The organism is Rhodoferax sp. (assembly GCF_028688795.1).
Lineage (GTDB): Bacteria > Pseudomonadota > Gammaproteobacteria > Burkholderiales > Burkholderiaceae_C > Rhodoferax.
In genome coordinates this window covers 1-115343 of the sequence record NZ_JAQTXM010000003.1, presented here as the reverse complement: position 1 = coordinate 115343, position 115343 = coordinate 1, and the positions used below count along the sequence as shown (strand labels likewise).

The following is a 115343-nucleotide window of genomic DNA, read 5'->3' as shown; positions in this document are numbered from 1 at the left end:
CGGCCGACATGAGTTTCTTCGAGATGATCGTGTCGCCCAACTACTGTGTCGACCGCCGCGGCGAAACCCTGTACCGGGGTGACGATACCGCCCAACTGCGCTGGGGCGATGCCCGCGCCTGAGCCGAGTCAAACCATCACTTGATCGATCTGACTGCCAGCGCCCGCCCCTTGCGCCCTTCCTTCTACCCCAACCGATCTTCACCATGACTTCTACCGTTTTGATCCAGCCCGTGGTTTTATCCGGCGGCTCCGGCACACGCTTGTGGCCGCTCTCGCGTGAAAAATACCCCAAACAATTGCTCAGTCTGATCGGCGACGATTCGCTGTTACAAGCCACGGTGCGTCGCGTGCAGGGCATCCCGGACGCGGATCTGGCGCCACCCATGGTGGTGTGCAACGAGGAATACCGCTTTGTGATTGCCGAGCAACTGCGCCTGCTCGGTCAAAGCGGTACCGTGGTGCTTGAACCTTGCGGAAGAAATACCGCGCCAGCCCTTACCATTGCTGCGCTAGCAGCTATTAAAAATGCTGCAGATCCGGTATTGCTGGTGATGCCGGCCGACCATGTGATCACCGATGTGACCGCGTTTCAAAAGGTGGTGAGCGCGGGTGCGGCGCTGGCAGCCAACGGCGCCGTTGTGACCTTTGGCATCACGCCGGATGCCCCTGAAACCGGCTACGGCTACATCCAAGCCGGTGAAACATATGGTGCCGCAGACGACGCTGATGCACGCATGATTGCCCGCTTTGTGGAAAAACCCGACCTGGCCACAGCCCAGTCGTACCTGAGTGAGGGCAGCTACTCCTGGAACAGCGGCTTGTTCATGATGCGCGCCAGCGTATGGCTGAGCGCCATGGGCGTGTGCCGGCCAGATATTCTGGCAGCCTGCCAAACCGCTTGGGAACAGGGCCAGACCGACGGCGAATTCGTGCGCGTGGGCAAAGAGGCCTTTGCCCAATGCCCAAGCGACTCAATTGACTACGCCGTGATGGAGCGCATTGCCAGCGGTGCCAACCCAAGCAGCGCCACGCTGCCTGCGGGTGTGGTGCTGCCCCTGAGCGCTGGCTGGTCTGATGTGGGCGCCTGGGATGCCTTGTGGCAAGTGCTGCCCAAAGACGCCCGCGGCAACGTGACCCAGGGCGACGTGCTGCTGCATGATTGCGAGAACACCCTGGCACTGTCCGAAGGCCGCCTGATTGCCTGCGTGGGCGTGAGTGATCTGGTGGTGGTGGAAACCGCGGACGCCATTCTGGTGTCGCACAAAGACAAAACCCAGGACGTCAAAAAAATCGTCGACGCGCTCAAGGCCAAAGGCCGCCCTGAGGGCAGCATCCACCGCAAAGTGTTTCGCCCCTGGGGCTGGTACGACGGCGTGGATGCGGGTGAACGCTTTCAGGTTAAGCGGATTGTGGTCAAACCGGGCGGCACACTCAGCCTGCAAATGCACCACCACCGCGCCGAGCACTGGATTGTGGTGAGCGGCACAGCCCGCGTGACCTGTGGCGAGAAAGCCTTTTTGTTGTCAGAAAACCAGTCCACCTTCATCCCCCTGGGCACCACCCACCGGCTGGAAAACCCGGGCTGTGTGGCGCTGGAGATGATTGAGGTGCAGTCGGGCTCTTACTTGGGTGAGGACGACATTGTGCGGTTTGAGGATGTTTACGGGCGCTAGCAGGCTGTAGCCCTTATGCAGAAAGCGTTAACTGCTATCGAATTGATATCAAAGGGCTAGCCGCTGGCAAATCTCCAGGGTCGCCGCACTCTGGTTCATGCTGTAAAAATGCAGGCCAGGCGCTCCCCCAGCGCGCAGCTGCTCACAAAGGTCAGTCACCACATCCAGCCCAAACGCCTTGATGGATGCGGTATCGTCACCAAAGCCCTGCAGGCGTAGGCGAATCCAGCGCGGAATCTCGGCACCACAGGCATCGCTGAAACGCATCAGCTGCGACGAGCTGGCAATCGGCATGATCCCCGGCACCACCGGAATCTGCACGCCCAGCGCATCGGCATCTTCGACAAAACGAAAGTAAGCGTCCGAGTTGTAAAAGTACTGAGTGATGGCCGAATTGGCCCCGGCCTGCACCTTGGCAGCAAAAGCCTTCAAGTCCGATTCAGGTGACTTGGCTTGCGGGTGAATTTCGGGGTAAGCCGCCACCTCAATGTGAAAGTCGTCAGGCATTTCAGCGCGAATGAAGGCCACCAGGTCGCTGGCGTAATGAAACTCGCCACCGGTGCCATACCCGCTGGGCAGGTCACCGCGCAGCGCCACCAGACGTTTCACGCCCATGGCTTTGAGCGTGGCCAATTGCTCGCGCACGCCGGCTCGCGTGGCACCAATGCACGAGAAATGTGAGGCCGCACTGACGCCCTCTGCCAGGATGTCGCGCACCGTGTTGAACGTGCCTTCTTGCGTCGAGCCGCCCGCGCCAAAAGTCACCGAGCAAAACTCGGGCTGAAGCGCATACAACTGCTGGCGCACGGTGCGCAATTTTTCGACGCCTTCAGGTGTTTTAGGCGGAAAAAATTCGATGCTGACAGGAAAACGTGCGTTGGAAGTCATGGCTTGCTTCTTCAGTAGGTTCAGGCTTTGGTGGCGCAGATGAAAAACTCACGGTTGCCGTCGCCACCGGTGATGGGCGAGTCAAACCAGTGGGTCACTTTCAACCCCAGGTCTTCACAGGCTTCGCGCAGGCGTTGTTCAACAATGGGGTACATGGCTGGGTCTTTCACGATTCCGCCCTTGGCCACCTGGCCCGGCTGCAGTTCAAACTGCGGCTTGACCAAAGTCAGCAACGTACCGCCGGCCTTGAGCAGCGGCACCACGGCGGGCAACACCAGCGTTTGCGAAATGAACGACAGATCCGCCACGATCACGTCAAATTCAGGGACAAACGCGGCCTCAAAACTGGCCTGGGCGTCTTGCTCTGCATCAGCGCGCCTTGTTGCGTCTGCGTCGTCTGAATCCGTGTCCGTCTCTGCTGAATCCGCTGCGTCATCAAGCCGGTCATCTTCGTCGTCTTCATCTTCTGCATCAAACTGACCGCCATCGCCTATGCTGTCTGCGTAAGCAGCTACCAAATCTGAAGCATCCAGCGAGCGAGCGTTCAAGCTTTCCACACACAGCACCCGTGGGTCGGCATGCAGCTTGGGGTGCAACTGGGCACTGCCCACGTCCACACCCACGACAAATTTGGCACCTTGTTGCAACAGGCAGTCGGTGAAACCACCGGTGCTTTGCCCCACATCCAGGCACTGCAAGCCGTCCACAGACAAGCCGACCTGCTTCAGGGCTGCCTCAAGCTTGAGGCCACCGCGCGACACATAACGCGCCTCAGAGTCGTCAAGCAACTGCAACTCGGCATCTTCGGGCACGTTGTCGCCATTTTTGGTGACACGACTCCAGATGCCCGCCTGTTGCCATTGCACGCCCCCGGTGATCAGGCGCTGAGCCTGGGAGCGGGTGCTGGCAAGGCCGCGCTGCACCAACAATTGGTCAATGCGCATGATTCAAGTTCGTCATTTTTAGTTACTTTAGAAATTCATGGATTGCGGGCCAGGCCCGCAATGACAAATCAGCTGGCGCGTCTCAATAGCGGTAAGAGTCAGCCTTATACGGGCCGTTCTTGCTCACACCAATGTAGGCGGCTTGCTCATCGGTCAGTTCGGACAATTGCGCACCAACTTTTTTCAGGTGCAGACGCGCCACTTTTTCGTCCAGGTGTTTGGGCAACACGTAGACCTGGCCAACTTTGTACTCCTTGGGCTTGGTGAACAGCTCAATCTGCGCAATGGTCTGGTTGGCAAAGCTGGCGCTCATGACAAAGCTGGGGTGGCCGGTGCCACAACCCAGATTCACCAGGCGACCCTTGGCCAACAAAATGATGCGTTTGGCTGGCGTTTTGCCCTTGGCCGGGAAGATCACGTGGTCCACTTGCGGCTTGATCTCTTCCCACTTGCACTTGGACAGCGACGCCACGTCGATTTCATTGTCAAAGTGCCCAATGTTGCAAACAATGGCCTGGTCTTTCATGGCCGCCATGTGTTTGTAGGTGATCACATTGAGGTTGCCCGTGGCAGAGACAAAAATGTCACACTTGTCGGCCGCGTATTCCATGGTGACCACTTTGAAGCCTTCCATGGCCGCTTGCAGTGCGTTGATCGGGTCAACCTCGGTCACCCAGACCTGGGCGGAAAGCGCCCGCAAGGCTTGGGCGCAGCCCTTGCCCACGTCGCCGTAGCCCGCCACCACGGCCACCTTGCCGGCGATCATCACGTCGGTGGCGCGCTTGATGCCATCCACCAAAGATTCACGGCAGCCGTACAGGTTGTCAAACTTGCTCTTGGTGACGGAGTCGTTGACATTGATGGCGCGCAACAGCAGCTCGCCCTTGGCCGACATTTCGTTCAGACGCAGCACGCCCGTGGTGGTTTCTTCGGTGACACCAATGATGTGCTTGATGCGGCGGCTGTACCAGGTGGGGTCAAGGGCCAGCTTGGCCTTGATGGCGGCAAACAAACAGGTTTCTTCTTCGCTGCCGGGGTTGTCGAGCAGCTTGGCATTTTTCTCGGCCTTGGTGCCCAGGTGCATCAACAACGTGGCGTCACCGCCATCGTCCAAAATCATGTTGGGGCCCTCAAGAGCCGTGCCTTTTTTGCCACCAAATTCAAAAATGCGGTGGGTGTAGTCCCAGTAATCGGTCAGGGTTTCGCCTTTGTAGGCAAACACCGGCGTGCCTGTGGCCGCCAGTGCAGCGGCCGCGTGGTCTTGCGTCGAGTAGATATTGCACGACGCCCACCGCACTTGCGCGCCCAGGGCTTGCAGGGTTTCCACCAGCACAGCCGTTTGAATGGTCATGTGTAGGCTACCAGTGATGCGCGCGCCTTTGAGTGGCTGGTCGCTGGCAAATTCTTCGCGGATGGCCATCAGGCCGGGCATTTCGGTCTCGGCAATGTTAAGTTCTTTGCGGCCCCAGGCGGCCAGGGCGATGTCGGCAATCAAGAAATCAGTGGTTTGATCGATTTTTGCCGTTTTGACAGTTTTTGCGGTTTTGGATGCAGCGCTCATGGTTCACTCCAGAAGGTTAAGGTGACAACCACGGCACGCAAGGCGGAAAAATCTCACCTCACCTGCTGTGGGTGAGCGCCGTTGTGAAACGCTGGACAAGGTGTCGCAGCGGGTTCCGAGCCTCACTCAGCGCCTGGTTTTTAAACCCTGGCGTGAGCTGCAACGCTCCTCGGAATGGCCGCGATTATAGGGACGCGCAAAAAACCGGCAACCCATCGCGGTAACCGCGCAGTAAAGTAGGCTTACATTGACGTGCAAAATAGGGGTTAACTCCCATTTGCCTCCGACCGAAGGAACCCAATTGAACGTTTCCGCCACCCCCATTGCCTTCCCGCTTCCTGAACAAATCAACGCCCACCTACTTCACACCGTTGGCGTGGCGCCAGAGCGCGCCACACCCTGCGACCTGATGCAGGCCACCGCGCAGGTAGCCCGCGCCCAGCTGTCCAAGCGCTGGGTGGACACGCAGGCGCAGGAGCGCCAGCAAAAGGCCCGCCGGGTGGTGTATTTGTCGATGGAATTCTTGATGGGCCGCAGCCTGTCCAACGCGCTGGCGGCCTTGAACCTGACCGACGGCGCTGCCACAGGTTTGGCACAACACGCCCAAGCCCTTGAAGACATTGCCAGCCTGGAGCGTGATGCTGCGTTGGGCAACGGCGGCTTGGGTCGGCTGGCGGCGTGTTTTCTGGACTCCATGGCCACGCTGGGTTTGCCTTCGTTTGGTTACGGCATCCGTTACGAATACGGCATGTTTGCCCAGGAAATTCAAAGCGGTAGCCAGGTGGAATACCCCGATTCATGGCTGCAAGACGGCACACCCTGGGAGTTTCCACGCGCTGACATCACCTACCCGGTGCGTTTTGGCGGCTGGGTGACGCACAAAAATGACGTGGCAGTCTGGCAGCACTGCGCTGAAGTGGCCGCCAAAGCCTATGACATGGTGGTGCCCGGCCACGGCACCGACAAAGTGAGCACCCTGCGCCTGTGGAAGGCAGTGGCGCCCGAGCACTTTGACCTGGGTGCATTCAACACCGGCGACTACGCACGGGCGGCCAGCACCAAAAACGAGTTTGAGAACATCTCCTGGGTCCTGTACCCCAACGACAGCACGCCCGCGGGCCGTGAGCTGCGCCTCAAGCAAGAGTATTTCTTTGTGGCAGCCTCCATGCAGGATTTGATCAAGCGCCACCTCGACGAACACCCCTCGCTGGACAACCTGGCTGAGCACGTGGCGATTCACCTCAACGACACGCACCCGGCCATTGGCGTGGCCGAGTTGATGCGTATTTTGTGTGACGAGCACGGTTTCAATTGGGATCATGCCTGGGTGCTGTGCGGCAAAACCTTCTCGTACACCAACCACACCCTGATGCCCGAAGCGCTGGAAACGTGGCCGGTGTCGCTGATGCAGCAGGTGTTGCCGCGCCACATGGAAATCATTTTTCGCATCAACAAAGAGTTTCTGGACCTGGCCGCGCGCTTTCGCCCCGCAGACCATGAGTTTTTGAAACGCCTGTCCTTGATTGACGAAAACGGCGAGCGTCGCGTGCGCATGGCTCACCTCTCGGTGGTGGGTAGCCACCAGGTCAACGGTGTGTCAGCCTTGCACTCCGAGCTGTTGGTGCACACCATCTTTGCCGACTTTGCATCACTCTGGCCCAAGCGCTTCACCAACATGACCAACGGCGTGACGCCACGGCGCTGGCTGGCACAGGCCAATCCAGGGCTGTCCAAGCTGCTTGATGACACCTTGGGAACCATGTGGCGAACTGACCTGGACCAATTAAAACGGCTGGAAGCTCAGCTGGAGAACCATGAGTTTGCAAACAAATTCATGGCGATCAAGCGCGCCAACAAAGTGCGCCTGGCCCACTTGATTGAAAAAACCACTGGCATCACCGTCAGCCCCGACAGCCTGTTTGACGTTCAGGTCAAACGCATTCATGAGTACAAGCGCCAACTGCTCAATGTGCTGCATGTGGTGGGCCGCTACCAGGCCATTCTGGCCAACCCCGATGCGCCCTGGGTGCCACGTACGGTGATTTTTGCGGGCAAGGCTGCTTCCAGCTACCAGTCGGCCAAATCAATCATTCGCCTGATTCACGATGTTGGACTGACCATCAACAACGACCCCCGTGTCGGTGACAAACTCAAGCTGGTGTTCATCCCCAACTACGGCGTCTCGGTGGCTGAAATCATCATGCCCGGGGCAGACTTGTCAGAGCAAATCTCCACCGCGGGCACCGAAGCCTCCGGCACCGGCAACATGAAGCTGGCGCTCAACGGCGCGCTCACCATCGGCACCGACGACGGGGCCAACATCGAGATTCGGCAAAACGTGGGTGACGAAAACATCTTCATCTTTGGCCTAAAAACCCCTGAGGTGCGTGACCTCAGGGTGGCGGGCTACCACCCCTTGAACTACTACGACAGCAACCCAGCCCTCAAAGCAGTGCTCGATGCCATTGCTGGCGGTCAGTTTTCACCGGATGAACCCAGCCGCTACAGCGCCTTGATCAATTCTCTGGTGTGGGGCGGCGACCACTACATGCTGCTGGCCGACTACGCCTCTTACGTCGACACCCAGACGCAGGTGGACGCGCTTTACCGCCAGCCCGAGCAATGGTGCCAGCGCGCCATTCGCAATGTGGCGGGCATGGGGGTGTTTTCATCAGACCGCACCATTGCCCAATACGCCAGCGACATCTGGCATGTCGCCAAGTTAAGCGACTGACCACTTGCACACACCGTCCTCAACTTAAAAGGTCGCCATGCTGAACCCGAATGACATCGAACTGATCTGCAACGCCCGCCACGGCGACCCGTTTGCGGTGCTGGGGCCGCACCAGCAAGGGTCCAAGCCTTGCAGCGTGCGGTGCTTTTTGCCGACTGCCGTTCGGGTTGACGTGATCTCGGCGCAAGGCACCGTGCTTGCCAGCTTGGCGCAGCAGCCAGGCACGGACTTCTTTGAAGGCGCCGTGCCAATGGCGGTCGGTGATGCCTACCGCCTGCAGGTGCAGTGGGCCAGCGGCCTTGGCAGCGTCATTGAAGACCCCTACCGATTCCCGACGGTACTGGGTGAAATCGATGTCTGGTTGCTGGGCGAAGGCACACATTTGCGACCCTTTGAAGTGCTGGGCGCACACCCCAGCACCATGCAAGGCGTCACCGGCACGCGCTTTGCCGTGTGGGCGCCGAACGCCAGCCGGGTCAGTGTGGTGGGCGACTTTAACCATTGGGACGGTCGCTGCCACCCGATGCGACTGCGCCGCGAATGTGGTGTGTGGGAGCTGTTTTTACCTGGCGTGCAACAGGGTGCGCTCTACAAATATGAGATTCGCACACAAAGCGGCGAGGTGCTACCCGCCCGTGCCGACCCCTACGCGTTGCAGGCCGAGCTGCGCCCGGCCACTGCCAGCCAAGTCGGCCAATTGCCTGAAAAATTAGCCCCTTCAAACCAGCGCCAAGCTGCCAACGCGCTGGACGCACCGGTGAGCATCTACGAGGTGCATCTGGGCTCGTGGCGGCGCATGAACGAGGACGGCAACCGCTGGCTCTCCTGGGACGAGCTGGCAGACACGCTCATTCCCTACGCGCAAGACATGGGCTTCACCCACCTGGAGCTCATGCCGATCAGCGAACACCCGTTTGACGGCTCCTGGGGCTACCAGCCGATTGGCATGTACGCACCCACCTCCCGCTTTGGCGAAGCAGCCGGTTTTGGCCGCTTGGTGCAACGCTGCCACGCGGCGGGCCTTGGCCTGATTCTGGATTGGGTGCCCGCGCATTTTCCAAGTGATGCCCACGGGCTGGCCAATTTTGATGGCACCCATCTGTACGAATACGCCGACCCCCGTGAAGGCTTCCACAACGACTGGAACACCCTGATCTACAACTTGGGCCGCACAGAAGTCAGCAACTTTCTGGTGGGCAACGCGCTGTATTGGCTGGAGCGTTTCGGCGTCGATGGCCTGCGTGTGGATGCGGTCGCATCCATGCTGTACCGCGACTACAGCCGCAAAGCTGGCGAGTGGATTCCCAATGTGTTTGGCGGGCGCGAAAACCTGGAGGCCATCGCCTTTTTGAAACGCGTCAACGAGGTGGTCGGTGTGGAGTGCCCGCAAGCCATCACACTGGCTGAAGAGTCCACCGCCTACCCGGCAGTGTCGCGCCCCACCTATGCCGGCGGCCTGGGTTTTCATTACAAGTGGAACATGGGCTGGATGCACGACACCCTGAGCTACATGGCGCGTGACCCGCTTTACCGCAAGTACCACCAGGGCGAGATGACCTTCGGCTTGGTGTATGCCTTCAATGAAAATTTTGTACTGCCCATTTCACATGACGAGGTGGTGCACGGCAAAGGCTCGCTGCTGACCAAAATGCCGGGCGACCGCTGGCAACAACTGGCCAATGTCCGCGCTTATTTGGGCTACATGTTCGGCCATCCGGGCAAAAAGCTGCTGTTCATGGGTTGTGAATTTGCCCAGGAGCGCGAGTGGGACCACGACCGAAGCCTGGATTGGTATCTGCTGGACAACCCTGCCCACGCGGGCGTGCAGCGCCTGGTGCGCGACCTCAATGCGCTGTACCGCGCCACCCCGGCCCTGTATGCCCAAGACTTTGTGCCTGAGGGTTTTGAGTGGATTGAGCATGACGACGCCACCCGTTCCGTGCTGGCCTTTGCGCGCCACGGCCTGGATGCCAACAGCTTCACGGTGGTGGTGTGCAACTTCACGCCGCAAGTGCAACAAGGTTATCGCCTGGGGGTGCCCAAGGCAGGCCGCTACCAAGAGGTGCTCAACACCGACTCAAGCCATTACGGCGGCAGCAACGTCGGCACACCCTTTGGGACAGCCCTCACCGAAGACACCCCCTGGCATGGCAAGCCCTGCTCGGTAGTGCTGACACTCCCTCCCCTGGCCACGGTGTTTTTCACATGGAACGCCTGATTGCCACCAGCCTGCAAGCGGGCCACCCCTGGCCTATGGGCGCCCATTTTGATGGGCACGGGGTGAACTTTGCCGTGTTTTCGGCCAACGCCCAAGACGTGGAGCTGTGCCTGTTCGATGCCGAAGGCACCCAGGAATTGATCCGCATGAAGCTCCCGTGCCACACCGTTGATGTCTGGCACGGTTACCTGCCGGGTGCCCAACCGGGTCTGGTCTATGGCCTGCGCGCGCATGGTCCCTGGCGACCCGACCGGGGTCACCGCTTTGATGCCAGCAAGCTGCTGCTTGACCCCTATGCCCGTGAAATCGTGGGCAACTTCACCTGGAGCGATGTGCACTTCACGCCCAGCCGTCGTTACCCCTTGCACATGGACACCCATGACAACGCCCGGCTGGCACTCAAGGCGCGCGTCACAAACGACCACTTCAATTGGCATGATGACGCCCCGCCAGACATCACCCTGACCGACACCGTGCTGTATGAATGCCATGTCAAAGGCTTCTCGAAACTCAACCTGCAACTGCCGCCCAAGTTGCGCGGTAGCTACGCGGGTCTGGCGCATCCGGCGTCCATCGCGTATTTAAAGCAATTGGGCGTCACGGCGGTCAGCCTGCTGCCGGTGCATTACGCCATCAGCGAAGAGCGCCTTGTCAGCCTTGGGCTCTCCAACTACTGGGGCTACAACACCATTGGCTTCTTTTGTGTCAACCCAAACCTTGCCAGCAACGCAGACAGTCGCTCGGTGCGAGACGAATTCCGTGACATGGTGCGCGCCCTGCACGCTGCCAAGCTTGAGGTAATTCTGGATGTGGTCTACAACCACACCGCAGAGGCCGATGAGACCGGCCCCACCATCAGCTTTCGCGGACTCGACAACGCCAGCTACTACCGTTTGCCCCCAGACAACCTCAGCCACTATGAAAACTACAGCGGCTGTGGCAACACCCTGAACCTGCGCCAGCCCAAGGTGCTGCAAATGGTGATGGACAGCTTGCGATATTGGGTCGAGGACATGCATGTCGATGGTTTCCGCTTCGATTTGGCGCCGGTGCTGGGCCGCACCGACTCGGGCTTTAGCGCCCAGGCCGCTTTTTTTGCTGCCATGGCGCAAGACCCGGTGTTGTCGCGCGTGAAGATGATTGCCGAACCTTGGGACACCGGGCCGGGGGGCTACCAGGTAGGTGGCTTCCCGCGCGGCTGGCTGGAATGGAACGACAAGTTCAGGGATTGCACCCGACGCTTCTGGGTGCAGAGCGCCGCCGCCGGTGATGGCATGCCCTTGGGCTGCACACGCGGCGACTTTGCCATGCGCCTGTGCGGCTCGTCCGACCTTTACCAGGAGCGCCGGCGGGCACCAGCCAAATCGGTGAACTATGTGGTGTCGCATGACGGCTTCACCCTGGCAGACCTGGTCAGCTACAACCGGCGTCACAACGAAGCCAACCTTGAGGACAACCGCGACGGCCACAACGACAACCTGAGCTTCAATTGCGGCGAAGAAGGCCCCAGCCATGACCCCATGGTGCTGGAATTTCGTGCCAGATTGCAACGTGTGCTGCTGGCCAACACCCTGCTGGCCCAAGGCACGCCCATGCTGTGCGCGGGCGACGAAGTAGGCCACACGCAAAGCGGCAACAACAACCCATATTGCCAGGATAACGCCTCCACCTGGATTAACTGGGCAGCAGCAGACACTGACCTGCTGGCCTTTACCCAGCATGTCATTGCGCTCAGGCACCAACTGCAACCCTTTGCCAACCGGTGGTACCACGGCATTGCAGATGCCAGCGGGCTGCACGACGTGTCCTGGGGAAATTTTGACGGCAGCATGTTGCAAGGCGATGCCTGGCACCAGCCCCACGTGCACACACTGGCTTGCTTCATTGGCAAACCCGGGCGGGTGAAAACCCCCTTGCTGCTGCTGTTCAATGCTAGCGCCAGGTCAGATACTTTTGTGCTGCCGCATGGCCAATGGCATGCCTTGTTAGACACCAGCCAGGCACGTGGCCAAAGTGCGCAACATGGCACAGGCGGCATGGGCATTCAGGTAGCGGCGCATAGCCTGATGCTGCTTCAGCACAGCGCCACCAAGTCAGCAGCAGCGACCTCCCCGGTACCGGTTGCCTAGCCACGGCGCTCACTGGGGCCCGGGCTATTGGCAGCGGGCAAGCCGGCTGTTCAGTGAGCCCGTGCGATTACCATCGGTGCCTGCTTGATCACTACGAGCCTGCCATGATCCGACTCTCCGAACTCAAAATCCCCTTGTCCGCGCTGCCTGTGGTGGCGCCCCGCGCCGCCGATGCACCGGCTGAAAACGACCACGACCGCGCCCCCTTGGCACACCCCATGGTGGCCTTGCGCCAACTCGCCGCCCAGACGCTGGGCCTGCCCGAATCCAGCCTGGGCGATTTGCAGGTTTTCAAACGCAGCTTTGATGCGCGTCAGGCAGAAATACGGGCGGTCTACATCGTTGACCTCACGCTCAGTGACCCCGCACTTGAGCAGCACCTGCTGCAACAGCACGCAGCCAACCCGCACATCCAGCCCACGCCCGACATGGCCTACCGGCCCGTGGCCCAGGCCCCAGCCAACCTGCCACGGCGCCCGGTGGTGGTCGGCTTTGGCCCCTGCGGCATCTTCGCGGCGCTGGTATTGGCACAAATGGGGTTCAAACCGATCGTGCTGGAGCGCGGCCGCCCGGTGCGCGAACGCACCAAAGACACTTGGGGCCTGTGGCGCAAGCACGTTCTTAAGCCCGAATCCAACGTGCAGTATGGCGAAGGCGGTGCCGGCACGTTTTCGGACGGCAAACTCTGGAGCCAGATCAAGGACCCGCGCCACCTGGGGCGCAAAGTGATGGCTGAATTTGTCAAGGCCGGCGCACCCCCCGAGATTCTGGTGGAGGCGCACCCGCACATTGGCACCTTCAAGCTGGTCAAGGTGGTGGAAGCCTTGCGCGCGCAGATCATTGCGCTGGGCGGCGAAGTACGTTTTGAACAGCGCGTGATTGACGTCGATGTGGAAACAGTCAACGGCCAGCGGCAGGTGCGCGGCCTGACCGTGCTGAACCAGGCCACGGGCCAAACCGAAGCGCTGCGCGCCGACCACGTCGTCCTGGCGCTGGGCCACAGCGCGCGCGACACCTTTGCCATGCTGCACCAGCGCGGCGTGGCCATGGAGGCCAAACCGTTCTCGGTGGGGTTTCGCATCGAGCACCCGCAAAGCGTGATTGACCGCGCCCTGTGGGGGCGCCACGCGGGTAGCCCGGTGCTCGGTGCGGCGGCCTACAAACTGGTGCACCATGCCCGAAACGGGCGCACGGTGTACAGCTTTTGCATGTGCCCGGGCGGCACCGTGGTGGCGGCCACCAGTGAACCCGGGCGCGTGGTAACCAACGGCATGAGCCAGTATTCGCGCAACGAACGCAATGCCAATGCGGGCGTGGTGGTCGGCATCGAGCCCAGTGATTTCCCTCAGGAAGCCGCTGATTTTCATCAGGCTTTTGACCCGCTAGACGCTGATCTGTATACGCAAGAAGCTATTAACTTAAGAGCAAAAAATGCACAAGCAGTGCATCCCTTGGCGGGCATCAACCTGCAGCGCCGACTCGAATCCAACGCCTACCTGCTGGGCGGCAGCAGCTATGACGCGCCCGGACAACTGGTGGGCGATTTTTTGGCTGACCAGCCCTCAAGCAGCTTGGGCAGTGTGCTGCCGTCTTACCGTCCCGGGGTTAAATTGGGCAGCTTGCACACCGCCCTGCCCCACTACGCCATTGCGGCCCTGCGGGAAGCACTGCCGGTGTTTGGTAAAAAAATCAAGGGCTTTGACATGCCCGATGCCGTGCTGACCGGAGTCGAAACCCGCACCTCCAGCCCCTTGCGCATGCCGCGCGGCGACAATTTTCAAAGCACCAACACCGCGGGCTTGTACCCGGGTGGCGAAGGCGCTGGCTACGCCGGTGGCATTCTCTCAGCTGGCGTAGACGGCATCAAGTTGGCCGAAGCGCTGGCCCGCGCGATGGTCACTCCCTAGTATATTTTTGATAGCTGCTTGCACTTATTAAATAAGGGCTAGAGGCCTAAAATACATAAATTTTTGCTGTCTTTTAAGTTTAAGCAGAGCGTTTAAAAAAGGCCAGTAACGAGCCGGCAACCACAAACAGGCTGCCAAAGGTGCGGTTCATGGCGCAGATGTGCGATGGCTCTTTCAAAGCCCCCAGCACACGTGAGGCCAGCGCGGTGTAGCCCGCCATCACCACCATGTCGGTGAACGCCAGCGTGGCCCCGATGATCAGGTACTGGGGCAGCAGCGGCTGGTTCAAGTTCATGAACTGCGGCACCACCGCCAGCAAAAATACCGTGCCCTTGGGGTTGACCACGTTGATCATCCAGGCCTTCAAAATCAGTGCCCGTTGCGACACCACCTCGCCCGAGTCCTGAACGGCTACCATGGGCCGGGCCGGTGCCCGCCACTGCGCAATGCCCAACCACACCAGATAAGCCACACCGAACCACTTGACCACGGTGAACGCCGTGTTGGATGCGGCGATCAGCGCGCCCAGGCCCGCGCCAACAATCAGCAGTTGCGTCCAGATGCCCAGCACCAGCCCAAAAATGGTGACATAGCCGTACTTGAAGCCATGGTTGAGCCCCGCGCTCATGGACGCAATGGCACCGGGGCCCGGCGAGATGCTGATGGCCCAGGAGGCGGCGAAAAAGGTGAGCCAGGTGGTAAGTTCCATCGCTTAAGTCTAGCCCAGACGGTCAAAAGCCCCAGCGCAGCAAAGTGCCGCAGCTGGGGCCAAGAAGTCAATGTCGTTCAGACCGGGGCGTTTTGCAGCGCCGCAATGCGGTCTTCAATCGGCGGGTGGGTCGAAAACAGGGCGCCCACACCACCGGCAATGCCAAAGGCTGCCACGCTCTTGGGCAACTCAGCCGGGTGCAAGCCGCCCAGGCGGGCCAGCGCATTGATCATGGGCTGCTTGCGACCCATCAACTGTGCGGCACCCGCGTCAGCACGGAACTCCCGGTGACGGCTGAACCACGCCACCACGATCGCGGCGGCAAAGCCCAGCACGATGTCGAGCACGATGGTGGTCACCATGTAGCCAATGCCGGGGCCGCTGGAGCGCTCATTGCCCTTGTTCAAAAAGCTGTCGATGCCATAGGCGATGACACGGCTCAAAAACACAACAAAGGTGTTCATCACGCCCTGAATCAGGGTCATGGTGACCATGTCACCATTGGCCACGTGGGCCACTTCGTGGGCAATCACGGCCTCAATTTCTTCATGCGTCATGCCGGCCAGCAGCCCGGTGCTGACAGCCACCAGCGCTGAATTCTTGAACGCACCCGTGGCAAACGCATTGGGGTCGCCCTCAAAAATACCTACCTCAGGCATGCCAATGCCGGCTTTTTCAGACAGCTTACGCACGGTTTCCACAATCCAGGCCTCATCGGCGTTGGCCGGCTGGTTGATGATGCGCACGCCCGAGGTCCATTTGGCCATGGGCTTGCTGATCAGCAACGAAATGATGGCGCCACCAAAACCAATCACCAGGGCATAACCAAGCAGCGCGCCCAGGTTCAGACCGTTGGCGGTGAGGTAACGGTTGACCCCCAGCAGGCTGGCCACGGTGCCCAGCACCGCCACCACCATCACGTTGGTCAAGACAAATAACAAGATGCGTTTCATGATTTCCTTTGAGCTGAATCAAACGGATATGCCGTTCACAGGCGCGAATGGTAGTGGCGAATCAGCCGGTTTGACGCCATATGCTGCGCAATTCCCCACATCAAGTGCCTATTTGACAACCCAACGCACACGCTCGTGAGACGGCGTGAAGCCGCAAGGTGTCAAAGACACGCCAGGCGTGCTTGGCGAAACACCGAGGCATCGTCATAAAACCCTTGGGCCTCATTACCAGCCCACCAGCCGGGCACACCAAGCACCGGCAAATGGGCAAAAGGCTTGGTGGCGAGCACCTCGTCGCTCAGGCTGGCGGCCACCCAGGCGTCCATGTCAATTATCGAATCTGTAGCTGGGTACGCACGGTAAACATGGGCTGTGATGGGTTTTCTTGGAAAAACCAGCTTTTCCAGCAAAGCGTGGCCAAACAGCACCAAACAAGACTCAGCCCACAGCCCGCGCAGATCGCCAAACACACGGCCCCATTCTTTGGCCTGCAACGCGTTCCACAGCGCATCGGGCGCGCGCAACAGGGCAGCGTTTTCGTCAAACAGCGTTAGGGCATCACGCGCCGGGCCGCGCACTGGCGCAATGCCGGTGCGTGCAATCTGCGCCACATGCAACTGGTTCAGGCGCCGCTTGGTCAGGGGAAAGTGCAGCCACACCAAGCCATTGAAAAAGTCGTGCAAGCCCTCCCGGGTGGGGCATTGCTTGGTCTCAAAAATATAAGATTCGTAGGCCATTCCCGGCGGTAATGCGTCTTGTGGCACAAATTCCACAGGGGCTTCTTGTGTAGCAGGCCAACGCGCCAGCACGGTCATATTCAGTGCGGCCGGTTGTGCCTGGCCTGCCTGCACGCGCTGCGCCACCGGTTGCCCCACCTCACGCCATGGCGACAACCAGGGCGCTGACCAATCAATGGCTGCGATTGGTGATTGAACCAGCGCCTGCGTTGGCCCGCCTGAATTGGGATCAGGCCCCAATTCAGTGACCAAGCACGCGCCAGTTCAGTGTTTCACCTGCGCACAAAGGCTTGAGTTCAGCATCGCCAAAGGCAAAGTGCTCGGGCACGGTCCAGGCTTCACGGTTCAGCGTCAGGGTACCGGTATTGCGCGGCAAACCATAGAAATCTGCCCCGTTGAAGCTGGCAAAAGCCTCCAGCTTGTCAAGCGCGCCCACCGAGTCAAAGGCTTGGGCATACAGTTCCATGGCAGAAGCTGCCGTGTAGCAACCTGCACAGCCGCTGGCGTGCTCCTTGAGGTGCACCGGGTGCGGCGCGCTGTCGGTGCCCAGAAAAAACTTGTCACTGCCACTGGTCGCGGCACCCAGCAGCGCCTGGCGATGGGTTTCGCGCTTCAAGACCGGCAAGCAGTAGTAATGCGGGCGAATGCCACCAGTGAATATGGCGTTGCGGTTAAACAGCAGGTGGTGTGCCGTCAGTGTGGCTGCGGTGAAGCGGTCGGTAGCCTGCACATACTGCACGGCTTCACAGGTGGTGATGTGCTCAAACACGATCTTGAGCTCAGGAAAATCCCGGCGCAAAGGAATCAATTGTGTGTCGATGAACACCGCTTCCCGGTCAAACAGGTCAATTTCTGGCGAGGTCACCTCACCGTGCACCAGCAGCGGCATGCCCACACGCTGCATGGCTTCGAGCACCTTGTAGGTCTTGCGCAGGTCGGTCACGCCGGCATCACTGTTGATGGTGGCACCGGCCGGGTAGAGTTTGAGCGCCTGAATGCCTGCATCTTTGGCGCGACCAATCTCATCAGCAGGCAAGTTGTCGGTGAGGTAGAGCGTCATGAGCGGCTCAAACGCCACGCCAGACGGCACGGCCGCCAATATGCGGGCTTTGTAAGCCAGCGCCTGCGCTGTCGTGGTCACTGGCGGGCGCAAATTGGGCATGATGATGGCGCGGCCAAATTGGGCGGCCGTATGCGGCACCACGGTGTTGAGCGCGTCGCCGTCACGCACATGCAGGTGCCAATCATCAGGGCGGGTAAGGGTCAGGGTGTTGATCATTCGGGCATTCTAAAAGTTAAGAGGTGCTTGCCTGGGCCGCCAGATAGTCCCACAAGGCCTGAGCGCTGCGCTTGGGTGCAGCACCAGCCACACGCCCAGCACCACTGCCGGACTTGAGGGTTTCGCGCTGGGCCGGCCGTTCACGGTACACCCGAACCTCCATGTTGATCGACATGTCCCTGAGCTCGGGGGGCGCTGCACTGACCAGTTTATGGGTGCGCAACTCGGTGCGGACAGCACTCAGAGGCAAGAAGGCCACGCCGTGCCCCTCGATGGCCATGGCTTTCAGGCCCTCGGCCATGTCGGTCTCATAGACGCGGTCGAAATGAATCGGGGCGCTGCAATGCTTCAGGATCAACGCCACCATTTGCCCCAGGTAAGCGCCTTGGGCATAACCCAAATAAGGCAGTGGTCGGTCCGCTTTTCCCGGCAGCTCAAAAAGAGGCCGTCCATGCGCATCCGGCTTGGCATAGGGCGCGACCACTTCTTCGCCCAGGCTCACCATTTCATAGCGGTCAGCGTCGAGCTGGTTGGGCTGAGAGGGGTGATGGTAGGCGATCAAGAGGTCACAACTGCCTTCTACCAGGCGCATCACCGCATCATGCACATTGAGCGCAATCAAGCGGCTTTTGATGGGCCCAAAGGTATCGCGCAAAGCCGACACCCAGGCCGGGAAAAAAGTAAAGGCCAGTGTATGCGGCACCGCAAACTCGATGACATCTTGCGCCGCGGTGGCATGGCCTCGCAGCATGGCACGGGTTGACTGCAGGGCTTGCAGCATTTCAAGTGCCTGTGCATACAAGGTTTCACCGGCCGCAGTCAGGCGTGTCGGGTAGCTGCTGCGATCCACCAGATCAGAACCGGCCCACGCCTCCAGCGACTGAATCCGGCGTGAGAACGCTGGCTGAGTCACATGCCGCAACAAGGCCGACCGGCTGAAACTGCGGGTTTCAGCCAGGCTGACAAAATCTTCAAGCCACTTGGTTTCCATAACGCGCTTTTGTCGTTCGGGCCTAAATCTTCAACCGGTCAAACCCGACCCGCCCGCTGGCCGCCGTGATGTTGGCCAGCTGCTGGGCCAGCTCCGGACCCACCCACGCCCACTTGAAGCGCCACGACCAGCAGCCCATGGTGCCGGGGGTGTTCATGCGGTGGTTGCTGCCCAGGCCCAGCACGTCCTGAAACTGGCACAAAGCCAAGCGCGCCACAGAAAAATGGGCGGCGCGCAGCATGGCCCAGTGCACATCAGAGCCATCGGTGTTCATGTACTGCATGACAAACGCACGCTCATGCGCATTAGCGCTGGCCCACCAGCCGGGCACGGTGTCGTTGTCATGTGTGCCGGTGTACACCACGGTATTGGGCTCGAAGTTATGCGGCAAAAAGGCATTGCCGGCATCGCCTGCAAAGGCAAATTGCAACACCCGCATGCCCGGAAAACCGGTGCGCTCACGCAACAGGTACACCTCATGCGTGATGATGCCAAGGTCTTCGGCAATGATGGGCAGTTCACCCAGCGCGTCGGCGAGCGCGGCAAACAATGCATCACCCGGCCCCGGCATCCAGCGGCCCTTGATGGCATTGGGCTCTTCGGCTGGAATTTCCCAGTAATCAACAAAGCCGCGAAAGTGGTCAATGCGCACCACGTCGGCCAGATGCAACTGGCGGCGTACCCGCTCGATCCACCAGCGGTAGCCGTCCCGCCCCATGGCATCCCAGTTGTAAAGGGGGTTGCCCCAGCGCTGGCCTGTGTCCGAGAAAAAATCAGGCGGCACACCGGCCACAACGCCTGGTCGGCCGCTGGCATCAAGTTCATAAAGGTCGGGCCGGGCCCAGCAGTCGGCGCTGTGGTGCGCCACAAAAATCGGCAAATCACCCACCAGACGGATGCCTTTGCTGTGCGCGTAAGCCTTGATGGCCTGCCATTGCAGCTCAAACTGCCACTGCACAAATCTCCAAAAAGCGATGTCTGGCGCATACAACTCGCGGGCCTCAGACAGTGCAGCGGCATCACGCCCCGCCAAAGCCTGGGGCCAATCAGGCCATAACGCGGGGCTGTAAGCCTGGTCAAGCGCCATGAACAGGGTGTAGTCATCCAGCCAGGCGCGTTGGGTCAGGGCCCAGGCAGCTTGGTCAGCCAACTCTTGCGCGCTGGCTTTTTGTTCAAAGCCGGCGAAGGCTTCGCGCAGTTTTTTAAGTCGCCAGACTGACAAGCTTGGGTAGTCAATGCGCTCGTCGTCCCAAACGGCCTGCAAGCTGGCAGCCGCCAGCCAACCACGCTGCACCATGGGCTCGAATGCCACCAGCAAGGGGTTGCCGGCAAAGGCAGAGCTGCCCATGTAGGGGGAATCGCCTGGCCCCACCGGCCCCAGCGGCAGGGTTTGCCAAAGCGTTTGCCCAGCGGCGTGCAACCAGTCCATGAAGTAATAGGCATTGGGACCCAAGTCGCCCGCGCCATGCGGCCCCGGCAACGATGTCGGGTGCAGCACCACGCCAGCAGCGCGCTGCGCCATCCATGAATCAGTCATGCGTCAAAAACTCCAAAAAACAAACCATCAAAACGACCCAGACAACACGAGGCAGTCAAGCTAGACGACCAAGTGGCGGTAAAGGGCCACGTACTGGGCAGCCGCCTTGTCCCAGCCCAGAGCTTGCCGCATGGCGCGCTGGCGCACACCCAGCCACTCGGTGGGGCGCGCGTACAAAGCCAGGGCCCGGTACATGGCGCGCTCCAGCGCCAGCGGGGTGAACACATTGAACACAAAACCATTGGCCGTGCCGTCGGCCAGGTGTTCCAGTGCGCAATCCACCACGGTATCAGCCAAGCCGCCCACCCGGTGCACCAGCGGCAGGCTACCGTATTTCAGTCCATACATTTGGGTCAAGCCGCAGGGTTCAAAACGCGATGGCACCAGCGTCACATCGCTGGCGGCAAAAATGCGGTGGGCATAGGCCTCGTCGTAACCAATACGCACCGACACGGCTTGCGGATTGGCCACGGCACGCGCCTTGAAGGCGGCCTCCAGCGCGGCATCACCATTACCTAGCACCACCAGTTGGCCACCGCGGGCAAGCAACTGGTCGAGCACGGCCAGCACCAGGTGCAGGCCCTTTTGCTCGGTCAGGCGACTCACCACGCCAAACAGCGGCGCATCGGCCTTGACATCCAAACCCAGTTCTTGCTGCAGCGCCGCTTTGCAACGCGCTTTGCCGGCAGGGTTTTGGGCATCAAAGGTATGGGGAATCGCTGCATCTGTGGCCGGGTTCCACACGGCTTCATCAACCGCATTCAGGATGCCAGTGAGGTCATGGCCGCGCGCGCGCAACAAGCCGTCCAGGCCACAACCTTGCTCGGGGGTCTGGATTTCATGCGCATAGGTGGGGCTCACCGTGGTGATGTGGTCGGCGTAATACAGCCCGGCCTTCATGAACGAAAACTGGCCATGAAACTCCACACCATTCACCGAGAACGCATGCGCGGGCAAGCCGAGGTCATAAAAATGGATCGGCGCAAACACGCCCTGATAGGCCAGGTTGTGCACGGTGAAAACGCTGGCCACCCGCCTGCCACGGGCGGGCCCGAATGCCAGGTAAGCCGATGTCAGGGCCGCATGCCAATCGTGGCTGTGCACCACAGCGGGCTGCCAATGGGCATCAAGCCCGCACGCCAGTTGCGCGGCCACCCAGCCCAACAGCGCAAAACGCAGGTGGTTGTCATGGTGCGGTTGGCGTTGCTCGTCTTCATAAGGTGTGCCGGGGCGCACATAAAGGTGGGGGGCATCAATCACATAGGCCTGAACGCCCAGCGTGCCCAAGGTGCCATGGCGCAATTGCACGCGCTCGCCCCACGGTGCAGTCAGCTCGGCCACCACACTGGCCGACTGCAAATCAGCCAAGATGGGCGCAAAGCCCGGCAGCAGCACCCGCACGTCGCAGCCTGCCGTATTCAATGCTGCCGGCAAGGCCCCAGCAATGTCCGCCAGCCCCCCGGTTTTGAGGAGTGGAAAAATTTCGGCACTGACTTGCAAGACTTTCATCAACCCGCTCTCTTTAATTCAATTTGGCCAACATGTCGCGCGTGATCAGCACCACACCACCTTCGCTGCGCTCAAAGCGCTGTGCATCCAGCACCGGATCGTCCCCCACCACCAAACCTTCGGGAATGTCACAACCACGGTCAATCACCACCTTGCGCAGGCGGCAATGGCGGTTGATGGTGACGTTGGGCAGCACCACGGCCTCATCAATCTGGCAATCAGAGTGCACCCGCACTTCAGAGAAAAATACCGAATGCGCCACATACGAGCCAGACACAATGCAGCCGCCCGACACCACGGTGTTGACATAGGTGCCGTTGTTGCCGTCTTTGTCCGGCACAAACTTGGCCGGTGGCAGCTGCCGCTGGTACGTCCAGATCGGCCAGTCGGTGTCATAAATGTCCAGCTCGGGCACGGTGGAGGCCAAATCAAGGTTGGCTGACCAAAAGGCGTCAATAGTGCCGACGTCACGCCAATAGGGTTCAACACCTTTCACACGCGAAATGCACGACATGCCAAACGGATGCGCCAGCGCCCGACCGTCGGCCACGGCACGCGGAATCACGTTTTTACCAAAATCGTGCTCAGACTCGGGGTTGGCCAGGTCGTCTTCGAGCAATTGGTAGAGGTAATCGGCATTGAAGATGTAAATGCCCATGCTGGCCAGCGACACCGCGTCATTGCCCGGCATCGGCGGCGGGTCAGCCGGCTTCTCGACAAAGGCGGTGATTTGCCTTGACTCGTCAATGGCCATGACACCAAAGGCGCTGGCCTCGGCACGCGGCACCTCAATGCAGCCCACCGTGCAGCCCGCGCCCATGGCGGCGTGGTCCTTGAGCATGATCGAGTAGTCCATTTTGTAGACATGGTCGCCCGCCAGAATGACGATGTGTTTGGGCCTACTGGAGCGGATGATGTCCATGTTTTGAAAAATGGCATCGGCCGTGCCACGGTACCAGTGCTCCTCACCCACACGCTGCTGGGCTGGCAGCAAATCAACCATTTCATTGAGTTCAGCGCGCAAAAAACTCCAGCCCCGCTGCATGTGGCGCATCAGCGAATGCGACTTGTATTGCGTCACCACAGCCATACGGCGAATGCCGGAGTTCAGGCAGTTGGACAAGGCAAAGTCGATGATGCGGAACTTGCCGCCAAAGTACACCGCCGGTTTGGCGCGCGTGTCGGTCAACTGTTTGAGCCGTGAGCCGCGGCCACCGGCCAGAATCAAGGCCACCGTGTGGCGAACCAGTTGGTGGGTTTCGGGGGTTCTTTTTTCAGCATGTACCATGTGTTGCTCCTCGTTTTTCAAACCTTGTGCAAGCCAAACATCGTAGGGTGTCGGCTTGGTATTCAAACCATTCAGGTGGCCACGCTGGGCCCATCCATGCCGGTGCGTTTGCGGATGCCGGCCACCTGCTCTGCCACGGCAGCCAGCTCAGCCAGCTTTTGCTGCACTGGCTGGTCCTGGCGAACCGGGTCGTCCTCATAACTTTCCAGATAAAGGCGCAGTGTGGCGCCTTCGGTGCCCGTGCCTGACAGGCGAAAGATGACCCGGGCGCCGTCGTCAAACAACAGGCGCACACCCTGGTTTTTGGAGATCGAGCCGTCTACCGGGTCGGTGTAGGCAAAGTCGTCGGTAAGGCTGACAGCACGTTGGCCAAAGGCCCGGCCTGGCAAACTGGGCAAGGCGGCCCTCAAATCAGTCATCAGCGCATTGGCCACGTCCACCGCAATGCCTTCATAGTCGTGCCGGGTGTAGTAATTGCGGCCATAAACGCGCCAATGTGTCTCAACCAAGTCTTGCACCGACTCACCCGTGGCACCCTGCAAACTGAGCCAGAACAAAATCGCCCACAGCCCGTCTTTTTCACGAATGTGGCTGGAGCCGGTGCCGTAGCTTTCTTCGCCACACAGGGTGACACGCCCGGCATCGAGCAAATTGCCAAAAAACTTCCAGCCGGTGGGTGTCTCAAAACATGGCAAACCCAGCGCTTTGGCGACCCGGTCCACCGCAGCCGAGGTGGGCATGGAGCGTGCCACGCCCAACAAGCCATCTTTGTAACCCGGAATCAAAGTGGCGTGCGCCGTCATCAGGGCCAGGCTGTCAGACGGCGTCACGACAAAATTGCGGCCCAACACCATGTTGCGGTCGGCATCCCCATCCATCGCCGCGCCAAAATCCGGCGCATCGGGGGCGCTCATGTGGACAATCAGGTCTTCGGCATTCACCGGATTGGGGTCGGGGTGCAGGCCACCAAAATCTTCCAGCGGCACGGCATTCACCACGCTGCCCTTTGGCGCGCCCAGTTCACCTTCCAGAATGGCCTTGGCATACGGGCCACCGACTGCGTTCATGGCATCTACCCGCAGGGTGAAACCGCGCTTGAACATGCCACGCAGCAGGTCAAAGTCAAACAGCTCGCGCATCACAGCCAAGTAATCCGCCACCGGATCAATCACCTCCACCTGCATCTGCTCAAGTTGCTGCACGCAGAGACGATCAATGTCGATGTCGGGCGCGTTGCTGCTGCGCAATTCACTCAAAACCATGGTGCGGGCAAACACGGCCTCGGTCAGGGTTTCGTTGGCCGGGCCGCCGTTGCTGGCGTTGTACTTGATGCCAAAGTCACCGTCCGGCCCACCCGGGTTGTGGCTGGCTGACAGTACGATGCCGCCAAACGCTTGGCGCCGGCGAATTACCGCACTGACGGCCGGTGTGGACAAAATGCCGCCCTGCCCCAGCAGCACCCGGGCCACGCCGTTGGCTGCGGCCAGTTTCAGAATGATTTGCACGGCGGTGCGGTTATAAAAGCGGCCATCACCGCCAAGCACCAGTGTCTGGCCATGCAAGGCTTGGCCCGATGCGTCAGAGGCGTTGAGCACATCCAGCAGCGCTTGCACAAAATTTTCAAGGTAGTGAGGCTGCATGAACACCCCCACTTTTTTGCGCAAACCAGAGGTACCGGGGCGCTGATCAGTAAAAACCTGAGTGGGAGTGGTGTGGATGGCCATGATGATTGCAATCTAAGGCAGCTGTGACGACTTGAATTTAGCACCAAAACCCCCTCTGAAAGGGGCGTGACCAGCCTTTAAAATACAGGGACTCCTTTGTGGCTGTGCCAGACACCCGGATTTCTGGTCAATCAAGCCGATGCACCTGCACACTGCGCCGCCACGCCCCCAGACTTGAGAACCGCCTGTGACCTACGCTTTTGAAACCCGCCGCCGCCGCACCTTTGCCATCATTTCCCACCCGGATGCCGGTAAAACCACGCTGACTGAAAAACTGCTGCTGTTCTCGGGTGCGATCCAGATCGCAGGCTCGGTGAAAGCCCGCAAGGCCACGCGCCATGCCACCAGCGACTGGATGGAAATCGAGAAGCAACGTGGCATCTCGGTGGCCAGCTCGGTCATGCAGATGGTGTACCGAGACCACGTCATCAACTTGCTTGACACGCCTGGCCACAAAGACTTCTCTGAAGACACTTACCGCGTGCTGACCGCGGTGGACTCGGCGTTGATGGTGATCGACGCGGCCAACGGGGTTGAGTCGCAAACCCGCCGCCTGATTGAGGTTTGCCGCCAGCGCAACACGCCCATCATCACCTTCATCAACAAGATGGACCGCGAAGTGCGCGACCCGTTGGATATTCTGGACGAGGTTGAGCGTGAGCTGGGCATGCCCTGCGTGCCCATGACCTGGCCGGTGGGCCAGGGTAAAACGTTTGCCGGCATCATCAATTTGCGCACCGAAGCCATGACCGTGTTCGAGCCTGGCAGCGACCGCGGCCCGAAAGACTTCACCACGCTGCCGATGAGTGATCAGGCAACCTTGCTGAAACGCTTTGGCCACGAGTTCGAGCTCGCAGTGGAGAGCATGGAACTGGCCACCGGCGCCTCGCCAAAGTTCGATGCTGAGGCCTTTCTGGCTGGCAAACAAACCCCCGTGTTCTTCGGCTCGGGCGTGAACAACTTTGGTGTCATGGAAGTGCTGGACGCGCTGGTTGACCTGGCCCCATCGCCCGGCCCGCGCACCAGCTCATTTGTAGTGAACAAACAACCCGTCATCAAAGAGGTTCACCCGGAAGACGACGCGTTTTCGGGCGTGGTGTTCAAGGTGCAAGCCAACATGGACGCCAACCACCGCGACCGCATTGCCTTTGTGCGCATAGCCAGTGGCAAATATGTGCCGGGCTTGAAGCTCAAGGTGATGCGCACCGGCAAAGAACTGCGCCCGACCAGCGTGGTGACCTTCATGAGCCAGCGCCGCGAGGCCGTGGAAGAAGCCTACGCGGGCGACATCGTCGGCTTCACCACCCACGGCGGCGTGCAGCTGGGCGACACCATCACCGATGGCTCTGTGAACCTGCTGTTCACCGGCTTGCCGTTTTTTGCCCCTGAAATGTTCATGACCGTGGTGCTGAAAAACCCGCTGCGCACCAAGCAGCTGCAGCAAGGTCTGGCCCAGTTGGGGGAAGAAGGTGCCATTCAGGTCTTCAAACCCGAGATGGGTGGCAACATGCTGCTCGGGGCCATTGGCCAGCTGCAGTTTGAGGTGGTGCAGCACCGCCTCAAGGGTGAATACGACGCCGACATTCGGCTGGAAGGCAGCCAGTACACCGGCGCCCGCTGGATCACGGCTGACTCTCCCGCTGAACTGAAAGAGTTCGTTTACGCCTACCCGCAGCGCATGGCGCGTGACGCCGCCAACACCCTGGCCTACCTGTGCACCAGCCCGTATGACGTGCGGCTGGCGCAAGAGCGCTTCCCCAAAATTCACTTCCACCCGCTGCGCGAGCACGCCGGACTGGCGCTGCAAAACGCAGGTTGATGTGAATAGGCGATTGCCGCTTGCTGTCACGGTGTTCTCTAGGTCCGCTCATGACACCACTCTCTGACTGGCCGCTTGAAGACCGCCGCCGCCTCATCGGCGTCTTCACCGACATCGACGACACGCTGACCACTGACGGTGCCATCACCACAGAGGCCTTGCAGGCCTTGTCTGATTTAAAAGCTGCAGGGCTGCATGTGATTCCCATCACCGGGCGGCCGATTGGCTGGTGTGAGCCGTTTGCCAATGGCAACACCGCGCAACACAGCGCGCCATGGGCAGTTGATGCCATCGTGGCAGAAAACGGCGCCGTCGCCTTTACAGCGAATAATTTATGCGGAATTGGCCTCCAGCCCTTATCAAACAAGCGCAAGCAGCTATCAAAAATATACCTTCAAACTGACGCCACGCGGGCCCTCAACGTCACCCGGATGCAGCAAGTGGCAGCCCAGGTGTTGCGTGAGGTGCCAGAGGCCAGGTTGTCGCAAGACTCGCATGGCCGAGAAACCGACATCGCCATTGACCACAGCGAATTTGCCCACCTGCCACCCGACAAAATTGCCCAAGTGGTGGCCATCATGCAAGCCGCCGGCATGACCGCCACCGTAAGCAGCATCCACATCAACGGCTGGTTTGGCGCGCACAACAAGCTCGAAGGCGCGCGCTGGATCGCGCGTGAGTTGTTTGGCCGTGCGCTCGACGCCGAGCTGAGTCAATGGGCCTACGTGGGCGACTCGACCAACGACAAGGTCATGTTTGCGCATTTCCAACACAGCATCGGCGTGGCCAATATTCGCCGCTTTGCAGCCGAACTCACGCACGCGCCGCGCTATATCACCGCAGCAGAACGCGGCACTGGATTTGCCGAAGTAGCCCAGGCAATACTCACAGCGCGGGCTTGAGCCCCTCAAAGGAGACACCCATGTTTTTTGCGAATGACCTCAGCACGGTCAGCCACGGCATTCAGCTGGCTGTGGCCCCGGTGTTTTTACTGACCGCCGTGGCCGGCATGATTGGCACCGTGGCTGGCCGCCTGGCGCGCATCATTGACCGCGCCCGCGTGCTCGAAACCCGCATTGACGCCAGCCCGGCCGACTGTCCGATGACTGCCGCTTTTGGAGAACTGCACCAGTTACGCAACCGTGGCAGATTGGTCAATGGCTGCATTGCACTGCTGACGCTTTGTGCCATCTTGATCGGCTTGACCATCATGGCGCTGTTCCTGGGGGAAACCACCCAGATGCAGATCTTTCGCATTGCCACCGTGTTGTTTCTGTCTGGGGTGACCTGCTTTTTGTTGGCGTTGCTGTGTTTTCTGGCTGAAACACTGATTGCCACGCGCATCCTCAAATTTTCCCGGGGCAAGGCCCCGCTTCCCAATGACACCCCGTGAAGCCCGGGGATCTCAGGGTTAACCCGAATTCAAAGAAACCTAGACAGAATCAGCGCCTAACCGTTGGATAAACTGATGAAAGACACCCTGCGCCATGTCTGACCCCCTTATTGATCTGAGCCACGCGCTGTTCGCTAAAACCGCCGTGGGCCAACAAGAAATTCAGACACGCGCCTTGCGGCTGAGTCCGATCACCCGGCGCTTGCTGATCCTGATTGATGGCAAGCGGCCTGCGCAAGAACTGAGCCCTCTGGTAGCTGGTCACGACCTGAATGAGCTGTTGAACGAGTTGCTGGCCAAAGGCTGTGTTGAAGCCATCGCCAAGCAGCCTGCCGCACCGAGCGCTGTTGTTGCGGCCCCGTTAACACCTGCCGCAAGCCCGGGCAGCGCACCATCAGCGCCACACACAACAAAACTTGCGGACCTGCCTGAGGCCAGCAGCCGCAGCACCAAAGAAGTGGACATGGCACGCCACTTCATGATGAACACCATCAACACCGTGTTCCAGCAAAACACGCGTCTGACCCTAATGGAAGCCATTTTTGCCTGCAAAACCGCTGACGACGTGCGCCGCGTCTATCCCAGGTGGTTAGAGACCATGAGCGCCAGTGCGATTGGCACCAGGCGTCTGCCAGAGTTTCACGAAAAGCTGTTTCAAGTGCTGTAACCAGGACCTCCACCATGCCGCGCGAACCCAAACCCGTCGAATCTCTTGCCAGCGTGCTGGCCAACCACCGCGTTTGGGGACTGATCAGCGCGGCAGACCGCACCGCACTTGAGCCCTTGTTTACCTGCGAAATCCTAGCCAGCTCGGCCATTGTGCTGGCACAAGGCCAGCTGCATACCCGCATGGGGCTGATTCTGAGCGGCGACATCAGCCTGATCGACCCTGACCTGGGGCTGAAAATCCGGCTGCATACCGGGGAAATGTTTGGCTTTGGCGCCACGCCCCAACACCAACTCACCACCTGGGAAGCCAAAGCGACAAGCAGTTGTCGCATTGCGTGGTTGCAGCCTGAAACATTGACCAGCTTGTGCCAACAACATGGCGAACTGGCTTATTTCTTTACCTCGCTGCCAGTCAACGATCCCGCAAGCGACTTGGACACACCCAGCGACGACGCCTTGAACCTACTGAGCACGCCGATTCGCACCCTGATCAAGCGCGCACCCATCACGCTAAGCCCCGGCACCCCGATTCAAACCGTGGCCCAGCTGATGCGCGATTTGCGCGTGTCGTCCGTCTTGCTGGTCGAGCAAGACCACCTGTTCGGCCTGGTGACGGACCGCGACCTGCGCAACCGCGTGGTAGCCCAAGGGCTGGACATCAGCCGCCCAGTGTCCGACATTGCCACGATGGCACCGATGACCGTGAGCGCCAACAGCCCCGCTTTTGAGGCCCTGCTGCTCATGGCACGCCACAACATCCACCACATGCCGGTGATGGAGGGCACAAGCATTCTGGGCATGATCACCACCACCGACCTGACCGAGCAGCACAGCACCTCGGCGGTGTACCTGGCGGGTGACATTTACAAACAGACCACGCTGGAAGGCCTAATATCGATCAGCGGCCGCATCAAGCTGCTGCAGCAACACTTGGCCGCAGCAGACGCCAGCGCCTACAGCACCGGCCACATCATCACCGCCCTCACCGACGCCATCACCATCCGGCTGATCAATATGGCAGAGGCGCAAATGGGCCCGGCACCAATTGAGTATGTCTGGGTGGCCGCCGGCAGCCAGGCGCGCAATGAGCAAACCGCCAAGTCTGACCAAGACAATTGCCTGATGCTCGACGACGCGTTTGATGAGGCCACGCATGGCGCGTACTTCAAGGCGTTCAGCAAGTTTGTCTGTGACGGCCTGGCCGAGTGCGGTTACGTCCACTGCCCGGGCGAGATGATGGCCATGACCGACCAGTGGCGCCAGCCGCGCCGGGTCTGGGCCGAGTACTTTCACAAGTGGGTGGACCAACCCAAGCCCAAGGCCCTGATGCTGACCTGCGTGTTTTTTGACTTGCGCGCGATTCACGGCAAGGCCGAATTGCTTGACGGCCTGCGCCAGCAAGTGGTGCAGCACACCAAGGGCAACAGCCTGTTTTTGGCCCATATGGTCAGCAACGCCCTGAAGCACCGCCCACCACTGGGCATGTTTGGCCAGATCACATTGAGCAAAGGCGGCGACAACCCGCACACCATCGACCTGAAACACACCGGCATCGTGCCGATTGTGGATCTGGCGCGGGTTTACGCCTTGGCCGCCGGTGTCACAGTGGCCAACACCCACGACCGGCTTGAGGTGTCGTCACAAGCTGGCGAAGTCAGCGCCCAAAGTGCCCGCGACTTGCGTGATGCGCTGGAGTTTTTGGGCAAGCTGCGCATTGCCCACCAGGCGCGCCAAATGACGCAAGGCAAGGCACCTGACAACTTCTTGGCACTCGAAGAGTTGTCAAACTTTGAGCGAAGCCACCTGAAAAATGCGTTTGCCGTGGTGCAAACGCTGCAAGATGTGCTCAAACAGCGCTATTAGTTCTTTCAAGTAAAAATAGCTTCTAGCCCTTAAAAATAAATCGTCACAAGCTATTTATTTAATAGCATTCATCGGCTGCATCACATCTTTTGGTGTGAAAGCCCGTGACTCGGCAGCCCCGCCGCCACATCCCGAAAAGCCGCCAGCGCCGCCTCCAGATGGTCGATGATTTCCTGCTGCAACACGTCGGGTGGCGGCAAGTCATCCAGGTTGTCCAGACTGTCATCTTTGAGCCAAAAGATATCCAGGCTGGCTTTGTCCCGCGCCATCAAGTCAGCGTAGGGGTAACACTTGAAGCGCTCGGTCTCGCTGCGCTGGTGGCGGTTTTCGGGGTGGTAACAAGTGATGAAATCCTGCAAATCGTCCAGCTTGAGCGTGCGCGTTTTCAGCGTGAAATGCTTGTTGGTGCGCAAGTCATAAAACCACACCCCTCTCGTATGCACCTTGCCGTCTTTTGGCTTGGCGTCAAAAAACACCACATTCGCCTTCACGCCCTGCGCGTAAAAAATGCCAGTGGGCAGGCGCAGCACCGTATGCACATCGCAGGTTTCCAGCAGCTTGCGTCGAATTTTCTCGCCCGCGCCACCTTCAAACAACACGTTGTCCGGCAGCACCACAGCCGCCTGGCCGTTGTCTTTCAGGATGGTGACGATGTGCTGCAAAAAGTTCAGCTGCTTGTTGGACGTGGTCTCCCAAAAATCCTGCCGCTCGTAGGTCAGCGCATCGCGGTCTTCATCGCCCTCGGCATTGGTGATGGTCATGCTGCTTTTCTTGCCAAACGGCGGGTTTGCCAGCACATAGTCAAAACGCTGGCCGGGGTCGGCAATCAGCGCGTCGGCCCGGTCCACCGTGGGCTCACCGGTCAGGTCGCCAATGTTGTGCAAAAACAGATTCATCAGACACATGCGCCGCGTTCCTGCCACGATCTCGTTGCCGTGGAAGGTCTGGTTGCGCAAAAACTCCGCCGCCTTGCGGTTCAGGCTTTGCCCCAGCAACCACTGCTGCGCGCCCAAAAAGAAACCACCCGTACCGCAGGCCGGATCGGCAATGGTTTTAAGCGGCTCCGGGCGCACGCACTCCACCATCGCCTGAATCAGCGCGCGCGGCGTGAAGTATTGGCCGGCGCCGCTCTTGGTGTCTTCGGCATTCTTTTGCAGCAGCCCTTCGTACAAGTCGCCCTTGGTGTCGGCGTCCATGCCAACCCAGCTCTCGGCATCAATCAGCTGCACCAGCCGTGACAGCTTGGCCGGGTCCTGAATCTTGTTTTGCGCCTTGAAAAAGATCGCTCCCAACATGCCCGGCTCCTGCCCCAGCTTGTGCAGCGTCGCCAGGTATTGCGCCTCCAGCGGCTCACCCACTTTGGTTTTCAGGTGAGGCCAGTCAAAACCGGTGGGGATGTGGGTGTCGCGGTTGTAGGGCTCCTGCGCGTATTCGTGCGCCATTTTCAGGAACAGCAAGTAGGTGAGCTGCTCCAGATAGTCGCCATAACCCACCCCGTCGTCGCGCAAGGTGTGGCAAAAGTTCCAGACTTTCTGGATGAGGGAGGAAGTGTTCATAGATGTTGCGTCATTCGTTTTTATGGTTTTTTACCGGCGCCATCAAGCAAAGCAGCGTCAACGCCGCTGAACTCCGCTTCAATCGCTTCAATACTAGGCAGCACGCTTTGTAGCGTACGGGGAAGCGCACGGGTCAGTTCGTAGCTGGCAATGCCAATCGGCTTGTCAATGCCGCGTAGCGCGTACTCAGCCAGCACGTTGTCTTTACCCTGGCACAGCATCAAACCGATGGTGGGCGCGTCACTGGCGTGTCGCAGCGTATCGTCCACCACATTGCAGTAAAAATTAATCTTGCCCGCGTATTCGGGTTTGAAATCCCCGCGTTTGAGCTCAATCACCAGATAGCAGCGCAGTTTCAGGTGATAAAAAAGGAGATCGATATAAAAGTCGTTCTCACCCAAGGTCAAGTGATATTGCCGCCCAACAAACGCAAAACCCTGCCCGAGTTCCAGCAAAAACTTCTCAAGGTGCTGCACCAACCCAACCTCCAGCTCACGTTCGTGAAAGAGCGAGTCCAGCGTCAGAAAGTCGAAAATGTAGGGATCTTTCAGCGCCTGCTGCGCCAAATCAGATTGAGCGGCAGGCAAGCGCGTGGCGAAGTTGGTCACCGCTTGGCCTTGGCGAGCGTGGGCCGCGCCATCGATCTGCAATGCCAGGACGTTTCTGCTCCAGCCGCACGCCAGCGTTTGCACCATGTACCAGCGACGTTGCAAAGTGTCTTTAACGCGTTCCAGCAAAAGAATGTGATGCCCCCAAGGCAGTGACAGCATGGGCAACGGCCCTGTTTGGGTTTCATTTAGTGCCACAGCTTGTGGCACTTTTGCCGGAGCCTCCACTTGTGCCACAGGCTGTGGCACAAATGTGAGTTCTTGCGCGTAGGCCCTGTAAAACGCCAACATGCGTTTCAAATTGCGTTCTGAAAACCCCTTCACCTCCGGCAACTCGTTGCGAATATCCAGCGCCAGCCGGGGAATCACGCCCGCACCCCAGCCCTCTTCGGCTTGCCGTGCATCCAGCAATTGTCCAATCTGCCAATACAAACGAATCAACTCGGCATTGACCGCCAGCACCGCATGCGTCTGGGCCGTTTGAATGCGGGTTTTGATCTCAATCAGCAGGCCGCTGTAGTGCGTCAGATCATTCATGGTGCGTTTGTTGTGATTGGTGCAGGGAGGGCTGGACGCAAAGTCGCATTGAAAACCCTCACTGCCAATTGTCACGACAATTGACACTCCAGTATTTTGTTGCTCACGCCGCCCCCTTCTTCTTGCCGCGGCCCCGCGCCGCACCGGTTTCGCGCGCGGCCCGTTCGGCCCGGATGCGCGCCAGCAGCGCGCTAGCGGGTTCATCGGCGGGGTCTTGCGGCACCAGCTGGCCGGAGAAGGCGGCTTGCAGGATGTTTTTGCGTTGGGCGGCGGATTGTTTGAGGCTGATTTCAAGAGCGACTCTTTGCTGGTTGAGTTGCTCAAATCGAACACACAGTGTTCGATTAATTTCTGTTTGCTCGTCCAATGGAGGCAATGGGAAATAGATTGATTTGACGATCTGCAAGTTCAAATTTGGCTGAACACCACCAGACGCTTGCTCCCGCATTTTCTCGTAGCTTTTCAACAAAAAAGCCTTCAGATACGCCTTACAGCCTTGCGCCGAAGGCCCCAACACAATTGCTGCAATGGCTTGGTTGATGGTCGCGGCAATCAGCAACTCCGCGCACTTACCCCGAGTCTTGCCTTCCCCATACATTGCCAACAATAACGAACCTGCGGGGTAAAGCTCAAGCCTACATTGCTCTACTGCGAATGTCGTCACTTGTTCGTTGGCGCTATTGACTGTTTCACTATTCAGCGCACCGCTGGTCACCCAAGGAATTGTTCCGCCATCGAAATAAGCAATTTTGGAGCGCAACGGTGTAACTCCTGTTCCAACATGCGCAAGCTGATCAACCGTAGCCCAAACCCACCCCGCCGGCAACGCTGGCAAACCGGTGGTCTCGGGGGCGACGGGGGCGGGGTATTTGGATTGCCAGTCTTTGGGCGGAGGTTTGCCTTGGGCCTGGAATTTGGCAAGTTGGCGGGTTTCCCAGCGACTGCGGCGCTCGGTCAGGATGCGGGCCAGCAGCGCGGCGCCGGATTCGGCGGGGGCTACTTTATTCGTTTTACCTGCTGGACCGGCGTGCTGGGCCGCACGCCAGTCGGCGGTGAGCGCGCCTTCGACCGCCGCTTTCAGCAGCGACTGGCGGTATTGCCCCAGCTTTTTCTGCGCCGCCTTGAGTTCAGCCACGCCCGCGTCCAGGTCGGACAGCAGTTCTTCGAGCTTGGCGACGATACGGGTTTGTTCGGCGGCGGGGGCGACTGGAAACGGAATCAGTGCCGCTTTAGCGCCTGAAATTTCAAGAAAAGTAGTACCGCTGGCAAGTTTTTCTGCAAGGGGTTTCGCACTTGTCAGCCAGTAATACAAATAGTCAGAGTCACAGCCCTTGGCTGGCACGAAACTCTTAAAACCTTGGTTGGTGGTGACCGGCTGCGAAGCAATTGCAACATAGCCAATGGGCGCGCGCGAACTAAATAAAACCGAGCCTTTCGGGAGCCAGCGAGCTCCAGAGCCCTCCAATCCCTTTGCGGAAATCAACCTCGCGCCATTCGCAATAGTTTTTCCAACGTGTGCAGACATATCGGCTGGTGTGATCCATGGAATGTCACCCCCAAAATTCCCCGCGTTGATCGTGGAAGGAGTCCCGCCGCCGATTACATCGGCAATTTCGCCAATACCCACCCATTGCCATGTATTCGGAAGCTCCCAACGGTCATTCTGAAATTCACTCACGTCCCCACCCCCAAAAACACGCCAAACAACCCCAAGCACCAAACCCCAGAAACCGCCAGCGCCTCTTGGCGTAACCCGCGAAATTGGGGTCTGAGCCAGCGCCCTGCGGGCTTGGATCCGACCCCAAATTCGCTCTGCCAGCGATATTCGCGTTGTTGCCCTGCTTTGCGCTGCCAACTGATTTCGCTCCGCTGTCCAAATGCGTGCTGTCGCCCTATTCCGAGCGGTGAGCCTGCGCTAGCGTGTTGCATTAAATTTATAACAAATCGGGCTCTAGCCCCTATACTACTTGCGTAAGCAGCTATAAATTCAATAGCGAATCGCAGAAGCATCAACGCCCACAACGGGCGCCCGCCAGTGGCGGCTTGCAAGGTTTTAACAGTCATCGGTAGGGTGGTTTCTTTAGGGTGAACTTCAGATCATTTTTACAAGCCAAATTGGCATCTAGCCCTTATAGAACATGCGCAAGCAGCTATCAATTTAACAGTCCAAATCTTTCTGGTGTCGCACGGCCACGATCAGGGCGGTTTGCTCATCGACACGACAGACAGGCGGCGCCACATCGTGGCCTGCTTCGAGCTTAGCCAGCCAGTCATCGGCTTCGTCTTGGGTGACGTGCAGACCGGTGGCCTGGTAGTCGTTCCATGCCCGAATGGCATCCTGAAGGTTGCCGCTCATTGAATGACCTCCAGATAAGGCCGCATCACGTTGGCGACGCGGCAGATTTTGGCGTAATGCCAGAGGTCGGCGGCGGTGGCTTTCTTTTGTGCGAGTGCGTCTTTCAGGGCCTCCAGCGCCACGTCCAGCCCAATCTTGTTGCGGTGCTTGAAGCAGTCCGCCACCGTCTTGGCGACGCCATACACCCGAAGCGGCACTTGGTCTCGCTCGAAAACTTCAATGCCTTCGGAATAGGCTGCACCGGTGAACTGGACCATCTTGAGGGGCGGGTAGTCGATCTTGGGCGCATGGCTGCCCCGGGGCATGGCGATCCAGACTTGACGGGGGAGCTGGGTAGTCAGCTCGTGAAACTGCAGCGCCGTGAGCAGGCAAAACACAGCCTGCGGAACTTGGGTCGCAATGGCGGTCAGGCTCTCGTGCTCTGAGGCTTGGGCACCTGGCAGGCGGTAGAGGCCGCGCCCCACTTTTTCAAGTTGCCCGCTGGCGGCGAGTCGGGTCAACGCCGCCCGTGCAGCACCCGCGCCCGTCAGGTCACAAGGACGGAGCATGCCGCGCTGTGATGCCAGCGTGAGGATGCGTTGGGCGTGGGTGTCTTGGCGCATGGTTGGCGAATTATGATTCATTTATTCGTCGAATATAAATTAATGACGAATTTATAAAGCATTACGCCACCAGCGCCTCGTTCATCTCGCCCATCAGCGCGTCGAGTTGGTTGCCAAACACGCTCCACACTTTTTGCAGGCCGCCTTGGGCGGCCAGTTCGGCGTAGTCAAAGTCGGCGCGGGTGATGCAGCAGCTGGCGGCGATGTGGTCTTTCATCAGGCGCAGCCACTCGGTTTGCTCGGGCGTGAAGGCGGTGGCACGTTGGGCGTTGTGGCGCCAGATCCAGTCGGCAAACCGCAGGTTGACCTGATCGGCAAAGGGGCTGAGTTCGAGCGTGTCAGCGCCCGCGCCTTGCAGGCCAATGGCGAAGCGCACCAGCGCCACCAGGTCGGTGAGCTGGCGTTTGGCGTCTGCCCCTTTGACTTGACTGGCTTGAACGCGGGCGTAGGCGCTCCACAGCTTCTCGGTGGTGAGCATCAGCGGCGGGCGGCTCAGGCGCTCGTGCAGGTCTTCGATCATGTCGAAGGTCAAGGCGCGGCGGGCGTAGGGCTGCTGGTAGAAAAAGGCCAGCGCCTCGATCTCGGTTTTGTGCTGTGCGATGTAGTCGGCAAAGGTCTGGATGACTTTTTGCGCTACTTCAGCCGCCTGCGCGCTGTAGCCGCTGAAGGTGACTTTATCGAGGTTGATGTGGTCGATGAGTTGCTCGCGCTCGCGCCGGGCGGTCTCGATTTCTTCACGCAGCGCGGGTTGGTCAAACGGCTGGCAGGCGGCCGCCACACGCAGGGCACGGGCGGCGGCGATTTCATCCGGGGCAAGCGTGTCCTCAGAACGGGTGATGCCTTGGGCTTGCGCGGTGGCGAGGGCTTGCTGGGTGATTTTGTCGGCGTCCAGCGCCAGCACCAGGCCTTTGCCAAGCTCGCCCACCGGGATACCGCCGGAGGCTCTTTCAATCCGCTGCAGGGCTTTGGTGTCGAGCTGTTTGGCCAGGCGCACCAAGCGGTTGGCCAGACTCAAAACGGTGTCGTCGTCACGGTGGCCCATGGCGATGCCTTGCAGCAGGTCTTTGAGGGCGATGCCGGGCTTTTTCTCTAGCGGGCGGCTTTCGGTTTTGAGGGATTTCTCCACGCCCACGGCGTCGATCAGCACAAAGCGGGCTTTGGCACTGTCGGCACTGTTGCTGACCTTTTTGAGGGCGTCAAAACCGAGGCTGCGCACGCCCCGGCCTTTCATTTGCTCGTAATAGCCTTTGCTTCGCACGTCGCGCATGAAGAGCAGCACTTCGAGCGGTTTCACGTCGGTGCCGGTGGCGATCATGTCTACGGTGACGGCGATGCGCGGGTTGAACTCGTTGCGAAAGTTGCTCAGGATGGTGTCGGCGTCCTCAATGGCTTTGTAGGTGACTTTTTTGCAGAAGTCGTTGCCCTGGCCGTAGACCTCGCGCACCATGTGGATGATGTCGTCGGCGTGGCTGTCGGTTTTGGCGAAGATCAGGGTTTTGGGCACCTCTTTGCGCGTGGGGAAAATTTGCGCCTCTACCGCTGTTTTCATGGCCTGGATCACTTGCCGGATTTGGCTGGGGTTGACCACGGAGCGGTCGAGTTCTTTGCCGGTGTAGGGCGTGTCTTCTTCGGTCTCCAGCCAACGCTTTTTGCGAGTCTGGCGGTCGCGGTGGTCCACCCACTCTTGCGCTTTGAGCTCGGCGCCTTTTTGGGTGATGTCGGTTTCGATCAAATACACGTCGTAGCCGACATTGACACCATCCACCACCGATTGTTCGTAGCTGTATTCGGCCACGATGTTCTCGTTAAAAAAGCCGTAGGTGCGTTTGTCGGGCGTGGCGGTGAGGCCGATGAGGTAGGCGTCGAAGTAGTCCAGCACCTGCTTCCACAGGTTGTAAATGCTGCGGTGGCATTCGTCGATGACGATGAAGTCAAAGGTCTCGACCGGAATAGTGGCGTTGTAGCGCACCAGCTTGGCTTGCTGTTGGCGCTGTTGCACTTCGCCCAGCGGCACGTCTTCGGCCGACTCGTCAATGGGCTCGCCGGACAGCACCGAATACATGCGCTGGATGGTGGAGATGACGACTTGTGCGTGCGGGTCAATCGCGCTGCTGCTAAGGCGCTGCACGTTGTACAGCTCGGTGAATTTGCGGCCATCGTCGGGCGGCGTGTAGGCCATGAATTCTTGGTGCGCCTGTTTGCCGAGGTTGCGCGTGTCCACCAAAATCAGGATGCGCTTGGCACCGCCAAATTTGAGCAGCCGGTAAATGGAAGAGATGGCGGTGAAAGTTTTGCCCGCGCCAGTGGCCATGTGGACCAGCGCGCGGGGCTTGTTCAGCGCCAGCGAGACCTCCAGCCCCGTGACGGCGCTGACTTGGCACTGGCGCAGGTTGCGCTCAGGCAGCGCGGGCATGTTGTCTTTTAAACGACGGCGCAGGGTGTCGGGCTGGGCCAGCCATGCGGCCAGCGTGTCGGGCGTGTAGAAGTGGAAGATTTCACGCGCTCTTGGGGCCGGGTCGCGGCCATCGGTGAAGCGGATGATCTGGCCGGTGGACTCAAACAGAAACGGCAGCGGGGTTTTGTCTTTGCGCCATTTGAGGGTGGCGTTGGCGTAGCGGGCGGTTTGCGCTTCGTGCGCGCTGAGGTTTTCACCCGCCTCGTCGCGCTTGGCTTCGATCACGCCCGCCGCGATGCGATTGACGAACAGCACGTAGTCGGCCGGGCCGCCATCGGTGGGGTATTCGCGCACGGCCACGCCAACTGCGGCGCCGAGGTTAAGAAGCTTTAGGTCTTGCACCAGCCAGCCCGCCTGGGCCAGTTTTTGGTCGATCTGTTCTCTGGCTTTGGCTTCTGGTGTCATTGTTTTATTCCCTTGCAGTGCATTCTAGGCGCAGCAAGAGAAATATATAACAAATCGGCCTCTAGCCCATTAAAAACAAGCGTCAGTAGCTATTATTTACATAGCACAAAGACAGGACAACTGGTTCAGTACTTCAACCTTGCGTAATACGTCTTTTGCGCCGCTTCCCTGGCCTGGCGCAAGGTGGTGATGCCCATGGCTTGCAGCAAAGGCAGCAGGCGCAGCCAGACTTCTGCGGTCACAAAAGCATCCCCCAGCGCGGTGTGGCGGCCCAGCACGGTGATGTTGAAGCGCTCGGCAATGGCCTCCAACCGATGCGATTCCTGGGCCGGGTGCACCACAGCCGACAGCAGCAAGGTATCGAGCACCGGGTGGTTGAACACCAGTCCGGTGTGGCGCTCTTGCAGCTGCAAAAACTTCATGTCAAAAGCGGCGTTGTGCGCCACCAGCACGGTGTCCTGGGCGAAGGTGTAAAACGCCGGCAGCACCTCGGTGATCGGCGGCTTGCCCTTGACCATGTCTTGCGTGATACCGTGAATCGGAATGGTGGCCGCCGGAATCAGCCGCCCGGGGTTCACCAGTTGCTCAAAACTTTCCTGGCGCAGCAACTTGCTGTTGACAATACGCGCCGCACCAATCTGGATGATTTCATCGCCCTCAGACGGGTTCAGGCCGGTGGTTTCGGTGTCAAACACGGTGTAAGACAACTCGCTGAGCAGCCGGTCTTCCAGCGCATGGGTTTGCTCGGTGCTCTGAAACAAGTCAAAGTCGTAAAACTCGGGGCGGCTGTCGTTTTGCAAAATTTGCGTGGCTTCAAGCTGCTCTTGCACACTGGCCAGCGGCAGCAAAAACCTGAAGAAAGCCTCGTGGCGCACACGTTCGCGCTCAAACCACATTTCGCCACCATGGCGCTCCACCACATCGCGCACGGTGAGCGGCGTGCTCTCTGCACCAAAACGCATGCTGTCCATTTCCCAGCTCATCACGGTTTCGGTGCTCATGACCTGGCCGGTCCAGATCAGGTCGAGCTGGGCGCGGTTGCCAGACGCTTGCAGACGAATGCGGAAGAACTTCACATCAAATTCATCCACCAGACGCATCGCCAGGTAGTCCAGCGCCTGCGTCAGGCTGAAGCTATCTACTTTCAGCCAGACTGACGCGTCAAGGTTTTCCAGCGTGACGGGGCGTTGGTTACGGGCTTCAATGCGGCGCTGGGTGGCTAGCAACACATCGGCCCCCAGCATTTCTTCCAGCGGCCAGCGGGCTTTGAGGCCTTGCGTGGCCTGCTGCGTCATGTCGGTGATGCGGACACCCATGCTTTGCACTTCTTCGCGCACCACAGCCAAAAAACGTTCCCGCATGTCGGCTTCCAGGTCGGGGTAAGCCAGCATGTCGACGGCGGCCTGAATGTTGGCCAGCGACGAGCGGCTGCCCTCGGTCAGGCCATGCAAGAGTTGGTCGCGCACATGCTCTTCTTCAAAGGCGCGGGTCACGTTGTCAAGCATCATCACAAAGCCACTGACCTCGGCCGCGCCGCCCGACTCGTCACCGTTGCGTACCGGGGCCATTTGTACCTTGAGCAACTGCCCGGCCTGCGTGGTGGTGACAAACTGGGCCGACGGGCTGCCCGCACCACGGCTGATGCGCTGCTGGATGCTTTCCAACGCATGCGCCACCAGTTGCCGGTCAAACACCGCGTAAATGGAGCGCCCGATGCCCACCAGTTCGGCACCGCCAGCCAGCGTGGGTGCCACAGACAAGGCCTTGAATTGCAGGCGGGCACGGCTGTTGTACAAAATGATGCGGCCATCCAGATTGCACACCACCACGCTTTGCGTGAGTTCGGCCATCAGCGCGGCGAGGCGGTTTTTTTCCTGCTGCACGCTCAAGCTGGCCTGGGCGATTTGTTGTGCCACGTCTTCGCGCAGGGTGTCACGCTGGGTGGCCAATTGAAAAATCACCTCGGCCAGAGCCTGGGTCTCTTTGGTGCCTTGGTGGTCCATGGGCGCAGCTTGCGGTGCCGCCAGCAACACCTGGGTTTGCTCCAGCAAGCGCGCAGGTGCCGAGGCATAACGCCGAAACAGCCAGCGCAGCGTGGCACCAATGGCCACCAGACCGAACACCCAGGTCATGCCTATCAGTACAAACCTGGGCGCCAGTTGCTCGGCCACCAGGGCACGTTGCTCAGGCGCCAGCGTCGACGCAATCAGCCCAATGGTGAGCAGCAGCCAGACCACGGTGGCCAGACCGATCACGCCGATGGCAAATATCAGTCGGCGATCGAGCTTCATTTGGTCTGGCCTAACATTTCTGCCACTTTTTGCGCCAGATCGCGGGTTGAAAACGGCTTGGTCATGTAGGCATCTGCCCCCATGGCCGTGCCCTTGGCCACATCGGTATCGCGCCCCTTGGCGGTGAGCATCAGGATTTTGACGCCTTGCAAGGCATCGTTGGCACGCACTTCCTGGCACACCTCAAAGCCGGTTTTCTTTGGCATCATCACATCGAGCAGCACCAGGTCGGGCAACTCGCGCGCAATCGCGTCCAGTGCCTCCTGACCATCACGCGCCACCACCACGGTGTAGCCTTCGCGCTTGAGCAGGTACTCCAGCGAAATCACGATGTTCGGCTCGTCGTCGGCCACCAGTATTTTTGGGTTCATGTCGGTCTCCTCATGTCATTATTTTTTGGCAAGGTAAAGCAAAACGCCGCACCCTGCCCCGGGCTGGATTCGAGCCACAGGCGTCCACCGAAATGCGCCACAATTTGTCGGCTGATGGGCAATCCCAAACCCGTGCCTTGCGGCCGGTTGGCGGCGTCCCCTCCCTGGCGAAATCTCTCAAAAATCAGCGCCTGCTGTTCTGCACTCACCCCGGGGCCGTTGTCAGTCACCCGAACGGTCACGCCATCATCGTCGCGGCTCAGGCTTACACCAACCCGACCACCGGGCACAGGCACAAACTTGGCGGCATTGGAGAGCAAATTGAGCATCACCTGCATCAACCGGTCGGGGTCGGCCAGCAGCACCACAGGCTGATCCGGCAGGCTCACGGTGACCTGGGTTTGGCGCTCCTTGAACAGCTCGGCGGTGGTGGCCACCGCTTGCTGCACCAACGCACTCAAATCCACGTCTTCGGTGTGCCACTCGGCGTGGCCTGATTCAATCTTGGCCATGTCCAGCACCTGATTCACCAGGCGTGACAGGCGTTCAGTCTCGCTCACAATGATTTCGATGAACTGTTTTCGCTGCGCCAGGTCAATCTTGGGGTCATCGCGCATCAGCTCGGCCAGCGCCCGGATCGATGTGAGCGGCGTGCGCAGCTCATGGGTGACAGACGACATGAAGTCATCTTTGAGGCGGTCCAGGCTTTTAAGCTGCTCATTGGCGGCGCGCAGTTCGGCGGTGGCGCGCTCCAGCGAGTTGGATTTTTCTTCCAGCTCCAGGGAGTGCGCGCGAATCTGCGAAGTTTCGTCCAGAATGCGCAACACGTCATCGGGCGTCAGGGTCTCTTCCTCGACACTGCTGGCCACCAACACTCGGGCCGAGGCACTGCCCACGGCACCGGCCAGCTGGGTTTCCACAAAATGCACCAGCCGCGCGTCGGGTGCAATCGCGGCCAGACCAGGTACCCCGACCTGACGCGCGTAACCCTCAAACAGCGCTCGCGCCCGTTCTGCGCCCAAAAACCGCCCACACAGGCGCAGTAAATCAGGCACCGTGGCGCGGCCGCGCCAAAACACCGGGCGCGCCGTGGTGGTGCGCTCAAACACATCCACAAACAGCAGCGCCTGGCTGGCCTCCTGGCCCGATGGCGCCCGCCATAGCGACAAGCCCACGTAAGCGCCAATATTGGCCAACAAGCTCCAAAACAGTGAATGCGTCAAGTTGTCCAGCCCATGCAAGCCCAGCAATTGCTCGGGACGGAGCCAGGCCAGGCCCCACAAACCCTGCGTCAAAAAGGCATCACTGAGCCAGCCCGACTTGGCCAGCGAAGGCAACATCAACGTGAAGCCCCACATCACAAAACCGGCCAGCAGCCCCACCAACGCACCCAGACGGGTGGCACCCTTCCAATACAACCCACCCAGCACGGCCGGGGCAAACTGGGCCACCGCGGCAAAACTGATCAAGCCAATGCTGACCAGCGCATAAGCCTCACCGGCCAGATGAAAGTACACATAACCCAGCACCAATACCACCAAAATGGCGGCACGGCGAATCAGCAACAGCACCCGGGTGAAATCGTGCCCGGCCTCTGATTTGAAATGGGCCGTGCGCAGCAGCAGCGGCATCACCAACTCATTGCACACCATGGTGGACACGGCGATGGTTTCCACAATGACCATGCCGGTGGCCGCAGACAGGCCGCCAATGAAGGCAAACAAGGCCAGTGCCGGCTGCCCTGCGGCCAAGGGCAGCGAGAGCACAAAGTTGTCGGCATTGAGCTTGGCACCGTCAAAGTACAACAAGCCGCCCAGGGCAATCGGCAACACAAACAAGTTGATGGCCAGCAGGTACAGCGGAAACACCCAGACGGCACGGCGCAAATGGCTCTCGCGCACGTTTTCCACCACCATCACCTGAAACTGCCGCGGCAAAAAAATCACCGACAGCATCGACAGCAGCGTCAAGGCAAACCACTGCGTCCACGCAAAGCTACCACTCTGCTCCAGTCGCAACAATTTGGCGAGCTCAGGCACCGCTTGGGCCCGTGAAAACAAGTCGCCCAAGCCATTGAACATGCCGTACACCACAAACAGCCCCACAGCCAGAAAAGCGATCAGTTTGACCACCGACTCAAACGCAATCGCTGCCACCATGCCCTCATGGCGTTCGGCTGAATCCAGATGCCGGGCGCCAAACACCATGGTGAACCCGGCCAGCGCCAGCGCCATGTAGAAGGTGCTGTCTTGCGTCCAGTGTGTTTGCACGGGCAAACCACTCAGGTTTGCGGCCGTAAGCAAGCCGTAGCCAGCAGACACCGCCTTCAGTTGCAACGCAATGTAGGGCACGATGCCCACCACCGCAATCAGCGTCACCAAGCCGGCCAGCAACGGGCTTTTGCCATAACGGCTGCCAATGAAGTCGGCAATGGAGGTGATGCGGTAGGTTTTGGCAATGCGGATCATCTTGCGCAGCACCAGCCAGCCCAGCACCATGGCCAGCGTGGGCCCCAGGTAAATCGGCAAAAACCAGATGCCACCCGAGGCCGCGCGACCGACACTGCCAAAATAAGTCCAGGCGGTGCAGTACACCGCCAGCGACAAGGCATAGACCCAGGGGTTGGCAATGACCGAGCGACCCTGGGCAGCGCGCCAGTCACCAAAACTTGCCACCGCAAACAGCAACAGCAAATAGGCAAAAGAAGCACCAATGACCAGCGCAGGCGACAACATGGTCAATCGTCCTGCCCGTCAGGCGGGTGCCGCTCCATCAGCCAGGCCAGTGCCGCAATCAGCAAGCCCCACAGCGTCAGCAACGCAGCTGGAAACAGCGGTATGCCGAACACCTTGACATCCATGTCCCACAGGCCCAGCAGCGGAAAATTAAGCAGCAGCCAACCACAGCAGAAAAGAGCCACCAGGCGCTGGGTTGTCAAGCTGTTGGACATGTTTGTGCGCTAACTTTGGTGGGTTAAAGACTACCCGGCATGGTTAGACAAACAGGCCATGACGGGGCACACCAGACACTCAGGCCTTGCCCTTGAGCCAACTGGCATGCGCATGGCGGCTGAGCGCAAAACTGCCAATGAACTTGCACCAGATGGTGCTGCCAGCCACGGCGCTCCAGGTGCTGTAGTCCCAGTAGCCCGCAAGGACCGCCCCGATCACACACACAATGATGGTCCCGGCGATCAGGTTAATGGCCATCTCATAGGGTGCAAACTTCTCGGGGTTGGGGGGTGCCTCACCGCGTTTGACACCCACCTCTGAAAAATCACGGTAGGCCACGATGCGCCAGGACCGGCGCAGCCAGACAAAGCCGATCGGAAACAGCGCCAAAAACAAAATCCACGTCATCGCGACGCTGATGTCAAACACCATTTTTCAGCTCCAGTTCAAGTAAAAAGCCCTGCCAGCATGACCGACAGGGCTTTGATTGTCACCCCTGCCCACCACTGCGGGCAAGGGGTTGACTCAGGTACAGACCTGTTGCTTAGTGAGAACCGTCCACCAGCTTGGAGCCACGTGGAATACGCACGGCTTCAACCATGTGCTGAATATGCTCAGGAGGCTCAGGGGTAACTTTGTCCACAGCGAATGCCACAGCAAAGTTCACGATAGCGCCAATGGCACCAAAGGCTTCAGGCGTGATGCCAAAGAAGGGGTTTGCGCCACCAATGAGGCCGAGGAACTCGGTGCCCTTGATGAAGAAAATACCCTTGTGCGCAAACACGTAGAACAAGGTGATGAACAGACCAGCCAGCATACCGGCCATGGCGCCTTCCTTGTTCATCTTCTTGCTGAAGATACCCATCATGATGGCTGGGAACAGCGAGCTGGCCGCAATACCGAAGGCCAAGGCCACGGTACCCGCCGCAAATCCGGGCGGATTCAAGCCCAGATAACCCGCCACCACAATCGCACCCGCCATGGCAATCTTGCCCGCCAACAGCTCGTTCTTCTCGGAAATGTCAGGAACAAAGATGTTCTTGATCAGGTCATGCGACACCGCAGAAGAAATCGCCATCAGCAAACCAGCCGCCGTAGACAGCGCAGCAGCCAAACCGCCAGCAGCCACCAAGCCAATCACCCAGTTAGGCAACAACGCAATTTCAGGGTTGGCCAACACAATAATGTCGGCGTTCACTGTCAGCTCATTGCCCTTCCAGCCCGCAGCAGTAGCCTTGGCCACAGCTTCAGGATTCTTGGACTTGTCGTTGTAGTACTGAATGCGACCGTCACCGTTTTTGTCTTCAAACTTCAGCAGACCGGTTTTTTCCCAACGCTTCATCCAGTCAGGACGTGTCTCAGCCACGATGCTGGCTTCAGGAGCGTACAAGTCACCACCCTTGACCACCGCGGTGTTCACCGTCGAGTGCAGGTTCAGTTTGGCCATGGCCGCCACAGCAGGTGCTGTGGTGTACAGAATGGCAATGAACACCAACGCCCAACCAGCTGAAGAACGTGCGTCTTTGACGGTTGGCACTGTGAAGAATCGCATGATGACGTGCGGCAGGCCCGCAGTTCCGATCATGAGCGACATGGTGTACACAAACATGTTCAACGTGCTGCCGGCCGTGGTGGTGGTGTATTTACCAAAACCAAGGTCAGTGACCACGCCGTCGAGCTTGGCCAGCAAAGACATGTCGGTGCCGGTCATGGTGCCACCCAGACCGATTTGCGGCAGGAAATCGCCCGTGAGTTGCAGCGAGATGAACACCGCAGGCACGGTGTAGGCCAGAATCAGCACGATGTACTGTGCCACCTGGGTGTAGGTGATACCCTTCATGCCGCCAAACACCGCGTACAGGAACACGATGCCCATGCCAACATAAATGCCGGTCTCAGACGACACGCCCAGGAAACGCGAGAACGCCACGCCCACACCGGTCATTTGACCAATGATGTACGTCAGCGACGCGGTCAACAGGCAGATCACGGCAATCAGCGACGCACCCTTGGAGTAGAAACGGTCACCAATGAACTGCGGCACGGTAAATTTACCGAACTTGCGCAGATACGGTGCCAGCAACATGGCCAGCAGCACGTAGCCACCGGTCCAACCCATCAGGAACAAGCCGCCGCCATAACCCATGTTGGCGATCAGGCCGGCCATGGAGATGAACGAAGCGGCAGACATCCAGTCAGCGCCGGTGGCCATGCCGTTCAGCACAGGGTGCACGGCGCCGCCGGCAGAGTAGAACTCACTGGTGGAGCCGGCACGTGCCCAAATGGCAATACCGATGTAGAGCGCAAAGCTCAAGCCCACCATGATGTAGATTGTGGTTTGAAGATCCATGTGTCAGTCCTCAGTCTTCATGAACATCAAACTTGATGTCCAGGTTGTTCATGCGCCAGGCGTAATAAAAAATCTGGATCACAAAGACGTAAATTGAGCCCTGGTGTGCAAACCAGAATCCCAGGGGGTAGCCACCAAGGTGGAATTGGTTGAAAAAGTCAACAAACAAAATGCCCGCCCCGAAAGACACCAAAAACCAGAGGATCAACACGTTCCTCAAAAGTTTGATGGTTTCTTTCCAGTAGGCACCACTGTCGTAGTCATGCTTCATGAAGTCTCCTATTTTAAAAATACAGAACAGCGATTGCTCGCTGCGCCCATACATCACGCTGTGCTTGCGCTATTGCGGGGTGGACTATTAAAAGGTTTGCCTACAGTTTTCTGACAAACACATTTGCGCCAATGAAAACCAAGGGTAAGTCCCTACAAAATAGATTTCCGCCCTGTTTCCCCTGTGAGACATCTGGATTTGCCGCTAAAAAACTGCCCCCTCGTCAGTGACTGGTCTGTAACAGGTAAGTAGTTGGTAAGAACCGGCACATAACCTTCGCGCTCCACAACTCACCGGAGACGCATTTATGCAAGATGATTTGATACAGAGGGTGATCAATAACCCGCAATACCAGGAGCTCAAGCGCAAGCGCAGCAGCTTTGGCTGGACCTTGACCTGGGCCATGATGATCGTGTACTACGGCTTCATCCTGCTCGTGGCTTTCAACAAAGAGTTCCTCTCGCAAAAGCTGGGCGCAGGCGTCATGACCATTGGTGTACCCATTGGTTTCGGCGTGATTGTGTTCACCGTCATCATCACCACGATTTACGTGCGTCGCGCCAACAGCGAATATGACGATTTGACTGCTGCCATCACCAAAGCGGTACTTAAATAATTATGAAAACTACAACAAAAAGCGCCATTGCGCTCATCTCGCTGCTCGCTGTTTCCGCTGGTGCCTTTGCTGCCGGCGCTGATCTGGGTCAGGCTGTCAAACAGCCCACCAACTGGACGGCCATCAGCATGTTTGCCGCCTTTGTGATCTTCACGCTGTTCATCACCAAATGGGCCGCTGCCAAGACCAAGTCGGCTGCTGACTTCTATACCGCAGGTGGCGGCATCACCGGCTTCCAAAACGGTTTGGCGATTGCTGGCGACTACATGTCTGCCGCGTCTTTCCTGGGTATTTCCGCAGCCGTGATGGCCAGCGGCTTTGACGGTCTGATCTACTCCATCGGCTTTCTGGTGGGCTGGCCTGTCATCACCTTCCTGATGGCTGAACGCCTGCGTAACCTGGGCAAGTTCACCTTTGCCGACGTGGCTGCGTTCCGCTTTGAGCAAAAACCTGTCCGCATTTTTGCGGCTTCAGGCACGCTGGTGGTGGTGGCTTTCTATCTGATTGCTCAGATGGTGGGTGCCGGTCAGCTGATCAAACTGCTGTTTGGTCTGGAATACTACGTGGCGGTGATCATTGTGGGCGCGCTCATGATGGTTTACGTGCTGTTTGGCGGCATGACAGCCACCACTTGGGTGCAGATCATCAAGGCATGTTTGCTGCTCGGTGGCGCCACCTTCATGTCCTTGTCGGTGCTGTGGCACTTTGGTTTCAGCTTTGAAGCCATGTTTGCCGGTGCAGTGCAGATCAAGACCGATCTGGCTTTGAAAGACGGCAAGATTGCCGAAGTAGCCGCTGCAGCCGGTCAGTCCATCATGGGCCCAGGCAACTTTGTGAAAGACCCCATCTCCGCCATCTCCTTCGGTATGGCGCTGATGTTCGGTACCGCTGGTTTGCCACACATTTTGATGCGCTTCTTCACGGTGCCTAGCGCCAAGGCTGCGCGCTCTTCTGTGATGTGGGCTACAGGTTGGATTGGTTACTTCTACCTGCTGACCTTCATCATCGGTTTTGGCGCGATCAGCTTTGTGCTGACCAACCCTGAGTTCATTGACCCAATCAAGGGTGGCTTGCGCGGCGGCGGCAACATGGCAGCTATCCACCTGGCCAACGCCGTGGGCGGCAACGTGTTCCTGGGCTTTATCTCGGCTGTGGCTTTTGCCACCATTCTGGCCGTGGTGGCTGGTTTGACCCTGTCTGGCGCTTCTGCTGTGTCTCACGACATCTATGCCACTTTGATCAAAAAGGGTAACGCCAACAGTGCCGACGAACTGCGCGTCTCCAAGATCACCACCATTTGTCTTGGCATTTTGGCTGTGACCCTGGGCATTGTGTTTGAGAAGCAAAACATTGCGTTCATGGTGTCTTTGGCCTTTGCGATTGCCGCGTCTGCCAACTTCCCTGTGCTGTTCATGTCCGTGCTGTGGAAAGATTGCACCACCAAGGGCGCCGTGATTGGTGGCTTTTTGGGTCTGATCTCGTCTGTTGGTTTGACCGTGGTGTCGCCATCCGTGTGGGAAGCCACGCTGGGTAACCCCAAGGGTTCGGCCTTGTTCCCGTACACCTCGCCTGCCTTGTTCTCCATGACCATTGGCTTTGTGGGTATCTGGCTGTTCTCGATTCTTGACAACAGCGCCCGCGCCAAGCAAGACCGCGCAGGTTTCCTGGCGCAACAAGTGCGTTCTGAAACCGGCATCGGCGCTGACGGCGCATCAGGACATTGATATGAGATGTGTCGCATCGGTAGCCCTTGGGTTTCCGGTGTAACCAGCTCAAAGGGCTGCGGACGATTTGTCTGCAGCCCTTTTTTTTATTTTTGGGTGACAACTGTGTCAAATGCTTTTTCTTTTGAACGCGCTCCCTTCAACGAACTGAGCGCCACCGAGCAAACACAAGTGCGTGAGGTGGCACTGCATGTGCGACTCGCCGCCGGCGACCACATGCTGCTGCCCAACAGCGCGCCGCAATACCTGTGGGTGCTGCAGACCGGGCATGCCCAACTCGACGAAGATGGGCATGTGCATGTGCTCACCACCGGCGAGGCTGTCAGTTGGCGTGCGCTGCTCACGCAACACAGCCATGCCACAGTCACAACCTTGGACGAAGTGTGTGCGTGGCAGTTGCCGAAGGCCACGATGATGGCGCTGCTGGGCGACAACCCGCGGTTTAGCGCACGGGTGTTTGCCACCATGGCCAGCAACCTGGCCGATGATGAAGACATCAACCACAACCGCGAACTGTTGTCATTGATGCTGCTTCGGGTAAAAGATGCCTACCTGCAAAAACCGTTTTACGTGGACGGGCAGCTGGACCTGGTGTCGGTATGCAAACGACTGTCTGAGAAAAAATTGACCAACGCGCTGGTGCGCGACACCCAAGATGGCGGTGAACGCATTGGCATGTTCACCACCACTGACCTGCGTGACGCCCTGCTGCACCCCACACCGCCAGCGCGCTTAGCCGTGCGCGAGGTGACGCGTTTTGACCTGATCTCGCTGTCGTCAGACGCCGAGCTGTTTGACGCGCTGCTGATCATGCTGCGCCACCGCGTGCACCGGGTGCTGGTGAAAGACGGTGACGCCATCGTCGGCATCCTTAGCCAGCTTGACCTGATGAGTTTCATGTCAAACCACTCGCACCTGATCACACTGCAGGTGGAGCAAGCCCACACTGTGGCCGAGTTGCAAGTGGCTGCCCTGCAAGTGGACGACACCATCAAGCTGCTGCAGCGCGGGGGCATGCGCATCGAGATCATCTCCCGGCTGGTGAGTGAGCTCAATAGCCAGATTTTTGCCCGTTTATGGGCGCTGCTGGCCCCGCCTGAACTGGTGCAAAACAGTTGCCTGCTGGTGATGGGCAGCGAAGGCCGAAGCGAACAAATCTTAAAAACCGATCAGGACAACGCGCTGCTGCTGCGCGACGGCTATGCCAACCCCAATCTGGAAGAAGCCACCCGTCAATTCAGCGCGGCACTGCTGACCTTTGGTTACCCGCCATGCCCCGGCAACATCATGGTGACCAACCCACTGTGGTGCCAAAGCCTGGCCGCCTTTCGGCAGACCATTGGCCAGTGGCTGTATGGCGCCGACGCCGAGGGCAAGATGAACTTGGCCATCTTCATGGATGCGCGTGCCGTGGCGGGTGATGCGGCGCTGCTGGCAAACGCGCGCGACTACGCCTTGAAGCTGGCCATTGGCAGCGACACCTTCATTGGGCGCATGGCCAGCGCCATCGACCAGTTTGCTGAGCCTGCCAGCGGCTGGTGGCAGCGCTTGCCGCTGCTGCACAGCCGCGAACCAGAAACCTTTGACCTGAAAAAAATTGGCACCTTCCCCATCGTGCATGGCGCGCGCGCACTGGCGCTGGAATACCGGCTGGAAGCGCTGGGCACGGTGGAGCGCTTGCAGGCCCTTGCCAACCGACAGATCCTGCCCATGGCGTTGGTGCGCGACTTGGTGGAGACCCTGCACATGATGATGACCCTGAAGCTGCGCAACAACTTGCGCCAAATCTCATTGGGGCAAGCCATCAGCAATCTGGTGGAATTAAGCAGCCTGGGCACATTGGACCGCGACCAGCTGACCGATGCGCTGGGCATCATCCGCCAGTTCAAGCAGTTTCTGCGGCTGCACTACCGACTGGAAGCCTGAGGAATTTTTAAACAAAATTGGCCTATAGCCCTTTATTTATATGCACAAGTAGCTATTATTTTTAAACCGCCGCCGAATCGAATCCCTGCAACACATTGACAGCATTCACACCCACCTCGGCCACGGCATAACCGCCTTCATAGACCAACACGGTGGGCAACCCGGCCGCAGCCAAGTCGGCGCCCACCTGCAGGTAGTCCGCACTGCGCAGCGTGAAACCTGAGATCGGGTCACCCTCAAAGGTGTCCAGCCCCAACGACACCACCAGAGCCTGCGCACCAAAGGCTTTGATGCCTTGCAAGGCCTGGGCCAAGGCCTCTCGCCACACGGCAAACCCGGTGCCGCGCGGCAGCGGGAAATTGCGATTGGCCCCCAGCCCGGCGCCGGCGCCCAACTCATCGGCATAACCCAGATAGAACGGGTACTCGGTGTGCGGATCACCATGAATGCTGGTGAAATACACGTCGGGCCGGTCATAAAAAATGGCCTGCGTGCCGTTGCCATGGTGGTAGTCAATATCCAGCACGGCGACCCGCTCAAAGCCGTGGTCACGCAGATGCTGTGCGGCCAGCGCGGCGTTGTTCAAAAAGCAATAGCCGCCAAAAAAATCAGCCCCGGCATGGTGGCCCGGTGGGCGCGTCAGCACAAAAGCAGCGCGCTCACCATCCACCACGGCTTGGGCCGCACTCAGTGCACAGTCAGCCCCGACCCGCGCCGCCGCCCAGGTGCCCGAGGTCAAAGGTGTGCCTGCGTCCATTGAAAACAGCCCCATGCGCGCGGAAAAATTGGCCGGCAGCACGTCCGAGCGCAGCGTGCGCACCGGCCAGACTGAGGGCAACGCGTCCCGCGCCGCGTTGGCCGCGTCCAGCGCCACCCATTCATCCCAGGCGGTACGCAAAAAATCAAGGTAGCGCGAGCTGTGGATGCGGGTCAGCGCGTGGTCATCAAAGGTCTGCGGTGGCAGCACCGGCCCGATTGGGCGACGCTGCAACTCGGCCAACACATGGTCCACGCGATCTGGCACCTCAAAACATGGCACCAGTTGGCCGCGAAACATTTCAAGCTTGCCTTGGTGCAGGGCGTGGTGGGGGTTGTAGAAAGTTTTCATTAGATTGACTTATAGCCCTCTAGATATAAGCGTAAGAAGCTATTTAATACATAGTAGAACACGTCAAATGAACGCCAACGATACAACCAGTGTCAACCGGGGAAAGTTACTCCGATATCGGCAATGCGCTCATACCTGGCGCCAACACCTGCCGGTAAGCGCGTGAAAAAGACCGTCGTCACGATGCTTTGCGCATGGCGTTCAAGACACAGCCAGCTTCACAGCTTAAGGTGAATGTCTTTTGGCAACTTCAACTTGACCACACCATGTTTTCACTCAATGCACTCATCGCAGACGACCTCAGATCAGCCATTGGACGTCTGATTCTCCCCGTGTCCCTTTTTGCGGTGGTCACATCAGCCTCGCCGGGGCCGGTCAATATCGTGGCGGCCAGCAGCGGGGTACTCTTTGGCCTGCGGCGAAGTTGGAGGCAGGTGCTGGGTGCCAGCCTGGGCTTTGCCTTATTGCTCTTGATGCTGGGCTACGGTGCAGGAACCCTGCTGGCGCGCTGGGAGACACTGCAGAGTGCACTGCGCTGGGTTGGCTCAATTTTTTTGCTGTATTTGGCATGGCAGATTTACAAGGCGCCAGCGCCCGGCGAACAGGGTCAGCGCATGACCCAACCGCCACGGTTCAGGGATGGTCTGCTGGCCCAGTGGGTAAATCCAAAGGCCTGGATTGTGGCTGCCACCGGCGTGTCAAGCTACACCCTGCCCGGCACCCATTATTTGGCCAGCGTTTGGCTGCTGGCAGGGGTATTTTTTATGGTTTGCCTGCCGTCGATTGGTGCCTGGGCGGCTTTTGGAACAGCAGCGAGGCATTTGCTTACCTACGCGCCCGCGCTGCGCTGGTTTAACCGGAGCATGGCATTGATGTTGTTGGCCTCGGTCTTGTCACTTTGGTTGTAACACCGGCCTGGCCAACCGCCTGTTAACTGACACCACTCGCCCAAAGCGGCCCGGTGCCATGCCAAATACGCGCTTGAATTCGCGGCTGAAGTGCGCCTGGTCGGCAAACCCAAACTGCTGCGCCACATCTGCCAGCGGCATCCGCCCAATCCAGTGGCGACTTTTTTGCACCCGCAACTGACGCAAATAGGCCCCGGGGGTCAAACCGGTTGCGTTACGAAAACTACGAATCACCTGGGAGCGACTGCGCGGCATCGCACGCTCGGTTTGCGCCAAGTCCAGATGTTGTGACCAGTGCGCGTGAAACCACCGTTGCAATGGGTGCAATTGAGGTTGGCGCGGGCCCAGCGTGAAGGAAGACGGCGCGGCCAGCACATTGTCCAGCCTTGCCAGCCAGTCAAGCGCTACCGCCACAGAGTCGACCTGCACTGCCGCATCGAAAATAGCCTGCCTGCTGGACGCAGCTTCTGGGGAATGGTCAGGTTGGGCCAACCCTTGCCAGACACGCTGTGCCTGACGCATCACCTGGGCGCCAAGGCACGAAGCCGCATCTTGCATCACAGCGTCTTCAACGTAAAGAACGGCGTAGACAACATCCGCACTAGCGGCGCCACACGCATGAACCTCATAGGGCGGCAAGATAAACAAGCTGCCCATGGGGGCCAGGTGCGACTGCCCATTGGCGTTGAAACTGCAACTGCCCTGCAGGATCAAACCCACTGACCATACGTCGTGAAAGTGTTGGGGCAAACCACACACACCCATGCTGGCGCGCACAAACTCAACTTGCTCGCAGGGGCTGACTTGCCATTTCAAAATGCTTCGCGTCGAGCAGGGGGAAATCAACATGCGGTACGTGCCTAGCGCCCCAGCACAGGTTCAAGCGCCGCACCCGTCGCGGTACCCAGCGCCACCACGCCCTCTGGTGTGGTCGCGGCCACCACCTGCCCGCCGTCTTTGCCGCCATTGGGGCCCAGATCAAGTACCCAGTCGGCCTCGGCGATTACGTCCAGGTCGTGTTCGATCACCACCACGCTGTGGCCGCCATCCACCAAGCGGTGCAGCACCTTGATGAGTTTTTCCACGTCTGCCATGTGAAGACCCACCGTGGGTTCGTCCAGCACATACAAGGTGTGCGGCGCTTTTTGGCCACGCCGGGTGATGTCGTCACGCACCTTGGACAGCTCGGTGACCAGCTTGATGCGTTGCGCCTCGCCGCCGCTCAAAGTGGGCGACGGTTGGCCCAGCGTGAGGTAACCCAGGCCCACGTCTTTCAAAAGCTGTAGCGGGTGGCTGATGTTGGGCATGGCAGCGAAGAAATCCACCGCCTCGTCCACTTCCATCTGTAGGATGTCGCCAATGTTTTTGCCGCGCCAGGTCACCGCCTGGGTCTCTGGGTTAAAGCGTGCGCCCTTGCAGGTCTCGCAGAGCACTTTCACATCCGGCAAAAAACTCATGGCGATGGTGCGAATGCCCTGGCCTTCGCAGTTGGGGCAACGGCCCTCGCCGGTGTTGAAGCTGAAACGGTTGGCAGCGTAACCACGCGCTTTGGCTTCAAGCGTGTCGGCAAACAGCTTGCGGATGATGTCCCAAAAACCAATGTAAGTGGCCGGGCAGCTGCGCGGGGTTTTGCCAATGGGGGTTTGGTCGACTTCCAGCACGCGGTCTACCGGCTCAAAGCCGCTGACTTGTTCACATCCCAGCCAGTGGATTGGCTCGCCTGTCGCCAGCGCATCCCGGCCCGCTTTGGTGCTGCGTTTTTGCACGGCGGTGTGCACGTTGGCCAGCAGCACGTCGCGGGCCAGAGTGGATTTGCCGGAGCCTGAGACACCGGTGACGGCCACCAGACGACTCAAAGGAATGCTGGCGGTGACGTGTTGCAGGTTATGCAGGTTTGCACCGCTGACGGTGATCCACTGCTGTGTGTAAGCGGCCGTGACATTGGGGTCGGTGGGCAGTGCTTTGGCGGCCTTCTTCTTTTTGGGTGCAGGAACAAAGACAAAGGGTGCATTCGAGTCGACATTCACTGCGGCAGTAGACCTCGAAGCGTCGCCCGAACCCACCACAACCGCTGCCCGACTGACATCTCCCGACACTTCAAGGCCCGCGCTGGCGGCAACTTGCCCGGGTGGCGGTTTCTGTCCGCCAGAAGCGTTGCCCAGCCCAACGGACGCCGACATAGCACTTCCAACTGAGCTATCCGTCACCCACATCGCGGAATCAACTTCATGCTCATTTTGGCCTCTAGCGCTTGATGAATAAGCGCTAGTAGCTATTAAATTTATATCATTCAGAACCACTCGCCGCGGCTTCAACGGGTGTTTCATGGCGTGCAGCAAATAACGCCCGGTTTGTGACTCAGCGGCGTTTTGGATGTCAGCCACCGAGCCCTCGGCCACCAGGCGACCACCGCGTTTACCGGCGCTGGGGCCGATGTCGATGATGTGGTCGGCGTGGCGAATGGTGTCTTCGTCATGCTCCACCACCACCAACGTGTTGCCCTGGTCGCTCAACCGTTGCAGGGCGCCCAGCAACATCTGGTTATCGCGCGCGTGCAGGCCGATGGTCGGCTCGTCGAGCACGTAACACACGCCCTGCAGATTGCTACCGAGTTGCGCGGCCAATCTGATGCGCTGGGCCTCGCCACCGCTCAAGGTGGGTGCGCCCCGGTCAAGCGTCAGGTAACCCAGGCCGACCTGCTCCAAAAATTCCAGCCGGCCCTTGATTTCGGGAATCAGGTCACGCGCAATCCCCGCCTCGCGTACGCTCAAATGTGCCTCCGACTGCAAGGTCTGCACCCAGGCGCGCAAGTCGCTCACGCTCAGGCGTGCCAACTCAGTGATGGCGGGGGCATCCATGGACTCGGCGGGGAATTTGGGGTCAGCGCCCTGGACTTGGGGTTTTGCCAAATCTCCAACCGATTTCCCAACAACATCTAGCGGCGTGCGTGGGGTGTCCGATGCAGCGGAATCAAGGAGGAGGCTCGGGCTCTGCCCGGGCCGGGGGACATCCGCGGAGTCGGACACCCCGCGTGCGCTGCGGGTCAACACAGAATCAATCGCCGAGCCCAACTTAAGCCGCACCGCCCGCGCCGTCGCGTTCAAGCGCGTACCCTGGCAACTGGGGCACGCCGAATCCACCAGGTCTTCCACGTCGGCCTCAGCAAACGTTTGCTCCCGGCCCTTTTGCGCGTCGTCGCGCACCGAGTCATCAAACACCGCACGCTGCTCACGCGTCAGCTTGACGCCGGTGCCGACGCAGTCCGGGCACCAGCCGTGTTTGCTGTTGTAGCTGAACAGCCGCGGGTCCAGCTCGGCGTAGCTGGTGTGGCAAAGTGGGCAGGCACGCAGCGTGGAAAACGCATACAAGGTGCCGATGCCGGCCGTGGGCGTGCCGGCCAGCATCGCCTCGCTCAGGCCCGCCAGACTGGTGAGCACATGCACCACGCCCTTACCGTGTTGCAAGGCGGTGGCAAGAGCGGCTCGCAGTTGCGGCTCGTTTTCCGGCAACACGTCCAGGCTATACACGGGCAGCTCAATGGTGTGTTCCTTGAAACGATCCAATCGCGGGAAGGCGGTGGTCGGCAAAAAGTTGCCATCCACCCGCAGGTGCGTGAAACCGCGCGGGCGCGCCCACTCGGCCAACTCGGTATAAACCCCCTTGCGGTTCATCACCAAGGGGCTGAGCAAGCCGATGTGCTGGCCGCGAAAACGTTTCATCAGCTGCGCGGCAATTTGTTCGGGCGTTTGCGGCGCCACCGGCGTACCGTCATGAATGCAGTGCTGGGTGCCGAGCTTGACAAACAACAGCCGCAAAAAATGCCAGACCTCGGTGGTGGTGCCCACGGTGGACTTGCGCCCGCCGCGGCTTAAGCGTTGCTCAATGGCCACCGTGGGCGGTATGCCGTAAACCGCGTCCACCTCGGGGCGGCCGGCGGGCTGCACGATGCTGCGTGCATAGGCGTTCAGGCTTTCCAGGTAACGCCGCTGGCCTTCGTTGAACAAGATGTCAAACGCCAGCGTGGACTTGCCCGAGCCCGACACACCCGTGACCACATTGAACTTTCCGCGCGGAATGTTGACGCTCAAGCCTTTCAGGTTGTGTTCGCGGGCATTGATGATTTGTATGGTGTTATTGACCTCTAGCCCTTTTGAAATATGCGCTAGTAGCTCTTTATTCAATAGTGACCCGCAATCACGCACCTCATGCACCACGCCCATTTGCGCGGCGTAATCCCGCAGGGCCAGCGCAGTGTGAGAGCTGGCGTGCAGCATCACGTCTTCAGGCGTGCCATAAGCCACCACTTCGCCACCGGCATCACCGCCCTCGGGACCGAGGTCAATCAGCCAGTCGGCGGCGCGAATCACGTCGAGGTTGTGTTCAATCACCAGCAGGCTGTGGCCCGCGTCTTGCAACTTGCGCAGGGCGCGCATGAGTTTGGCGATGTCGTCAAAATGCAGGCCGGTGGTGGGCTCATCGAACATGAACAGCACGCCTTTACGCGCCAACGCCTGGCGGCTGGCGGCGCTGCTTTTGGCGGCATCAGCCAGGAAACCGGCAAGTTTCAGGCGCTGCGCCTCACCACCACTCAAGGTGGGCACCGGCTGACCGAGTTTCACGTAGTCCAGGCCAACGTCCATGATGGGTTGCAGGGCGCGGATGACGTCGCGATCGTCCTTGAAAAGGCCAGCGGCTTCGCTGACGGTGAGGTTCAGGACGTCGGCCACGTTCAGGTGGCAGGCGGTACGCTCAATCGTGATCTCAAGGATTTCCGGGCGGTAACGTTTGCCGTCGCAGTCCGGGCAGCGCAGGTAGACGTCGCTCAAAAACTGCATCTCCACATGCTCAAAACCCGAGCCGCCACAGGTCGGGCAACGCCCGTCGCCGTTGTTGAAGCTGAACTTGGTGGCGGTGTAGCCGCGCTGTTTGGACAGCGGTGCGTTGGCAAAAATCTCCCGGATCGAGTCCCACGCGCCCACATAACTCGCCGGGTTCGAGCGCGCGGTTTTGCCAATCGGGGATTGGTCCACAAACACCACATCGCTCAACAGCTCGGCACCCAGCAGGCGCTCAAACGCACCCGGCGTCTCCGTGGCCTTGCCAAAGTGCCGCAGCAGTGCCGGGGCCAGAGTGTCCTGAATCAGCGTGGACTTGCCTGAGCCGCTCACACCGGTGACCACCACCAGCCGCTGCAGCGGAATTTCAACGCTGATGTTTTTCAAATTGTGGCCGCTGGCACCTTCCAGAATCAGCCGCGGTGTGCTGGCGGCCACCAGGCGCTTGAAGCCCATGCCCACGGTTTTGCGGCCACCCAGGTAGGCGCCAGTGAGCGTGTCGGCGTTACGCAAATCATCGGTGCTGCCGTCAAAGACAATTTGCCCGCCGCGCTCGCCCGGGCCGGGGCCCATGTCGATCATGCGGTCGGCGGCCAGCATCACGGCCGGGTCGTGCTCCACCACCACCAAGGTGTTGCCGGCATCGCGCAGGCGCTGCATGGCCACAATGATGCGGTGCATGTCGCGCGGGTGCAGGCCAATGCTGGGCTCGTCCAGCACAAACAGCGTGTTGACCAGCGAGGTGCCCAAGGCCGTGGTGAGGTTGATGCGCTGCACCTCGCCGCCGCTCAAGGTGCGGCTTTGCCGGTCGAGCGTGAGGTAGCCAATGCCGACCTCGCACAGGTATTTCAGGCGTGTGCTGATTTCGTCAAACAGCAGCTTCTGCGTCTTCGCGTTGCCCTCAGAGCTTGCCACTGGCACACGTGACCCGGGCACAGCGACTGCGACTGCCGCCGCCTGCATCTGCTCAAAAAAGCGCCGCAACTTGTCCATCGGCAACAGCATCAAGTCATGCAAACACAGCCCCGGCAAGGTTTCCAACTGGTCGCGCGTCCAGGCCACGCCCTGCGGCATGAAACGTTTGGCGGGGTCAAGCACGGCATCTGCATCGGCTTTAGAGCCAATGCGCCACAACAAGGATTCGGTTTTCAGGCGCGCACCGCCGCAATCCGAGCACTCGGTGTAGCTGCGGTACTTGGACAGCAGCACCCGGATGTGCATCTTGTAGGACTTGGTTTCCAGGTACTCAAAAAAGCGCTTGATGCCAAACCAATGCTGGTTCCACTTGCCGTTCCAGTTGGGCGAGCCGTTGATGACCCACGCCTGTTGCTCGCGCGTGAGCTTGTTCCAGGGCGTGTCACGCGGAATGCCGGCGGCCTCGGCATGGCGCATCAAATCATCTTGAGCTTCTTGCCAGGCGGGAGTCTGCATCGGCTTGACGGCACCGGCGCGCAGGGTCAACTTGTCGTTGGGAATCACCAGGCCGTAGTCCACACCAATCACCCGGCCAAACCCACGGCAGGTGTCACAGGCACCCACCGCAGAGTTGAAGGAAAACGCCGAGGCGATCGGGTCGGTGTAGCGCAGGTTGCTCTCGGGGCAATGCAGGCCGGTGGAAAAGCGCCAGATTAAGGGTTCTGGCACAGTGGCTGCAGCCTGCGCAACCGCCTCGGGCACCGCACCATCGGCGCCATCATTCACTATTGATTCTGTAGCTGCTTGCGCATGTATATCAATTGCTACAGGCTGATTTAGTACATAAACATTGAGGCGACCGCTGCCGTGCTTCAACGCCACTTCTATGGCTTCGAGCACACGGGCGCGCTCGGCGCTGCCGAGTTTGAAGCGGTCGGCCACGACATCCAGCACCAGCCGGTCGCCCTCTTGCCGCTGCGCCTGCACCTTGGTAAAACCACTCACCGACAGCCATTGCTCAATCTCCTCAGGCGTGGCGCTGGCGGGCAGTTCCACCGCAAACGTCAGCGCCAGGCGCGGATCAGCCGCCCCGGCGCGCAACAGCAGCTCGGCATAAATGGAATCGGCCGTGTCATGGCGCACCGGCTGTGCCGTGGCCCGGTCAAACAAAGACCCGGCGCGGGCAAACAACAGCTTCAGATGGTCATTGAGCTCGGTCATCGTGCCCACCGTGCTGCGGCTGGAGCGCACCGGGTTGGTCTGATCGATGGCAATGGCGGGCGGCACGCCTTCAACCTTGTCCACAGCGGGCTTGTCCATGCGGTCGAGAAACTGGCGCGCGTAGGCACTGAAGGTTTCTACATAACGCCGCTGGCCTTCGGCAAACAGCGTGTCAAACACCAGGCTGGATTTGCCCGAGCCGCTGGGCCCGGTGACCACTGTGAGCTCACCGGTGCGGATGTCGAGGTCAAGGTTTTTGAGGTTGTGCTGGCGCGCACCGCGAATGCGGATGGTTCCCTGTGTCATGCTTGGCTTCCCGGGTGGTGAGGCGGTCAATTCTAGAGACTGCGCCAACGCCGCCACGCCAAAGGGGGAATCACGGCAGACATCAAATTCAGATGCTGAACTGCCAGTTTTTTTGTGCTGAAAACACCGCGTTAGGGTACTGCGGCTTGCCACGCGAACCGTTGTAGCGGCCTAGCGTCATGTACAAATCGCCGCGCTCACGGTCCAGGTAATGCCGCAAAATCACACAGCCAAAACGCATATTGGTTTGCATGTGAAACAGTTTGCCGGCGTCACCATCACCCAGCACGCGCGTCCAAAACGGCATCACCTGCATGTAGCCACGGGCGCCGACGCTGCTCACGGCAAACTTGCGAAAATTGCTTTCCACCTGGATCAAGCCCAGCACCAGCGACACGTCCAGCCCGGCGCGTTTGGCCTCGTACCAAACCGTTTGCAGGAATTCCTTGCGGGTGTTCCAGTCCGATTTTTTGCTTTTCAGACGCTCGCTCATGGCGCCCAGCCAACGCAGATAGTTCATGCGTGATTCGGTGTCAGAAAACTCAGGCACCAGCGGCGCGTGGTTGGCAATGGCCGACGACAAGGCGGTGCGGACCGAATCAATCAGCGGTTCTTCAGCCTGTTTGCCAGCCCAGGCATGCTCATTAAAAAAGAGCGCTCCGCCCCCTATTAACAAGGGTGATAGGCCTAAAACATCATGAACAAATGATCGGCGCGTCAAACTCATCGCGCACTCCAATGCTGGGGCGTCACTGCGCTTGTGCTGTCATGACACTTCCCGTTGTCATTGCGAACCTGATCTGCCATCCAGTACGCCCGAATCAAGGGATGCCAGATCACGGCCGGAATGACAAGGCAAGTCGAGCCATTGCGCCCGACCTCACGCTTGGAGCTTGGCCAGCAACTTGCTCACAATGTCGGCCACCGGCACAACACTGGCGGTCGCATCACGGCGGTGTTGGTATTCCACGTTGCCTTCTTTCAGGGCGCGGTCGCCAATGTTGACGCGGTGTGGCACACCAATGAGCTCCCAGTCGGCAAACATGGCGCCCGGGCGCTCGCCACGGTCATCCAGCATCACATCCACGCCAGCGGCCAATAGTTCGGCGTAGAGTTTTTCAGAAGTGGCCTTGACTTCAGGCGAACGCTCCGCGTTGATCGGGCAAATCACCACCGTGAACGGCGCCAAGGCGTCGGGCCAGATGATGCCGCGTTCGTCGTGGTTTTGTTCAATGGCCGCCGCCGGTAGGCGCGTGATGCCAATGCCGTAGCAACCCATTTCCAGAAACTGGGGCTTGCCGTTTTGGTCCAGAAATGTGGCTTTCATGGCCTCACTGTATTTGGTGCCCAGGTAAAACACGTGGCCAACTTCAATGCCGCGCTCAATCGCCAGCACGCCTTGCCCGTCGGGTGACGCATCACCGGCCACCACGTTGCGCAGGTCGGCCACCGTTTCGGGTTCGGGCAAATCGCGACCCCAGTTGACACCGGTGAGGTGAAAGTCGGGCGCGTTGGCACCACACACCCAGTCGCTCATCACCGCCACGTCGCGGTCCACCACCAGCTTGACGGGTTTGAGCAAATTTAGTGGCCCAAGGTAACCGGGCTTGCAGCCAAAGTGGTCTTCAATCTCAGGCACCGTGGCAAAACGGAAAGCGTTCAGGCCGGGCAGTTTGCCCACCTTGACTTCGTTCATATCGTGGTCACCACGCAGCAACAGCAGCCAGACCTGGGTTTTGACCACTTCGCCCTTGTCATTGAGCGTGTCGGTGGACAGCACCAGTGACTTGACGGTCTGCTGCAACGGCAGGCCCAGCAACTCAGCCACGTCGGCGCAGGTGCTTTTGCCCGGTGTCGGCGTTTTGGCCATGGCTTGCGCGGCATCCGCACGCGGGCCGGCAGGGGCCAGCGCCTCGGCTTTTTCCATGTTGGCGGCGTAGTCGCTCCCCGGGCAGTAGACGATGGCGTCTTCACCGGTGGCGGCAATCACCTGAAACTCTTCGCTCAAGTCGCCGCCAATGGCGCCGCTGTCGGCCGCCACGGCACGGTAGGTCAGGCCAAAGCGGTCAAAAATACGCCGGTAGGCTTGGGCCATGACCTGGTAGCTGGCTTTGGCTGAGGCCTGGTCGCGGTCGAAGCTGTAGGCGTCTTTCATGATGAATTCACGGCCACGCATCAGGCCAAAACGTGGCCGGCGCTCATCGCGGAACTTGGTCTGGATTTGGTAGAAATTCTTCGGCAACTGCTTGTAGCTGCGGATTTCCTGCCGGGCGATGTCAGTGATCACTTCTTCGCTGGTCGGCTGAATGACGAAGTCGTTGGCATGGCGGTCTTTGATGCGCAACAGCTCCGGGCCCATCTTTTCGAAGCGTCCAGTTTCCTGCCATAGCTCAGCCGGCTGCACCACCGGCATGGACAGCTCCACAGCGCCAGCGCGATTCATTTCTTCACGCACGATTTGCTCCACTTTTTGCACCACACGTAAGCCCATCGGCATCAAGGTGTAGATGCCGGCACCGAGCTTTTTGATCATGCCCGCGCGTGTCATCAGCTTGTGGCTGACAACCTCGGCGTCGGCGGGTGCCTCTTTGAGGGTGGAAATAAAGAATTGGGAGGCTTTCATGGGCGAATCCAGCAAGTTGTCAGGGTTATGTCTCTTGATGCACCGCAAGGGCTGTGCATAATGAACGCAATTTAAAAATTGGGGTTTGATTATGCTTGACCGTGACGGCTATAGGCCCAACGTCGGCATCGTCCTGCTCAACCAGAAAAATCAGGTGTTTTGGGGCAAGCGTATTCGAACGCACTCCTGGCAGTTTCCGCAGGGTGGCATTGACCGGGGTGAGACCCCCGAACAGGCCATGATCCGTGAACTGCACGAAGAAGTTGGGCTGCAACGCGAACATGTTCGCATTGTGGCCCGCACCCGTGACTGGTTGCGCTACGAGGTGCCAGACCGTTTTATTCGCCGCGATTCGCGCGGTTTTTACAAAGGCCAGAAACAGATCTGGTTCTTGCTGCAACTGGTGGGCCACGACTGGGATTTGAACTTGCGCGCCACCAGCCACCCCGAGTTTGATGCTTGGCGCTGGAACGAGTATTGGGTACCGCTGGATGCCGTGGTGGAATTCAAGCGCGGCGTTTATGTGACGGCGCTCACGGAATTGTCACGCTACCTGCCCCGCAACGAGCACCGCAACCGCTTTCTGCGCCAAGGCATTCATCCGATCGAATCTGACCAAATGTGCGCAGACATGCCCGGCGCCACCTTCGAATTGCCCCCAGGTGCGACTTATGAGCCAGACCCACAAATTGGAAATCACCATGCGTAAGCCCCACCCCTTGACCCGATCAGCACTGTGGCTGAAACGCTGCATGCTGGCGGGGTTGGCGCTGGGCGCGTTGGGCGTTCAGGCGCAAGGCTTAACCGACAACCCGGACTGGAAAGAAACCGAAGTACCAGCACCGCCGGCCTTCAGCAAAGACCATCTGCTTGCCATAGAGATGCCTCATTACGTGAGCCTGAAGTTTGGCGTAGACCCAGCCACGCTGGCGATCACGTCGGACGGCATCGTGCGTTACGTGATGGTGGCGACCAATGCCAGTGGATCGGTGAACGCCATGTATGAAGGTATTCGCTGTGCCACGGGCGAGGTCAAAACCTATGCCCGAGCCAGCAACAACGGCGTCTGGTCTGTGGTCAAAGAGCCGCAGTGGCGCGATTTCAGCGACAACTTGCCCTCCAAACACGCCATCGCTTTTGCGAGGCAAGGCGCTTGTGATGGCCGCGCTGCAGCGGCAAGTTCGGCGGCTGACATCATCAAGGCGATGAAAAAATAGCCTATCGGCTTAACACCATGTTGTCGCGGTGCACCATTTCAGGTTCAGCCAAATAACCCAGCAATCCCTCAAACGCACTGGAAGGCTTGCGGCAAATCAGGCGCGCCTCTGAACTGGCGTAATTTGCCAAACCCCGGGCAATTTCAACACCATTGGTGTCACGAATGGCGATTACATCGCCGCGTGAAAAGTCGCCCTCAACTGCCGTCATGCCAATCGGCAGCAAGCTGGAGCCGTCACCCTGCAACTTGGCCACAGCCCCGTTGTCAACCGTGACAGAGCCGCGCAACTGCAAATGGTCGGCGATCCACTGCTTGCGCGCCTGCGTTTTTTGCGTGGGCGCCACCAAAAGCGTGCCAATGGCCTCACCCTGACTCAGGCGCAGCAAGGCATCAGGTTCACGACCCCAGGCAATCACAGTCGACGCACCCGAGCCCGCCGCGCGCTTCGCGGCCAAAATCTTGGTGATCATGCCGCCACGGCCCAGACTGGACCCAGCACCACCGGCCATCGCCTCCAGCGCGGCGTCACCCGCCTGCGCCACGTGCACAAACTCTGCAGCAGGGTCTTTGCGCGGGTCAGCGGTGAACAGGCCTTTTTGGTCAGTCAGGATGACCAACGCATCAGCTTCCACCAAGTTGGCCACCAGCGCACCGAGCGTGTCGTTGTCGCCAAACTTGATTTCGTCGTTGACCACGGTGTCGTTTTCATTGATGACCGGCACCACGCCCAGCTTTAACAGAGTGAGCAATGTGGAACGGGCATTGAGATAACGCTCACGGTCAGCCAGATCAGCGTGTGTCAACAACACCTGGGCGCTGCCCAGGCCGTTTTCGCGCAGCTTGGTTTCATACATGTGCGCCAGGCCCATCTGTCCCACAGCGGCGGCGGCTTGCAGCTCATGAATTTCGTGCGGACGCGTGACCCAACCCAGGCGCTTCATGCCCTCGGCAATGGCACCGCTGGAGACCATGATGACCTCGCGCCCACCGCGCACCAGCACGGCCATTTGACGGCACCACTCGCCAATGGCCACTTCATCCAGCCCACGGCCATCGTTGGTGACCAAGCTTGAGCCCACTTTGACGACGACGCGCCGGGCATCACGCAAGGCCGTATTTTCAGATTTTTGAGCCATTTAGACCTCTAGCCCTTATAAAACAAGCGCAAGTAGCTATCTTATTTATAGCTACTGAGCCGCATCAGGTGCAGCTTCAGCTTCCACCACGAAACGCGGGTCGATCACCTCTGGCGCCTGTTCCTTCTTTTGCTGGGCGCTGATGTGTTTGAACACCGTCTTGATCAAAGGCTCGCAGCCCTCACGCGTGAGCGCTGAAATTTCAAACACCGGGCCCTTCCACTTGAAGCGCTTGACAAAGTCTTTCACCAGCGCCTCGCGCTCTTCCTTGGGCACCATGTCGAGCTTGTTGAGCACCAGCCAGCGCGGCTTGGCGTACAGCGCCGGGTCGTATTTTTTGAGCTCGTTAACAATGGCTTTAGCCTGCGCCACGGTGTCCACTGCGTCGTCAAACGGGGCCATGTCAACCACGTGCAAGAGCAAACGGGTGCGCTGCAAATGGCGCAAAAACAGATGCCCAAGACCAGCGCCATCGGAGGCACCTTCGATCAAACCGGGCAAATCCGCCACCACAAAACTTTGCTCTGGCCCAACCCGCACCACGCCCAGATTAGGGTGCAAGGTGGTAAACGGGTAGTCGGCGATGCGCGGACGGGCATTGGAAATGGCGGTGATCAGCGTTGATTTACCTGCATTGGGCATACCCAGCAGGCCCACATCGGCCAGCACCTTCAGTTCCAGCTTGAGTTCGCGCTTTTCGCCCGGCCAGCCGGGGGTCTTTTGCCGCGGGGCGCGGTTAATGGCGCTCTTAAAACGCATGTTGCCAAAACCGCCGTCGCCACCTTTGGCAATCGTGATGACCTCACCGGGTTTGAGCAACTCAAACAGCACTTCGCCAGTTTCTGCGTCACTGATGATCGTGCCCACCGGCATTTTGAGCGTGATGTCGTCGCCAGCAGCGCCAAACATGTCTGAGCCCATGCCGTGTTCGCCGCGTTTGGCGTCGTGTCGACGCGAGAAGCGGTAATCCACCAGGGTGTTCAGGTTTTCATCAGCGACCGCGAACACGTGGCCGCCGCGGCCGCCGTCGCCGCCATTGGGGCCGCCAAACTCTTTGTATTTTTCATGCCGAAACGAGACGCAGCCAGCGCCACCGTCTCCTGCGGAGATGTCAATGTAGGCTTCGTCAACGAATTTCATGAGGGGGACCTTTATAAGCCGGGACTCACACAAAACTGCTTTGCACAGACTGCAAGAACAATGGCTGCAGCTTGTGGTGCGCCGAGGCAGCACCACGCTGCCGAAGCAGTTTTGAGTAAGTCCTATAAACGAAAAACCCCGCGCCAAGCGCAGGGTCTTGGGTGAGCATACCCAGCAATTAAGCTGTGGTCACGCTCACTGTGTGGCGATTGAGCGCACCTTTGATGGCAAAAGACACATGGCCTTCTGTCAATGCAAACAGGGTGTGGTCTTTGCCAATACCGACATTGGTGCCGGGGTGGAATTGTGTACCGCGTTGGCGCACGATGATTGCGCCAGGGCTGACCAATTGGCCACCGTACATCTTCACACCGAGCATTTTGGGCTTGGAATCGCGCCCATTTCGCGTCGAGCCGCCGCCTTTTTTGTGTGCCATGACTCCTGCTCCTTATGCGGTAATCGCGCCAATCAGCAGTTCGGTGAACTGTTGACGGTGACCTTGACGTTTTTGATAGTGCTTACGACGGCGCATTTTGAAAATGGTGACCTTGTCGTGTTTACCATGCGTCACAACCGTGACACTTACTGTTGCGCCGGATACCAAGGGTGTGCCAACCTTTAATTCTGCGCCGCTACCGACTGCAAGAACCTGATCGAACACAATTTCCTGGCCTACATCCGCAGCAATCTGTTCTACTTTAATTTTTTCGCCAGTAGCAACTTTATATTGTTTGCCACCAGTTTTTATGACCGCGTACATAATAACCTCTTAAAAATGCTCCGCAAACGAATTTCCGCAGAGCCCGAGATTATTACACAAGCCAAGAAAAATGCCAAGCCGGCATTAAAACCTGCGCAAACCCGCAGCCGATGGCATACAGGCTTTCTATAATCCGCGCAACCAACCGAGCCACCGTTTTGCACGCTATTCACACTCAAAAAACAAGCCCTTTGGCGATCATTGCGCAGGACATGCGTGAGGTTGACCAGGTCATTGCGCAGCGCCTCGACTCTGGCGTACCTTTGGTCGGTCAAGTTTCGCGCTACATCATTTCTGCCGGCGGCAAACGACTCCGTCCGGTGTTGCTGCTACTGATGTGCGGCGCGCTTGGCTTCAAAGGTGCGCAGCGCTTCAATCTGGCTGCCGTGGTGGAATTCATTCACACCGCCACACTGTTACATGACGACGTGGTGGACGACTCTGCCCTGCGCCGCGGCAATGCCACCGCCAATGAAACTTTTGGCAACCCGGCCAGCGTGTTGGTCGGTGATTTTTTGTACTCACGGGCTTTCCAAATGATGGTTGATGCACAAAACATGCGCATCATGGAGGTACTGGCAGATGCCACCAACATCATTGCCGAAGGCGAAGTCATGCAATTAATGAACATGCACAACGCGGCACTTGATGAGGCCGGCTACTTGCAGGTGATTCGCTCCAAAACCGCCAAGCTGTTCGAGGCTAGTGCTCGCGTTGGCGCCATTCTGGCAGGCGCTGATGCAAAAACGGAAGCTGCTTGTGCCGAATACGGGCAAGCCTTGGGCACAGCATTTCAAGTGATCGACGACGTGCTGGATTACACCGGCGATGCCGCTGTAATGGGCAAAAATTTGGGTGACGACTTGCGTGAAGGCAAAACCACGCTGCCATTGATCGCAGCCATGCAACGCGGCAACGCAAGCCAGCGCGAACTGATCCAAACCGCGATTGAAACCGGCAACATTGACCTGATCGGCCAAGTGGTGGCCATTGTCTCAAGCACTGGCGCGCTGGACGTCGCACGCGAGGCAGCAGCGTCAGAAGCGCGCCGCGCCATCAGCGCCGCCGAACAGCTGCCAGACAACGAACACACGCGCTGCTTGATACAATTGGCAGCTCAATTGCTTGAGCGTCAGTCGTGATTCTCAAGAGTAAAAAATCGGAATGTAGCGCAGCCTGGTAGCGCACTTCGTTCGGGACGAAGGGGTCGGAGGTTCGAATCCTCTCATTCCGACCATATAAATCAATGGGTTAACTCAATATGCGAGTTAGCCCATTTTGCTTTGTGGTTACAGAAATTGAATTTGGCCACACTGCCACAATTCACGCACAAACATCGCTGCCAAGGTAGCCCCCATCAGAGACCGCGACAAACCGCCGCACCGCACCGTGTGCGGTTGCAACCATATCATCAATCTCAGCCATGGGGCGCATCCACGTGACGTCTTGGCTGTCGCCCTGATGGGGCTTGTACAGCACACCAGGTTGCAGGGTCGCCTCAATCAAACAGGTACCGACAACGGTGTAGAGTCCGCCCTTGTAATGTCGAAGCAGTGACCCTGTCTTAAAGCGACCGGGGTGAATGGCATTAGGGGTCATTGCTTGCACTTAGTCGCCTATTTTTTTGCAGCTTTCGCAGCGGCTTCCGGTTTTGACGCCGCGGACGCAGGTGGCAAGCCCAAATGTTTGACCATCGCCTGCTCAAGTGCTTTCACTTTGGGCTCTACCATCGCCTTGGTTTCGGTAACCAATTTGTCAGCCAGGGCTTTTTGCAACTCACCGCCCATTTGCTGGTATTTGCGGTTCACTGGCGACTCCAGAATGGCAATCAGTTGCGTCAGCTCTTCCTCTGTGAAACGCTGATCCAGCAGCACCCCAACGGTGGACGGTGCCAACTTGACCGCTTGCTGACGCACCAACGGGCCCACTTCGTCAGCGTACTTTTTCAGATCTGCCTGAATGTCTTTGGCCACGGCTTCGCGCTTTTCAGGCGCCACGCGGGTTTGCAGCGCCACGCCGGCCTGCTGCATCATTTGCACGGCTGGGCGCTCGGCCAACACTTGCGCCGTCTGCTCAATAGCCCCTTGCTGCAGGGTCAGAATTTTGGCAATCAAATCTTTCTTGGCTCCTGTGGCTTGCGCCCCAGCCACCCCACACACCACGATCAAACTTGCAACACACCATTTTTTCAAAGAAATTCTCCCGGTTGGTTCATTCACAGCCAAAGCCTGACACCATCGCGCAAGCAAAATTGCCCTGCGTCAGGTTTCAGCCACACAATTAAGCTTAACCGATGCCGCCCTTGACCCGTCATGACCCCATGCCATCACATTCAGTGGCATCGACTAGCCCGCCAAGCGGCCGCGCGACTGACGCCGCTGGCTGCCCAACTTTTTTAGATCTTCTGCCTGCATGTTCGACCGCTCCGCCAGCCTTCTCATCAAGCCCGTGATCAACCGTCTGGCCAGGCTCGCCCATGACGCTGGCTTGACGGCCAACCAGCTCACGCTGGCGGGATTTGCCATCGGCCTATTTGCTGCTTATTTAATAGCTACTAGCGAATATATTGAAGGGGCTACAGCCATATTTATCTCAAGACTCTGTGATGCATTAGATGGCGCTGTGGCACGTTTGACCCGCCCCACGGATGCCGGTGGTTTTTTGGACATTGCCCTCGACTTTGTGTTTTACGCCAGCATTCCCCTGGCTTTTGCGGTGGCCGACCCAGCCCGAAACGCGCTGCCTGCGGCGGTGCTGCTGGCCGCCTTCATGGGTACCGGAACCAGTTTTCTGGCCTTTGCCGTGCTGGCGGCCAAGCGCGGCATGGCCAACCTGGCTCACCCCAACAAGTCGTTCTATTTTTTGGGTGGACTGACCGAAGCCACGGAAACCCTGGCCTGTTTTCTGGCGATGTGTGTGTGGCCGGAGTTTTTCATTGAGCTGGCTTACGGCTTTGCCGCGCTGTGCGGCATCACCACCGTGACCCGTATCTGGTGGGGCTGGAGAGCGTTTCAATGAGCCATTACGCGATCATCCAAAGCCCTAAAGCCACTCTATATTTAATAGCTGTTTGCGCTTTATGTATATGGCCTAGAGCCTCGTTTAGTCAAAATATTCTAAATGCAAGCCAAGCGCAGCAGTCGATACCTGCCCTGGCACCATTTGCCAGCCCAAGCTCCAGTGCACTTAACCCGGCCTGGAAACTCACCGGCTTACCAAGGGGCAAGGCGCCGCTTACCGAATTTGAACCGATCACGCTGGACGGCGAGGGCGTGCTCCAGTTGCGCAGCCAAGCCTCCTATGGCGTGCTGACCCACAATTGGCAGGGCAACACACCTAAAACGCTTAACTGGCGCTGGCGGCTGCAACTGCCCCTGAACGCAGCCGACATCCGGACCAAGGCGGGTGACGATGCTGCCCTGAAGGTGTGCGTGATGTTTGACCAACCCATCGCTGACATCCCGATTTTTCAACGCGCCGCATTGAACCTGGCGCGCACAGCCACCGAGCAAAACCTGCCCAACGCCACGCTTTGCTACCTGTGGGACAGCCGCTACCCGGCAGGCAGCCGGGGCGCGAACCCTTACACCGCTCGGGTTCGCTACATCGTGCTGAACGGCACCGAGACGCCCATTGGCCAATGGGCCAGCCAGAGCCGGCACGTGTCTGAAGATTTCGCTTTGCTGTTTGGCCAGGAAAGCCAGGCTCTGCCACCCATCACCGCCATTGCCGTGGGGGCCGACAGCGACAATACGCAAGGCAGCAGCCTGGGCTACTTGGGCCGACTCCACTGGCTGCCCTAGTCTTCCTGACTTGTCCCGCAACCTGAATTCCACCCACCGCAAATGAAACACCTGGTGATGCTCGGCGCAGGCCATGCCCATCTGCACCTGCTGTCTACCCTGGCTGCGCAACCGCTGGCCGGGGTGCAGATCACGCTGGTGGCGCCCTACCAGCAGCCGCTGTATGTTGGCATGCTGCCGGGTTTTGTTGCGGGCCATCACACAGTACAAGACTGCGTGATCCCGCTTGAGCGCTTTGCAAACAACCCGGCCGTAACCTGGTTACAGCGGCATGCCGTCAACCTTGATGCGGTCGCACGCACTGTGACGCTTGACGACGGCAGCACCCACACCTTCGACGTGTTGTCCATCAACCCTGGCCCGATGCTGGACAAGCAAAAAACTGAGCAGATGATGCCAGGCGCACGAGAACATGCGCTTTTTGCGCTGCCACTTGAACCCTTTGGCGCGCTCTGGCCCAAAGTGCTTGAATTGGCCCGGCAAAAGCCCTTGCGCTTTGCCGTCATCGGCGGTGGTGCCACCGGGTTTGAGCTCGCCTGCGCTGTGGCGCACCGCCTGCCGGCATCGTCGGTCACCCTGCTCAGCGGTGACGCTGCGGTGGGCACCAATTACCCGGCCGCAGTGCAATCCATGATGCTGCAGGCGCTCAAGGCTCGCGCCATTACCGTGATTCAGGAACGTGTGGTTGGCATTGGCGCGGGCGAAGTGACGCTGGCCAGTGGCGCGCGCCTGGCCAGCGACGTGCCGATCATCGCCACCGGCGCTCAGGCACCCGAGTGGTTGGGCAACAGCGGTTTGGCGCTGGATACGCAAGGCTTTGTGGCGGTAGACGTTTATCAACGCTCTGTTAGCCACCCGCAGGTGTTCGTCGCCGGTGACGGGGACACTCGTGTCGACCTGAATCTGTCGCTGATCAAAAACCTGCGCGCCGTGCTGGCAGGCATTGAACCCAGCCCCTGTGCGCCACAAGCCAAAACCTTGAATTTCTTGGCCTGCGGCAACCAACGCGCCATTGCCAGTTGGGGCAACTGGTCCGCACAGGGACGCTGGGTTGTCTGGCTTAAAGACTGGAGTGACCGCCGGTTCATCAAGGCCTACAGCAGGGGCTGAAGGCACGGCACACTTTCAGCCACCCAAGATGGCGCAGCGGGCAGGTCTGAATACCGTAGCCGCCCTGCCCGCCAACCCAAACATCTGTTGACTGCATAAGTTGCCCACTCTTGAACCGACGGGCAACTAACCGCCAACGCTCTTTCAGCGCTTGATGGCTTCGATGGGTATGTAGATTTCGCCCCCGGTACGCTTGAACGCCGCAGACATGTCAGCCATGCCATCAGTGACGGCCTGCGCCTCAGTCACACCTTTGTCTTTAGCGTACTCGCGCACTTCTTGCGATATTTTCATCGAGCAGAATTTCGGTCCACACATGGAACAAAAATGCGCCACCTTGCTTGAGTCCTTGGGTAAGGTCTCGTCGTGGAAGTTGCGCGCCGTGTCGGGGTCAAGCGACAGGTTGAACTGGTCCATCCAGCGGAACTCGAAGCGCGCTTTGGACAGCGCGTCATCACGCGCCCGCACGCCGGGATGGCCCTTGGCCACATCGGCCACATGGGCGGCGATCTTGTAGGTGATGATGCCGACCTTCACGTCGTCGCGGTCCGGCAGACCCAGGTGCTCTTTCGGTGTCACGTAGCACAGCATGGCGGTGCCGAACCAGCCGATCATGGCCGCACCGATGCCGCTGGTGATGTGGTCGTAGCCGGGTGCGATGTCGGTGGTCAGGGGCCCGAGCGTATAGAAAGGCGCTTCGTGGCAGTGCTTGAGTTGCTCGGTCATGTTGGCCTGCACCATGTGCAGCGGTACGTGGCCCGGGCCTTCGATCATCACCTGCACGTCCTGCTGCCAGGCTTGCTGCGTGAGCTCACCCAGCGTGCGCAACTCGGCAAACTGCGCTTCGTCATTGGCGTCGGCACCCGAACCGGGCCGCAAACCATCGCCCAGCGAGTAGCTCACGTCGTAGGCCTTCAGGATTTCGGTCATTTCATCAAAGTGGCTGTAGATGAAATTCTCTTTGTGGTGCGCAATACACCACTTGGCCATGATCGAGCCGCCGCGCGACACGATGCCAGTCACTCGGTTGGCCGTGAGGTGGATGAAGGCCAGGCGCACACCGGCGTGCACGGTGAAGTAGTCAACGCCCTGCTCGGCTTGCTCAACCAGCGTGTCTCGGAAAATTTCCCAGGTCAGGTCTTCGGCCACGCCGCCCACTTTTTCCAGCGCCTGGTAGATTGGCACGGTGCCAATCGGCACGGGCGAGTTGCGCAAAATCCAGTCGCGCGTGGTGTGAATGTTGCGACCGGTGGACAGGTCCATGACGGTGTCCGCACCCCAGCGCATCGACCACACCAGTTTTTCGACCTCTTCTTCGATGCTCGACGTGACCGCCGAGTTGCCGATATTGGCGTTGATCTTGACCAAAAAATTGCGGCCAATCGCCATCGGCTCCACTTCGGGGTGGTTGATGTTGCCGGGGATGATGGCGCGGCCACGGGCCACTTCATCGCGCACAAACTCGGGCGTCATCACGCGCGGAATGCTGGCGCCAAAGCTGTTGCCAGCCAAGCGCGCTTCGCGCTCGGGGTTGCCCAGGTACTGTTCCATCCAAGCCAGCTTCTGGTTCTCGCGAATGGCCACGTATTCCATCTCGGGGGTGATGATGCCTTGGCGGGCGTAGTGCATTTGTGAGACGTTGCCGCCCGCTTTGGCCCGACGCGGCGTGCGCTGCAGCCCCGATGCTTGCTCACGCAGGGCAGCGACTGCTTCAGACTCGCCATTTTTCAGGCCGTCATCCAAGGCATAGGGTGTGCGGCCAGTGTAGGACTCGGTGTCGCCACGGGCCTCGATCCATGGGCTTCGCACGGTCGGCAGACCCTGGCGCACGTCAATGCAGGTAGCGGGGTCGGTGTAGGGGCCAGAGGTGTCGTACACCACCACGGCTTCGCCGTTGCTCTGCATGATTTCACGCATCGGCACCTGGATGTCGGCTTGGTGGCCGGGCACGTAAACTTTGCGCGAAGCCGGCAAAGGTTCGCGCGTGAGGCGCATCAAATCGATGAATTTGTCGGGGGCGTTCATGGCGGCAATCTCCTGAAGTGTTGAAAAAACAACTCGGGAAAACAGCCAACCAACATGCAAACGAGACAAGAACAAACGCGGCCCACCACAAACGCAACGCATCGACCCACATCGATGCCCGGCAATGGCAATGACCTAACGCTTGGCACTTCTTACGCCGGTATCAACCGGATCAAGTTCGCGGGTTTGGAAAACCATCTCAGTGCTGGCAAGCAGCACACCCCGGGCGAGGAGAAGTTTACGCGATGTCCTGGCACCGCAGGCCAGCGCTCAGCTCACCCGCTGCCAGACCCCTGCGTTCAACCACTGCAAGCAAATGCGCGGCAGCACCACTGGGCTACTTATCGCCGTTTTTCCTCTACTGAATGGTAGAAAATCAAAACTGCAATACCAGCGTTTTCAATGGAGGTTGTCCGTCGGTCGAAGGAAAGTCGGCACCCGGCGCCAGTAGCTGGCAGTCGCGCACTGGCCGCCCCAGCTTGTCGGCGCAGCGCAGCACCTGCTCGCGCCAGTCGGCCATGGCCACCTTGGCCAGGTTGTTGCAGCAAATTAAGACGCCATCGTCAGCCGTGGCCAGAATCGCAGGTTTGAGCAAACTCTGGTAGTCACGCAGCAAATCAACCGTGCCGAACGCACTTTTTGCCCAGGCTGGGGGGTCAAGCAACACCAGGTCAAACTGGCGCTGCTGCAGTCGCGGATAGTTCGGGAGTTGATGGCCGCGCCGGCCCCCCACCGGCAGACCAGCCAGTTGGCGAATGGCCGGAAAGTAATCGGACTGAACAAACTGCATGCCGATCAACGCAGGATTCAGCGCCCCGTTCTCGCGTCCGACCGCCAGATTGCCATCGGCAAAATCCAGATTGACGACTTCGCGTGCGCCACCCGCTGCAGCACATAAACCGACACCACAGGTATAGGCAAACAGGTTGAGTACCGACTTCCCGGCGCTGTGTTGCTTCACCCAGCCGCGAGCGTTGCGCAAATCTAGAAAAAGCAGTGGGTCCTGCCCGGCATGGCGGCCCCGTATGCGGTAGTTAAGCCCCCATTCATGGCCAATCAGGTCGGCCAGTGCGGCTACCTCGGCCTGGTAGACCGGATCGTTCCGATCGATCCGGGAGTTACCCTGCGAGCGGTCGTTGTACACCAGCAGCAGAGGCTCATTAAGGGTGCGCCCGCACTGGTCAGCCAGTCGCTGCAACTGGTCAGGCGGCAGGCTCTGGTGAAAACTCTGCACCAACAACTGCGGCCCATACCGGTCAATGGTCAGCCCGCCGGCGCCCTCCTGACTGCCGTGAAACAGGCGATAACAGTCGGTGCCTTGCTGATGCAAGTTGGACAGCAAGGTCTGACGGTTTTCAAGGGCTGCGCTAAGCGCATGGTCGATAGAGGTCATGCGCAAAGGCTCGTGAATGGGCAACAAGCAAAGTCTACCAAGGAAAGACCGACAGAACCATGCACCGCTCTTCAGTGCGCACACAATGACGCGAGCCACGTAACATGCAGCACACCCCATCAGGCCATAAGGATTTCAGCCATGCCCATCATCACCAACATTGAAGACCTGCGCGTTTTGGCGCAAAAACGCGTGCCACGCATGTTTTACCAATACGCCGACTCCGGCAGCTGGACCGAATCCACCTACCGCGCCAACAGCGATGATTTTCAGAAGATCAAGCTGCGCCAGCGTGTTGCCATCAACATGGAAAACCGCAGCACCGCCAGCACCATGATCGGGCAAAAAGTCGCCATGCCGGTGGCCATTGCACCCACCGGCTTGACCGGCATGCAGAGTGCCGACGGTGAAATCAAGGCGGCCAATGCGGCCAAGAAATTCGGCATACCGTTCACGCTGTCGACCATGAGCATTTGCTCGATAGAAGACGTGGCCAAAGAGACCGGCGGTCACCCGTTCTGGTTTCAGCTTTATGTGATGAAAGACCGCGATTACATCGAGCGCTTGATAGACCGCGCCAAAGCCGCCAACTGCTCAGCGCTGATGCTCACGCTGGATCTTCAAATCATCGGCCAGCGCCACAACGACATTCGCAACGGTCTGTCAGCCCCGCCCAAACTGACCGCGCGCAACATCCTCAACATGATGACGAAGCCGCGTTGGGGACTGGGCATGTTGGGCACGCAACGCCGTGGCTTTGGCAACATTGTGGGCCACGTCAAGGGCATTGAGAACATGGGCACGCTGAGCGAATGGACTGCCAAACAGTTTGACCCAGCCTTGAGTTGGAACGATGTCGAGTGGATCAAGAAACGCTGGGGTGGCAAGCTCATCCTGAAAGGCATTCAGGACGTGGAAGACGCGCGCCTGGCCGTCAACTCAGGCGCCGACGCGCTGATCGTCAGCAACCACGGCGGGCGCCAGTTGGACGGTGCGCCCTCCTCTATTTCGGCCCTGCCCGCCATCGTTGACGCGGTCGGCAACCAGATCGAGGTGCACATGGACGGCGGCATTCGGTCAGGCCAAGATGTACTGAAAGCCCGTGCCCTGGGTGCCCGTGGCACCTACATTGGCCGCGCCTTCCTCTATGGTTTAGGCGCCATGGGCGAGCAAGGCGTGACAAAAGCACTTGAGATCATCCACAAGGAGCTTGACTTGACGATGGCTTTTTGCGGGCGCACGCAGATCGATGCCGTAGACAAGGGAATTTTGTTGCAGGGAACGTACCCGACGATTAGCCAATGACTGTCTTCGCTCCGCCTAAGGCGGGGCGAAGCAGTGCAACTCAAACCACCTGCAAGTGATGTGTCACCAGTTTGAAGTCCGGGTCTTCAGGGAACGACTTCACGACAAAGCCCAGCCCCTTCATGAGCTTGAGCATGTTGGGGTTGTTGGCCAGCACCAAGCCTTCAATTTCGGTCAGGCCTTTTTCACGCGCAAAGTCCATGATGGACAACATCAACCGTGAGCCCAGGCCACGCCCCTTGAACTCATCAGCCACCACCAGCGAAAATTCGCAACTGGCGCGGTCCGGGTTGGTGATGTAGCGCGACACACCCACAATGCGCGTGGTCTCAACGGTGTTGCCCTTGTCATCTTTGGATTCTTCGGTGACCAGGGCCACCAGCGCCATTTCACGGTCGTAGTCAATCAGCGTGAAGCGCGACAGCATGGTGGCGGGCAGCTCCTGCATGCTTGAGACAAACCGGAAATAACGGCTCTCGGGCGACAAGCCACGCACAAAGGCCTGCAGCATGGTGGCATCGTCCGGATGCACCGGGCGCACGATGTATTCGCCACCACCGGCCAGCATGCACAGCTGCTCGTGTTGTGACGGGTAGGGCAATATCGCCAGATGGTTGTAATGGCGCACCGATGGCGCCGCGTTGTCCACCACAATGCGCGCATCCACCGCCAGCGCACCAGACTCGTCCACGATGATGGGGTTGATGTCCATCTCGCGCAGTTGCGGCAGCTCGCACACCATTTCAGACACACGCAGCAAAATTTGCTCCAGTGCCACCATGTTCACCGCCGGGGCGCCGCGCCACACGCCAAGTGTTTCTGCCACGCGTGAGCGCTCAATCAGGCGGCGTGCCAGAAACTGGTTCAGGGGCGGCAACTCCATGGTGCGGTCGTTGATGAGCTCGATCATGGTGCCGCCCGCGCCAAAAGCAATGGCCGGGCCAAACGGTGCGTCGGTCACCAAACCCACACACACCTCACGGCCACGCCGCTGGTTGGACATGTTCTGAATCGTCACGCCATTGATTCGGGCGCCGGGCTGCAGCTTGGACACTGCCTGGATCATGTCCAGATAGGTGTCACGCACGCTGGTGGCGTTCAGGATGTTCAAGGCCACGCCCTGCACATCTGACTTGTGGCTGATGTCGGGCGAGTCAATTTTCAGCGCCACCGGAAAGCCCAGCTGCGTGGCGATCATGATGGCTTCATTGGCACTGCGCGCCAAAATGGTTTTGGTCACGGGAATGTGAAAGGCCGCCAACAGCGCCTTGGACTCCATCTCGGTCAGCACCTTGCGTCGCTCGGCCAGCACGCTGTCAATCAACAGGCGCGCGCCTTCAATGTCGGGCTGCTTCAGATCCGACAAGGGCGGCGGCGTTTGCTGCAGCAACTGCTGGTTTTGATAAAACGAGGCAATGTTGCCAAACGCACCCACCGCTGCCTCTGGCGTGCGGAAGGTGGGAATAGCGGCATCGTTGAGAATTTTGCGTGCATCGCCAACTGTCGCATCACCCATCCAGCAGGTCAGCAGTGGCTTGCTCACATGGCGGTTAAAACCGGCAATGGCACTGGCCACGGCGTCGCCGTCAGCACCCATCTTGGGCGAATAGATCACCAAAATACCATCCACCTGCGGCGCCTTGCTCAGGGCTTCAATGGCGGCACGGTACTGCTCCGGGCCCGCGTCTTCCGACACATCAATCAAATCCGTCAAGGTGGCAAGCGGTGGCATCAAGGGCTTGAGCACCAAGGCCTGCTCAGGGGTCAGGCGACCCATCTCAAGGTTGATTTCACTGATCCAGTCAGCGGCCAACACCCCTGGGCCACCGCCATTCGTGACCACAGCCAGGCGTTTGCCCACCGGTTTGTAGCGCGAGGCCAGGCACTTGGCGGCCGAGAACAGCGCCACAAAAGAGCGCACCCGCACAGCACCGGCACGGCGCAAGGCGGCATCAAACACATCGTCGCTGCCCACAATGGTGCCCGAATGTGTCAGCGCAGCGCGGTTACCAGGCGCCTTGCGGCCGGCCTTGAGCACCACCACCGGCTTGGCGTTGGCCGCTGCGCGCAGGGCGCTCATGAAGCGCCGGGCGTTGGTGATGCCTTCCAGGTACACCACAATGCTGTGCGTCTGGGCGTCCGAGGCCAAAAAATCAAGCACTTGTGCCATGTCCACGGCAGTGTTTGGCCCAAGTGACACCACTGTAGAAAACCCCACTGCGTTCTTCTTGGCCCAGTCCAGAATGGATGCGGTGAGCGCGCCAGATTGCGACACCAGCGCCAGCGGCCCATGCGACGCCAAATCGCCCGCCACACTGGCGTTGAGCTGCAACTGCGGGCGCTGAAAGCCCAGGCAATTTGGCCCCAGCAGGTAAATACCATCGCGCGTGGCAATCTTGTGCAACTCGGCTGCATGGGCGGCATCAATGCCGCTGGAAATCACCAAGGCGGCGCGGCACTTGATGCGCCCGGCGATTTCAAGCGCGGCAGACACCTCAGCCGCAGGCAAGGCAATGATGGCCAGGTCCGCATGCACGGTGGCCAAATCAGCCAAGGTGCCGGTTGAATGAATGTCCAGAAAGGTGAGCGTGCCAGTGAAGCGCTGCGCGGTGATGGCCTGGTGCAACACCTTGGCCTGCGGCGTCTGGGACTCAGGCTCGTCGGGCTTGCCGGCAAACACCACAATAGAGGCTGGTGAAAAAAGAGCGCTTAAAAAATGCTTATCCATGGAACCACCTATTGACTAATTTGCAGTATTGTGCCGCTTAACTCAAAAAAAACAGGCACTTTATTGACTTGGTGTAAATACCACACCCCCAGACCGCGACTTTATGCCACTTCACGCCACACCCCAGGGCCCGATGCCAGCCGCAACGATGCGCCGGCGCATTGCGCACCTCGACATGGACGCGTTTTATGCGTCGGTGGAGTTGCTGCGTTACCCGCAACTCAAGGGTTTGCCGGTGGTGATTGGCGGCGGGCGCAGGTCTGAGGACGAAGCCTTCAAGGGCGCGCAAGCTGACCGGCCGCTGAACAAGATTCCGGTTGCGGCTTTTCCCCTGCTTCAGGGCTACACCGGGCGCGGTGTCATCACCACCGCCACTTACGCAGCACGGCAGTTTGGCGTGGGCTCAGCCATGGGGCTGATGAAGGCCGCCAAGCTCTGTCCGCAAGCCATTCTGCTACCGGTGGACTTTACTGAGATCAGGCGCTACTCAAACGCCTTCAAGGCCATCATCGGGGACATTGCACCGCTGATGGAAAACCGTGGCATTGACGAGGTGTTCATCGACTTCACCGCAGTGCCCGGTGGCCAGCGCGAAGGCGGCCGGGTGCTGGCGCGACTCATCCAAAAAAGCATTTTCGATGCCACCGGCCTGACCTGCTCGGTGGGCGTGGCGCCCAACAAGCTGCTGGCCAAAATGGCCAGCGAGTTCAACAAACCCAACGGCATTGCCATCGTGTTTGAAGAAGACCTGCACAGCAAGATATGGCCACTGGCGTGCCGAAAAATCAACGGCATCGGCCCCAAAGCCGATGAAAAGCTGCAAAGCTTCGGCATCCACACCATTGGCGAGCTGGCGCAAAAAGACATTGACTGGCTGATTGACCACTTTGGCCAAAAAACCGGTGCCTGGCTGTTTGAGGCGGCCCACGGCCAAGACGAACGCCCGGTGGTGCTGAGCAGCGAACCGGTGTCCATCAGCCGTGAAACCACCTTTGAGCGCGATCTGCACGCCGTGCGCGACAAAGCCGAATTGGGCGCCATCTTCACCCAGCTGTGCGAGCAGGTGGCGGACGACTTGGCCCGCAAAGGCTACGTGGGTAAAACCGTGGGCATCAAGCTGCGTTATGACGACTTCAAAAGCGTCACCCGCGACCATACCCTGCCCAACCACACCGGTGATGCCCAAACCATCCGAAAAATTGCCGGGTTATGCCTCAAACGTGTGCCGCTGAGCCAGCGCCTGCGCCTGCTGGGTGTGCGTGTGGGCTCGCTGATGAAAGCCGAAGAACATGCAGAATTTATGAAAAATGAGCCTGTAGCCCTTATTAATAAAGCGCAAGAAGCTACTGATTCAATAGCACTTGAGTGGCAGCTTTTTTGAAGCATCGCGCGCAAACCGGGCCAATGCCATCCCCCAGCCCTCGGCGCCGCGACCTGCCCCGCAGAGCGCTGGCAGGCACAGGTCATAACGCCTGACAAACAGGACTACCATCGCCACTTGTCTTGCCATTGCGCAGCCTTTCCCTTTGACCAGACCCCGTTTTTCATGTCATGACCCCGGCCCTTGACCCCTCCGCTTCATTGCACCAGTTGTTCACTGGCGACCTGAGCTTGCTGCAGCGCTTCATTGACGCGTTACCGGTGCATTGTTTTGTCAAGACGCCGGGCAACGACATGGTGCTGATCAACCAGACCGGCGCGCAGGCCTTGGGCAGCACGGTGCAAGGCGTTCGCGGCAAACCGCTGGCCACCTGGCTTGACGCAGGCCAGTTGGCGCACGTCAGCCAGCAAGACCAGCAAGTGCTCACCCAGCACCACACCGTGCGTTTTGACGAAACCCTGTGGGACGCCCAGAGCGCGCAATACCGCCACAACCTGACCTTCAAAACCCCGGTGTTTGATGCCCAGGGGCAAGCGCGTTTTTTGATTGGCCTGGTGCTTGATGTCACCGAACAAAAAACCCTGGAAAACCAAACCGCCAGCGAGCTCCAACTGTTGGAGTTGCTGGCCACCAACGCCCCGCTGCCCGAGTTGCTGGCAGCCTACACCCAAAGCTTCGAGGCCAATTTTTCCGGGGTGATCTGCTCGGTGTTGCTGATGGACCCCGACGGCATCCACCTGCGCCACGGGGCTGCGCCCAAACTACCAGTGGCGTTTTGCCAGGCCATTGACGGCGTCGTCATTGGCCCGATGGTGGGCTCCTGTGGCACGGCGGCCTTCACGCGCGAAACCGTGGTGGTCAGTGACATTGCCACCGACCCACTCTGGCAAGACTACCGCCACCTCGCGTTGGCGCACGGCCTGCAAGCCTGCTGGTCGGTGCCCATTTTGTCAACCAAAGGCCGGGTGCTAGGCTCCTTTGCCAATTACCACCGAGAGCCGCGCAGCCCGCAGGCGCATGAACTGCTGGCCCTCAAACGCAGCGCCTACTTGCTCGGCCTGTCCATCGAACACCACCAGATCGGGCAAAACCTGGCGCAACAGGAAACCGCCCTGCGCGAAAGCGAGGCGCGCTACCGCACCCTGGTGGAATGGTCCCCCGAAGCCGTGGCCGTGCACAGCTTGGGCATGATTACTTATGTCAACACCGCCTGCATCAAGCTGCTGCGTGCCGACACGGCGGCTGACCTGCTGGGCAAACACATTGGCGAATTGCTGCACCCCGATGACCGCGAACGGGGCCTGGCCCGCGCCAGACAGGCCCTGGAAACCGGCGACAGCATCCCCATGACCGAAGAACGACTGTTGCGCCTGGACGGCAGCACGGTTTCTGTCGAAATCCAGAGCACCGCCATCGTCTACGACGGCGCACCTGCGGTGTACGTGGTGGCACATGACCTCTCAAAACGCCGAGAGGACGAGGAAACCATCCACCACCTGGCGTTTTTTGACGCCCTGACCGGCCTGCCCAACCGCCGCCTGATGCTGGACCGCCTGCAACAAGCGCTGGCGTCCTCGCAACGCAAACAGCTCCATGGCGCGCTGCTGCTACTGGATCTGGACAACTTCAAACAGCTCAACGACCTGCAGGGCCACAATGTGGGTGATGCCCTGCTGCTGCAAGCGGCGCGGCGCCTGCAGGCCTGTGTGCGCAAGAGCGACAGCGTGGGTCGGGTCGGTGGTGACGAGTTCATGGTGCTGCTCGACATTGGTGCCGACAGCGCGTCGCACGCGGCCCAATACGCCGAGACCGTGGCGCAAAAAATCCTCAAACAACTGGCTGAGCCTTACACCTTGCTGGGCAAACCCTATGCCAGCACCTGCAGCATTGGCGCCATGGTGTTCATGCAAGGCGGTGACGGCCGCGACAGCGTCGTCAAAATGGCCGACGCCGCCATGTACCAGGCCAAAGCGGCCGGACGCAACATGGCGTGCTTTTATGACCCCGCCATGCAAGCCCAGGCGGTGGCCCGCGCCGAGTTTGAAGACGACATGCGTGAAGGTTTTGAACGCCACGAATTCACGCTGTTCTACCAAATTCAGGTCGATGTGCAGGGCTGCCCCACGGGCGCAGAAGCCCTGGTGCGCTGGCGCAGTGCCAAGCGCGGCATGGTCTCACCGCTGGAATTCATCCCGCTGGCCGAAGAAAACGGCATGATTTTGCCGCTGGGCCAATACGTGCTGGAAACCGCTTGCACTCAGTTGGTGGCTTGGGCGCAACAACCGGCCACAGCGGCCTGGACGGTGGCGGTGAATGTGAGCGCACGGCAGTTTGCGCAGGCAGGTTTTGTTGACGACGTGACCCAGGCGCTGAAAAAAACCAGTGCCAACCCGCTGCTGCTCAAGCTTGAGTTAACGGAGAGCATGCTGGTGAAAAACGTGGAGGCGGTGATCGCCAAGATGAACGCCATCAAAGCGCTGGGCGTGAGTTTTTCGCTGGACGACTTTGGCACCGGCTACTCCTCGCTGTCTTACCTGAAGCTGCTGCCGCTGGCCCAGCTGAAAATTGATCAGTCGTTTGTGCGCGACCTGCTGACCGACCCCAACGATGCCGTGATAGCCCGCACCGTGGTGGCGCTGGGCCACAGCCTTGGCATGCGCGTGATTGCCGAAGGCGTGGAAACCGCCGCCCAACGCGACCTGCTGGCCAGCATGGACTGCGATGCCTTCCAGGGCTACTACTTTGGTCGCCCGGTGCCACCTGAAGAATTGTTTACTGCCGCGCGTTGCGGTGGTTCGCTGGCAGCGCCTGCGGGAAACTGCTGCGAAACGGGTTGATGTCAAGCCCACCGCGGCGCGTGTAACGGGCATACACGCTGAGCTTGTGCGGCTGGCAGCGCGCCTGGATGTCCATGAACATGCGCTCGACACAATCTTCATGAAACCCGTTGTGCTGACGAAAACTGACGATGTAGCGCAACAGCCCAGCCTGCTCAATCTGCGGGCCAAAGTAGCTGATCTGCACACTGCCCCAGTCGGGCTGTCCGGTCACCGGGCAATTGCTGCGCAGCAGGTTGCTGGTAAGCACCTCTGACACCGGCGCCTCTGCTGTGGCTGCCTGCAGCAGGTCCGGCGCGGGGGTGTAGCGGTCGCAAATCAGGTCCATGCGGTCCAGACTCAGGCCATCCAGCTCATAAATCGGTTCGCGGTCGAACAACTCTGCCGCAACCAGCTTGACACCCACGCTGCTCTGCACCACAGCTCCGCGCCAGGCGGCTTCAGTCAAATCAGTACGCAGGCGTGTCTGCACCTCGGTGGCGTCGGCAAACCGCGTGTTGTTGAAGCTGTTGAGATAGAGCTTGAACGACTTGCTCTCGATGATGTTGGTCGACTCGCACGGCACCGTGACGTGCGCCAGCGCCACCTGCGGCTTGCCGCGCGGGCTGAGCCAACTCAGCTCAAACGCCGTCCACAGGTCGGCGCCCAAAAAGGGCAAATGCTGCGACAGGCCGAGTGCCGCGCGTTGTGCGGCACGCGGTATCGGGAACAGCAGCGCAGCGTCGTACTGGTCGGCATAGGTGGTGGGCTGGCCCAGTTGGGAGTGGTTTGGCGTGGTCATGAATGCTATTTAATCAAGAGCTGCTTGCGCATATATTTGAAGGGCTAGAGGCTGATTATTTATATAAATATGGAGGTTATCTATTCAAGCATTGCCGCAATGATGTTGATGGGGCATTCTGCCGACTTCAGTCGGCCAGCCGCCGGCGAAACACCAACTTGTCCAGGCTGGAAGCCGCTGGCTCAAACGCATAAGCATCCAGGTCAAAGCCTTTGAGTTGCTCGGGCAGGCTCAAGGCGTGCGTGGCGGCAAAACGCGCCATCAGCCCGCGCGCGCGTTTGGCGTAAAAGCTGATGATCTTGTATTTGCCTCCCTTGAAGTCTTCAAACACACAGTCCACCACGCGGGCCTTGAGCGCTTTTTTGTCCACCGCCTTGAAGTACTCCTGACTGGCCAGGTTGATGATCACCGGGGTGGTGTCGCGCTGCAGCCGGCTGTTGAGGTAGTCAGCAATCTGCGTGCCCCAGAACTCGTACAGGTTTTTGCCGCGGGTATTGGCCAGCGCCGTGCCCATTTCCAGCCGGTAGGGTTGCAGGTAGTCCAACGGACGCAGCACGCCGTACAGCCCGCTCAAGATGCACAAGTGGTCTTGCGCCCAGGCCAGCTCGTTGGCGCTGAGGGTTTTGGCGTCCAGCCCGTCATAGACATCGCCGTTGAACGCCAACACCGCCTGCTTGGCGTTTTTGGCGGTGAATTTAGGGTGCCAGCTTTGGTATCGGGCCACATTCAAGCCACTCAAGGTGTCGCTCAGGCTCATCAGGCTGGCAATGTCCTGCGGTGATTTTTCTTTCAGGATGGCGATCAACTCAGCAGCTTGCGGCACAAACAGTGGCTGGGTGTGGGGCACATCGGCAGCGGGGGCGTCGTAGTCGAGCGATTTGGCGGGGGAGAGTAGAAACAGCATAACGATCCGGGTGATGGCACAGCAAAACCGGCTGCGTTGCGATTATCGCAACAGGGGGTCATATAAATTGACTATCAATAGCTTAAGAACAATGCATCATGAACACGATAGATCAGTCCTATGATTCACCCTATCGGCGAGTTGCCGTGTTTTCTCATCAACCCACAGGAGCTATCTATGTCATTGATCAACACCCAAGTCCAGCCGTTCAAAGCCCAAGCTTTTCACAATGGCAAGTTCATTGAAGTTACCGAGGCCAGCCTCAAGGGCAAATGGTCGGTCGTGATTTTCATGCCCGCCGCCTTTACCTTCAATTGCCCCACTGAAGTCGAAGACGCTGCTGACAACTACCCAGAATTCCAGAAGATGGGCGCAGAGGTCTACATCGTCACCACCGACACGCATTTCTCGCACAAGGTGTGGCACGAAACCTCTCCCGCTGTCGGCAAGGCCAAGTTCCCTCTGGTGGGCGACCCCACCCACGCGCTGACCCATGCCTTTGACGTGCATATTGAAGAAGAAGGCCTGGCACTGCGCGGCACCTTCATCATCAATCCGGACGGCATGATCAAGACCATGGAAGTGCATTCCAACGAAATCGCCCGTGATGTGTCTGAGACCTTGCGCAAGCTCAAGGCAGCCCAGTACACCGCCAGCCACCCAGGTGAAGTCTGCCCCGCCAAGTGGAAAGAAGGCGCCAAGACCATCGCACCATCGCTGGATCTGGTTGGCAAGATCTAAGCATCCTGACCGTTGCGGGACAGGGCATCAGCGCTGTCCCGCAAACGGTCAAAGCGGTCAAGCTTCTCGCTTGAACCCGCAGCGCGCGTTGGGTATCCAACTACGCGAATGTCCCCCGGTTTGGGCAGAGCCCAAACCTCCTCCTTAATTTCGCTACGTCAGATACCCAACGCACGCTGCTTGACTGCGACCTGCGGGTAAAACTTTGCGTTGTCATTTTCAAAGTAAAAAAGGATTCCACCATGCTCGACCAAGACCTGAAAACCCAACTGGCCGCCTACCTGCAGCGCGTCATACAACCGTTCGAGATGGTGGCCAGCCTGGATGACTCCGACACCGCCCGCGAAATGCTTGATCTGCTGCAAACCATCCAGGGCTTGCGAAGCGACATGATCACCCTGAAGACCGATGGCACGGACGCCCGCAAACCATCCTTCACCGTACAGCGCACCGGTAGCCACAACAGCCTGCGCTTTGCCGGTCTGCCGCTGGGCCACGAGTTCACCTCGCTGGTGCTGGCGCTGCTGTGGACCGGCGGCCACCCACCCAAGGTCGAGGCCGATGTGCTGGACAGCATCCGGGCCCTGGACGGCGACTTCAACTTTGAGGTCTACATGTCCCTGAGCTGTCACAACTGCCCGGACGTGGTGCAGGCCCTGAGCTTGATGGCCATCTTCAACCCCAAGGTCAAGACCGTGGTGATCGAGGGCGGCGCATTCCAGGAAGAAGTGACCCGGCGCGACATCATGGCCGTGCCCATGGTATTCCTCAATGGCCAGATGTTTGGCTCGGGCCGCATGCTGCTGGAAGAGATCATCGCCAAGCTCGACACCGGCGTGTCCGCCCGAGAAGCCGCCAAGCTGTCGGACCAAGCCCCCTATGACGTGTTGATCGTCGGCGGAGGCCCGGCCGGCGCTGCAGCTGCCGTGTATGCGGCCCGCAAAGGCATCCGCACCGGCATTGCTGCCGAACGCTTTGGCGGCCAGGTGAATGACACCATGGCGATTGAAAATTTTGTGTCCGTGCTGGAAACCGACGGCCCCAAATTTGCCGCCGCGCTGGAAGCCCATGTGAAGGCTTACAACGTCAACATCATGAATTTGCAACGCGCCGACAAGCTCATCCCAGCGGCACAAGCCGGTGGCCTGATCGAAATTCAGTTGGCCAACGGCGGCTCACTCAAGAGTAAAACCGTCATTCTGAGCACCGGCGCGCGCTGGCGCAATGTCAACGTGCCGGGCGAAGCGCAGTACAAAAACAAGGGCGTGGCCTACTGCCCGCATTGCGACGGCCCGCTGTTCAAGGGCAAACGTGTGGCGGTGATTGGTGGCGGCAACTCAGGCGTGGAAGCGGCCATTGACCTGGCTGGCATCGTGGCCCATGTCACGCTGATCGAGTTCGACACCAAGCTGCGCGCGGACGCAGTGCTGGTCAACAAGCTGCAAAGCCTGCCTAACGTGACCATTCACGTGAACGCGCAAACCAAAGAGATCACCGGCGACGGCCAAAGAGTGAATGGCCTGAGCTACAAGGACCGCGCCACCGAGGCCGTGCACCATGTTGAACTGGAAGGCGTGTTTGTGCAAATTGGCCTGGTGCCCAATACCGAATGGCTCAAGGGCACGCTGGAGCTGTCCAAACATGGCGAAATCGTGATCGATGCCAAAGGTGCCACATCACTACCCGGTGTGTATGCTGCAGGTGATGCCACCACAGTGCCCTTCAAACAAATCATCATCGCCACCGGCGACGGCGCCAAGGCGGCGTTGAGCGCGTTTGACTATTTGATGCGCTTGCCGGCTGCGGCACCCCAGGTGGCAGCCGCACCAGCAGAAGCGGCCATGGCCTAAACCCTGGCGGCCTGAGGTTGGCTCGGTAAAATCGGGCCAGTTCCCTCTTTTTTACATCGAGCGGCGCCTGTTGGGCGCCGTTCGTCATTGATTGCCCACTCCCATGACCGACACCCTGCAACAACCCGGCCTTGACAGCCTGTCCAAATCCTTCGAGCCCGCCGCCCTGGAAGCCCATTGGGGCCCCGAATGGGAGCAACGTGGCTACGGCGTGGCAGGGGCACACGGCACAGGCCAGCCCAGCGCGGAGGCCGCAGCGCGCGGCGACAACTTCTGCATTCAGCTGCCACCACCCAACGTGACCGGCACGCTGCACATGGGGCATGCGTTCAACCAGACCATCATGGACTCGCTCACGCGTTACCACCGCATGGCCGGCTTCAACACCGCCTGGATTCCCGGTACCGACCACGCAGGCATTGCCACCCAGATCGTGGTGGAGCGCCAGCTGCAAGCCCAAGGCATCAGTCGCCATGACATGGGCCCAACACCCGCTGAAGCCCGCAAAAACTTTGTGAGCAAGGTCTGGGAATGGAAAGAAAAGTCCGGCAACACCATCACCACCCAGATGCGCCGCATGGGCGACACGGTGGACTGGAGCCGCGAGTACTTCACCATGGACCCCAAGCTGTCCAAAACCGTGACTGAGACCTTTGTGCGCCTGTACGAGCAAGGCCTGATCTACCGTGGCAAACGCCTGGTCAACTGGGACCCGGTGCTGATGAGCGCCGTCAGTGACCTGGAAGTGGAAAGCGAAGAAGAAGACGGTAGCCTGTGGCACATCCTGTACCCGTTTGCCGACGGCCCGCAGCTGGTGAACGGCGAACTGGCGCCCGGCCTGGTCGTGGCCACGACACGCCCCGAGACCTTGCTGGGCGACGTGGCCGCCATGGTGCACCCCGAGGACGAGCGCTACGCGCACCTGATCGGCAAAGACGTTACCCTGCCCTTGTGCAACAGAACGATCCCGATCATTGCCGACGACTATGTCGACAAGGCCTTTGGCACCGGCGTGGTCAAAGTTACCCCGGCACATGACCAGAACGACTACCAAGTCGGGCAACGCCACAAACTGCCAATGATCTGCGTGCTCACGCTGGATGCAAAAATCAATGACCAGGCACCCACTGTGTACCAAGGCCTGGACCGCTTTGCAGCACGCAAACAAATTGTCAAAGACCTGCAAGCCTTGGAGTTGATGGTCGAGATCAAAAAACACAAACTCATGGTGCCGCGTTGCGCCCGCACCGGCCAGGTCATCGAGCCCATGCTCACCGACCAGTGGTTTGTGGCCATGACCAAAGTCAGCGAACAAGACCCCACGGGCAAGAGCATCACGCAAAAAGCCATCGACGCAGTGCAGTCTGGCGAGGTGAAATTTGTGCCCGAAAACTGGGTCAACACCTACAACCAGTGGATGAACAACATTCAAGATTGGTGCATCAGCCGCCAACTCTGGTGGGGCCACCAGATTCCGGCCTGGTATGGCGAAGACGGTACTGTTTTTGTAGCAAGAAATGAAGAAGATGCAAGGGTCAAGGCTGAAAAGGCTGGCTACACCGGCACATTGACGCGCGATGAAGACGTGCTTGACACCTGGTACTCCAGCGCCCTCGTCCCCTTCAGCACCATGGGCTGGCCAGAAGCTGGCGATGCAGAAGGCAAGCTCAAGGATATCGACCTCTACCTGCCCAGCAGCGTGTTGGTCACAGGCTACGACATCATCTTCTTCTGGGTCGCCCGGATGATCATGATGACCACCCACTTCACTGGCAAAGTGCCCTTCAAACACGTCTACATCCACGGCCTGGTGCGTGACGCGCAAGGCCACAAAATGAGCAAGAGCGAGGGCAACGTGCTTGACCCGGTGGACTTGATCGACGGCATTGCCCTGCCCGAACTGCTGGTGAAACGCGCCGAGGGCCTGCGCAAACCAGAAACCGCACCCCAAGTGCGTAAAAACACCGAGAAAGAATTCCCCACCGGCATCCCCGCCTTTGGCGCCGATGCCCTTCGCTTCACCTTTGCGTCACTCGCATCCTTGGGCCGCAGCATCAACTTCGATGCTAAACGCTGCGAAGGCTACCGCAACTTCTGCAACAAACTCTGGAATGCCAGCCGCTTCGTGCTGATGAACTGCGAGGGGCAAGACTGCGGCTTGAAAGACCACACGGCGGCGGAATGCGAAGTTGGCGCCAGCTACCTGAGTTTTAGCGCCGCTGACCGCTGGATCGTGTCGCTGCTGCAAAAAACCGAAGCAAATGTCGCACAGGGTTTTGCCGACTACCGCCTGGACAACGTCGCCAGCACTATTTACGACTTTGTCTGGAACGAGTTCTGCGACTGGTACCTTGAAATTGCCAAGGTGCAAATTCAAACCGGCAACGACGCACAGAAACGTGCCACGCGCCGCACCCTGATCCGCACGCTGGAAACCATTTTGCGGCTGGCCCACCCCATCATTCCATTTGTCACGGAAGAACTGTGGCAAAAGGTGGCGCCTGTTGCCGGGCGTGCGGGCGAATCGGTGGCGATTGCGGCCTTCCCCAAGGCCCAACCCGAGCGCATTGACGAAGGCTCAATAGCCCATGTCGCCAAGCTCAAAACGCTGGTGGATGCCTGCCGCAACCTGCGCGGCGAGATGAGCGTGTCACCCGCCACGCGCCTGCCGCTGTTTGTCATGGCCAGCTCAACCGCAGAAGCGGCCTTCATGACCCAAGCTGCGCCAGTCTTGCAGTCCCTGGCCAAACTGAGCGAAGTGCGGGTGTTTGAAGACGAAGCAGCCTGGGCCGCAGCGGCCCAAGCAGCGCCAGTCGCCGTGGTGGGCGAGGCGCGCATTTGCCTGTTTATGGAAATTGACGTGGCCGCCGAAAAGCTGCGCCTGGGCAAAGAGCTGACGCGCCTGGAAGGTGAAATCGTCAAGGCGCACGGCAAGCTGGGCAACGAATCATTTGTAGCACGTGCACCCGCCGCCGTGATTGATCAGGAACGCAAGCGCCTGACCGACTTTGAAGCCACCGTGGCCAAGATCCAAGACCAGTTGGCTCGGCTGGGCTAAACGCAAAACGCCATCCTTGCGATGGCGTTTTCAAAAGCTGGCTGGAGCCAGCCAACGCAGCCTTAGCGGCGGCGAAGCACGTGAATGAAGTCTGTGCCCACCGTCTGCTGGTCCACGAGCTCATTGCCGGTCTGCTTGGCAAAGGCCTGAAAATCTCGCAACGAGCCTGGGTCGGTTGACACCACCTTCACGGTCTGGCCACTGCTGAGTTCAGCCAGGGCTTTTTTGGCTTTCAGAATGGGCAGTGGGCAATTCAGCCCACGGGTGTCGATTTCTTTGCTAATGTGCATGATGGCTTGATCCTGGAATTTTTTGAAGAATGCCCGCGCGTCAGGCCGGAAAAACACCGGTCGACAAATAGCGGTCACCCCGGTCGCAAACGATGAAGACAATTGTGGCGTGCCTTTCGCGCTTGGCAATTTCTTCAGCCACCCAGCAAGCACCCGCCGCTGAAATGCCGGCAAAAATACCTTCTTCCCGGGCCAGCCTGCGGCACATGTCCTCAGCGTCCTCCTGACTCACATACATCAAGTCGTCCACATGGGTCGGGTCATAAATCTTGGGCAGATAGGCCTGCGGCCACTTGCGAATGCCCGGAATACGCGACCCATCGGTGGGCTGCACACCAATAATTTTGATCGCCGGGTTTTTCTTCTTGAGGTACTGTGACACACCGGTAATGGTGCCAGTGGTGCCCATGGCGCTGACAAAGTGGGTGATCTTGCCCTTGGTGTCAGCCCAGATCTCGGGCCCGGTGGTTTCCACGTGAATGCGCGGGTTGTCAGCGTTGGAGAACTGGTCGAGCACATGACCTTTCCCCTCACGCGCCATCTGGTCGGCCAGGTCGCGCGAGTATTCCATGCCGCCGCTCTTGGGCGTCAAAATCAGTTCAGCGCCAAACGCCTTCATGGTTTGTGCGCGCTCAATCGACAAGTCTTCGGGCATGATCAAAATCATGCGGTAACCCTTGATGGCTGCCGCCATGGCCAGCGCAATGCCGGTGTTACCCGAAGTGGCCTCAATCAAGGTGTCGCCGGGCTTGATCTCGCCGCGCTCTTGCGCGCGGTTGATCATCGACATGGCGGCCCGGTCCTTGACCGAACCCGCGGGGTTATTGCCCTCCAATTTGCCCAAAATCACGTTGCCTTGCGTCTGATTTTGATCGGCTCCAATGCGCTGCAAACGCACCAAAGGGGTTTTACCGATCAAATCTTCAATGGTGGAATATTTCATACCCCGCACTGTGCCATAATTCGGGCCTCAAAGCGTTGCCCGGGTGGTGAAATTGGTAGACGCAGGGGACTCAAAATCCCCCTCCGAAAGGAGTGCCGGTTCGATTCCGGCCCCGGGCACCAGAATAGCGCTTCAGACAGTATCAGAACCCCTCAGAACCCGCATGTTATCTAACATGGCGGGTTTTTTGTTGCTTCATGCAGGCCTTGCACCTAGGGTTAACCCTTGGCTGCATTATGATGCACTGCACAATTTTTACGCCAGCCACCTGGCGGGTTGGCAATCATCAGCGGAGTTTTCTCATGCGTTCGTATTTCGTTGCAGCAACACAACCCAATGTCGGCCTTACCTCGGTGTCACTGGGCCTTTTGCGGGCGCTGCAACGGCGTGGCCTGAAAGTGGCATTTGTCAAACCCATCACCAAACGCACGCCAGACACCGAACCGTCTGTGCTGTTTGCCCGCCGCATCTGCCAGACTGAAACCACGCCTGATCCCTTGCCCATGAGCCAGGCCACCCAATATGTCACCAATGGCAAGACCGACGAGTTGCTTGAGAACATTGTCAGCATGGCCATGTCCTGCACCGAAGGCGCCGACGTGCTACTGGTTGAAGGCATCCATGCGGACCCAAGCCGGGCCTTTATTCCGCGCCTGTCGGCTGACATCGCCCGAAGCCTACAGGCCGATGTGGTGCTGGTGGCCAGCGGCGCCAACCCAGAGGACATCGCCCAGGCCCGCTACATGATTGCCCAGGTGCGCAATGCCGGACGCAGCGTGGTGGGCGTCATCTTCAATCGCGCCACACCAGACTTTGATGAGGCCGCCGTACACAACCAACTCGACGGCGTGCCGATCTGGGGCGTTGTTCAAAACAACCCGGCGCTGTCGGCGCCGCGCACCCTGGACGTGGCGCGCCACCTGGGTGCCGAGGTGATGATCGAAGGCGACATCGCCACCCGGCGCGTGCTCGACACCGTGCTGTGCGCCCGCTCAGTGACCGAAGTGGTGCCGCGCCTCAAGTCGGGCACGTTGGTGGTCAGCGCTGGCGACCGCGACGACGTGATTCTGGCCACCGCGCTGGCGGCAAGCAACGGCATTGAGTTGGCCGGCCTGGTGCTAACCCATGACAGCTTCATCAGCCCGGGCATCGAGCGCTTTTGTTCGCGTGCGTTTCACAGTGGGCTGCCGGTCTTGCGGACCGATGGTGACAGTTTTGGCACCGCCGCACGCATCAGCCGCTTGCAGCTTGCCGTGCCGCAAGACGACTTGAGCCGCATGGACACCGTGATCGACAGCGTGGCCGAGCAAATTGACGGCGATGCGATCTGCGTTGGACTGGACCGCGTCAACTCGACCCGCATGTCACCCCCAGCCTTTCGCTACCAGCTCATGCAAAAAGCCCGTGCTGCCAACAAGCGCATCGTGCTGCCCGAAGGCGACGAGCCGCGCACCCTGCGTGCCGCCGTGATCTGCACCGAAAAAGGCATCGCCCGTTGCGTGTTGCTGGGCAAACGCAAGGTGATTGAATCCGTTGCCGACTCGCTGGGGCTGGAGTTGCCGCCGGGCCTTGAGATTCTGGACCCCCAGCAAATCGCTGAACAGTATGTAGCGCCAATGGTGGCGATTCGAAAAAGCAAAGGCTTGACCCCCGGGCAAGCCCTGACCGCGCTGGAAGACACCGTGGTGCTCGGCACCATGATGCTGGCAGTGGACGAGGTCGACGGCCTGGTCAGCGGCGCGGTGCACACCACGGCCAGCACGGTGCGCCCCGCGTTGCAGCTCATCAAGACGGCGCCAGGCTCGTCCATCGTGTCGTCTTGCTTCTTCATGCTCATGCCTGAACAGGTGCTGGTGTATGCAGACTGCGCCGTCAACCCCGACCCAACCGCCAAAGAACTGGCCGAAATTGCCAAGCAAAGCGCCGACAGCGCCCTGGCCTTTGGCATCGACCCCAAGGTGGCGATGATCAGTTACAGCACCGGAGCCTCCGGCTCGGGTGACGACGTTGAGAAGGTGCGCGCCGCCACCGAACTGGCCCGCGCGCAGTGGCCAGAGTTGGTGATTGACGGCCCCATGCAATACGACGCAGCCACGGTGCGCGATGTGGCGGCCCAAAAGGCACCGGGCAGCGCGGTGGCAGGCCAGGCCACCGTGTTCATCTTCCCTGACCTGAATACCGGCAACACCACCTACAAGGCGGTGCAGCGCTCGGCCAACGTGGTGTCTGTGGGGCCAATGCTGCAGGGCTTGCGCAAGCCCGTGAATGACTTGTCGCGCGGGGCGCTGGTGGACGACATTGTGTTCACCATCGCGCTGACGGCGATTCAGGCTGCGGCACTGGATTAGCCATACAAACGCCCCGGGTTACAAAAGGCCCAAGGCAATCGCCCACAGCAAAATCACATCACCCGACGCACGATCACAACCGATATGCGCGCGGTGGCGTCGCACAGAAGGCAGATCATCAGCTGCTGCACCAAGCACAAAATCCTGATGGCAAAAGTTTGCCTCAGTTCATCAAAACCCTTGATTTCTTGGTGATCAAAACCGGTCCTGCAGTGCATGCCCGGTTTTTCCGCACGCGACCAAATTCAAAATTCTCACACTGTCGATGCGATTGACACCAAAACCTTTCGCGTAAATTGCCCAAATTTCCTCAATATTCCCCATTTTCGAAATAGCCCAGGCGGTCAATTGCACTTACCATCAAGGCGCTCAGTGCACGCTTTCTCTCCGCTTCAAGACAGGCCGGCCTAACTTGACAGCGATCCCATGAGAGCACTCGTCAAATCAACTCAGGTCTTCTGGCGCAACTGCGGGTGACGTCTCGTGACGCGATCTTTTGTTTTCAAGCCATTGTTTTTATTCTTAATTTTGAAAATTTTTGCATCCTTCGCCGCACCGCAACCATTCCACGTTGTCGCCTGATCAATGGATCATTTTTATTCCCGCTCGTTTGAAATCACCTGCAACCACCGCCACACCATCACGCGGTCGTTAGCGGTACATAGCCATCGTGACATACCGGACTGGTGGCCAGGCGACCGGCAAAGCTACCTTCCATACCAAGAGCACTTAGCGCCCCCCACTAATGGCACTACCCACGCACCCGGCCATGCGTCCGACCTGACCGATCGCGAAGTCCAGGTCTTGTACTGGGTCGCCTCGGGCAAAACCGACCCCGAAATTGGTCGCCTTATGGACATCAGTGAGTTCACCGTCAAAAACCACATGAAGCACATCTTCAAAAAGCTAGATGTGGTTGCCCGCGCCCAAGCCGTAGACAAGTACAACGCCTTTCTCGTCAATGACTGAAGCGCGATCCAACACCTCTGCTGCTGCCGCCAGCAAACAGCTGGCAGGTTCAACACTTGGCAAGGGCAACCTGCTTAACGTCCTGATCGCCATCGTCACCCCGACGACTCTGGTGCTGTCGCTGTGGGGCGTTTCGGTTTACTTTGAGGGCGAGATCCCGCCGGCCTACCTGCTGCTCTCAGTGTTGGTGTTTGCGCTCACGTTTCCAGGCGAGTCGCGTCTGCAAAAACCCTTGTGGACCGCTGGACTCAACATTCTCCTCAACTGGACCTGGATTGCTGCCCTGCTGTTTCTTATCGGTGTGGCCACCGGCTTCTTGCATGTGTTCTCCGACAAAGCCTTGCTAGCCTGGCTATTGTTAGCACCAGTCGCTGAATTTGGCGCCTGTTTGCTGCTGCGCGCCGCGGTTCCCGCACTGCTCAATCTGCAAGGCCCCAAGCAGCGCGCCGTCATTGTGGGCATGAATTCTCAGGGCTTTGCACTCGCCACCAAGCTGGCGCAGTCGCCCTACAGCCACATCGAACTGTGCGGCTTTGTCGACAGTCGCGATGCTGGCCGCAACGGCGTTGACGCCAACCACCCCGTGCTGGGCAAGCTCAGTGACATTGCCCGCCTGGTGAAAGTGCATCACATTCAGGTCATTTATTTGTCGCTGCCCATGGCTTCGCAGCCACGCATCCTGCATGTGCTGGACGACCTCAAAGACACCACCGCCTCGATCTATTTCGTGCCCGACATGTTCGTCACCGACCTGATTCAGGGCCACACCACTGCGGTATGTGGCGTGCCAGTGATCTCGGTCTGTGAATCACCGTTTACCGGCATGAACGGCGCCATCAAACGCGCCAGCGACATCGTGTTCTCCGTGCTGATCCTGACTCTGATCACACCTGTGCTCATTGGCGTGGCCATTGCCGTCAAGCTCACCTCGCCTGGCCCCATCATCTTCAAGCAGCGCCGCTATGGCCTTGATGGCAAAGAAATTCTGGTCTACAAATTTCGCTCCATGAGCGTCACCGAAGACGGCGGTGCCATTCGGCAAGCACAAAGAAACGATGCCCGCATCACCCCGCTGGGCGCCATATTGCGGCGCACCTCACTTGACGAACTGCCCCAGTTTGTCAACGTGCTGCAAGGCCGCATGAGCATCGTGGGCCCTCGCCCTCACGCCGTGGCCCACAACGAAACCTACCGCAAACTCATCAAAGGCTACATGGTGCGCCACAAGGTCAAGCCCGGCATCACCGGCTGGGCCCAGGTCAACGGCTTCCGTGGCGAAACCGACACCCTCGACAAAATGCAGGGCCGCATTGACTACGACTTGGACTACCTGCGCCACTGGTCGTTGCGGCTTGACATCAACATCATCTTCAAAACCGTCCGCCTGGTCGCCAAAGACCAAAAGGCCTACTAAACCGATGTCCCCCAAGACTGACCACAGATCGAATTCACCCACTGCAGCCAGGGCCACCCGTTTCACTTCACCGTTAAATACCCTGCAAGTCGGCCTGGCGAAATAGCCATCACGATCACAACCCCGGCATTGCCAGGCCCTCAGCCACAGTTGCATAACGCAAACGCAGGCCCAACTCTTTCTTCAGCCGGGAGTTGTCCATGCGGCGCGATTCGCCCATGAAGCTCAGCATCATCACCGGCAGTTTTTCTTTGGCACCAGCGCGCGACACGCGGGGTGGGCGCGGCAAGCCATACAGATCTGCGGCAAAGTCAAAGTAGTCGCCCATCTTCAGGCAGGTGTCGTCATTGACGTTATAGACCCGGCCCGGCTTGGCATGCCACAGCGCGGCCACGCAGGCTCGGGCCAGGTCGTCGGCGTGGATGTGGTTGGTGAACACGTCGTCTTCAGTGCGCAACACCGGCGTGCCTTTGAGCAGGCGCTCACGTGGCGTGCCGCCTTCACGGTCGGGCGCGTAGATGCCGGGAATGCGCAAGGTGCTGACGTGTGCGCCGCTGGCACGGCCAAAGTGGCGCACTCTATTTTCAGCATCAATTCGCCTCTGGGCCCTTGCTGTTTCTGCGTTAGTAGCTCTAGTTTCAATAGCTAAACCACCCTGACAGTCGCCATAGACGCCGCTGGTGGAGCCATACACCAGCGTTTGCACAGGCAAACGCCGGCGCAGCACACCCAGCAGATTGCGTGTGCGGGTGTCTTGCCAGCCAGCGCCCGGGGGCGGGGCCAGGTGCACGATGCGGGTGGCCAGACCGCTCAGGCGTTTGAGGCTGGCGGGCTTGTCCAGGTTGCCCAGCAGGGGTGTGATGCCACGGGCGCGTAACTCAGGCACACGCTCAGCACTTGAGGTCAGGGCAAGCAGACGCACCCGGGGGGCCAGTTCGCGGGCCACGCGCAAGCCCACGTCACCGCAGCCCACCAGCAACACGCGCTCGCGCCGAAAACGTGCGGGCAACGCGCCGGGGCGGGTGGCATACAGGAGCACATGGGGGCTTTTCAATGCAGGCAAAATTGGCACCTTTTTGACGATTAAAACAAACGCCTTGAGGATAACCAGAATATGACAGCCAGCAGCGCGACGGCATTTCAGATCACGATTGAGCCCAGCGGCCGAACCTTTACCGTGGCCCCCACCGACACCTTGCTGGCCGCCGGCATTGCGCAAGGAGTCAACCTACCCTACGGCTGCAAAGACGGTGCCTGTGGCTCATGCAAATGCAAAAAGCTCAGCGGCACCGTCAGCCACGGCGCACACCAAAGCAAGGCGCTCAGCACCGAGGAAGAAGCGCAGGGTTTTGTGCTGACCTGCTGCGCCAGCGCCCACAGCGACGTGGTGCTGGAGTCGCGCCAGGTGACGGCTGAAGGAGCGTTGCCCATCAAGAAAATGCCCACACGCGTGACCTTGATGGAGAAAAAATCGCCCGATGTGATGCGCCTGCTGCTGCAAATGCCAGCCAACGATGTCTTTACCTACCATGCCGGTCAGTACATTGAATTTTTGCTGCGCGACGGTGTGCGCCGCAGTTATTCCATGGCCAGCGCGCCGCACCTGATTGGGCAAGGCCTGGAGCTGCACATTCGCCACATGCCCGGCGGCGTTTTCACCGACCAAGTGTTTGGCACGATGAAGGAGCGCGACATTTTGCGCATTGAAGGGCCGTTTGGCAGCTTTTACCTGCGCGAAGACAGCATCGAACCGATGGTGTTGCTGGCCGCGGGCACGGGCTTTGCCCCGATCAAGGCGCTGATCGAGCACCTGCAGTTCAAGGGCAGCACACGCCCGGCCACGCTGTATTGGGGCGGGCGCCGACCGCATGATTTGTACATGGACGATTGGGTCAAGGCCAAACTCGCCGAGATGCCCAACCTGCGTTATGTGCCGGTGGTGTCTGATGCTTTGCCAGAAGACAACTGGGCCGGCCGCACCGGCTTTGTGCACCGCGCCGTGTTGCAAGACCTGCCAGATTTGTCGGGCTACCAGGTCTATGCCTGCGGCGCACCGATTGTGGTGGCGTCAGCGCAGCGCGATTTTGTAGAAGCCGGGCTGCCAGTAGACGAGTTTTACGCGGATTCGTTCACCTCTGAGGCGGACAAGGCGGCATAACCGACCAAGGCACAGCTCAGTCGCTCTTCGCCCCGGTCTCAAACCACTGCTTGATCAGCATGCGCTCGGCCTCGGAGATGCCGGTGGCATTGGTCATGGGCATGATTTTGCTCACCACCACCTGCTGGTAGATGGCTTGCGCGTGCAGCTTGACATTGGCGGCGGAGTCCAGCCGCACGTTTTTCATTTGCACCTGCGCGCCGTGGCACAGGTAACAACGCTGGGCCAGAATGGGTTGCAGAGTTGCATAACCAATTTGGCCTCCAGCCACCGTGTTACCTGCGTGAGTAGCTATTGAATCTGAAGATACTGAAACGGGCTCGGGTTTTGGTGCCAGCCAGACGATCATGGCAAGAATCACCGCCACGCCCACACCCGCGTAGGGCAGCGGGTTGGTGTTGCGGCCCAGCTTGTAGCCGTGGCGCATGACAAAAAACTGCCGGATGGCGGCACCGGCAAACATCATGGCGATCAACACCAGCCAGTTTTGCGGGTGCGTGTAGGTAAAGCTGTAGTGCCCGCTGAGCATGGCAAACAGCACCGGCAGGGTGAAGTAGGTGTTGTGCACACTGCGCTGCTTGCCGCGGATGCCGTGAATCGGGTCCACCGGCTGCCCGGCCTTGATGGCAGCCACCACCTTGCGCTGGCCCGGAATGATCCAGTGCGCCACGTTGGCGCTCATGCTGGTGGCCAGCATGGCACCCACCAGCAAGAAAGCGGCGCGCCCGGCAAACCAGTGGCAGGCCAGCCAGCTTGCCACACACACCAGCACCAACACCAGGACACCCACGATCGCATCACCGTTTTTGCGCTGGCCGAAGATACGGCAAATCAAGTCATACAGCAGCCAGAACACCACCAAAAACCCGATGGCCACCGCAATGGCCTGCCAGGGCAGCCAGTCCATCTTTGACTTGTCGATAAGGTATGTGCCCGCGCTCCACAGGTAAGACACGGTGAACAGCGCAAAGCCGGTGAGCCAGGTGCTGTAACTTTCCCAGTAAAACCAGTGCAGGTGCTTGGGTAACTGCGGGGGCTTCACGGCGAATTTCACCGGGTGGTAGAAGCCGCCGCCATGCACGGCCCAGAGCTCGCCGCTGACGCCTTGTTTTTTCAAATCATCGTCTTCCGGCGGGGTCAGGCTACTGTCCAAGAACACAAAATAGAACGACGAGCCAATCCAGGCGATGGCGGTGACCACATGCGCCCAGCGCAGCAGCAAATTAAGCCAATCCAGCACGTAACTTTCCATCATGTTGTCCTTTGAGTTTCACCGCGGGTGATGTCGGCGCTGCCAATGACCTGCAAGAGTTGTGCCGCCACGGCCACGGCGATCACTTCGGGCGCTTTGCCAGAAATGCCGGGCAGGCCAATGGGGCAGGTGACGTGCGCCAGTTCTTCGGGCCGAAAGCCGCGCGCTTGCAAGCGGTGGCTAAAAGCTGCCCATTTGCTATGGCTACCGATCAGACCGATGAAGGGCAAGTCAGCCTGTGCGCGCTGGCGCGCAATGCACGCGGCCACCACGTCCAAGTCTTCGGCGTGGCTAAAGCTCATGACCAGCACCAGCGCGCCTGGCGGCAAATCAGCAACTGCTGACTGAACCGGGTCGGCGTGTTCGGCCAGCACGTTGGCGGGCAGCGGCTCGGGAAAAATCTCGTCGCGACTGTCTACCCAGCGCACACTCAAAGGCAACGGGGCCAGCGTTTGCACCAGCGCCCGCCCCACGTGGCCGCCACCGAACAGCGCAATGTGCGGCCAGTGGGCACGGGCTTGAGCAAAAGCGGCCTGCAAACGCGGCACGTCGGCCGCGCCCACGCGTTCAAACTTCAGCACCACCTCGCCGCCGCAGCATTGGCCCAGCGATGGCCCCAGGGCATAACGCAGCAGGGGTTGGCCCGGCGCGCCGTTTAGCCGGGCGCGGGCTTGCGCCATGGCTTGCCACTCCAGATGCCCGCCGCCAACCGTGCCAAGGGTTTCATCAGCCAACACGGCCATCCAGGCACCAGCCTCTCGCGGGACCGAGCCACGGTGGCTGTGCACGGTGACCAGCACGGCGTCTTGCGTGCGCAACTGCACCAAAAAGTTGCGTTCAGATGTCACAAAGGCTTACCTTTTTAAGATGACTACGCTTCAGCGGACGCGGTTTTTCAGGCACATTACGGGGCCATATCTCATCCAACCGTTTTGAGGGTTTTGCAACGTGAAAACAACACTCCTGCTGCGCACACGCTGGCTTGCATTTGGCGCGGGTCTGGCGGCGGGCTTGGCCGCACTGATCGCGGGTTGCACGTCGACCCCAGTGCCCCCGCCTGCTGTGACCGAGCAGGCACCCACACCCGCCACCACACCCCTGGTGGTGACGCCCACGCCTGGCCAACTGCTCGTCTCGAACGCCACCACACCGCGCGCCTACCGGCGTGACGCCGCCAGCCATTTGTATGGCAAGAACAAAACCCGCATTTACCAGGGCATGATGCCGCCGCTGCTGTACGCCATTGGGGTGTTGCAAATAGAGGTTGACGGCAAGGGCCGCGTGACCAGCCTGAACTGGATGCGCGCGCCCAAACATGCGCCGGAAGTGATAGCCGAGATTGAGCGCCTGGCGCGCCAAGCCGCGCCCTATCCGGTGCCAGTGCGCATGGGCCGCGTGACCTACACCGACACCTGGCTGTGGCACAAAACCGGTCTGTTCCAGCTCGACACCCTGACGGAAGGGCAATTGTGAAACCTTGAGGGACAGACCAAGATTTACGAAGTAAATTTGCTCTGTCCTCAACTGACTAGACCTGCGGGACAGCCCCCCGCGCATCAAGACCCCCGGTACGTTGAATAACTCCACGGGCTCACCAGCAGTGGCACATGGTAGTGCTGCTCGGGCGCTGCCACCCCAAAGTCCAGGCTGACTTGCCCCAGAAAATTCGGCTCGGGCAAGGCCACACTCTGCGCCTTGAAATACGCCGCCACATCAAAGACCAAGCGGTAGGTGCCGCGCTTTAACTCGGTGCTGTCAAGCAGCAGGCCAGCGGGGTTGCGCCCGTCTTGATTGAGCACAAATTGCTTGAGTTGCAGCGCGGTGCTGCCTTCGGTGGCGTACAAAGTCACGGTCATGCCCGCGGCCGGTGTGCCGTGCATGGTGTCCAACACATGCGTACTCAGTCCCATGATGCAGCCCTCAAAAATGAAGCAAAGTGTATACACTGATTCCCCATGACCCACGACAACAGCACCCTGCCCTACCCCCGCGATCTGAAAGGCTACGGCCCAAATCCACCCCATGCGCGGTGGCCAAACCAGGCCCGTATTGCGGTGCAGTTTGTGCTGAACTATGAGGAAGGTGGCGAAAACTGTGTGCTGCACGGCGATGCGGGCTCAGAGCAGTTTTTGTCGGAGATGGCCAACCCGGCCAGCTACCCCGACCGGCACATCAGCATGGAAGGGATTTACGAATACGGCAGCCGGGCCGGGGTGTGGCGCATATTGCGCGAGTTTGAGCAGCGCGGCCTGCCGCTCACCGTGTTTGGTGTGGGCATGGCGCTGCAGCGCCACCCCGAACTGGTGCAAGCCTGCCAACAATTGGGGCATGAGATCGCCTGCCACGGCTGGCGCTGGATTCACTACCAAGACCTGCCCGAAGACATAGAGCGCGAACACATGGCGCGCGGCATGGCGGTATTGACCCAGCTCATGGGCAGCCGCCCGCTGGGTTGGTACACCGGGCGCGACAGCCCCAACACGCGCCGCCTGGTGGCCGACTTTGGCGGCTTTGAATACGACGCGGATTACTACGGCGACGACCTGCCCTTTTGGATGCAGGTGCGCAAAACGGATGACAGCGTGGTGCCGCAACTCATCGTGCCCTACACGCTGGACTGCAACGACATGCGTTTTGCCCTGCCACAAGGGTTTTCGCACGCTGACCCGTTTTACCAATACCTGAAAGACAGCTTTGATGCGCTCTATGCCGAGGGCGACCCGGCTGGCCTGAACGCGCCCAAGATGATGAGCGTGGGCATGCATTGCCGCTTGCTGGGGCGGCCGGGGCGCATTGTGGCGCTGCAACGGTTTCTGGATTACATCGGGCAGCATGACAAGGTGTGGGTGTGTCGTCGGCTGGACATTGCGCGGCATTGGCGGGTGGTGCATCCGTATGGCGCATCTGCCACAGGTTCGTCAGCGCCAGATTGAGCTTGGCCCAAGGCGGCGCAGGCTGCGGGCAGACTGGAATGAATATTGCATGTGTTTTTAACCTCTAGCCTTTTGTTTGCAAGCGCAAGCAGCTATGTTTAACGGAGCATTTTTTGTTAACTGTCGTTGATCCCCCCTCTGTTTCCCTCGCCAGCAGGAGCAAAAAATGCCATTGACCTTGCAACAACTCAATGCCGCAACACATGAAGAAGCCTTAACCCTGCTTGACGGCCTGTACGAACACAGCCCCTGGATTGCCCAGGCTGCCCTGAAAAACCGGCCCTTCAAATCCATCAACCACCTCAAATTTGCCTTGGCCGAGGTGGTCAGCCAAGCGACAAAAGAGCAACAGCTCAGCCTGATCAAAGCGCACCCCGAGTTGGCTGGCAAGGCCATGGTGAGCCAAAGCCTCACGGTGGAATCCAGCAACGAGCAAAACAAAGCAGGCCTGACAAACTGCAGCGCCGACGAATTTGCCCGTTTGCAGCAACTCAACGCCAGCTACAACGCCAAATTTGGTTGGCCATTCATCCTGGCGGTGCGCGGGCCGCGTGGCTTGGGCTTGAGCCGGGCTGAGATCATTGCCACTTTTGAGCGCCGCCTGCACGGCCACCCCGACTTTGAATTGCAGGAGTGCCTGCGCAACATCCACCGCATTGCCGAGCTTCGCCTGAACGACAAATTTGGCATCACGCCGGTGCTGTGCAACGACGTGTGGGACTGGCATGAAGCCTTGAGCCAACACTCGGAAGCCCCCGACCAACTCACCGTGACCTACCTCACCGAGGCTCATCGAGCCTGCGCCGCGCGCCTGCAGGGCTGGATGCAAGACTGCGGTTTTGATACGGTGCACATCGACGCGGTGGGCAATGTGGTGGGGCGTTTTGAGGCTCACCAAACCACCACAGAATACTATTCAAACGATAGCTACTCACGCATATTAAATAAGGGCTACGGGCCTAAAAAGCATATAAACACTCAAACCCTGCTGACCGGCAGCCACTACGACACGGTGCGCAATGGCGGAAAGTATGACGGCCGCTTGGGCATTTTTGTGCCCATGGCCTGCGTGCGTGAGCTGCACCGCGCCGGGCAGCGGCTGCCATTTGCCATTGAAGTGGTGGCCTTTGCCGAGGAAGAAGGCCAGCGCTTCAAGGCCACATTTTTGGGCTCAGGCGCACTCACCGGCGACTTCAAGCCCGAGTGGCTGGACCAATTGGACGTTGATGGCGTGTCGATGCGCGCAGCCATTCAGCACGCTGGCTTGTGTGTGGACGACATTGCCCGGCTCAAGCGCGACCCGGCGCAGTACCTGGGTTTTGTCGAAGTGCACATCGAGCAAGGCCCGGTGCTGAACGCGCTGAACCTGCCGCTGGGCGTGGTGACCAGCATCAACGCCAGCGTGCGCTACACCGCCGACGTGCTGGGCACCGCCTGCCATGCGGGCACCACCCCCATGAACCAGCGCGCGGACGCTGCCTGCGCCGTGGCCGAATTCATGCTGGCCTGCGAAGCCCGTGCCGCAAAAGACGGTGACTCGGTGGCCACGGTAGGCCAGTTGTCTGTGCCCAATGGCTCCATCAACGTGGTGCCCGGGCGCTGCCAGTTTTCACTGGACCTGCGCGCGCCCAGCAACGCCCAGCGTGACGCGCTGGAGGCCGATGTGTTACGCGCATTGGCCGACATTTGCACACGCCGAAAAGTAAGTTTTGAAATCACCGAATCGATGCGCGCCAGCGCCGCCCCCAGCGCACCCGTCTGGCAGCAGCGCTGGGAAACCGCCGTAGCAAGCCTGGGCTTGCCGCTGCACCGCATGCCCAGCGGTGCCGGCCACGACGCCATGAAACTGCATGAGGTGATGCCGCAAGCCATGCTGTTTGTGCGCGGCCAAAATGCCGGCATCAGCCACAACCCGCTTGAATCCACCACCAGTGACGACATGCAGCTGGCGGTGGAGGCGTTTAACCATTTGCTTGAACAATTGGCCAGCGCAGGGCCGGCTGCCGCCAGCCAGGCAGACTGAAGTCCGCCCCACAACCGCACACTGCCTCGACAACAAGCCTGCACCACCATGACCAACTACACCCAACTTGACGCCTGGATTGACGCCCACTTTGATGAGCAAGTGCGCTTTCTGCAAGAACTCATCCAAGTCCCCACCGACACGCCCCCCGGCAACAACGCACCGCACGCCGAACGCACCTTTGCGCTGCTGCAAGCCATGGGCATTGACGCCGAAAAACACCCGGTGCCCGCCGCTGAAGTGCATGCCGCCGGGTTGCAAAGCATCACCAACCTCATCGTGCGCCGCGCCTATGGCCCAGGCGGCAAAACTATTGCGCTGAACGCCCATGGCGACGTGGTGCCGCCCGGTGAGGGCTGGACGCATGACCCCTATGGCGGCGAGATTGAAGACGGCAAGATTTTTGGCCGCGCCAGCGCCGTCAGCAAATGCGACTTTTCCACCTTCACCTTCGCCATGCGCGCGCTGGAAGCCGTGTGCCAACCGCAAAAAGGCCAGCTGGAGCTGCTGTTCACCTACGACGAAGAGTTTGGCGGTGAAGTTGGCCCAGGCTGGCTGCTCAAGCACAAACTGACACAACCCGATCTGATGATTGCCGCCGGATTCAGCTACCAGGTAATCACCGCCCACAACGGCTGCCTGCAACTGGAGGTGACGGTGCACGGCCAGATGGCGCACGCCGCCATTCCAGAATCCGGTGTCGATGCGCTGCAGGGTGCCGTCAAAATTCTCAATGCGCTTTACGCACAAAACGCGCTTTACAAGGCCATCACCTCGCAGGTGGAAGGCATCACCCACCCGTACCTGAACGTGGGGCTGATCGTTGGTGGCACCAACACCAATGTGATTCCGGGGCGGGTCAGCTTCAAGCTGGACCGGCGCATGATTCCAGAAGAGAACGCAGCAGACGTCGAAGCCGGCCTGCGCGAACTCATTGCCCACACGGCGGCACAATCCCCCGGCATCACAGTGGAGGTCAGACGCATGTTGCTGGCCAAAAGCATGCAACCGCTGCCCGGAAACAAGCCCTTGGTGGATGCCATTCAGCAACACGGCAAAGCCGTTTTTGGCGAAGACATTCCCGCCTTGGGCACCCCGCTTTACACCGATGTGCGGCTGTTCTGCGAGGCCGGCATACCCGGCGTGATCTACGGCGCCGGACCCCGCACCGTGCTCGAATCCCATGCCAAGCGCGCCGATGAGCGGCTGGACCTGGAAGACCTGCGCCGCGCCACCAAGGTGATTGCCCGCAGCTTGTGCGACTTGCTGGCGTAGAAAAATAGATGCTTGGGCGATGATGGGGAACCAGCGCTTGCGCGTTGCCGTGTTGCAACTAAACATAGGGTAAACCCTGATTTTCCCAGTACACATAGGCGGCATCAGTGACAATGCCTGCTCCATAACACACCGGCTTTCAGACGCTTGTTTTCATCGTGATTGTTCGCCCCCGACCCCATTGGATTCGCCTGCTGCTTGTTCGGCGAGGTTCGCTGGTACACCGCATTTACGGCCAGCAACTGTTCATTTTTGTCCTGTCTTGCGCGGTGGTGTTGGCGCATGGCCAGCTTTTTTTATGGAAAGTCACACTCAACGCCAGCCCGTTTTCGTTGATGGGCATTTCATTCGCTATTTTTCTTGGTTTTCGCATCAACGCAAGTTACGACCGTTATTGGGAAGCCCGCAAACAATGGGGCAGCGTGCTGGTAGAAGCACGCAACCTGACGCGCCAGGCTCTGACTTTTGTTGCGCCTGGGCGCGATGTGCGTCCGTTTGTGCTGGGGCTGGTTGGCTTTGCCAGCACCATGCGCAACCAGTTGCGTGAGCAAACGCCCACCGCGCACACCGAGGGCCTGCTGCCCGAGACCTTGCGGCTGCAGTTGGCCAGCGCACGCTCGGCCCCCGCACTGGTGTTGCTCTGGCTCGGCCAATGGTTGCGTGATTGCCGGCAGCAAAAGCTGCTGGAGCCGATGCTGGCGCACAAGATGGAGGCGTCGCTCGACGGCCTGTCATTGGCCCTGGGCAGTTGCGAACGCATTGCCAACACGCCCTTGCCGTTTGCCTACTCGGTGATTCTGCACCGCAGCGTTTACCTGTATTGCGCGCTGTTGCCGTTTGGGCTGGTCGACAGCATTGGCTGGATGACGCCGCTGGTGGTGACGTTTGTGTCGTACACCTTCTTCGCCCTGGAAGCCCTGAGTGATGAGATTGAGAACCCGTTTGGCCTGGCCGACAACGATCTGGCGCTAGACGCCATGGTGACCGGCATCCATGCCAGTCTGTCTGAAATGCTGGGTGATGTGCCCCCGCCCATCGCCCGGCCAAACGCGAATTTTGTGCTGACGTGAATTTGGGCAGTCCACCCTTGTGTGACAGCCAATCTGTCAGAGAACTCTGCGTTTTCCGGGTGTAAAGTAGACGCCGTCTATTACATCAGGAGCCTCCATGAGCCATGAACTATCCAGCGCTGAACAAGCCCTGGGCGACGCATCGCGTGATTACCACCGCTTTCCCACGCGCGGCAAGATCTCGGTCAACGCCACCAAGCCGTTGATCAACCAGCGCGATCTGGCACTGGCTTACTCACCCGGTGTGGCTTATCCCTGCCTGGACATTCAGGCCAACCCTGACCTGGCTTATGACTACACCAGCCGAGGAAACCTGGTGGGCGTGGTGACCAACGGCACCGCCGTGCTGGGCCTGGGCGACATTGGCCCGCTGGCGGGCAAGCCGGTGATGGAAGGCAAGGCCTGCCTGTTCAAGAAATTTGCTGGCATCGACGTGTTTGACATCGAGCTGGCCGAGCGCGACCCCGACAAACTCATTGAGATCATTGCCGCGCTGGAGCCCACGCTGGGCGGCATCAACCTGGAAGACATCAAGGCCCCCGAATGTTTCTACATTGAAGAAAAGCTCAAGGCGCGCATGGGCATTCCGGTGTTCCATGATGACCAGCACGGCACTGCCATCATCAGCAGTGCAGCGCTGGTGAATGCGCTGGAGTTGGTGGGCAAAAACATCCAGGACGTGAAGGTGGCCGTGTCGGGCGCCGGTGCCGCCGCGCTGGCCTGCCTGGGGGTCATGGTGGGCCTGGGCGTACAGGTCAAAAACGTGTTTTTGTGCGACTCCAAAGGTGTGATTTTCAAGGGCCGCCCAGGTGGTTACGACCACTCCAAGGCGCGTTTTGAGCAAGACACCACTGCCCGCACGTTGGCTGATGCGGTCAATGAAGCCGATGTGTTTCTAGGCTGCTCGGCCGCCGGGGTGCTGACGCAAGACATGGTCAAAACCATGGCGCGCCAGCCCATCATTCTGGCGCTGGCCAACCCCGAGCCTGAGATTCGCCCCGAACTGGCCAAGGCCGTGCGGCCCGATTGCATCATTGCCACCGGCCGCTCGGATTACCCCAACCAGGTCAACAACGTGCTGTGTTTCCCGTACATCTTCCGCGGTGCGCTGGACTGCGGCGCGACCCAGATCACCGAAGAAATGAAGCTGGCCTGCGTGCAAGAGATTGCTGCGCTGGCCAAGGCCGACATCAGCGAAGAGGTGGCCCATGCCTACGCCGGGCAAGAGCTGGCGTTTGGTGTGGATTTCATCATCCCCAAACCGTTTGACTCACGCCTGATTTTGCGCATTGCGCCCGCCGTGGCAGCTGCCGCAGAGGCCTCTGGCGTGGCCAAGCGCCCGATCAAGGACATGGACGCCTACCGCCAGACGCTGGCACGTTTTGTCTACTCCACCGGCTTGCTGATGGAGCCCGTGTTCAACGCCGCGCGCAACGCCCCAGCCGCCTCCAAACGCGTGGCCTATGCCGAAGGCGAAGACGAGCGCGTGCTGCGCGCCGCCCAGATCGTGGTCGAAGGCCAACTGGCCCGGCCCATTTTGATCGGCCGCCCGGCTGTGATCGAAGCCCGCATTGCCAAGGCCGGCCTGCGCCTGCAGCTGGGCCGCGATGTGGACGTGGTCAACCCCGAGGACGACCCGCGTTTTCGCCAGTACTGGGAAAGTTACCACCAGCTGATGGGGCGCAATGGCGTCAGCCCGGAAGCCGCCAAGGCTGCGGTGCGCCGCAGCACCACCACCATTGCCGCGCTGATGGTCAAGCTCGGCCACGCCGACGCCATGTTGTGTGGGCTGCATGGCCGCTTTGACGTGCACCTGGACCATGTGCGCGACGTGATTGGCCGCGCCCCCGGTGTCAGCAACTTTGCCACCCTGAACGCCCTGATGCTGGAGAGCCATTCGCTGTTTGTGGCCGACACTTATGTCAATGAAGACCCGAGTGCCGAGCAGCTCGCCAACATTGCACAAATGGCCGCCACTGAGGTCAAGCGCTTCGGTTTACAACCCAAAATTGCGTTTTTGTCGCACTCCAATTACGGCTCGTCCAGCCGTGGCTCGGCACGCAAAATGCGCGCAGCCCGTGATCTGTTCAGAATAGCGTGCCCAGAAGTGGAATGCGACGGCGAGATGCAGGGCGACGCCGCCTTGTCAGAAGACATCCGCAAGGCAACTTTGCTCGACAGCACACTCAGCGGCCCGGCCAACATCTTGATTTGCCCCAACCTGGACTCGGCCAACATCTTGTTCAACGTGCTCAAGATGACCGGTGGCAACGGTGTCACAGTGGGCCCGATTCTGCTCGGTGCAGCCGCCACCGCACATGTGCTGAACCCCTCCAGCACCGTGCGCCGCGTGGTCAACATGACAGCGCTGGCGGTGGCAGACGTACACGCCGTGCGTTAAAGCCAGTTCATCAGGCCAATAGAAAGCCCAGCCAAAATACTATGTTTTTTATAGTGCCTCGCGCTTATTCCATAAGCGCTACAGCCTTATTTCTTATAAATTATTGGGAGGCAGCAGGGGTACCCCAAAGCTGTTTGAGGCGGGCATCTCGGCCACAACTGGTGCGGTAGTAGTTGTATCGCACCGGGTTGTTCTGGTGGTAGTTTTGATGCTCTTGCTCAGCGGGGTAAAAATCATCCAGCATCACAATCTGGGTTTGAATCGGATCGGCAAACGGTTTGCTCTGCGCCAGCGCCGCCAGTGACTCCTTGGCTAACTGCAGTTGCGCTGGCGTGGCTGCAAATATCGCCGTGCGGTAAGGTGTGCCAATGTCGCAAAACTGGCGGTCTCGCACGGTGGGGTCGATGGTCTTCCAGAAGTAGGCCAGCAATTGCGCGTAGCTCACCTGTTTGGGGTCAAACACCACCCGCACTGCTTCAGCATGACCGGTGGCATGGCTCGACACCTCAGAATAGGTTGGGTTGGAAGTTTTGCCGCCGGTGTAGCCAGAGGTGGTGGACAACACGCCAGGCAGCTTGTCAAAGTCGGCCTCGGTGCACCAGAAACAGCCGCCAGCCAGCACCGCCACTTCGCTGCCCGCAGGCTGAGCCAGGTCTTCTGCTGGCGGTGTGGCGGCCCCCGGCGCGCGGGGCGTGGCAAATTCCCACCAACCAATCAACCCCAAACTGACGGCGAGTGCCAGCCACAAGGCAAAGCGAGGCTTGGCGGGTTTGGCGGCGTGTGAGGCAGGTGGTTTTGAATTCATGCCGCATGATAAAAACTGCGGCCAAAGACCGTCATGCGCGGGGGTATTTTGCCAATTGAGGGGCGCAGCACCTAGAGGCATCGCACACAATGACCTGGCCTGACCCACTCCACCCAAAGACCACCATGACATCTTCTGAATCCTCCCGCCCCGCCATCGTCGCCTGGCTGGGCTACGGTGGCCTGTTGCCGTTTGTGGTGCTGGCCTTGGCAAGTGCGCTGGATGCCAACCACCGTGAGCTTTGGCAAAAAATGCTGCTGAGCTATGGTGCGGTGATTCTGAGTTTTGTAGGCGCCTTGCACTGGGCGTTTGCCATGGTGCACCCCGCCACCCAAGAGCAGCCAGCCAATGGCGTGTATGCCTGGAGCGTGATGCCCAGCCTGGTCGCCTGGGTGGCGCTGCTGGTGTCCCCTGCGGCGGGCACCACACTGTTGCTGGGCGGGCTGCTGGCCCATTACCGGCAAGACCTGCGGTTGGCCCGGGTGCTGGCGCTGCCGACCTGGTATTTGCCGCTGCGCCTGCAGCTCACGGTGGTGGCATGCCTGTGTCTGGCCACGGTTTATTTGCTCGGGCAAGGCTTGACACAAGGGGGCTTAAGCGCGTGAGCTACGGCGTGGTCTGGTTCAAGCGCGACTTGCGACTGCACGACCACGCCGCGCTAACCAACGCCGCCGCGTACGGCCCGGTACTGTGCCTGTATGTGATTGAGCCCAGCTTATGGGTGCAGCCAGATGCGGCACGCCAACACCATGAATTCATCCTGGAAAGCCTGCGCGAACTGGCCCACGCGCTGAAAGCGCTGGGTGGCCGCCTGCATGTGCGCACTGGCGAAGTGCCTGAGGTGTTGGCGCAGTTGCACGCACTGGCCCCTTTCGAGCGCTTGTATTCACACGAAGAAACTGGCAACGGCGTGACCTTTGAGCGCGACAAGGCAATGGCACGCTGGTGCCGCGCCCAAGGGGTTGGCTGGCAAGAATTCCCCCAATTTGGTGTGGTGCGCCGACTGGTCAGCCGCAACCACTGGCAAAGCCATTGGGTCACCCATACGGCAGCGCCCCAGTTACCCTGCCCCACGCCTGGCGCCCTGCAATTTGCGCCGTCGCCCTGGCACGCGCAGCATGTGTTCAGCGCGCAAGAACTGGGGCTCGACGCGTTTGACCCACCTGAGCGCCAGCGTGGCGGACGCAGCGCGGGGCTGGCGGTGCTGGATGATTTTTTGAATGACCGTTGCCGCCATTACCGGGGCGGTATCTCGTCACCGCTGTCGGCACCCAGCGCTTGCTCGCGCCTGTCGCCCTACCTGACGTTTGGGTGTTTGAGCCTGCGCGAGGTGGTGCAAGCCACCGATCACAAGTTACTACAGTTAAAAGAGCACTCTGCGCATGCTGCAAAAGGGCTAGAGGCATTTTTAAGCCGATTGCATTGGCACTGCCACTTTATCCAGAAGCTGGAATCCGAGCCAGAGCTGGAATGGCGCAATGTGCACCGGGGCTACGACGGCCTGCGTGAGCCCGACTGGAACCCGGCGCATTTTGAGGCTTTGCAATCCGGGCGCACCGGCTGGCCGATGGTGGACGCCTGCGTGGCCATGCTGCGCGAAACCGGCTGGCTCAACTTTCGCATGCGGGCCATGCTGGTCTCAGTCGCGGCTTACCCGCTGTGGCTGCACTGGCGCGAGGTGGGTCAGTGGTTGGCGCGGCAGTTTTTAGACTACGAGCCCGGCATCCATTGGAGCCAGATGCAAATGCAGTCGGGCACCACCGGCATCAACACCACACGGGTCTACAACCCAATCAAACAGGCGCAAGACCATGACCCCAAGGGCCTGTTTGTGCGCCGCTGGTGTCCGGCCCTTCGCCGAGTGCCTAACAGTTGGTTGTTTGAGCCCTGGCGCATGCCCGAGAGTGTGCAGACGGCCTGTGGCGTGCGCGTGTGTGCGGATGCGCGCCCCGGTGCGCCTGACGCCTGGCCAATGCCACTGGTCGATCTGGAAACCGCCACCCGCTTTGCCAAAGACCGCCTGCACAGCTTGCGCCGCACACCATCAGTGCGCGCAGGCAAAGCCACCATTGTTGAAAAACATGCATCCCGTAAAGTCCAGGGCGCGCGAGTGACAAGCACCCGGCCAAACCGCCAGGCAAGCCTTGCCGCTAGCACGCAGCTGAGCCTGGGCTTTGACTAACACCCGCTCCGTGGTCCACCAACCCCAAGCTCCTCGCACACACCTCCTCCATGAAAATGCGCAAAAAATCTGAGTTGCCCAGCAAAATCTGCCTCACCTGCGGCCTGGCTTTTGCCTGGCGCAAGAAGTGGGCGCGCGACTGGGGCAACGTCAAATACTGCTCTGAGCGCTGCCGCCGCTCATCCCCCACCTCCCAGCAAGACTGACATGACCCCTCTGATTTACTGGTTCAGGAACGACCTGCGCCTGCACGACAACCCGGCGCTTGTCCAGGCCTGCGCGCAGTCTGATGCGCTTCTGCCGGTGTACTGCCTGGGCAGCGCCAGCGCCATCCACAACGGAGACACACGCTGGGGCGTCATGCAGCCCGGCATGCACCGCCAACGGGTGCTGCTGGACAGCCTGATTGACCTGGACGCCCAATTGCGCGCCATGGGCAGCGCCCTGACCGTGGTCTACGGCCCCGCCACCGACATGTTGCCCAAACTGGCGCGGGCCGTGGACGCGACCGCCATCCACTGCGAAAGCATTGCCGCCACCCATGAACAAAGCGAGCTTGACCAGTTGCAACATACCGGCGTTGAAGTTGTCAGCCGCTGGCAGTCCACCTTGTTCGAGCCCGATGACCTGCCCTTCAAGGTGCAAGACCTGCCTGCCGTGTACACCCAGTTTCGGCGGGCCTTGACGTGTGCACAGGTACGACCCGTGGTCCCGCTGCCAGCCCCCACACAGTTGCCGCCGCTGCCCGAAACCGCGCACGGCTACGCCACGGTGAACCTGGCAGACGAACTGGCCAAATTGGGCCACAACAGCCCCGAGCCGCGTTCCAGCCTGCCATATTTGCAAGCCGAATTTACCGGTGGGGAACGCGCTGGATTGGCCCACTTGGCGCGCTACTTTGCGAGCGACCTGCCACGGCATTACAAAGCCACACGCAACGGCCTCACGGGCACGGACTTTTCCAGCAAATTGTCCGGCTGGCTGGCCTCTGGCGCGCTGTCGGCACGCCAAGTGGCACAGACCATCAGCAACTATGAGCAGCGCGAGGGCCCCAATGAGGGCACCGAGTGGCTGCTGCTGGAGTTGCTGTGGCGCGACTACTTTCGCCTGCTGCACCTGCAATATGGCGACAAGCTGTTTCGGTACCGTGGCCTGCGCGACAAGGTGCCGCCCATCCACCACGACCCGGCCCTGTTCACCCGCTGGTGCCTGGGCCGCACCACTGAACCCTTGGTGGACGCCGCCATGCACGAGCTGCTGGCCAGCGGTTACCTCTCCAACCGCTTGCGCCAGGTGGTGGCCAGTTATCTGATCCATGAGCTGCACGGCGACTGGCGCGCCGGTGCCGCCTGGTTCGAAGCCCAGCTGATTGATTACGACGTCTACAACAACCAGGGCAACTGGCTCTACATCGCTGGCATGGGCACTGACCCACGCGGCGGGCGGCGCTTCAATGTGCAAAAGCAGGCACAAGACCACGACCCCGACCAAAGCTACCAAAAGCTTTGGCATCAGGTATGAACCGAGATTGTTCATTAGGACTTCTGCCGACTTTGGCGGCACAATAACTGCTCACATTTTCTTGTGGATTTCTAATGGCATCCATTAGAAATAGCTCAATGAAATCAACGCTGTTGTTCTGAATTG

The 115343-nt window shown here is 59.5% G+C and carries 89 protein-coding genes, 2 tRNA genes and 2 riboswitches (1 of these 93 running past the window's edge); of the genes, 43 read left to right on the top strand and 48 right to left on the bottom strand.

The features are described from left to right. A protein-coding gene (locus PHQ58_RS03495; protein WP_300106964.1) for an NDP-sugar synthase crosses the window boundary here: on the top strand, positions 1–122 show its end. The gene continues 982 nt to the left of window position 1, outside the view; 122 of the gene's 1104 nt are visible here — the last part of the coding sequence; its start codon lies beyond the left edge, outside the window; its stop codon occupies positions 120–122. A gap of 83 nt (positions 123–205) precedes the next feature. Continuing rightward, positions 206–1675, top strand: a complete 1470-nt coding sequence (locus tag PHQ58_RS03490; protein ID WP_300106962.1) for a mannose-1-phosphate guanylyltransferase/mannose-6-phosphate isomerase — start codon at positions 206–208, stop codon at positions 1673–1675. A 48-nt stretch (positions 1676–1723) separates the two neighbouring features. Here the strand turns inward: PHQ58_RS03490 and metF are convergent, their stop codons facing one another. From metF to ahcY, 3 genes are all read right to left on the bottom strand, one after another. After that, entirely contained in the window at positions 1724–2563 is an 840-nt protein-coding gene (gene metF, locus PHQ58_RS03485; protein ID WP_300106960.1) for a methylenetetrahydrofolate reductase [NAD(P)H], read from the bottom strand. 20 nt (positions 2564–2583) lie between these two features. Further along, entirely contained in the window at positions 2584–3507 is a 924-nt protein-coding gene (locus PHQ58_RS03480; protein ID WP_300106958.1) for a TlyA family RNA methyltransferase, read from the bottom strand. 82 nt (positions 3508–3589) lie between these two features. After that, positions 3590–5068 (bottom strand): adenosylhomocysteinase, encoded by a 1479-nt coding sequence (gene ahcY / locus PHQ58_RS03475; protein WP_300106955.1) that lies wholly within the window; start codon positions 5066–5068, stop codon positions 3590–3592. A 66-nt stretch (positions 5069–5134) separates the two neighbouring features. Next, positions 5135–5245: riboswitch (S-adenosyl-L-homocysteine riboswitch) on the bottom strand. Between the two features lie 124 nt (positions 5246–5369). Here ahcY and PHQ58_RS03470 point away from each other — a divergent pair. The 4 genes from PHQ58_RS03470 (at position 5370) to PHQ58_RS03455 (ending at position 14056) form a co-directional block, all read left to right on the top strand. Continuing rightward, complete coding sequence (locus PHQ58_RS03470) at positions 5370–7802, top strand: glycogen/starch/alpha-glucan phosphorylase (RefSeq protein WP_300106951.1); 2433 nt, start codon at positions 5370–5372, stop codon at positions 7800–7802. A 37-nt stretch (positions 7803–7839) separates the two neighbouring features. Continuing rightward, a complete protein-coding gene (glgB, locus tag PHQ58_RS03465) occupies positions 7840–10020 on the top strand; it encodes a 1,4-alpha-glucan branching protein GlgB (protein WP_300106948.1) in 2181 nt (726 codons plus the stop codon). Next, positions 10008–12149: a glycogen debranching protein GlgX gene (gene glgX / locus PHQ58_RS03460; RefSeq protein WP_300106945.1), complete on the top strand. Its 2142-nt coding sequence runs from the start codon at positions 10008–10010 to the stop codon at positions 12147–12149. The genes glgB and glgX overlap by 13 nt, the downstream gene beginning before the upstream one ends. A gap of 104 nt (positions 12150–12253) precedes the next feature. Next, positions 12254–14056, top strand: a complete 1803-nt coding sequence (locus PHQ58_RS03455) for an NAD(P)/FAD-dependent oxidoreductase (protein ID WP_300106942.1) — start codon at positions 12254–12256, stop codon at positions 14054–14056. 79 nt (positions 14057–14135) lie between these two features. On the opposite strand, the gene PHQ58_RS03450 is transcribed toward PHQ58_RS03455, so the two are convergent. From PHQ58_RS03450 to PHQ58_RS03410, 9 genes are all read right to left on the bottom strand, one after another. Further along, positions 14136–14765 carry a LysE family transporter gene (locus tag PHQ58_RS03450; RefSeq protein ID WP_300106939.1) on the bottom strand — a complete coding sequence of 210 codons (630 nt, stop codon included), beginning with the start codon at positions 14763–14765 and terminating at the stop codon, positions 14136–14138. 77 nt (positions 14766–14842) lie between these two features. Next, positions 14843–15718, bottom strand: a complete 876-nt coding sequence (gene htpX, locus PHQ58_RS03445; RefSeq protein ID WP_300106936.1) for a protease HtpX — start codon at positions 15716–15718, stop codon at positions 14843–14845. Positions 15719–15879: 161 nt separating this feature from the next. Next, positions 15880–16707, bottom strand: a complete 828-nt coding sequence (locus tag PHQ58_RS03440; protein ID WP_300106933.1) for a DUF3025 domain-containing protein — start codon at positions 16705–16707, stop codon at positions 15880–15882. Continuing rightward, on the bottom strand, positions 16697–17734 hold the full coding sequence (gene pyrC / locus PHQ58_RS03435) for a dihydroorotase (RefSeq protein WP_300106930.1): 1038 nt from the start codon (positions 17732–17734) through the stop codon (positions 16697–16699). Before pyrC ends, PHQ58_RS03440 begins: the two co-directional genes overlap by 11 nt. Positions 17735–17750: 16 nt before the next feature. Next, entirely contained in the window at positions 17751–18725 is a 975-nt protein-coding gene (locus tag PHQ58_RS03430; RefSeq protein WP_300106928.1) for a LysR substrate-binding domain-containing protein, read from the bottom strand. Between the two features lie 22 nt (positions 18726–18747). Beyond that, positions 18748–20262, bottom strand: a complete 1515-nt coding sequence (malQ, locus tag PHQ58_RS03425; protein ID WP_300106925.1) for a 4-alpha-glucanotransferase — start codon at positions 20260–20262, stop codon at positions 18748–18750. Between the two features lie 60 nt (positions 20263–20322). Continuing rightward, complete coding sequence (gene glgA / locus PHQ58_RS03420) at positions 20323–21771, bottom strand: glycogen synthase GlgA (RefSeq protein WP_300106923.1); 1449 nt, start codon at positions 21769–21771, stop codon at positions 20323–20325. Positions 21772–21784: 13 nt separating this feature from the next. Then, positions 21785–23059 (bottom strand): glucose-1-phosphate adenylyltransferase, encoded by a 1275-nt coding sequence (gene glgC / locus PHQ58_RS03415; protein ID WP_300106920.1) that lies wholly within the window; start codon positions 23057–23059, stop codon positions 21785–21787. 71 nt (positions 23060–23130) lie between these two features. Continuing rightward, the gene (locus tag PHQ58_RS03410) at positions 23131–24783 is read right to left on the bottom strand and encodes an alpha-D-glucose phosphate-specific phosphoglucomutase (RefSeq protein ID WP_300106918.1); all 1653 of its coding nucleotides are present in this window, start codon (positions 24781–24783) and stop codon (positions 23131–23133) included. 187 nt (positions 24784–24970) lie between these two features. Here PHQ58_RS03410 and PHQ58_RS03405 point away from each other — a divergent pair, with 187 nt between their 5' ends. The 5 genes from PHQ58_RS03405 (at position 24971) to PHQ58_RS03385 (ending at position 30527) form a co-directional block, all read left to right on the top strand. Then, positions 24971–26602 carry a peptide chain release factor 3 gene (locus PHQ58_RS03405; RefSeq protein ID WP_300106916.1) on the top strand — a complete coding sequence of 544 codons (1632 nt, stop codon included), beginning with the start codon at positions 24971–24973 and terminating at the stop codon, positions 26600–26602. A gap of 50 nt (positions 26603–26652) precedes the next feature. Then, on the top strand, positions 26653–27504 hold the full coding sequence (locus PHQ58_RS03400; protein WP_300106913.1) for an HAD-IIB family hydrolase: 852 nt from the start codon (positions 26653–26655) through the stop codon (positions 27502–27504). A gap of 20 nt (positions 27505–27524) precedes the next feature. Next, positions 27525–27995, top strand: coding sequence for a DUF2721 domain-containing protein (locus PHQ58_RS03395; RefSeq protein WP_300106911.1), 471 nt, complete (start codon positions 27525–27527; stop codon positions 27993–27995). A gap of 94 nt (positions 27996–28089) precedes the next feature. Continuing rightward, a complete protein-coding gene (locus PHQ58_RS03390; RefSeq protein WP_300106908.1) occupies positions 28090–28662 on the top strand; it encodes a hypothetical protein in 573 nt (190 codons plus the stop codon). A 14-nt stretch (positions 28663–28676) separates the two neighbouring features. After that, on the top strand, positions 28677–30527 hold the full coding sequence (locus PHQ58_RS03385; RefSeq protein ID WP_300106905.1) for a putative nucleotidyltransferase substrate binding domain-containing protein: 1851 nt from the start codon (positions 28677–28679) through the stop codon (positions 30525–30527). 80 nt (positions 30528–30607) lie between these two features. Here PHQ58_RS03385 and PHQ58_RS03380 read toward each other — a convergent pair whose 3' ends face one another. The 13 genes from PHQ58_RS03380 to PHQ58_RS03320 form a co-directional block, all read right to left on the bottom strand. Beyond that, positions 30608–32083, bottom strand: a complete 1476-nt coding sequence (locus PHQ58_RS03380; protein WP_300106902.1) for a class I SAM-dependent DNA methyltransferase — start codon at positions 32081–32083, stop codon at positions 30608–30610. A 20-nt stretch (positions 32084–32103) separates the two neighbouring features. After that, the gene (locus tag PHQ58_RS03375; RefSeq protein WP_300106899.1) at positions 32104–33228 is read right to left on the bottom strand and encodes a PDDEXK nuclease domain-containing protein; all 1125 of its coding nucleotides are present in this window, start codon (positions 33226–33228) and stop codon (positions 32104–32106) included. Positions 33229–33331: 103 nt separating this feature from the next. Further along, positions 33332–34906 carry a restriction endonuclease subunit S gene (locus PHQ58_RS03370; protein ID WP_300106897.1) on the bottom strand — a complete coding sequence of 525 codons (1575 nt, stop codon included), beginning with the start codon at positions 34904–34906 and terminating at the stop codon, positions 33332–33334. 480 nt (positions 34907–35386) lie between these two features. Next, the gene (locus tag PHQ58_RS03365; RefSeq protein ID WP_300106894.1) at positions 35387–35584 is read right to left on the bottom strand and encodes a hypothetical protein; all 198 of its coding nucleotides are present in this window, start codon (positions 35582–35584) and stop codon (positions 35387–35389) included. Further along, complete coding sequence (locus PHQ58_RS03360; protein ID WP_300106891.1) at positions 35581–36186, bottom strand: AbiEi antitoxin N-terminal domain-containing protein; 606 nt, start codon at positions 36184–36186, stop codon at positions 35581–35583. The genes PHQ58_RS03365 and PHQ58_RS03360 overlap by 4 nt, the downstream gene beginning before the upstream one ends. A gap of 61 nt (positions 36187–36247) precedes the next feature. Continuing rightward, on the bottom strand, positions 36248–39046 hold the full coding sequence (locus tag PHQ58_RS03355; protein ID WP_300106888.1) for a DEAD/DEAH box helicase family protein: 2799 nt from the start codon (positions 39044–39046) through the stop codon (positions 36248–36250). A 125-nt stretch (positions 39047–39171) separates the two neighbouring features. Continuing rightward, on the bottom strand, positions 39172–41337 hold the full coding sequence (locus tag PHQ58_RS03350) for an exonuclease domain-containing protein (RefSeq protein ID WP_300106885.1): 2166 nt from the start codon (positions 41335–41337) through the stop codon (positions 39172–39174). Further along, complete coding sequence (locus PHQ58_RS03345; RefSeq protein WP_300106882.1) at positions 41334–41708, bottom strand: response regulator; 375 nt, start codon at positions 41706–41708, stop codon at positions 41334–41336. The genes PHQ58_RS03350 and PHQ58_RS03345 overlap by 4 nt, the downstream gene beginning before the upstream one ends. After that, on the bottom strand, positions 41705–44443 hold the full coding sequence (locus PHQ58_RS03340; RefSeq protein WP_300106879.1) for a sensor histidine kinase: 2739 nt from the start codon (positions 44441–44443) through the stop codon (positions 41705–41707). The genes PHQ58_RS03345 and PHQ58_RS03340 overlap by 4 nt, the downstream gene beginning before the upstream one ends. A 2-nt stretch (positions 44444–44445) precedes the next feature. After that, entirely contained in the window at positions 44446–44658 is a 213-nt protein-coding gene (locus tag PHQ58_RS03335) for a hypothetical protein (RefSeq protein ID WP_300106876.1), read from the bottom strand. Positions 44659–44737: 79 nt separating this feature from the next. Further along, entirely contained in the window at positions 44738–45091 is a 354-nt protein-coding gene (locus PHQ58_RS03330) for a hypothetical protein (RefSeq protein ID WP_300106873.1), read from the bottom strand. Positions 45092–45203: 112 nt separating this feature from the next. Further along, positions 45204–47009 (bottom strand): sodium:solute symporter family protein, encoded by a 1806-nt coding sequence (locus PHQ58_RS03325; RefSeq protein WP_300106870.1) that lies wholly within the window; start codon positions 47007–47009, stop codon positions 45204–45206. A gap of 10 nt (positions 47010–47019) precedes the next feature. Further along, positions 47020–47280, bottom strand: coding sequence for a DUF4212 domain-containing protein (locus PHQ58_RS03320; RefSeq protein ID WP_300106868.1), 261 nt, complete (start codon positions 47278–47280; stop codon positions 47020–47022). Between the two features lie 307 nt (positions 47281–47587). On the opposite strand from PHQ58_RS03320, the gene PHQ58_RS03315 reads away from it, so the two are divergent. The 3 genes from PHQ58_RS03315 to PHQ58_RS03305 all read left to right on the top strand — a co-directional run bounded on the left by PHQ58_RS03315 (position 47588) and on the right by PHQ58_RS03305 (position 51546). Then, the gene (locus tag PHQ58_RS03315; RefSeq protein WP_300106866.1) at positions 47588–47896 is read left to right on the top strand and encodes a DUF485 domain-containing protein; all 309 of its coding nucleotides are present in this window, start codon (positions 47588–47590) and stop codon (positions 47894–47896) included. A 2-nt stretch (positions 47897–47898) separates the two neighbouring features. Then, on the top strand, positions 47899–49620 hold the full coding sequence (locus tag PHQ58_RS03310) for a cation acetate symporter (protein ID WP_300106863.1): 1722 nt from the start codon (positions 47899–47901) through the stop codon (positions 49618–49620). A gap of 105 nt (positions 49621–49725) precedes the next feature. Next, on the top strand, positions 49726–51546 hold the full coding sequence (locus tag PHQ58_RS03305) for a DUF294 nucleotidyltransferase-like domain-containing protein (protein ID WP_300106860.1): 1821 nt from the start codon (positions 49726–49728) through the stop codon (positions 51544–51546). Between the two features lie 61 nt (positions 51547–51607). Here PHQ58_RS03305 and PHQ58_RS03300 read toward each other — a convergent pair whose 3' ends face one another. Continuing rightward, positions 51608–52654, bottom strand: a complete 1047-nt coding sequence (locus PHQ58_RS03300; protein WP_300106857.1) for a histone deacetylase family protein — start codon at positions 52652–52654, stop codon at positions 51608–51610. 266 nt (positions 52655–52920) lie between these two features. On the opposite strand from PHQ58_RS03300, the gene PHQ58_RS03295 reads away from it, so the two are divergent. Continuing rightward, positions 52921–53562, top strand: coding sequence for a LysE family translocator (locus PHQ58_RS03295; RefSeq protein ID WP_300106854.1), 642 nt, complete (start codon positions 52921–52923; stop codon positions 53560–53562). Here PHQ58_RS03295 and PHQ58_RS03290 read toward each other — a convergent pair. The 4 genes from PHQ58_RS03290 to PHQ58_RS03275 form a co-directional block, all read right to left on the bottom strand. Then, positions 53548–54411 (bottom strand): AraC family transcriptional regulator, encoded by an 864-nt coding sequence (locus tag PHQ58_RS03290; protein WP_300106851.1) that lies wholly within the window; start codon positions 54409–54411, stop codon positions 53548–53550. The genes PHQ58_RS03295 and PHQ58_RS03290 overlap by 15 nt on opposite strands. An 11-nt stretch (positions 54412–54422) precedes the next feature. Continuing rightward, the gene (gene uvrA, locus PHQ58_RS03285; RefSeq protein ID WP_300106849.1) at positions 54423–60839 is read right to left on the bottom strand and encodes an excinuclease ABC subunit UvrA; all 6417 of its coding nucleotides are present in this window, start codon (positions 60837–60839) and stop codon (positions 54423–54425) included. 88 nt (positions 60840–60927) lie between these two features. Next, the gene (locus PHQ58_RS03280; RefSeq protein ID WP_300106846.1) at positions 60928–61566 is read right to left on the bottom strand and encodes a lytic transglycosylase domain-containing protein; all 639 of its coding nucleotides are present in this window, start codon (positions 61564–61566) and stop codon (positions 60928–60930) included. Between the two features lie 153 nt (positions 61567–61719). After that, positions 61720–63462 (bottom strand): proline--tRNA ligase, encoded by a 1743-nt coding sequence (locus tag PHQ58_RS03275; protein ID WP_300106842.1) that lies wholly within the window; start codon positions 63460–63462, stop codon positions 61720–61722. Positions 63463–63553: 91 nt separating this feature from the next. Here PHQ58_RS03275 and PHQ58_RS03270 point away from each other — a divergent pair, with 91 nt between their 5' ends. Together PHQ58_RS03270 and PHQ58_RS03265 are read left to right on the top strand one after the other, a co-directional pair. Further along, complete coding sequence (locus tag PHQ58_RS03270) at positions 63554–64171, top strand: RNA pyrophosphohydrolase (protein WP_300106840.1); 618 nt, start codon at positions 63554–63556, stop codon at positions 64169–64171. After that, positions 64164–64679: a CNP1-like family protein gene (locus PHQ58_RS03265; RefSeq protein WP_300106837.1), complete on the top strand. Its 516-nt coding sequence runs from the start codon at positions 64164–64166 to the stop codon at positions 64677–64679. Before PHQ58_RS03270 ends, PHQ58_RS03265 begins: the two co-directional genes overlap by 8 nt. A gap of 1 nt (position 64680) precedes the next feature. Here the strand turns inward: PHQ58_RS03265 and proB are convergent, their stop codons facing one another. The 4 genes from proB to rplU all read right to left on the bottom strand — a co-directional run bounded on the left by proB (position 64681) and on the right by rplU (position 67717). Then, positions 64681–65817, bottom strand: coding sequence for a glutamate 5-kinase (proB, locus tag PHQ58_RS03260; RefSeq protein WP_300106833.1), 1137 nt, complete (start codon positions 65815–65817; stop codon positions 64681–64683). A 51-nt stretch (positions 65818–65868) separates the two neighbouring features. Further along, positions 65869–66957, bottom strand: a complete 1089-nt coding sequence (gene cgtA, locus PHQ58_RS03255) for an Obg family GTPase CgtA (RefSeq protein ID WP_300106829.1) — start codon at positions 66955–66957, stop codon at positions 65869–65871. Between the two features lie 178 nt (positions 66958–67135). Continuing rightward, positions 67136–67393 (bottom strand): 50S ribosomal protein L27, encoded by a 258-nt coding sequence (gene rpmA / locus PHQ58_RS03250; RefSeq protein WP_300106826.1) that lies wholly within the window; start codon positions 67391–67393, stop codon positions 67136–67138. A 12-nt stretch (positions 67394–67405) separates the two neighbouring features. Next, positions 67406–67717: a 50S ribosomal protein L21 gene (gene rplU, locus PHQ58_RS03245; protein WP_300106823.1), complete on the bottom strand. Its 312-nt coding sequence runs from the start codon at positions 67715–67717 to the stop codon at positions 67406–67408. A 212-nt stretch (positions 67718–67929) separates the two neighbouring features. Between rplU and PHQ58_RS03240 the strand changes: the two genes are divergently transcribed. Both PHQ58_RS03240 and PHQ58_RS03235 read left to right on the top strand, forming a co-directional pair. Then, positions 67930–68859 (top strand): polyprenyl synthetase family protein, encoded by a 930-nt coding sequence (locus PHQ58_RS03240; protein WP_300107279.1) that lies wholly within the window; start codon positions 67930–67932, stop codon positions 68857–68859. Positions 68860–68877: 18 nt separating this feature from the next. Then, positions 68878–68954: transfer RNA gene (locus tag PHQ58_RS03235), tRNA-Pro, on the top strand. Positions 68955–69040: 86 nt separating this feature from the next. On the opposite strand, the gene PHQ58_RS03230 is transcribed toward PHQ58_RS03235, so the two are convergent. Continuing rightward, the gene (locus tag PHQ58_RS03230) at positions 69041–69316 is read right to left on the bottom strand and encodes a DUF1653 domain-containing protein (protein ID WP_300106820.1); all 276 of its coding nucleotides are present in this window, start codon (positions 69314–69316) and stop codon (positions 69041–69043) included. 17 nt (positions 69317–69333) lie between these two features. Next, entirely contained in the window at positions 69334–69909 is a 576-nt protein-coding gene (locus tag PHQ58_RS03225) for a hypothetical protein (protein ID WP_300106817.1), read from the bottom strand. A gap of 220 nt (positions 69910–70129) precedes the next feature. On the opposite strand from PHQ58_RS03225, the gene PHQ58_RS03220 reads away from it, so the two are divergent. Genes PHQ58_RS03220 through PHQ58_RS03210 form a run of 3 tightly spaced genes read left to right on the top strand, consistent with a single transcriptional unit; the run spans position 70130 to position 72630 of the window. Then, entirely contained in the window at positions 70130–70735 is a 606-nt protein-coding gene (locus PHQ58_RS03220) for a CDP-alcohol phosphatidyltransferase family protein (protein WP_300106814.1), read from the top strand. Then, positions 70732–71520, top strand: a complete 789-nt coding sequence (locus PHQ58_RS03215; RefSeq protein ID WP_300106811.1) for a DUF3047 domain-containing protein — start codon at positions 70732–70734, stop codon at positions 71518–71520. Before PHQ58_RS03220 ends, PHQ58_RS03215 begins: the two co-directional genes overlap by 4 nt. 42 nt (positions 71521–71562) lie before the next feature. After that, on the top strand, positions 71563–72630 hold the full coding sequence (locus PHQ58_RS03210) for an FAD-dependent oxidoreductase (protein ID WP_300106808.1): 1068 nt from the start codon (positions 71563–71565) through the stop codon (positions 72628–72630). Positions 72631–72774: 144 nt separating this feature from the next. On the opposite strand, the gene thiC is transcribed toward PHQ58_RS03210, so the two are convergent. Both thiC and PHQ58_RS03200 read right to left on the bottom strand, forming a co-directional pair. Further along, the gene (gene thiC / locus PHQ58_RS03205) at positions 72775–74655 is read right to left on the bottom strand and encodes a phosphomethylpyrimidine synthase ThiC (protein WP_300106806.1); all 1881 of its coding nucleotides are present in this window, start codon (positions 74653–74655) and stop codon (positions 72775–72777) included. A 131-nt stretch (positions 74656–74786) separates the two neighbouring features. Further along, positions 74787–74890, bottom strand: a riboswitch (TPP riboswitch). A gap of 141 nt (positions 74891–75031) precedes the next feature. After that, positions 75032–76048, bottom strand: a complete 1017-nt coding sequence (locus PHQ58_RS03200) for a class I SAM-dependent methyltransferase (RefSeq protein WP_300106803.1) — start codon at positions 76046–76048, stop codon at positions 75032–75034. A gap of 141 nt (positions 76049–76189) precedes the next feature. Between PHQ58_RS03200 and PHQ58_RS03195 the strand changes: the two genes are divergently transcribed. Further along, complete coding sequence (locus PHQ58_RS03195) at positions 76190–77353, top strand: alpha-hydroxy acid oxidase (protein WP_300106800.1); 1164 nt, start codon at positions 76190–76192, stop codon at positions 77351–77353. A 40-nt stretch (positions 77354–77393) separates the two neighbouring features. On the opposite strand, the gene PHQ58_RS03190 is transcribed toward PHQ58_RS03195, so the two are convergent. Continuing rightward, positions 77394–80081 (bottom strand): bifunctional acetate--CoA ligase family protein/GNAT family N-acetyltransferase, encoded by a 2688-nt coding sequence (locus PHQ58_RS03190; protein ID WP_300106797.1) that lies wholly within the window; start codon positions 80079–80081, stop codon positions 77394–77396. A 133-nt stretch (positions 80082–80214) separates the two neighbouring features. On the opposite strand from PHQ58_RS03190, the gene PHQ58_RS03185 reads away from it, so the two are divergent. Further along, positions 80215–81462 (top strand): DNA polymerase IV, encoded by a 1248-nt coding sequence (locus PHQ58_RS03185; protein WP_300106794.1) that lies wholly within the window; start codon positions 80215–80217, stop codon positions 81460–81462. A 170-nt stretch (positions 81463–81632) separates the two neighbouring features. Next, on the top strand, positions 81633–84299 hold the full coding sequence (locus PHQ58_RS03180) for an EAL domain-containing protein (RefSeq protein WP_300106792.1): 2667 nt from the start codon (positions 81633–81635) through the stop codon (positions 84297–84299). On the opposite strand, the gene queF is transcribed toward PHQ58_RS03180, so the two are convergent. Together queF and yaaA are read right to left on the bottom strand one after the other, a co-directional pair. Then, entirely contained in the window at positions 84235–85080 is an 846-nt protein-coding gene (gene queF, locus PHQ58_RS03175) for an NADPH-dependent 7-cyano-7-deazaguanine reductase QueF (protein ID WP_300106789.1), read from the bottom strand. The two genes, PHQ58_RS03180 and queF, sit on opposite strands and share 65 nt — an antisense overlap. Positions 85081–85207: 127 nt before the next feature. Next, positions 85208–85984, bottom strand: a complete 777-nt coding sequence (gene yaaA, locus PHQ58_RS03170) for a peroxide stress protein YaaA (RefSeq protein WP_300106786.1) — start codon at positions 85982–85984, stop codon at positions 85208–85210. A 177-nt stretch (positions 85985–86161) separates the two neighbouring features. Between yaaA and ahpC the strand changes: the two genes are divergently transcribed. The 3 genes from ahpC (at position 86162) to PHQ58_RS03155 (ending at position 91633) form a co-directional block, all read left to right on the top strand. After that, on the top strand, positions 86162–86725 hold the full coding sequence (gene ahpC, locus PHQ58_RS03165) for an alkyl hydroperoxide reductase subunit C (RefSeq protein ID WP_300106784.1): 564 nt from the start codon (positions 86162–86164) through the stop codon (positions 86723–86725). Positions 86726–86967: 242 nt separating this feature from the next. Beyond that, positions 86968–88575: an alkyl hydroperoxide reductase subunit F gene (gene ahpF, locus PHQ58_RS03160; protein WP_300106782.1), complete on the top strand. Its 1608-nt coding sequence runs from the start codon at positions 86968–86970 to the stop codon at positions 88573–88575. A 103-nt stretch (positions 88576–88678) separates the two neighbouring features. Continuing rightward, positions 88679–91633 (top strand): valine--tRNA ligase, encoded by a 2955-nt coding sequence (locus PHQ58_RS03155; protein WP_300106779.1) that lies wholly within the window; start codon positions 88679–88681, stop codon positions 91631–91633. Between the two features lie 62 nt (positions 91634–91695). On the opposite strand, the gene PHQ58_RS03150 is transcribed toward PHQ58_RS03155, so the two are convergent. Together PHQ58_RS03150 and cysM are read right to left on the bottom strand one after the other, a co-directional pair. Then, on the bottom strand, positions 91696–91923 hold the full coding sequence (locus PHQ58_RS03150) for a sulfurtransferase TusA family protein (RefSeq protein WP_300106776.1): 228 nt from the start codon (positions 91921–91923) through the stop codon (positions 91696–91698). Positions 91924–91963: 40 nt separating this feature from the next. Next, positions 91964–92866: a cysteine synthase CysM gene (cysM, locus tag PHQ58_RS03145; RefSeq protein WP_300106774.1), complete on the bottom strand. Its 903-nt coding sequence runs from the start codon at positions 92864–92866 to the stop codon at positions 91964–91966. A 37-nt stretch (positions 92867–92903) separates the two neighbouring features. On the opposite strand from cysM, the gene PHQ58_RS03140 reads away from it, so the two are divergent. The 4 genes from PHQ58_RS03140 (at position 92904) to PHQ58_RS03125 (ending at position 97597) form a co-directional block, all read left to right on the top strand. Further along, positions 92904–92988 (top strand) — tRNA-Leu (locus PHQ58_RS03140). 180 nt (positions 92989–93168) lie between these two features. Continuing rightward, positions 93169–95214 carry a phosphate acetyltransferase gene (gene pta / locus PHQ58_RS03135; RefSeq protein ID WP_300106771.1) on the top strand — a complete coding sequence of 682 codons (2046 nt, stop codon included), beginning with the start codon at positions 93169–93171 and terminating at the stop codon, positions 95212–95214. A 585-nt stretch (positions 95215–95799) separates the two neighbouring features. Continuing rightward, positions 95800–96183, top strand: coding sequence for a response regulator transcription factor (locus PHQ58_RS03130; protein ID WP_300106769.1), 384 nt, complete (start codon positions 95800–95802; stop codon positions 96181–96183). Next, a complete protein-coding gene (locus PHQ58_RS03125) occupies positions 96176–97597 on the top strand; it encodes an undecaprenyl-phosphate glucose phosphotransferase (protein ID WP_300106766.1) in 1422 nt (473 codons plus the stop codon). The genes PHQ58_RS03130 and PHQ58_RS03125 overlap by 8 nt, the downstream gene beginning before the upstream one ends. 115 nt (positions 97598–97712) lie before the next feature. On the opposite strand, the gene PHQ58_RS03120 is transcribed toward PHQ58_RS03125, so the two are convergent. Further along, the gene (locus PHQ58_RS03120; protein WP_300106763.1) at positions 97713–98660 is read right to left on the bottom strand and encodes an SDR family oxidoreductase; all 948 of its coding nucleotides are present in this window, start codon (positions 98658–98660) and stop codon (positions 97713–97715) included. 51 nt (positions 98661–98711) lie between these two features. On the opposite strand from PHQ58_RS03120, the gene PHQ58_RS03115 reads away from it, so the two are divergent. Continuing rightward, positions 98712–99755 (top strand): CDP-6-deoxy-delta-3,4-glucoseen reductase, encoded by a 1044-nt coding sequence (locus PHQ58_RS03115; protein ID WP_300106760.1) that lies wholly within the window; start codon positions 98712–98714, stop codon positions 99753–99755. Positions 99756–99771: 16 nt separating this feature from the next. Here PHQ58_RS03115 and PHQ58_RS03110 read toward each other — a convergent pair whose 3' ends face one another. Then, positions 99772–101007, bottom strand: a complete 1236-nt coding sequence (locus PHQ58_RS03110) for a urate hydroxylase PuuD (protein ID WP_300106757.1) — start codon at positions 101005–101007, stop codon at positions 99772–99774. After that, the gene (gene xdhC / locus PHQ58_RS03105) at positions 101007–101855 is read right to left on the bottom strand and encodes a xanthine dehydrogenase accessory protein XdhC (protein WP_300106754.1); all 849 of its coding nucleotides are present in this window, start codon (positions 101853–101855) and stop codon (positions 101007–101009) included. The genes PHQ58_RS03110 and xdhC overlap by 1 nt, the downstream gene beginning before the upstream one ends. A gap of 100 nt (positions 101856–101955) precedes the next feature. Here xdhC and PHQ58_RS03100 point away from each other — a divergent pair, with 100 nt between their 5' ends. Beyond that, positions 101956–102480 (top strand): hypothetical protein, encoded by a 525-nt coding sequence (locus PHQ58_RS03100; protein WP_300106752.1) that lies wholly within the window; start codon positions 101956–101958, stop codon positions 102478–102480. An 83-nt stretch (positions 102481–102563) separates the two neighbouring features. On the opposite strand, the gene uraH is transcribed toward PHQ58_RS03100, so the two are convergent. Beyond that, on the bottom strand, positions 102564–102917 hold the full coding sequence (gene uraH / locus PHQ58_RS03095) for a hydroxyisourate hydrolase (RefSeq protein ID WP_300106749.1): 354 nt from the start codon (positions 102915–102917) through the stop codon (positions 102564–102566). Between the two features lie 45 nt (positions 102918–102962). Between uraH and puuE the strand changes: the two genes are divergently transcribed. The 5 genes from puuE (at position 102963) to PHQ58_RS03070 (ending at position 110709) form a co-directional block, all read left to right on the top strand. Continuing rightward, a complete protein-coding gene (gene puuE, locus PHQ58_RS03090) occupies positions 102963–103940 on the top strand; it encodes an allantoinase PuuE (RefSeq protein ID WP_300106746.1) in 978 nt (325 codons plus the stop codon). Between the two features lie 166 nt (positions 103941–104106). After that, positions 104107–105963 carry a 2-oxo-4-hydroxy-4-carboxy-5-ureidoimidazoline decarboxylase gene (uraD, locus tag PHQ58_RS03085; RefSeq protein WP_300106743.1) on the top strand — a complete coding sequence of 619 codons (1857 nt, stop codon included), beginning with the start codon at positions 104107–104109 and terminating at the stop codon, positions 105961–105963. 48 nt (positions 105964–106011) lie between these two features. Next, positions 106012–107238 carry a M20/M25/M40 family metallo-hydrolase gene (locus PHQ58_RS03080; protein WP_300106740.1) on the top strand — a complete coding sequence of 409 codons (1227 nt, stop codon included), beginning with the start codon at positions 106012–106014 and terminating at the stop codon, positions 107236–107238. A 158-nt stretch (positions 107239–107396) separates the two neighbouring features. Continuing rightward, positions 107397–108308, top strand: a complete 912-nt coding sequence (locus PHQ58_RS03075; RefSeq protein ID WP_300106737.1) for a bestrophin family protein — start codon at positions 107397–107399, stop codon at positions 108306–108308. Positions 108309–108405: 97 nt separating this feature from the next. Beyond that, a complete protein-coding gene (locus PHQ58_RS03070) occupies positions 108406–110709 on the top strand; it encodes an NADP-dependent malic enzyme (protein ID WP_300106734.1) in 2304 nt (767 codons plus the stop codon). Positions 110710–110809: 100 nt separating this feature from the next. Here the strand turns inward: PHQ58_RS03070 and msrA are convergent, their stop codons facing one another. Continuing rightward, entirely contained in the window at positions 110810–111514 is a 705-nt protein-coding gene (gene msrA / locus PHQ58_RS03065; RefSeq protein ID WP_300106731.1) for a peptide-methionine (S)-S-oxide reductase MsrA, read from the bottom strand. Between the two features lie 125 nt (positions 111515–111639). On the opposite strand from msrA, the gene PHQ58_RS03060 reads away from it, so the two are divergent. Genes PHQ58_RS03060 through PHQ58_RS03045 form a run of 4 tightly spaced genes read left to right on the top strand, consistent with a single transcriptional unit; the run spans position 111640 to position 115217 of the window. Then, positions 111640–112119, top strand: a complete 480-nt coding sequence (locus PHQ58_RS03060) for a DUF3429 domain-containing protein (protein ID WP_300106728.1) — start codon at positions 111640–111642, stop codon at positions 112117–112119. Then, positions 112116–113696: a deoxyribodipyrimidine photo-lyase gene (locus PHQ58_RS03055; RefSeq protein ID WP_300106725.1), complete on the top strand. Its 1581-nt coding sequence runs from the start codon at positions 112116–112118 to the stop codon at positions 113694–113696. Before PHQ58_RS03060 ends, PHQ58_RS03055 begins: the two co-directional genes overlap by 4 nt. A 50-nt stretch (positions 113697–113746) precedes the next feature. Then, on the top strand, positions 113747–113902 hold the full coding sequence (locus PHQ58_RS23610; RefSeq protein ID WP_367187267.1) for a DUF2256 domain-containing protein: 156 nt from the start codon (positions 113747–113749) through the stop codon (positions 113900–113902). Position 113903: 1 nt separating this feature from the next. After that, positions 113904–115217 carry a DASH family cryptochrome gene (locus PHQ58_RS03045; protein WP_300106722.1) on the top strand — a complete coding sequence of 438 codons (1314 nt, stop codon included), beginning with the start codon at positions 113904–113906 and terminating at the stop codon, positions 115215–115217. Positions 115218–115343 lie beyond the last annotated feature (126 nt).

Bases quoted from the DNA above. Each gene is read 5' to 3' on its own strand.
- PHQ58_RS03490 (WP_300106962.1), top strand. From the start codon at position 206: ATGACTTCTACCGTTTTGATCCAGCCCGTGGTTTTATCCGGCGGCTCC.
- metF (WP_300106960.1), bottom strand. From the start codon at position 2,563: ATGACTTCCAACGCACGTTTTCCTGTCAGCATCGAATTTTTTCCGCCT.
- PHQ58_RS03480 (WP_300106958.1), bottom strand. From the start codon at position 3,507: ATGCGCATTGACCAATTGTTGGTGCAGCGCGGCCTTGCCAGCACCCGC.
- ahcY (WP_300106955.1), bottom strand. From the start codon at position 5,068: ATGAGCGCTGCATCCAAAACCGCAAAAACTGTCAAAACGGCAAAAATC.
- glgB (WP_300106948.1), top strand. From the start codon at position 7,840: ATGCTGAACCCGAATGACATCGAACTGATCTGCAACGCCCGCCACGGC.
- glgX (WP_300106945.1), top strand. From the start codon at position 10,008: ATGGAACGCCTGATTGCCACCAGCCTGCAAGCGGGCCACCCCTGGCCT.
- PHQ58_RS03455 (WP_300106942.1), top strand. From the start codon at position 12,254: ATGATCCGACTCTCCGAACTCAAAATCCCCTTGTCCGCGCTGCCTGTG.
- PHQ58_RS03450 (WP_300106939.1), bottom strand. From the start codon at position 14,765: ATGGAACTTACCACCTGGCTCACCTTTTTCGCCGCCTCCTGGGCCATC.
- htpX (WP_300106936.1), bottom strand. From the start codon at position 15,718: ATGAAACGCATCTTGTTATTTGTCTTGACCAACGTGATGGTGGTGGCG.
- pyrC (WP_300106930.1), bottom strand. From the start codon at position 17,734: ATGATCAACACCCTGACCCTTACCCGCCCTGATGATTGGCACCTGCAT.
- PHQ58_RS03430 (WP_300106928.1), bottom strand. From the start codon at position 18,725: ATGGAAACCAAGTGGCTTGAAGATTTTGTCAGCCTGGCTGAAACCCGC.
- malQ (WP_300106925.1), bottom strand. From the start codon at position 20,262: ATGACTGATTCATGGATGGCGCAGCGCGCTGCTGGCGTGGTGCTGCAC.
- glgA (WP_300106923.1), bottom strand. From the start codon at position 21,771: ATGAAAGTCTTGCAAGTCAGTGCCGAAATTTTTCCACTCCTCAAAACC.
- glgC (WP_300106920.1), bottom strand. From the start codon at position 23,059: ATGGTACATGCTGAAAAAAGAACCCCCGAAACCCACCAACTGGTTCGC.
- PHQ58_RS03410 (WP_300106918.1), bottom strand. From the start codon at position 24,783: ATGGCCATCCACACCACTCCCACTCAGGTTTTTACTGATCAGCGCCCC.
- PHQ58_RS03400 (WP_300106913.1), top strand. From the start codon at position 26,653: ATGACACCACTCTCTGACTGGCCGCTTGAAGACCGCCGCCGCCTCATC.
- PHQ58_RS03395 (WP_300106911.1), top strand. From the start codon at position 27,525: ATGTTTTTTGCGAATGACCTCAGCACGGTCAGCCACGGCATTCAGCTG.
- PHQ58_RS03390 (WP_300106908.1), top strand. From the start codon at position 28,090: ATGTCTGACCCCCTTATTGATCTGAGCCACGCGCTGTTCGCTAAAACC.
- PHQ58_RS03385 (WP_300106905.1), top strand. From the start codon at position 28,677: ATGCCGCGCGAACCCAAACCCGTCGAATCTCTTGCCAGCGTGCTGGCC.
- PHQ58_RS03380 (WP_300106902.1), bottom strand. From the start codon at position 32,083: ATGAACACTTCCTCCCTCATCCAGAAAGTCTGGAACTTTTGCCACACC.
- PHQ58_RS03375 (WP_300106899.1), bottom strand. From the start codon at position 33,228: ATGAATGATCTGACGCACTACAGCGGCCTGCTGATTGAGATCAAAACC.
- PHQ58_RS03365 (WP_300106894.1), bottom strand. From the start codon at position 35,584: ATGAGCGGCAACCTTCAGGATGCCATTCGGGCATGGAACGACTACCAG.
- PHQ58_RS03360 (WP_300106891.1), bottom strand. From the start codon at position 36,186: ATGCGCCAAGACACCCACGCCCAACGCATCCTCACGCTGGCATCACAG.
- PHQ58_RS03355 (WP_300106888.1), bottom strand. From the start codon at position 39,046: ATGACACCAGAAGCCAAAGCCAGAGAACAGATCGACCAAAAACTGGCC.
- PHQ58_RS03350 (WP_300106885.1), bottom strand. From the start codon at position 41,337: ATGAAGCTCGATCGCCGACTGATATTTGCCATCGGCGTGATCGGTCTG.
- PHQ58_RS03345 (WP_300106882.1), bottom strand. From the start codon at position 41,708: ATGAACCCAAAAATACTGGTGGCCGACGACGAGCCGAACATCGTGATT.
- PHQ58_RS03340 (WP_300106879.1), bottom strand. From the start codon at position 44,443: ATGTTGTCGCCTGCGCTGGTCATTGGTGCTTCTTTTGCCTATTTGCTG.
- PHQ58_RS03335 (WP_300106876.1), bottom strand. From the start codon at position 44,658: ATGTCCAACAGCTTGACAACCCAGCGCCTGGTGGCTCTTTTCTGCTGT.
- PHQ58_RS03330 (WP_300106873.1), bottom strand. From the start codon at position 45,091: ATGGTGTTTGACATCAGCGTCGCGATGACGTGGATTTTGTTTTTGGCG.
- PHQ58_RS03325 (WP_300106870.1), bottom strand. From the start codon at position 47,009: ATGGATCTTCAAACCACAATCTACATCATGGTGGGCTTGAGCTTTGCG.
- PHQ58_RS03320 (WP_300106868.1), bottom strand. From the start codon at position 47,280: ATGAAGCATGACTACGACAGTGGTGCCTACTGGAAAGAAACCATCAAA.
- PHQ58_RS03315 (WP_300106866.1), top strand. From the start codon at position 47,588: ATGCAAGATGATTTGATACAGAGGGTGATCAATAACCCGCAATACCAG.
- PHQ58_RS03310 (WP_300106863.1), top strand. From the start codon at position 47,899: ATGAAAACTACAACAAAAAGCGCCATTGCGCTCATCTCGCTGCTCGCT.
- PHQ58_RS03300 (WP_300106857.1), bottom strand. From the start codon at position 52,654: ATGAAAACTTTCTACAACCCCCACCACGCCCTGCACCAAGGCAAGCTT.
- PHQ58_RS03295 (WP_300106854.1), top strand. From the start codon at position 52,921: ATGTTTTCACTCAATGCACTCATCGCAGACGACCTCAGATCAGCCATT.
- PHQ58_RS03290 (WP_300106851.1), bottom strand. From the start codon at position 54,411: ATGTTGATTTCCCCCTGCTCGACGCGAAGCATTTTGAAATGGCAAGTC.
- uvrA (WP_300106849.1), bottom strand. From the start codon at position 60,839: ATGACACAGGGAACCATCCGCATTCGCGGTGCGCGCCAGCACAACCTC.
- PHQ58_RS03280 (WP_300106846.1), bottom strand. From the start codon at position 61,566: ATGAGTTTGACGCGCCGATCATTTGTTCATGATGTTTTAGGCCTATCA.
- PHQ58_RS03275 (WP_300106842.1), bottom strand. From the start codon at position 63,462: ATGAAAGCCTCCCAATTCTTTATTTCCACCCTCAAAGAGGCACCCGCC.
- PHQ58_RS03270 (WP_300106840.1), top strand. From the start codon at position 63,554: ATGCTTGACCGTGACGGCTATAGGCCCAACGTCGGCATCGTCCTGCTC.
- PHQ58_RS03265 (WP_300106837.1), top strand. From the start codon at position 64,164: ATGCGTAAGCCCCACCCCTTGACCCGATCAGCACTGTGGCTGAAACGC.
- proB (WP_300106833.1), bottom strand. From the start codon at position 65,817: ATGGCTCAAAAATCTGAAAATACGGCCTTGCGTGATGCCCGGCGCGTC.
- cgtA (WP_300106829.1), bottom strand. From the start codon at position 66,957: ATGAAATTCGTTGACGAAGCCTACATTGACATCTCCGCAGGAGACGGT.
- rpmA (WP_300106826.1), bottom strand. From the start codon at position 67,393: ATGGCACACAAAAAAGGCGGCGGCTCGACGCGAAATGGGCGCGATTCC.
- rplU (WP_300106823.1), bottom strand. From the start codon at position 67,717: ATGTACGCGGTCATAAAAACTGGTGGCAAACAATATAAAGTTGCTACT.
- PHQ58_RS03240 (WP_300107279.1), top strand. From the start codon at position 67,930: ATGCGTGAGGTTGACCAGGTCATTGCGCAGCGCCTCGACTCTGGCGTA.
- PHQ58_RS03230 (WP_300106820.1), bottom strand. From the start codon at position 69,316: ATGACCCCTAATGCCATTCACCCCGGTCGCTTTAAGACAGGGTCACTG.
- PHQ58_RS03220 (WP_300106814.1), top strand. From the start codon at position 70,130: ATGTTCGACCGCTCCGCCAGCCTTCTCATCAAGCCCGTGATCAACCGT.
- PHQ58_RS03215 (WP_300106811.1), top strand. From the start codon at position 70,732: ATGAGCCATTACGCGATCATCCAAAGCCCTAAAGCCACTCTATATTTA.
- PHQ58_RS03210 (WP_300106808.1), top strand. From the start codon at position 71,563: ATGAAACACCTGGTGATGCTCGGCGCAGGCCATGCCCATCTGCACCTG.
- thiC (WP_300106806.1), bottom strand. From the start codon at position 74,655: ATGAACGCCCCCGACAAATTCATCGATTTGATGCGCCTCACGCGCGAA.
- PHQ58_RS03200 (WP_300106803.1), bottom strand. From the start codon at position 76,048: ATGACCTCTATCGACCATGCGCTTAGCGCAGCCCTTGAAAACCGTCAG.
- PHQ58_RS03195 (WP_300106800.1), top strand. From the start codon at position 76,190: ATGCCCATCATCACCAACATTGAAGACCTGCGCGTTTTGGCGCAAAAA.
- PHQ58_RS03190 (WP_300106797.1), bottom strand. From the start codon at position 80,081: ATGGATAAGCATTTTTTAAGCGCTCTTTTTTCACCAGCCTCTATTGTG.
- PHQ58_RS03185 (WP_300106794.1), top strand. From the start codon at position 80,215: ATGCCAGCCGCAACGATGCGCCGGCGCATTGCGCACCTCGACATGGAC.
- PHQ58_RS03180 (WP_300106792.1), top strand. From the start codon at position 81,633: ATGACCCCGGCCCTTGACCCCTCCGCTTCATTGCACCAGTTGTTCACT.
- queF (WP_300106789.1), bottom strand. From the start codon at position 85,080: ATGACCACGCCAAACCACTCCCAACTGGGCCAGCCCACCACCTATGCC.
- yaaA (WP_300106786.1), bottom strand. From the start codon at position 85,984: ATGCTGTTTCTACTCTCCCCCGCCAAATCGCTCGACTACGACGCCCCC.
- ahpC (WP_300106784.1), top strand. From the start codon at position 86,162: ATGTCATTGATCAACACCCAAGTCCAGCCGTTCAAAGCCCAAGCTTTT.
- ahpF (WP_300106782.1), top strand. From the start codon at position 86,968: ATGCTCGACCAAGACCTGAAAACCCAACTGGCCGCCTACCTGCAGCGC.
- PHQ58_RS03155 (WP_300106779.1), top strand. From the start codon at position 88,679: ATGACCGACACCCTGCAACAACCCGGCCTTGACAGCCTGTCCAAATCC.
- PHQ58_RS03150 (WP_300106776.1), bottom strand. From the start codon at position 91,923: ATGCACATTAGCAAAGAAATCGACACCCGTGGGCTGAATTGCCCACTG.
- cysM (WP_300106774.1), bottom strand. From the start codon at position 92,866: ATGAAATATTCCACCATTGAAGATTTGATCGGTAAAACCCCTTTGGTG.
- pta (WP_300106771.1), top strand. From the start codon at position 93,169: ATGCGTTCGTATTTCGTTGCAGCAACACAACCCAATGTCGGCCTTACC.
- PHQ58_RS03130 (WP_300106769.1), top strand. From the start codon at position 95,800: ATGGATCATTTTTATTCCCGCTCGTTTGAAATCACCTGCAACCACCGC.
- PHQ58_RS03125 (WP_300106766.1), top strand. From the start codon at position 96,176: ATGACTGAAGCGCGATCCAACACCTCTGCTGCTGCCGCCAGCAAACAG.
- PHQ58_RS03115 (WP_300106760.1), top strand. From the start codon at position 98,712: ATGACAGCCAGCAGCGCGACGGCATTTCAGATCACGATTGAGCCCAGC.
- PHQ58_RS03110 (WP_300106757.1), bottom strand. From the start codon at position 101,007: ATGGAAAGTTACGTGCTGGATTGGCTTAATTTGCTGCTGCGCTGGGCG.
- uraH (WP_300106749.1), bottom strand. From the start codon at position 102,917: ATGGGACTGAGTACGCATGTGTTGGACACCATGCACGGCACACCGGCC.
- puuE (WP_300106746.1), top strand. From the start codon at position 102,963: ATGACCCACGACAACAGCACCCTGCCCTACCCCCGCGATCTGAAAGGC.
- uraD (WP_300106743.1), top strand. From the start codon at position 104,107: ATGCCATTGACCTTGCAACAACTCAATGCCGCAACACATGAAGAAGCC.
- PHQ58_RS03080 (WP_300106740.1), top strand. From the start codon at position 106,012: ATGACCAACTACACCCAACTTGACGCCTGGATTGACGCCCACTTTGAT.
- PHQ58_RS03070 (WP_300106734.1), top strand. From the start codon at position 108,406: ATGAGCCATGAACTATCCAGCGCTGAACAAGCCCTGGGCGACGCATCG.
- msrA (WP_300106731.1), bottom strand. From the start codon at position 111,514: ATGAATTCAAAACCACCTGCCTCACACGCCGCCAAACCCGCCAAGCCT.
- PHQ58_RS03060 (WP_300106728.1), top strand. From the start codon at position 111,640: ATGACATCTTCTGAATCCTCCCGCCCCGCCATCGTCGCCTGGCTGGGC.
- PHQ58_RS23610 (WP_367187267.1), top strand. From the start codon at position 113,747: ATGAAAATGCGCAAAAAATCTGAGTTGCCCAGCAAAATCTGCCTCACC.
- PHQ58_RS03045 (WP_300106722.1), top strand. From the start codon at position 113,904: ATGACCCCTCTGATTTACTGGTTCAGGAACGACCTGCGCCTGCACGAC.